We start from the raw sequence: 98,747 nt of genomic DNA, 5'->3' as shown, positions 1-98,747 counted from the left end.
TCTATGATGCAATGGGAGAGCGAGTTCTTACCAAAGAACTGAATGCCGACGGTACCTTGGAAAGTAAATACAGGCTAAATGATATAAGCTTTGAAGATACACAGGTGCTTTCTGTTTATAATGACAGTTCAAAAACAAATTTAATATACGGAAATGAAAGGACAGTTGAACTTTCAACCGGTACTGAGAGTATATTTATAACAGATGAAAAAGAAAGTGTATTAGGTAGAATCGGAGACGAAAACACGTTCTATACACCATTTGGAGATAATGAAGATACAAATTTTATTGATACTCAAAAAGCTTTAATAACCGGCTTTGGATTTGATGGAGAATGGAAAGATAGTACAGGATTATATTATCTAAGAGCCAGATATTATGATCCGAATACCGGGGTGTTCTTATCAGAAGACAGTGTAAGTGGAGATATAGAGTCGGCGATCAGCTTAAACGGATACAGCTTTGTAGAAAATGACCCTGTCAATTATACCGACCCAAGCGGAAATACAAGAAACAGGGGGAAATCCTCAGGCAGAGGTAAGGGTGCAAAGGGAAAGCAGGTAAGTAAAAAGTCAACCGCAAGTGCTAAGGGAAAAGCTTCAAATAAATCCAAATCTCCAAAACTGAAGATGCCGAAGATATCGCCAAAGGCAAAAGCACAATCAAAGAGACAGGATAAACCAAAGAATTCAGGCAGAAGATTAGGTAAGCAAAATATAAGACAAAGTACAAATCTGTCAAGAAGCTTTGGAAGAAGAACTGCTAACAGTTATTCTAAAAACCATTCAAAGAATGTTAACGCAAATGTAAAGAGGTCAGGGAGAAATACCGCCAACAGATTTGCATCAAGTATACGACCAAGACCTGTGGTTGCTAAGCGTGTAAATGAAAAGTCAAGAAAAAGCTTTATGGGTGTTATAAACAAAAAAATACCGCCTAAAAGAAATAATAACAGTGTTGATACAGCAAAGGCTAAAAAGGCTTTTCAAGATATAAACAAGAATAATGAGGACTTTGCAAAAAGGGCAAAGAAAAATCCGATACTTTATTTGTATTCAGCTTATGGAGCAATAGATTCCCTAAATACAAATATAAAGAACCTTAAAGCACTTGAAGAAGCAGGGGTTATAAAATTACCGAACATAGGTATACACTATGATAATCTAAGGAATACCGTTATAAGAGAGAGTACAAAAGCAGGAAACTCTGTATACGCTGCAAATATACCTATAATATCAAATGGACTCGGAAGATTCCTTGGAGCTACAAATATGCCGAAGAATGCCGGCTTAATGTCTACAATAGGGGCATACTATAGAGGAGTGTATATAAAGGGATTTTTGGGTACTGCGGACGGTATTTATAGTACAGTGGCACATCCTATAAAAACGGTAGAGGGATTAACAGATATAATAGTGAACCCCGGGATGTTAGTGAAAGCAGTAAAAAACTATACAAATGAAAAGATAATTCATGGAAGTAGTGAGGATAGAGCAGAGCTTTTAGGACATGCAGCATTTGAAATAGGCTTGGCTGTAGTTGCAAATGGTTCTGCGAAATCCGGAAAAGGGGCTAAAAAAGCAATTGGATCATCAAAAGCCGCTGATATAGCAGATGATGTTAGTGATATATCAAATGGATCAAAAACCTCATCAAAAATATCCGGGATTGGAGATGAAATTGTAGGCGGTTCAAATATAAAGCAGCCGTCAAAGATAATTTACCCCTCAAAGGCTGCAGAGATTGGAGAGCAAGCAGGTGATATAGCAGGTATTGATAAGAAAATAAATCCTATCAAACCTCCTCATATAATCAAGTGTTTTTTGTTGAAAATTCAAAGTTTTTTGACCTTGTCTATCTCAGTAAATAAGCCAGAGTTATGAACATTTCGGTGTATCGGGTACTGAAATAGCGGTAAAAGGGTACACGAAATAAAACGTCATTGATTTTCGCTTTACTGGCCTTGTGTATACCCATCCCTCTATGGCAGCTAACCTCCTATATCCACCAGGATCATCTCTGTCTCCAGAGGTCCTAACTTCCTTCGTCCTGCCTGCCCATAACCAGGGTGTCAGCTATGCTCCTTTACGGGGTCATGCCCCATGGTTACAATTCCTGCCGACTACCGGCTCATTCTTTGTATTGTTGATTACTGACTCGATTCCTGTACCAGCACTGTGATCAGTGGACGCTATCTGCTACATTCTGCTTTGTTTAGTGACCGCCCATAGGACGGCCGACGTATTGATTACATTGTACGCTTATGCTACCTGCAGATATACTGCCGGTCTCTTTATATCACCAACCAGCTTTTTTGGATCATAGTCCACGCCCTTGGTCAGCATTGCAAAAAAGACACGGAGCAGCTTTGCCGCCACAGCCATCAGCGACTGCATCTTCTTTAAGGGATTCAGCTTTCTGGTTGTATAGTATGAATGGAGTTCCCTGAACTCCGGATTCTTTGACACAAGGGACATTGCAACCTCGAAGAGCAGATATCTTAGTCTCTTTCGACCTCGTCTGCTTATTGTTGTCTCACCCTTATGTTTACCCGAACTATTCTCAACCAATGCTAAACCTGCAAGTTTCTGCAATTCTTTTGGGTTATTGAAGCGGCTTATATCGCCTACTTCAGCCAGGAATCCCGACACCGTCTTGATTCCTACTCCCTTAATTTCCAATAGCTTTTCAGCCATTGGAATCTGTTTTACCAGCTCTTCAATCAGAGCTAATACTTCCTGAAGACGACTATTTCCGGACTCATAATCCTCTAGAAGCATACGTATTTCCATCCTCGCAGATATTTCACCTTCTTTGCTTCCAACACTGTGCTCAGCAGCTTCTATCAGGGTCTTTGCCCTCGCTTTCCCAACTGCTCTCACCTTCGCATCTCGCCAGATTTGGTTCACCCCATCGATACCCAACGTCAGGATATCTTCCGGAAGTGGCGCCACCTTAAGAATCAGCATTCCGCTTTTAGCATTCGGATGCCCGTACACTGTTTTGTATTCAGGAAAATATATATTGAACCAACGACTGATCCTGTTCTGAATTCTTGTAAGCTCCGCTTGTAACTGAAATCTCATGTTAGATGCAGTTCTAAGATCTGCATAAACACCGTCTGGTAGGTATGGGATCATGTAACGTCCCTCTCTAACTAGTCCTGCTATGACTTTCGGATCCTTACGATCATTCTTTGTCGGATTGTTATCGTCGAGTTCTTTTGATTTCTTTACATGATGAGGATTCACAAGAACCGGCTTCATCTCATTGTCCTGAAGGAACTTACCAAGATTAAACCAGTAGTGGCCGGTAGGCTCCATTCCGGGAACCACCTTGTCCTTACCATGCTTTTCTTTGATGTCCAGAACCCATGCCTTAAACGTCACGAATCCGGCCTTATCATTACTAAACTTGAATGGTTTCTTAGAATACTCGATTCCTCGGTAATCAAAAGCTCTGGCATAATGCGTTTCACTTCCGACATCGATTCCGAGCACCAAAGTAGTTTCTGTAATTGCTTTAATTTTTGCATTTTGTGTGTTAGACTTCATTGTAGATACCTCTCTGTTTGATAAGATTTACCAACCTGCCAGTCAGTAGTCTTATTTTACTCTGAGGTATTTTCAATTTTCAACGTCCACCATTTAAACTATACAGGAAGCTCCTTTAGAAATACCTGAACCGAATAAGCTGCCTATAGAAGCACCTGAACCGAATAAGTCACCTATAGAAGTACCTAAGCCTAAGAATCCGTCTATAGAGTTACCTAAGACGGAAAAAACACCTATAGAGATACCGGAGTCTAAAAATCCTCCAAAACTGCCTGATATAACAGACACACCAAAGATGCCTGAGCCCCAAAAGCCGATAGATAAAGTTGATGATATAGCTAAAGAAAAGCCTTTATATAAAGAGTATATAAAGCCTATAAGTAAGACAGTTAATCCAAAAGAAATAAGATATAGCCAAACATCTGTTAATGATTCTGAGGTACTTATAGAAAGCATGAAAAAATATGGATGGATTGGAGATCCCATTGACATAGTTGAAATGCCGGATGGATTGTATACAACACTAGATAATACCAGAGTTGTAGCTGCAAGAGAAGTAGGTATAGAAGTTCAGGCTAATATCCATGGCTATAATGATATCATACCTGAATCGAGTATTGTGGAAAGATTGACAACGCCCAAAGGAGTCCCAGTAACATGGGGGGATGCAGTTAATTTGAGAATTGGCAAACAAAAAGCTTCTTTCAGAAATAATAATCCATTTGGATCATTTGATATGTAGACAATAAAATAGAAAGGAAGTATAGAATTGGAATTATTTAATGTAAGTAGTATATATAAGGAGTTTGAATATCCTAAAGAATTTTTAAAAATTGTTCATTTAGGATTAGTGAATTTTGATTTTTGGTATTTGATGGATTATGCTCAAACGGAGTTGAGAATAAAAGGATTAAAAGAAAGATATCCGGACAGAAAGTTGGTTCCTTTTGCAAGAAGAGGTGACAATGATGATATAGCTTGCTTTGATATCGACAGAGATGGAAGGGTACAAAAAATCCATGATTTTGCAAGTGCAGGATGGGAACAGAGAAAGGACTATGAAAGCTTTTGGGATTGGTTTAGAGAAGCGATAGACGAGATGATAGAAGAAGGGGAATACGATGAAATATGAAGAATTAAGTAGGGAAGTTTCATATGCACTTCGCCATGCACCATGGGAGTATGAACTTGAAATGGATGAAGAAGGTTGGGTAAGTATAGAACAGCTTTTGAGCGCTCTAAATACAGAAGGTAAGTTTGGAAATATAACTCAAAACGATTTGGTTGTTATGATTGATAAGTCTGAAAAGAAAAGACATGAAATAAATGCAGGAAAAATAAGGGCTATGTATGGTCACTCCATACCGATGCATATAGTAAAGGAAAAGAAGATTCCACCTGATAAATTATATCATGGTACTACAAGAAGATTTATTGAGAGCATAAAAAAGAACGGGATTTTACCTATGAGCAGACAATATGTACACCTGTCGACCGATATAGATACAGCAACAAAAGTAGGACTTAGGCGTGACAAGAGTCCATGTATATTGGAAATTGATTCTAAGAGAGCATATGAGGACGGAGTGGTATTTTATCATGGAAATGAAAAAGTATGGCTGGCAGATATAATACCAACATGTTATATAAATGAATTATAAATATTGACGCAATATATAATATGCCTGAGCCTGATGCAGGATGGATTTACAAAAATCCTGATACATATAAAAAGGAGAGTAAACACTAAAAAATAATTTAAGGAGTACATTAAGATAATGGGAGCATCAGCGTCAATATTTAGAAAAGGTAAATATGTAACAGAAAAAGACTTGGATATAATAATTGATATATTTACAGAAATGGGATTTTATTCAAGTAATAAAGTGGATATGAGTTCAGGTGAAAGAGTGTGTTTAAGTGTGAGTTTTTTTAATGATGAGTGGGTAAGAAAGTGGGATGAGGACGAACTTGATTCATTAGATGATAATGACCATATTATAATTTACTTCTATCCTAATGTGGAAATAGAGCTTGGAGAATATATTCCAAGTATGGGAGAAGAAGTACCGGATTACCTTAACTTTGAAGATATTTCAGGTAGAGGCAGATTATTACTGGAATTTTTGCATAGATATTTTAAATTGTTTCCGGAAGATGTATTTATGGAAAGTCACTTTTATACAAAGGATGATATAGATAAGTTATATGCGAAGGTACCATGGAATGAGACTTGGATGTATGAGGATCCTAAAACATTCTAAATTATACTATTGATATTTTTTAAGAGGAGCTGTTTTATATCTTAACAGCTCTTTTTTACTAAAAAAGTTGATAAACTTAAAGGTTGGTTTAGAGAAGCAATAGACGAGATAATAGAAGAAGGAGAATATGATGAAATATGAAGAATTAAGCAAGGAAGTTTCATACGCACTTCGCCATGCACCGTGGGAGTATGAACTTGAAATGGATGAAGAAGGCTGGGTAAGTATTGAACAGCTTTTGAGTGCTCTGAATACAGAAGGTAAGTTTGGAAATATTACTCAAAACGATTTGGCTGTTATGATTGATAAGTCTGAAAAGAAAAGACATGAAATAAAGGCAGGAAAAATAAGAGCTATGTACGGGCATTCTATACCAATGCATATAGTAAAGGAAAAGAAGATTCCACCTGATAAATTATATCATGGTACTGCAAGGAGATTCACTGAGAGCATAAAAAAGAACGGGCTTTTACCTATGAGCAGACAATATGTACACCTGTCAGCCGATATAGATACGGCAAAAAAAGTAGGGCTTAGGCGTGACAAGAGTCCTTGTATATTGGAAATTGATTCTAAGAGAGCATATGATGACGGAGTGGTATTTTATCATGGAAATAAAAAAGTCTGGCTGGCAGACATAATACCAATGTGTTATATAAAGGAATTATAAGTATTGACGCAATATATAATATGCCGGAGCCTGATGCAGGATGGATTTACAAAAATCCTGATACATATGATAAGAGTAAACACTAAAAAATAATTTAGGGAGTACATTAAGATAATGGGAGCATCAGCATCACTGTTTAGAAAAGGTGAATATCCGACAGAAAAAGACTTGGATATAATAATTGATATATTTACCAAGATGAAGTTTTATTCAAGTGGTAAAGATAAAGATAAATTAAGTACAGGCGAAAGTTTTAGTATTAGCTTTACTAATGATCATTGGAGAAGAAGATGGGATGATGAAGATTATCAATGGGATTCGCTGGATGATAATGATCATATTATAATTTATTTTTTTCCGAAGCCAAAAGAATCACATAAATACTATATTCCAAGTATGGGAGAAGAAGTGCCAAGTTATATTATTTTTGACGATATATCAGGTAGAGAAAGACTTTTTCCGGAATTTCTGCACAGATATTTTAAGCTGTTTCCTGAGGACGTATTTATGGAGGAGTACTTTTATACAAAGGATGATATAGATAAGTTATATGCGAAGGTACCATGGAATGAAATTTGGAGTTATGAGGATCCCGGCACATTTTAGATTATATTTCGTAGTATAAGTTTTTTTAAGAGGGGCTACTTTATATCATATAGCTCATCTTTACTAAGAAAGTTGATAAACTTATAAATTGCAGTAATTCATTCATTTACAATTGAAGAGCTCCATTAAGAAGTAATAATCCATTTGGGGTATTTGATATGGAGACAATAAAATAGGAGGAAATTATAAAATTGGAATTATTTGATGTAAGTAGTATATATAAGGAGTTTGAATATCCTAAAGAATTTTTAAAAATTGTTCATTTGGGATTGGTTAATTTTGATTTTTGGTATTTGATGGATTATGAGCAAACGGAGTGGAGAATAAAAGGATTAAAAGAAAGATATCCGGACAGAAAGTTGGTTCCCTTTGCAAGAAGAGATGACAATGATGATATAGTTTGCTTTGATATCGACAGAGATGGAAGGGTGCAAAAAATCCACGATTTTGCAAGTGCAGGATGGGAACAGAGAAAGGATTATGAAAGCTTTTGGGATTGGTTTAGAGAAGCGATAGATGAGATGATAGAAGAAGGAGAATATGATGAATTATGAAAAGTTAAGTAAGGAAGTTTCATATGCACTTCGCCATGCACCTTGGGAGTATGAATTTGAAATGGACGAAGAAGGTTGGGTGAATACAGAACAGCTGTTAAGGGGTGATAAAAATGGATAAAAAAGATTTAGCTATTATAGGAGGTGGCGAATATAAAAAATTTCTCTTAGATTTAAAGGGAAAAGTTAGACGCAGTCAATTAAAAGCAGCAGTAAAAGTTAATTATGAGTTGCTTGATTTGTATTGGAACTTGGGGAAAGAAATTGTTGAAAAACAAAAGCAATATTCTTGGGGTGATAGTTTTCTAAAATTATTGAGCAGTGATTTGAGAAAAGAATTTCCGGACATGAGAGGATTTTCAGCCGAAAATTTAAAACATATTAGATATTGGTATATCTTTTATAATGATTACCTAATCGGGGTACAAGCTGTAACCCAATTATCGGATATTGAAAGAAGGATAAAAAGTATTCCTTGGGGACATAATCAAAGGATTATGTATAAGTGTAAAGATGTGCAAGAGGCATTGTTTTATGTAAATAAAACAATAGAAAATGGTTGGAGCAGAACAGTTTTGGAGCATCAGATTGAGGGTGATTTATACATAAGACTTGGAAAGGCGGTTACCAATTTCGATAATAGATTACCGGATGTACAATCAGAGCTTGCGAAACAAACAATCAAAGACCCTTATAACTTTGATTTTCTAACAATAAGAGATAAATATGATGAAAGAGAGTTGGAAGAAGCATGTTCTACTACACTCTTATGTTGTAGTAGAATTAAAGACAGAAAAATTTAAGCCGGAATTTGCAGGTCAACTTAATTTTTATGTTACGGCTGTAAATAAAAATATGAAATCAAATAGTGATAATCAAACTATAGGAATACTAATTTGCAGAGATAAAGATAATGTAGTCGCTGAATATTCGCTTGAAAATATCTCACAGCCAATAGGAATAAGTAAGTATGAAATAAGCAAATTACTTGAACAGGAATATAAAAGTAGCTTACCATCTATTGAAGAAATAGAAGAGTCTATAAAAGAATTAGATTCAGAAAAACGGAAAATATAAAAATATCCGTTTGACTGATGATGAATACCAAAGCCTGAAAGATAAATTACAAAATCATATCAAAACAATCCGAGCTAAAGGCGTTTTTGTAAAAACAGATGTATTGTGACAGTATTATAAAAAAGGAGATTTGTATATGATATATGAGGGAAGAATATTATAAAAATCTGAGGGCAGTAAGATATCTATTGGTTTCAGTATATGGAAAATACTTGATACTATGAACTACAATAGAAGAGTGATGAATAATATTGATATAATATATAATATTTTTTATTTTTAATATTGACTTTTACTGTAGATATATCTAAAATTTTGAGTGAGCCGGTTATTTGGCTTAGTATATTTTTTAGTATTTAAGTATATTTGTACTTGTGAATAACCCTGATAAAACCCAATACATATGTGTTTGGTTTAAAGGGTAAATTTTCATCTATGGGTTAGTAAAACCTAACCAGTAAAGAGCTTTTAGTTTAAAGGAGGAGATTATGGCAGAGAAAGGTCATGAATTTTTGGCAAGAATAGGTAAGACAAGGTTGAGACCGGGTGGAGTGGTGGCTACCGATTGGTTACTTGAGAAGGGAAATATCAAGGCTGATTCAAAGGTTTTGGAGGTGGCTTGTAATATGGGAACCACCTTGATTCATATAGCAAAGAAATACGGCTGCGATATTGTAGGAGTGGATTTGGATGAAAAAGCGGTTGAAAAGGCAAAAAAGAAGATAAAAGATAATGACCTGGAAGACAAAGTAAAGGTTATGGAAGGTGATGCCTTTAAGCTTCCTTTTGAGGATGAGAGCTTTGATGTTGTGGTAAATGAAGCCATGCTGACAATGCTTTTGGGTGATAAAAAGGAGAGAGCATTAAAAGAATATTACAGAGTATTGAAGCCCGGCGGGGTTGTATTAACTCAGGATGTTGTTTTAATCACTGATGATGAAAATAGGGCAAGGGAACTTCGTATCGGTCTTAGCAGGGCTATAAATGTAAATGTGGAACCGCTTATAGAAACGGAGTGGAGAGCCTGCTTTGAAAGGTCCGGATTTCAAGTGGAGGAAAAGAGCGGTCCGATGAGTCTTATGAGTATTCCCGGAATGATGAAGGATGAGGGTATTTTTGGAGCATTCAGTATTATAAGAACAGGATTACAGGATTTTAATAAGGAATACTTTCAAAGGATGCGTTCATTTATGATGGATAATAAAAAAGAACTTGGATATATATGCTTTGCGGGGAGAAAAGAATAAAATATATCATGATAAGGCTTATAAAAAAGCTGTAACTTCTTAAATATAAATAAAATATTAGAGCTATTATGGATTTGGATTAGTGAAAAATTCATAATAGCTTTTTTAATATGTAGAAGTGTTATATATTGACATATAAAAATATTCGTTGTATTATATTCAATGTTGAATATGGAGGTAGTTTTGTGATACGGTTATTGGTGCTTTGGTTACTGGATAACGAACCTATGTCAGGTTATGATATAAAGCAGATGTTACAAACAATGGATGCAAAAAGATGGGGAGGAGTGCTTATAGGTTCTATTTATTATGCTTTAAAAAAGCTTGAAAAGAACGGGTATATCTGTGTAACGGATATGGAACAGGCACAATACAGACCGAGAGTAACTTATAGTATTACTCAAAAAGGAAAAAAATATTTGAGAACATTAATTTATGATTCTTTGACGGAGTTTTCTCTTTCCTATCCGTCATCTTTATATGCCGGGATATCATTATGTGATAAGTTGACATCCGATGAGGTTTATACCGCTTTGGAAAGCCAACTTAAAAGGCTTGATATTGAATATGAATCTGTTATGAAAGGCTGGAAAGAAAAGTGTGAAGCAATGAATAATGATGTTGCGCCTATGGTAAAGTTGGTTTTTGATAATATGTTCGCAATAATTAGGCAACAGCAGGATTTTATAAAAAAAGTATTAAAATGTTTGGAAACATGATATGGAGGTATACATTTGAAAAGTAGACAGGAACTGGAGCAATTATTATTTTCAATAAACGGTCAGGGATATGGTGCATATAAATCTATAAAGGGGGAGTATAACTTTGGGAAATATATTCTTTCCATTGACCATGTACAAGTTGACCCGTATGCACCGCCGTCAAAAGTGCGTATTATTATGAACAGGAAAGTAACAGGTATACCTGATGAACTACTTGATTCAAAAAGTAAAATTATTGTCGTTTCGGATTTTTTAACAAGAGAGTTTTATAAAAAAGCTGAAATTTACAGTCAGAAAATAAATGCTACAGGTGGTAGCGGTATGATTGTAATTGACAGATGCGGACAGGAGATGTTGGAGAGAACTTCCGTTTTGATTAAGGATAACAGAGTTGAGGTGAGATTTGAGATAGGGCTTCCGGCAGCCGGTAGACGCGTTTTAGGAAAAGAAGCCCATCGGATTTTCTCACAAACTCTTGTAAAAATTGTAGATGCAGCATTACTGTATGAAAATATTGATCATAATGAATTGAAAAAACAAATTTCTTTAATGATTGACCAAGAGTATATAAGGGAAGAATTAAAGCGAAGAAATTTGGTTGCATTTGTTGCCAACGGTTCTGTTTTGCCGCGTGAGAGCGGTGTTTCAGATAAGCCTTTGCGTGACGGTATTCCTTTTCAGAGTCCAAAAAGTTTTGAAACAGATATGGATCTTCCAAGCGGAAAGCATATATCCGGGATGGGAATTGAAAAGGGAATTACATTGATTGTAGGTGGAGGCTATCATGGTAAGTCAACACTGTTGAAAGCACTTGAGCGCGGAGTATACAATCATATTTTAGGTGACGGGCGTGAAATGGTGATTACATGTTTTGATGCAGTCAAGATTCGTGCAGAGGATGGAAGAAATGTCGAAAAAGTAAATATAAGTGCTTTTATAAATAATCTGCCGGGAAATAAGGATACACATTTATTTTCTACGGAAAATGCCAGTGGAAGTACATCACAGGCGACAAATGTAATGGAGGCTTTAGAATCCGGAACTTCACTTATCTTGATTGATGAAGATACCTCCGCTACAAATTTTATGATATGTGACGGTCGTATGCAAAAGTTGATTGCAAGACAAAAAGAGCCTATAACACCTTTTATTGATAAAGTAAAACCTTTGTACAAAGATTTGGGAGTTTCCACCATACTCATAGTGGGAGGTTGTGGAGATTACTTTGATGTTGCTGACAGAGTTATAATGATGGATGAGTATGTTCCAAAGGATGTCACCGACAGAGCAAAGGAAATAGCGTCTACTGACGGATATAAAAGAGAATTTTTATCAGATAATATTTTTGGTAAAGTAACACATCGTGTTCCTTTGAAAACAGGATTCTCTTTGTCAGGTAAAGAAGATCGCCTGAAAGCCAAAGGCAAATACAGTATTTTGTATGGATGGAACAATATAGATATTTCAGGTCTGGAGCAGCTTGTTGATGAAAGTCAGACAAATTGTATCGCCGTTATGATCGGGTTTTTAAAGAACAAAGTGATTGATGAAAAGAAGACAATTGAACAGTCACTGGATCAGATGTACAGACATATTGAAAAATCAGGATTGGATTCTATATCACCATATACAGGTCATCCGGGCAATCTTGCGATGCCGAGAAAACAGGAAGTTTTTGCGGCTATCAGCAGATATAGAGGGTTGGTTGTAAAAGGATAAACACTAACTTATATTTATGCCTAATCGCCTGACCGGTACAAAAACCGCTTGCAAATATCCTGCTGTTATGCTAATATTGTCAGGTAGTGAGCCGGTGTGGCGGAATGGCAGACGCGACAGACTCAAAATCTGTTATTCGAAAGGGTGTGCGAGTTCGAGTCTCGCCACCGGCATTTAGCTGTATGAGATTTCATACAGCTTTTTTGTTGCTATGATATTCTATGTATTGAAAATACAGCCTTTTAAAATATTTTTCAAAAAACTTTTTTCTTCTAATGTTATTTTAATGTTTATATATTATCCTAATTACAAGTGCAAAGGAGATAAGAAATAAACATTGTTTAAAGAATGCACCGTAAGTTAAACAGGTTAAGAAAGGAAGTAATCAGTTATGAAGAAAATAGCATTAAAGGCGGCAGTATTTGCAGCAACATTATCAACAACAGGAGTATTTGCATTAACATCATTCGCGGCAAGTCCAAGAATCAGCCGGGCTCGTGCAAAGGAGATTGCAGTAGCTCAGGCAGTACTTCCTGCATCAAGCGTAAGATTTACAAAGGTAAAGCTTGATTATGAGAAGGGAAGATACGAGTACGAGATCGAATTCCGCTACAACGGATATGAGTACGATGTAGAGCTTGATGCCAATACAGGTGCTGTATTAGATTATGATGTGGAGTATGATGATTAATAAAAAACATTATGTGATTTTGGCAGCAGGACTTTTGTCAGCGGGAGCTTTGTCAGCCTGTGGAAGCGGCAAAGCGACAAGTGCATCACAGAGTACGGCTTCAAGTTTGATACCTCAATCATCCGGTAAAGAAATAGGAGAGGAAGCTGCTAAGAAAATTGCCCTTGAAAGAGCGGGAGTTGATGAGGCTTCAGTTACATTTATTCTGACTAATTTGGATATGGATGACGGTAGACTCGAATATGATGTGGAGTTTTACAGTGATAAAACTGAATATGAGATAAGTGTAGATGATTATACAGGTGATATCACAGAATTTTCCGGTGAAACATATCGCTAAAGCGGCTGTATAAAAATAAATACGGAACGGATTTTAAATGTCCGAATAAGCGTTATTGCTTTTTTTATCAAATATCCGGGCGGGTTGATTATCAACCCGCCTTTTCTATGTGGAAAAGTATTTTTTTTTATGCTAGAATACATCAAAGAATTTTATGAGTTTAAAGAATACAGTGTGAGAGATAATTTCAATACTGTTGATGTCGCATTTAAGATGCGGCGGAATGGAGACTAATATGGATTATAGTAAAGAAGCTTTAAAATTGCATGAGGCAAATGGCGGAAAGGTTTCTGTTGTAAGCAAAATAAAAATAAATTCAAGAGATGATTTGAGTACCGCATATACACCGGGAGTGGCAGCTCCCTGTAAAGAGATAGCAAGTAATCCGGAAAATGTGTGGAAGTATACAGCCAAGAAAAATCTGGTAGCGGTAGTATCGGACGGTACAGCGGTGCTGGGACTTGGAGATATCGGAGCCAAGGCTGCAATGCCTGTAATGGAGGGTAAGGCAATACTTTTTAAGGAGTTTGGCGATGTGGATGCATTTCCTGTATGTCTTGATACTAAGGATACGGAGGAAATCATAAAGACTGTAAAAAATATCGCACCATGTTTTGGAGGAATAAATCTTGAGGATATAGCTTCACCGAAATGCTTTGAAATAGAAGAGAGGCTTGAAAAAGAACTTGAGATACCTATATTTCATGACGATCAACATGGTACTGCAATAGTGGTTACGGCGGCACTTATCAATGCACTTAAACTTGTAGATAAGAAGATGGATGAGATAAAGGTGGTGCTTAACGGACCGGGTAGTGCAGGTACGGCTATTATAAAGATGCTTTTGGAATCGGGAGTAAAAGATATAACAGCCTGTGATGAATACGGAATTTTATACAAGGAGAGGGCTGAGGGGATAAAGGATCATAAAAAATGGCTTTGCACTGTAACAAACCTTAATGATATGAGAGGAAACCTTGCCGATGCGCTTGTAGGAGCTGATGTATTTATAGGAGTATCTGTAGCAAATATACTGACAAAGGATATGATAAAGACTATGGCGGATAAGCCGATAGTCTTTGCTATGGCAAATCCGAATCCTGAAATACCCTATGATGATGCTGTTGAAGCGGGAGTGGCTGTAATGGGTACAGGCAGAAGTGACAGACCTAATCAGATAAATAATGTACTTGCCTTCCCGGGGATATTCAGGGGAGCATTGGATGCACATGCAAGGGATATAAATTATACTATGAAAAAGGCTGCGGCAAGGGCAATTGCAGAGTATATAAAATCGGAGGATTTGAATCCTGAAAATATAATACCTTCCGCACTTGATAAAAATATAGCAAAAGCGGTAGCAAGGGCTGTAGAAGAGGCTGCCATAGAGAGCGGTTGCAATAGAAAGTAGGTTATAAAGATGATAAATATTAAGGAGATATTTTTGTTCTCATATAATGAGTTGAAAAAAGTAAAAACAATTACGACGGTGGCAATGTTTGTTGCACTTTCAATTATACTCGGAGCTTTCACCGTTCCGATCGGTAATTTTTTAAAGATCGGGTTTTCTTCACTGACTACTGTGGGTATAGGTTTTTTGTTTGGACCTATAGTAGGAAGTATATTCGGAGCAATTACGGATATTGTAAAATATATGCTCAAGCCGACAGGACCTTTCTTTCCGGGATTTACATTTAATGCAATTATTGCAGGTATTATGTATGGAAGCATTTTATATAAGAAGCCTGTTTCAATAAAAAGAATTTTGATAGCTGAAATACTGGTAAGTTTTATTTGTAATATTTTACTTGGAACACTTTGGCTAAACATATTATATGGAAAAGCTTTTTTTGCAATTCTGCCTATGAGAGCAATCAAAAACATTGTATTACTGCCGATAAACAGCTTTATGGCATTTGTTATTTTAAAGTTTTTGGAGCAGTATAAACAGAGCTTGAAATAGCTTGAAATAGTTTAAAATTTTTTAAAAAAGTGCTTGCATTCGTTTTTTTAATATGATATCCTAGTATGGCTGTGACATTGATAGCTATGAAGCATAGGTTGCCGTTTATCGGGTTTTATGTGGAGCGAAGGTCATGTTGCAAAAACTGGCGACAAGTCACTGTACAAACAGCATCTCATATTGAGTAATTTCGTGGGTTTATTTTTATGACACGCACGGAAGAGTGTACAGTCACCGCTTGTCAATTTCTTTTATAAGATTGAAAAGGAGGCGGCTTTTTTTATGGCAAATCAGGTAATGAGAATCACATTAAAAGCTTATGATCATCAATTGGTTGACAGCTGTGCTGCAAGAATTGTTGATACTGTAAAGAAGACAGGAGCAGCTGTTTCAGGACCTGTTCCACTACCAACAAAGAAGGAAGTGGTTACTATCCTTAGAGCTGTACATAAGTACAAAGACTCTCGTGAGCAGTTCGAGCAGAGAACTCACAAGAGACTGATTGATGTCATTGCACCATCACAGAAGACTGTTGATGCACTTTCCAGATTGGAAATGCCTGCAGGTGTAAATATAGACATCAAAATGAAGAGTAGATAATCCGCTAAATGGCGTTAATCCTGCTCTAGGATGAGCATGAGAGTGCTCCGCTGTAGATTAAATCAGGAGGTATATTAATGAAGAAGGCAATACTTGCTAGAAAAGTCGGTATGACACAGATTTTCGATGAGAACGGTGTGTTAATACCTGTAACAGTTCTTCTTGCAGGACCATGTGTTGTTACACAGGTTAAGACAGAGGAGAATGACGGATATAATTCAGTTCAGGTTGCATATGGACAGATCCGTACAAAATTGGTTAACAAGGCTAAGGCAGGACATCTTGCTAAGGCCGGAATTGAAAAAGTTGTAGTAGAAAACGGCGATAAGAAGAGAGAAATCTTCACAGCAGGAAGATTCATCAGAGAGTTTAAATTTGAGAATGCATCCGAGTATGCTCCAAAGGCTGAAATCAAAGCTGACATATTTGCTGCAGGTGATAAGATTGATGCAACAGCTATCTCAAAGGGTAAAGGTTTTCAGGGTGCTATCAAGCGTCATGGACAGTCAAGAGGACCTATGAGCCATGGTTCAAAGTTCCATCGTCATCAGGGTTCAAACGGTTCATCTTCAGATCCGAGCCATGTATTTAAGGGCAAAGGAATGCCCGGACATATGGGTGCTAAGAGAGTGACCACACAGAATCTTGAGATCGTAAGAGTTGATGCTGACAAGAATCTTATCCTTGTAAAGGGTTCAATGCCGGGTTCAAAGAAAGCTTTAATAACATTAAAAGAGACTGTTAAGAAAAAATAACTAACAGAAAGGAGGAACACAAATGGCTAATATATCAGTATTCAATATTGAAGGAAAAGAAGTAGGTAGTATAGAATTAAACGATGCTGTGTTCGGAGTTAATGTTAACGAGCATTTAGTTCATATGGCAGTTGTTGCACAGTTGGCAAACAAGCGTCAGGGAACACAAAAGGCAAAGACCCGTTCCGAAGTTAGTGGCGGTGGAAGAAAGCCTTGGAAGCAAAAAGGTACAGGACATGCGCGTCAGGGTTCAACCAGATCACCACAGTGGAAGGGTGGCGGTGTTGTATTTGCACCTACTCCAAGAGACTATACAATCAATTTAAATAAAAAAGAGAAGAGAATTGCTCTTAAGAGTGCTCTTACAAGCAGAGTTCTTGAGAACAAGTTCATCGTTGTTGATGATTTCGCAATGTCAGAGATCAAGACAAAGAAGATGCAGCAGACTTTGAATAACTTAAATGTTAAGAAGGCGCTTGTTGTATGTGCTGAGAATGAGAAGAACACTGTACTTTCTGTAAGAAATATATATGGTGTTAAGGCTGCTTCACCTAAGACTATCAATGTATATGATATCTTAAAGTACAATACGGTAATAGCTTCAAAGGACGCTGTTAAAACTATAGAGGAGGTATATGCGTAATGGCAAATATTCAATACTATGATGTAATACTTAAGCCGGTTATTACAGAAAAAAGCATGCTTGGCATGACTGATAAGAAATATACTTTCCTTGTGCATCCGGATTCAAACAAGACAATGATTAAAGAAGCTGTTGAGAAGATGTTTGACGGCGTTAAGGTTTCAAAAGTAAATACTATGAACCAGGATGGAAAGACAAAGAGAAGAGGAATGACAATCGGTAAGACTGCAAAAGTTAAGAAGGCTATTGTATGGCTTACAGAGGATAGCAAAGAAATCGAGTTGTTCCAGGGCTTATAAGCAACGGATGTTGCTTTCCCGAAGTGAATCGGGATATATTATACGGCATCCTGCCGTGATAAAGTGCGTAGCACAAGAAGGAGACAAAAATGGGAATAAAGAAATATAGTCCATATACACCGTCCAGAAGAAATATGACAGGTTTGGACTTTAGTGTAATCACAAAGAGCACTCCTGAGAAGTCATTATTGGCACCAATAAAGAAGAATTCAGGAAGAAACAATCAAGGTAAGATAACAGTAAGACATCGTGGTGGCGGTGCAAAGAGAAAGTACAGAATCATCGACTTTAAGAGAAACTCTAAAGACGGAGTTCCTGCTAAGGTTGTTGCTATAGAGTATGATCCGAACAGAACAGCCAATATTGCACTTATATCATATGTTGACGGTGCAAAGGCTTATATACTTGCTCCTGAAGGACTTCAGGTTGGAACAACAATCGTAAGCGGATCAGGTGCAGAGGCAAGAGTAGGAAACTGCTTACCGCTTGCAGAGATTCCTGTAGGTGCGCAGATTCATAATATAGAGCTTTATCCGGGTAAGGGCGGACAGCTTGTTCGTTCAGCGGGTAATGTTGCACAGCTTATGGCTAAAGAAGGAAAGTATGCAACTCTTCGTCTTCCATCAGGTGAGATGAGAATGGTACCTATCATTTGCAGAGCTACAATCGGCGTAGTGGGAAATGGTGAGCATTCACTTGTTAAGCTTGGTAAGGCGGGAAGAAAGCGTCACATGGGTATAAGACCTACAGTTCGTGGTTCCGTTATGAACCCTAATGACCATCCACACGGTGGTGGTGAAGGTAAAACCGGAATCGGTCGTCCGGGTCCATCTACTCCTTGGGGCAAGCCGGCTCTTGGTCTTAAGACTAGAAACAAGAAGAAACAGTCTAATAAGTTAATTATAAGAAGAAGAGATGGTAAGGCCACTAACTAATAAAGGAGGAAAGATAAATGTCACGTTCACTTAAAAAAGGACCATTTGCAGATGCAAGTTTATTAAAGAAAGTTGATGCAATGAACAAGGCCGGCGACAAGAGTGTTATTAAAACATGGTCACGCCGTTCTACAATCTTCCCACAGATGGTAGGCCATACTATTGCTGTTCATGACGGAAGAAAGCATGTTCCGGTATATATTACCGAGGATATGGTAGGACATAAGCTTGGTGAGTTCGTTGCTACAAGAACTTATAAAGGACATAAAGCTGACGATAAGAAAGCTTCAAGATAAGAGAGGGTTGAAAGGAGGTTTTTTAAATGGCAAAAGGACATAGATCCCAGATTAAAAGAGAAAGAAATGCAGTTAAGGACACCAGACCATCAGCTAAGCTCTCATATGCCAGAGTACCTGTTCAAAAAGCATGTTTCGTGCTTGATGCGATCAGAGGAAAGAATGTTGATGAGGCTTTGGGTATTCTTATGTATAGCCCAAGATATGCGTCAAGTGTTATCAAGAAATTGGTAGAGTCGGCAGTTGCTAATGCTGAGAACAATAATAATTTAGATCCATCTAAATTATATATTGCAGAATGTTATGCAAGTGACGGCCCTATAATGAAGAGAATTAAGCCAAGAGCACAGGGTAGAGCTTATCGTATCGAGAAGAGAATGAGCCATATCACAGTGGTCTTAGATGAAAGATAGGAGGAGACGCGAAGATGGGACAGAAAGTTAATCCACATGGACTTAGAGTCGGTGTTATAAAAGACTGGAGCTCCAGATGGTACGCTGATAAGGATTTCGCTGATTGTTTAGTAGAAGACTACAATATCAGAAAGTTCCTAAAGAACAAACTTTATTCAGCAAGCGTATCAGATATTGAAATAGAGCGTGCTTCAGACAGAGTTAGAATAATACTTCATACTGCAAGACCGGGTGTTGTTATCGGAAAGCAGGGTGCTGAAGTTGAGAAATTAAAGAAGGAAGTATCAAAGTTTACAGATAAGAAAGTATTCATTGATATCAAAGAAATCAAGAGACCGGACAGAGATGCTCAACTTGTAGCTGAAAGTATCGCTACACAGCTTGAGAACCGTATTTCATTCCGTAGAGCAATGAAGTCAACAATGTCAAGAAGTATGAAGGCAGGAGTACTTGGTATTAAGGCAAGCTGCTCAGGACGTCTTGGCGGTGCCGACATGGCTCGTACAGAGTTCTATTCAGAGGGTACAATTCCTCTTCAGACATTAAGAGCTGACATTCAGTATGGTTTTGCTGAGGCAAACACAACATACGGTAAAGTTGGTGTTAAGGTTTGGATATATACCGGTGAGGTGCTTCCTCAAAGAAAAACACAGGAAGGGAGCGTAAAATAATATGTTAATGCCTAAGAGAGTAAAGCGTAGAAAACAGTTTAGAGGTTCTATGGCCGGAAAGGCCTTAAGAGGCAATAAGATCACTTATGGTGAGTATGGTTTAGTATCCCTTGATCCTTGTTGGATAAAGTCAAACCAGATAGAGGCTGCCAGAGTTGCTATGACTCGTTATATCAAGCGTGGCGGTAAAGTTTGGATAAAGATTTTCCCTGATAAGCCTGTTACAGCAAAACCTGCTGAGACTCGAATGGGTTCAGGTAAGGGATCTACAGAATATTGGGTAGCTGTTGTAAAGCCCGGTCGTGTATTATTTGAGATCGCAGGCGTACCTGAAGAGGTTGCCAGAGAGGCTCTTCGTCTTGCAATGCATAAGCTTCCTTGCAGATGTAAGATAGTTTCAAAGGCTGATTTGGAAGGCGGTGAAGCAAGTGAAAACTAAGAATTATGTAAACGAATTAAAGTCAAAAAGCTTAGAACAGTTAAATGAGGAATTGGTTTCCGCAAAGAAGGAACTTTTCAACCTTAGATTCCAAAATGCAACCAGCCAGTTGGATAACACTTCAAGAATTAAGGAAGTTCGTAGAAACATTGCCAGAATTCAGACAGTTATCACTGAGAATGCAAAATTGGCATAAAGATAAAGGAGATAAACCGTGGAGAGAAATCTTAGAAAAACCCGTATCGGCAAGGTTGTTAGCGATAAGATGGATAAGACAATCACTGTTGCAATCGAAGACCATGTAAAGCATCCACTTTATGGCAAGATTGTAAAGAAGACTGTTAAGTTCAAGGCACATGATGAAAAGAATGAATGTAACATTGGCGATACTGTAAAGATTATGGAAACAAGACCTCTTTCAAAAGATAAGAGATGGAGACTTGTACAGATAATTGAGAAGGCAAAATAATTTAGGTAGGAAGGAGTATCCGGCATGATTCAGCAGGAAACAAGATTGAAGGTAGCCGATAACACCGGAGCAAAGGAATTGCTTACAATTCGTGTTATGGGTGGTTCAACTAGAAGATATGCTCATATCGGCGATATAATCGTCGCTACCGTTAAAGATGCAACACCAGGCGGTGTTGTAAAGAAAGGTGATGTTGTTAAGGCTGTTGTAGTAAGATCAGTCAATAGCACACGCCGTAAAGACGGTTCATACATCAGATTCGATGAAAACGCAGCAGTTATAATCAAGGATGACAAGACTCCAAGAGGTACTCGTATCTTTGGACCGGTTGCAAGAGAACTTCGTGAGAAGCATTTCATGAAGATTGTATCTCTCGCACCTGAAGTATTATAAGGAGGTCTAGCGTGCATAAAATCAAAAGAGACGATATGGTTAAGATCATATCCGGCAAAGATAAAGGCAAGACAGGTAAAGTATTAAAGGTTGATACTAAGAAGAACAGAGTAGTAGTTGAAGGCTGTAATATGATTACAAAGCATACAAAACCAAGTATGGCTAACCAAAACGGTGGAATCGTAAATACAGAGGGAACTATTGATATATCAAATGTAATGCTAGTTGTTGATGGTAAGGCTACAAGAGTCGGTTTTGAAGTAAAAGACGGCAAAAAAGTTCGTGTAGCTAAGAAGACCGGCAAGGCTATCGAATAATTGGAAAGGAGGAAAACATGACAAGATTAAGGGAAACATATGAGAACGAAATCGTTGCAAAGATGATTGAGAAGTTTGGCTATAAGAATCCTATGCAGGTACCGAAGCTTGATAAGATCGTTATCAACATGGCTGTCGGTGAAGCAAAAGATAATGCAAAAGTATTAGATGCTGCAGTTAGAGATCTTGAAATTATCTCCGGACAAAAGGCGGTAGTTACAAAGGCAAAGAAATCAGTTGCTAACTTTAAACTTAGAGAGGGTATGCCTATAGGTTGTAAGGTAACTCTTCGTGGTTCAAAGATGTATGAGTTTGCTGACAGACTTATAAATCTTGCTCTTCCAAGAGTGCGTGACTTTAGAGGTGTAAATCCTAATGCATTTGACGGTAGAGGAAATTATGCTCTTGGAGTTAAGGAACAGCTTATCTTCCCTGAGATAGAGTATGATAAGATTGATAAGGTGCGTGGTATGGATGTTATATTCGTTACTACAGCAAACACAGATGAAGAAGCTAGAGAACTTTTGACATTATTCAATATGCCATTTTTCAAATAATTTAGGAGGAAGATTTCATGGCAAAGACTTCAATGAAGATTAAGCAGGCCAGACCGGCAAAATTCTCTACAAGAGAATATAGCAGATGCAAAATCTGTGGTCGTCCACATGCTTATCTTAAAAAGTATGGTATCTGTAGAATTTGCTTCCGTGAGTTGGCTTATAAAGGTCAAATTCCAGGAGTTAAGAAAGCAAGCTGGTAGGCATTGAACACTTAACGAACGCAAGCAAAGCGAAGCGTGAGTTTAGTGTGAAAGCCCGTCCCGAGCCTTAGTGAAAACGAGCGAAGCGAAGTTTGAACTTAGTCGAGTGGACGCCACCCGGCACATGCATGTATGCTAATGTCGAGTGGACGCAGTGATGCTACAAAATATTTAACCAAAGCAAAGTAAAAAGTAGTAATCAGATACATTTAAAATAAACAGGAGGAAAAAATTCCATGACAATGAGCGATCCAATTGCAGATATGCTTACCAGAATAAGAAATGCAAATACTGCAAAACATGACTCAGTTGATATTCCTTCCTCAAAGATGAAAATAGCAATAGCTAACATACTTGTAGAAGAAGGTTATGTAGAGAAGTACGAACTTGTTGACAATGGTAACTTCAAGGATATCAGAATATTCTTAAAGTATACAGCTAACAAGAGCGAGAGAATAATAAGTGGATTGAAGAGAATTTCAAAGCCGGGTCTGCGTATATATGCAAACAGAGAAGAGCTTCCAAGAGTGCTTGGCGGTCTTGGAACAGCTATTATTTCAACAAATAATGGAGTTATAACAGACAAAGAAGCAAGAAAGCTTAATGTAGGTGGAGAAGTATTAGCTTTTGTTTGGTAGGCACCCTGTACTTAATGAGCGCAAGCGAAGCGTAGCGCGAATTTAGTACGAAAGCCCGTCCCGAGACATTGAACACTTAGTGAACACGCAGTGTGAACTTAGTGTGAAAGTCGTTCGCGACACTCAGCGAAAACGTAGTTTGAGCGCTAGTGGAGTCGAACCCACCCGGCGCATATATGTATGCTAATGTCGAGTGGACGCCACCCGGCACATATACGTATGCTAATGTCGAGTGGATACAACAAATATAATTAAGTTTCAACTCTAATAGCAGTAGTCATAAAGAAATATTTCTTTGATGGCTGCCTATTAGATATAAAACCTGAAAACATGAGCTGAGAGCTCACGATAAATTTAAGGAGGAAGACGGCATGTCACGAATTGGAAGAATGCCTATCGCAATTCCGGCAGGAGTAACTGTTACAATTGCAGAAAATAATCATGTGACTGTAAAAGGTCCTAAGGGTACACTTGAGAGAGCATTACCTGTAGAAATGACTATTAAGCAGGAAGGTGATGACATTGTAGTAACCAGACCAAATGATTTAAAGAAAAATAAAGCATTACATGGTCTCACAAGAACTCTTATAAACAACATGGTAGTAGGTGTAACCGCAGGCTATGAGAAGATACTTGAAGTAAACGGTGTTGGTTACAGAGCAGCAAAGCAGGGTAATAAACTTGTGCTTTCACTTGGATATTCACATCCGGTAGAGATGGAAGATCCTGAGGGAGTTACATCTGTTCTTGATGGACAGAACATCATAAAGATACAGGGTATCGACAAGGAAAAAGTCGGACAGTATGCTGCTGAAATAAGAAGCAAGAGAAAGCCTGAGCCATATAAGGGCAAGGGTATCAAATACTCTACTGAAGTTATCAGACGTAAAGTCGGTAAGACCGGTAAGAAATAATAGGAGGGTAAGTAAATGGTTAGCAAAAAATCAAAAAGCGATCTTAGACTTAAGAAGCATTATAGATTACGTAATCGTCTCAGCGGAACAACTGAGAGACCACGCCTTGCTGTATTTAGAAGCAACAACCATATGTACGCTCAGATTATTGACGACACAGTGGGAAATACAGTAGTAAGTGCATCAACACTTGAAAAGGGTGCAAGAGCAGAGCTTTCAAAGACAAATGATGTAGATGCTGCAGCATATGTTGGAACTCTTATTGCAAAGAGAGCACTTGAGAAGGGTATAGACAAGGTTGTATTTGATAGAGGCGGATTTATCTATCAAGGTAAGATTGCTGCATTGGCAGAGGCTGCCCGTGAAGCAGGATTACAATTCTAATAGGAGGAGAAACATACATGAAGAGACAAATCATCGATCCAAGCAAATTGGAGTTAAATGACAGAGTCGTAAATATCAAGCGTGTATCCAAAACCGTAAAGGGTGGACGTACAATGAAGTTTTCTGCTCTTGTTGTTGTAGGTGACGGAAATGGTCATGTCGGTATCGGTCTTGGAAAGGCAGGAGAGGTACCTGAGGCTATCCGTAAGGGAAAAGAAGCTGCAACTAAGGCATTAGTTGAGGTTAGAATAGATGAGAATTTCAGTGTACCACATGATTACACCGGAAAATTCGGAAGCGCGAGTGTGCTTTTAAAGAGAGCACCTGAAGGTACAGGTATCATCGCAGGTGGTCCGGCTCGTGCGGTATTAGAGCTTGCAGGATATAAGAATATTCGTTCAAAATCTTTAGGTTCTAATAATAAGACAAATGTATGTCTTGCTACACTTGCAGGTTTAGCAGCACTTAAGACTCCTGAGGAGATTGCAAAACTCCGTGGAAAGTCAGTAGAAGAAATATTAGCATAATAGGAGGGAAATATGGCAAAGTTAAAAATTACATTGGTTAAATCCCCTATCGGTGCTATTCCAAAGCAGAAAGCAACTGTAGAGGCGCTTGGTTTAAGAAAATTAAACAAGACAGTGGAGATGCCGGACAATGCAGCTATAAGAGGCATGATTTGGCATGTAAGACATCTTGTAAAAGTTGAAGAAGTCTAAAGAAGGAGGTGTAGTTATGGATTTATCTAATTTACAGCCTGCATTAGGCTCAAAGCATAGTGATAATTTCAGACGCGGCCGTGGACATGGTTCAGGTAACGGAAAGACTGCCGGTAAAGGTCATAAAGGTCAGAAGGCTCGTTCAGGTGCAACAAGACCGGGATTTGAAGGTGGTCAGATGCCGTTATACAGACGTATCCCTAAGAGAGGATTTACAAATCGTAATTCTAAGGATATCGTAGCTGTAAATATATCTGTTCTTGATCGTCTTGAGGACGGTAGTGATGTTACTCCTGATACATTGGTAGCAGCAGGGATTATCAAAAATACAAGAGATGGAGTTAAACTCTTAGGAAACGGCACACTTACAAAGAAGTTCAACATCAAGTATATTGCTGTAAGTGAGAGTGCAAAAGCTAAGATTGAAGCCGCAGGCGGAACTTGTGAGGTGATCTGATGCTCACAACACTCCGAAATGCATTTAAAGTAAAAGATGTACGAAAGAAACTTCTGTACACATTTATAATGCTGGTAATTATTCGCTTCGGCAGTAACTTACCTATACCGGGTGTAAATACAACTTTTTTTAAAGATTTTTTTGCAAAGCAATCAGGTGATGCATTTGGATTTTTCAATGCTATCACCGGTGGCTCATTTGAAAGTTTGAGTGTGCTTGCACTGAGCATCACTCCATATATTACAAGTTCTATTATAATCCAGCTTTTAACAATAGCGATTCCGGCACTTGAGGAATTGCAGCAGGATGGTGAAGACGGTAGAAAAAAGATAGTTGAATATACAAGATATTTGACTATCGCACTGGCCCTACTACAGTCTTCAGCAATGGCAATAGGATTTGGAAAGCAAAATCTTTTAATTCATTATAGTTTAAAGAGTGTAATTGTAACTGTAGTTACGATGACAGCAGGTAGTGCATTTTTAATGTGGATTGGAGAAAGAATTACAGAGAAGGGTATTGGAAACGGTATTTCAATTGTTCTTCTTTTAAATATTCTTTCGTCATTACCAAGTGACTTTAGCAATCTTTATGAAAGATTCTTAAAGAATCAGACAGTAGCCAGAATGGTAGTGGCTGCAGCTATTATAATAGCTTTTATAATAGTGATGGTTATATTTACCATAATATTACAGGATGCCGAAAGAAGGATACCTGTACAGTATTCGTCAAAAATGCAGGGTAGAAGAAGTGTAGGCGGAACATCATCTCATATTCCGCTTAAAGTAAATACCGCAGGTGTTATTCCTGTAATTTTCGCTTCTTCATTATTCTCAACACCTATAGTTATTGGTCAGTTCTTGCAAATAAACAACGGCTCAATAATAGGTGAGATATTGACATATATGAATTCATCAATGTGGTTTAGACCGGAAGCACCGAAGTATTCTATCGGACTTATAGTTTATATCATTTTGATTATCTTATTTGCTTATTTTTATACATCAATTACTTTTAACCCGCTTGAGGTAGCTAATAATATGAAAAAATCAGGTGGATTTATTCCGGGAATCAGACCGGGTAAACCGACCAGCGATTATTTCTCAAAGATTTTAAGCTATATTATAATTATAGGTGCAACAGGACTTATAATCGTTTGTATCATACCTATAATAATTTCAGGATTGTTCAATATCAGTAGACTTTCATTTACCGGAACATCCCTGATAATCATTGTCGGTGTAGTCTTAGAGACAATAAAAGCAATTGAATCACAAATGCTTGTAAGAAATTACAGAGGATTCTTATTAGACTAAGTATCTTACGAAAAACCACTGGGGGATATTCTTCAGGGGTTTTTCGTGGTTACTAGTGAAAATTGGGGAGATACGCCATGAAGATTATTATGTTAGGTGCGCCGGGTGCCGGCAAAGGTACACAGGCGAAGAGAATTGCAAAAAAATATGATATACCGCATATATCCACAGGTGATATATTCAGAGCAAATATAAAAGAAAAAACAGAACTTGGGAATAAGGCAAAAGAGTATATGGACAGAGGAGAGCTCGTTCCTGATGATATTACAATAGGAATGCTCCTTGACAGGATACATAAAGATGACTGCAAGAACGGATTTGTACTTGACGGTTTCCCAAGAACCATCCCGCAGGCACAGTCTTTAACAAAGGCATTGTCAGAACTCGGTGAAAGGATAGATTATGCTGTAAATATAGATGTTCCGGATGAGTCAATCATTACAAGAATGAGCGGAAGAAGAGCATGCTTAAGTTGCGGAGCTACATATCATATAGTATATTCGGCACCGAAAGCAAAGGATGTATGTGATACCTGCGGCAATGAGCTTGTTATCAGAGATGATGATAAGCCGGAAACAGTAAAGAAAAGACTTGAGATATATCATGATCAGACACAGCCTTTGATTGATTATTATAAAAATGAGAAAATACTGGCAAGTGTAGACGGAACAAAGGATATGGAAGAGGTATTCATAGATATCATTTCAGTTTTGAAATAGATTGTGAGGATGAAAATGGCAGTAACAATAAAGTCTGACAGAGAAATACAATTGATGAGAGAAGCCGGTATAATACTGGCAAAGACTCATGAAGAGTTGGAAAAGGCATTACATGCAGGTATGACCACATATGAGGTGAACAAACTCGGAGATGAAATAATCAGATCCTTCGGATGTGTTCCTTCATTTTTAAACTATAACGGCTATCCTGCTTCAATATGTGTGTCTGTAAATGAAGAGGTTGTGCATGGTATTCCGTCAAAGAAAAGAATTTTAAAAGACGGTGATGTTGTGAGTCTAGACGCGGGTGTTATCTGGAAAGGATATCATTCGGATGCTGCCAGAACCCATATAATAGGCGAAGGAAGCGAAAAGGCAAAGGAACTCGTAAAAGTAACAAGAGAATGCTTTTTTGAGGGAATAAAGTATGCAATTGCAGGTAATCATTTAAATGATATTTGCAAAGCAATAGGAAATTATGCAAAACAAAGGGGCTATGGTGTAGTAAGAGATCTGGTAGGACATGGTATCGGTACACATCTTCATGAGGATCCGGAAGTTCCAAACTTTGATATTAAAAGAAAAGGAATAAAATTGCAGCCGGGAATGACTCTTGCTATAGAGCCTATGATTACAGCCGGAAGGGATGAAGTGGTATGGCTTGATGATGACTGGACAGTGGTTACTGATGATAATTCGCTGGCGGCACATTATGAAAATACTATTTTAATAACGGAAGGTGAGCCTGAGATTCTTTCTTTAAGAAAATTATGATAAATATAGGCGATATTGTAATATCAATAATGGGACATGACAGAGGAGAATACTATTTGGTTTTGGACTGCGATAATGATTTTGTTTATCTGGCAGACGGAAGACTAAAGACTGTCAACAAGCCAAAAAAGAAAAATAAAAAGCATATCAGCAGGCTTGGTAAATGTGATGAATTTATTGATATAAAAAATAGTGGTGATAACTTTAACGATGCTAAGTTAAAATATCTCTTAAAAAATTGGAGGAATAGATGTCTAAATCAGACGTTATAGAGATTGAAGGAACAGTTGTTGAGAAGTTACCTAATGCAATGTTTCAGGTAGAACTTGAAAACGGACATCAGGTATTGGCACATATCAGCGGCAAGCTCAGAATGAATTATATAAGAATCTTGCCGGGTGATAAAGTTACTATCGAATTATCTCCATATGATTTGACAAAAGGACGAATCATTTGGCGTGATAAATAAAATAAGACCTTGCATATTATAGTGGTTAATGCTATAATGTTATGGCGTCTTTATTAGTAGCGATGAAAGGAGAGTTACAATGAAGGTCAGATCTTCAGTGAAACCGATTTGCGAAAAATGCAAAATTATTAAAAGAAAAGGTTCCATCAGAGTAATTTGTGAGAACCCAAAGCACAAGCAGAGACAAGGTTGATCTGCATAGGAATAAGGAGGAAGTAGGTAAATGGCTCGTATAGCAGGCGTTGATTTACCAAGAGAAAAGCGTGTTGAAATTGGTTTGACATATATCTATGGTATAGGTCTTACAAGTTCAAAGCGTATCTTGAAAGAAGCTGGTGTAAATCCTGATACAAGAGTAAAGGATCTTACAGACGATGAAGTAAAAGAGTTGGCACAGGTTATTTCTGACAGTCAAATGGTAGAGGGTGATCTTAGAAGAGAGATCGCTATGAATATCAAGAGATTACAGGAAATAGGTTGTTATCGTGGCATTCGTCATAGAAAAAATCTTCCGGTTCGTGGACAGAAAACTAAGACAAATGCAAGAACTCGTAAGGGTCCGAGAAAGACAGTAGCAAACAAGAAGAAATAATAGATAACATAATCTGTTTATTTTTTCGAAAAGTAATTTTCGCTGTATGTTTTAAAAACAGGAGCGTAGTAAAGTTTAAAAAGGTAGGTTAGTTTAATGGCAAAGAATGCGTCCACCAAGAAGGTGACAAAAAAGCGCGTAAAGAAAAACGTTGAACGCGGACAGGCACATATTCAGTCATCATTTAACAATACAATTGTTACATTAACTGATACCCAGGGTAATGCAATATCATGGGCAAGTGCCGGTGGTCTAGGATTTAGAGGTTCAAAGAAATCTACTCCATATGCGGCATCTATGGCTGCAGAAACTGCTGCAAAGGCAGCTTTAGTACATGGACTTAAGTATGTAGATGTTATGGTAAAAGGACCCGGTTCAGGAAGAGAGGCAGCTATTCGTGCGTTGGCTGCATGTGGAATAGAAGTAACAAGTATCAAGGATGTAACTCCGGTACCACATAATGGATGTCGTCCACCAAAACGCAGAAGAGTCTAATAGGAGGTACTAAAAGTGGCAATTAATAGAGTTCCCGTTCTTAAAAGATGCAGATCTCTTGGTCTTGAGCCAGGTTTTCTGGGAATAGATAAAAAATCTAATAGAGATACAAAAAGAGCAAACCGTAAGCTCAGTGAGTATGGTTTGCAGCTTAGAGAAAAGCAAAAAGCAAAGTTCATTTACGGTGTATTGGAGAAACCGTTCAGAAACTATTATGCTAAGGCTGAGAGAATGAAAGGTCAGGTTGGTGAAAACCTTATGGTTCTCTTAGAGAGAAGACTTGACAATGTGGTTTTCCGTATGGGACTTGGCAGAACAAGAAAAGAAACAAGACAGATTGTTGATCACAAGCATGTTTTGGTAAATGGTAAGTGTGTAAATATTCCATCTTATCTTGTAAAAGCAGGAGATGTTATAGAGATTAAAGAAAAGGCAAGATCATCTGCAAGGTATAAGGAAGTTGTAGAGTCAACAGCCGGAAGAATCGTACCGGCATGGATTGATGCAGATCTTGAAAACTTAAAAGGTACTGTAAAGAGCCTCCCTACAAGAGAAGAAATTGATGTTCCTGTAGATGAACTTCTTATCGTTGAGTTGTACTCTAAGTAATAGGAATCTTAACAGCTGATACATATAATCGTATCAGCTGATTTGCTAATAATAGAAATATTTATAGCATGGAAGTATTAACCGGGACTCACTGTATGTGAGTTTCAGATATAGTTTATCTAAAAGGAGGGACATTCGTGTTTGATTTTGAAAAACCCAATATTGAGATTGCAGAGATTTCCGAGGATAAGAAGTTCGGTAGATTCATATGTGAACCACTGGAGAGAGGTTATGGAACAACTTTAGGTAATTCCCTAAGAAGAATCATGCTCTCATCCCTCCCAGGATCGGCTGTCAGTCAGGTTAAGATTGACGGTGTGTTACATGAATTTTCTTCTATACCGGGAGTAAAAGAAGATGTGACCGAGATCATAATGAATGTAAAAAGCCTGGCAATCAGAAACACATCAAATGATGATGAACCTAAGGTTGCTTATATCGATTTTGATGGTGAGGGAGTTATCACTGCAGAAGATATTCAATGTGATCCAAGTATAGAAATCATTAATAAAGACCAGGTTATTGCGACTGTTTCAGAAGGAAAGTTCTATATGGAGCTTACAATAACAAATGGTAGAGGTTATGTAAGTTCTGATAAGAATAAGGGAGAGGATACTCCGATAGGTGTGATAGCTATTGATTCTATCTATACTCCTGTAGAGAGAGTAAATCTTCTTGTAGAGAATACCCGTGTAGGTCAGATGACAGATTTTGATAAGCTGACACTGGATGTTACTACAAACGGTACATTGGAACCTGATGAAGCGGTAAGTTTAGCTGCTAAAGTTTTGAGCGAGCATTTGAATCTTTTTATAGATTTATCTGATAACGCTAAAACTATTGATGTAATGATAGAAAAAGAAGAGGATGACAAGGAAAAAGTTCTGGAGATGAATATAGATGAACTTGAGTTGTCGGTTAGATCCTATAACTGCTTAAAGAGAGCAGGAATCAATACAGTTGAAGAATTGTGTTCACGCACCTCGGATGATATGATGAAGGTCAGAAATCTGGGTAGAAAATCATTAGAAGAAGTTCTTCAAAAGCTCGAGGAGCTTGGACTTCGACTTCGTGAAAGCGAAGAAGCATAAAAAAGAATAATAGACATATATAGTAAGTCCAATGTTTGCATATATATGTTCCCAATGGAGGAGTAAAAAATGGCAAAGTATAGAAAACTTTCAAAGACATCAAGTCAAAGAAAAGCATTATTGAGAAATCAGGTTACAGCACTTTTACAGCATGGAAAGATTGTAACAACAGAGGCTAGAGCAAAAGAGATCAGAAAGATTGTTGAGCCGCTTATAGCATTGGCTGTTAAGGAGAAGGATAATTTCGACCTTGTAAAGGTAAATGCAAAGGTTGCAAGAAAAGATGCTAACGGTAAGAGAGTAAAAGAGGTTGTAGACGGTAAGAAAGTTACTGTTTATGATGAGGTAGAGAAGGAGATCAAGAAGGACAGACCTTCAAGACTTCATGCCAGAAGTAAAATCAATGCTGTAGTATATGTTCCTACAGAGGTACCTGCAAAAGCGGCAGGCAAGAAGAAAAATATAAAGTCTGTTGACCTTGCAAAGAAGCTTTTTGATGAGTACGGTCCAAAGTATGCTGATCGTAACGGTGGTTATACAAGAATAGTTAAAATCGGTCTTCGTAAGGGCGATGCGGCTATGGAAGTTTTACTTGAATTAGTATAATAAAACATTGATATATTAAAATAGCAGTCTATGACTGCTATTTTTGCGTAAAAATAAGTTTGGCTTTGATTGAGCTTACAGATTATTTATGATATAATTCGATAATTAAGACAGGAGAGTCTTTTATGATTGAAAAAAAACTTAGAGGATATATTCTGCCTAATATCCTGGCAACTACAGGCACATCATGCTATGTATTGGCGGATACCGTTTTTATATCAATGGCGGAAGGAGCAAACGGTATAACCGGATTAAATCTGGTATTACCTATATTTGCTATAACATTTGCCATAGGAGCAATGATAGGCATAGGTTCCGCAACAAAATATACATTGCTTAAGGCACTGGGAGATAAAAAAACATCAGATAAATTTTTTTCAAATTCATTTATATGGAGTTTGTTTTTAAGCTTACCCTTTTTACTTCTTGGGATTTTTATACCGGATGTTGTCCTTAGGATTTTGGGTGCGGATGAAGTTATAGAGGCGGTTACACATACATATGTAAGGATTATTCTTTGTTTTTCGCCATTTTTTATGCTTAATTTTACATTTACCGCTTTTGTAAGAAATGATAATTCACCTAGGATTGCCATGGCGGCAACACTTAGCAGCGGTATTTTTAATATAATACTTGACTATATACTTATGTTTCCGGTGGGAATGGGCATGGCAGGCGCAGCACTTGCAACAGGTATTTCTCCGATTGTAAGTATGTGTATCTGTATGGTACATTATTTGTCAAAAAATAATAATATACGCTTCTGTTTCACACCTCCTTCTTTTAAAAGATTGCTTTTATCATGCAGCCTTGGGCTGGTAGCTTTTGTAGGTGAGATATCAAACGGAATAATAACCATAGTATTTAATTTTATTCTGCTATCACTTGTCGGTAATATAGCGGTTGCCGCATATGGAGTTATAGCAAATTCCGACTTGGTCGGAGTGGCAATGCTAAACGGAGTTTCACAAGGTTTACAGCCGGTGGCAAGTGAAACTTACGGAAAAGGTGAGAAAAAAGATTTGAAGAAAATTTACCTGTATTCACTCTCGGCAGGTATGATTATCGCAGGAGTTTTAGTGACTCTCGTAATGGCTTTTGCCCCGAATATCATAGCTGCTTTTAATAATGAAAATTCGGAGATATTGGCAGATTATGCTGTTCCGGGAATCAGGATTTTTTTTATAGGATTTATACCTGCCGCATTTAATATTATTACGGCAGGATTTTATTCAGCTACAGGCGGTGGAAGAGAGTCGTCGCTTATAGCGGTATCAAGAGGTATAGTCGCAATTATTATATTTGCACTTATCTTACCGAAATTTTTTGGAATAAAGGGCGTTTGGAGCTCATTTTTTGCAGCGGAAATTTTTACTGCAATACTGTGTATAATACTGATGAGAAAAACTTTTTGAAAAAAATAAAAATTGCAAAAAGCATGCAATAAAATGATATTCTCGTGCATTAATATAGTGAAAGGATGATTTTAAGATGCTTAATTTTGTGGCGGTCTTGGAAGAGAGTCAAAAAGCGTCGTCAACAATAGACGATAAACTTATAAAAGATATCGCAGAGGGAAGTATGGAGGCTTTACATACTTTATATGAAAAAACTCATAAAGGTGTATATGCTTTTGCACTTTCCATAACTAAAAACACTCATGATGCAGAGGATGTTTTGCAGGATACTTTTTTGAAAATATATCAAAAGGCGGCAGATTACACCTCGTATGATAAGCCTATGGCCTGGATTTTTACAATAGCAAGAAATTTTGCACTGATGAAATTCCGTGACAGAAAAAAAGAAGACAGTATGGAAGAGGTAAATGATATGCCTGAAGTCATTTTCTCTTTTGTGGAAGATGTCAGTGAGCGTATTGTTCTTGAAACAGCTGTAAATAAGCTGGATGAAAATGAAAGAACAATACTTTTGCTCCATGCCGTAGCAGGTCTTAAAAATCGAGAAATAGCAGATCTTCTTGATATGCCTATAAATACGGTACTTTCAAAGTACAATAGAACTATAAGGAAGATGCAAAAATACTTGGAAGAGGAGGGCTTTTAATGAAAAGGGAAGATATTGAAAGGAAGCTCGACACTGCTGTATCCGGAATGATTCCAAAAGACATGTTTGACAGAATCTCTGAAAATATTGTTTCCGCCAATCCGAAAGCAATAGAAAGAGTGGTAAAAAAGGAAAAGAAAAAGAACTTTAATATTTTTGGCAGAAGCTTTATGGGAGTGGCAACCGCGGCTTGTATATTGCTTGTAGCAGGAATTATAGGAGTTCCGTATTATGGTAATAATTTTGTTCCCGACACATATGTGGATATAGATGTAAATCCCGGAGTTGAGATTGTAACAAATAAAAAGAATAAAGTTTTGAATGTACAATCTACAAATAAGGATGGAGACAGTGTTATAGACGGAATGAACCTGAAAAATACTGAACTGAAAGTGGCGGTAAATGCTCTTATAGGTTCAATGGTTCAAAAGGGATATATTGCAAATAACAATACAGGTATATTGGTCACTGTAAGAAATGACAATTCTGAGAAGGCAAATAAAGTGAAGGAAGAGGTTCTCTATGATATAAACTTTGTGCTATATACAAATGATGTACAGGCAAATGTTATGAATCAGACCTTTAAAAATACTGCGGATGCCAATAAATTTGCAAGAGAAAACAATATCTCTATAGGAAAGGCTGTATTTGTACTTAATCTTGCAGCAAAAGACAGTTCTCTGGATGCAAAAGAGCTGGCTAAAATGAAGGTGACCGATATTGCAAATCTGGTTGCAAAAAAGGGCATAGATATAAGAGATATAGTTGATTATGATGATGATGACAGTATCTGGGAGAATATTGCAGATGCCATAGAAGATATAGATGAAGATGCCGGTATTTCTATGAATAAAGAGACCAGGCCGGGTGATAAAAAGCAGATAGGTGTTGAGGCGGCAAAGCAGATTGCATTTGCACATGCCAAGGTGGCTTTAAAGGATGTTACCTTTATCAAGGCAGAACTTGATACTGAGGATGGCAGAGCCGTTTATGAGGTAGAATTTTACAGCGGAAATGTCGAATATGATTATGATATAGATGCACTAAGCGGAGAAATAATATCAAATGACTTTGATATTGAAGACTACAGTATACCTGCACAAAGTGCAGCCGCCCCACAGCAAACTGAGGTTTCACAGCAAACTGCGGCGGCACCTGCACCTACAGCACCTGCTGCCAATACTCCTTCCGGAGATATAGGCATAGAAAGGGCAAAACAGATAGCACTTTCTCATGCAGGTCTTTCACAGGGAAGTGTATCCTTTGTAAAGGCGGAGCTTGACCATGAAGACGGAGTGAAGGTATATGATATAGAGTTTTACAGCGGAAATGTGGAGTATGATTATGGAATCAATGCTGCAACAGGAGCTATAATATCTGTTGACAGAGATATTGAAAACTATTCAATACCGACGGCGGCACCTGCACCTGCGCCAACACCTGCCCCCACAGCAGCTCCGACGCCCACACCTACAGCAGCGCCTGCGCCAACACAGCCTGCCGCTCCTTCCACCATTTCAGCAGAAAGGGCGAAGCAGATAGCACTTTCTCATGCCGGAGTCGGAGGAGCAAGCTTTACCAAGGTTGAGCTTGATACGGATGACGGAGTAGCTGTATATGAGATAGAGTTTAAGGTTGATAATGTAGAATATGATTACGAGATCAATGCCGTAAGTGGCGCAATAATTTCAAGTAAATCTGAAGTTGATGATTGATAAATTATAGTGTATTAAAGAATTATTTTAATAATTGGTTGTTTTGGTTACAGTTTGGGTAAGGTATAAAAATGCTACCTGAACTGTAACCGGAATTTAAAAGTCAGTGAATATTTTATGGAATATTCATTGACTTTTTTTAATTAAAGAATTATTCTATCTATGAATAAAATATAAAATATTCATAGAGGTGATTATGTCAAAGGCATTCAGTGAGGATGAGAAGCTTAATATAAAGCAAAAAATGATGGAAGCTGCGATTGAGATTTTTCATGAAAGCGGTACAAAGGGGCTTAGTATAAAGGAACTTACAAAGAGGGCAGGTATTGCACAGGGAAGTTTTTATAATTTTTGGAAGGATAAAGATGCCCTTATTATGGATGTAATGCAGTATAGACTGTCTCAGAAGTTGGAAATTGCAAAGCAAAGTTTTGATGAGTCATTAGAAAATCCGGTAAAATTTCTTGTGGACATCATTTATGAACATTCAATTGATCTAAAAGAAAAGTATAAGAAAAAGCCTATATATGCACAGGCTTTAAATATGCTTTCTAAAAAAACTGAGAATAGGGTATATGAAGCGAACAGCTTATATACAGACTTTATAAATAAATTGGCAGAATACTGGAAGGAACAGAATGCAGTAAAGGATGTGGATGAGAAAGGGCTTATAAATGCATTTACAGGAAGCTTTTTATTGTTTTCAAATTATTATAAATTTGAAGAGGAGTACTTTAATGATATTTTGAAAGTATTTATATCGGCTGTGGTAAAAAGATATATAGAACTCTGATATAAAGAATTGTAGTTAATATATGGATTTAAAGGTTTAAAAATATCAAAGGGGGTTATATGATACTTGGATTTAATGAAATATGTAAAGAAGATGTAATAAAAGTCGGGGGCAAGGGAGCAAATCTTGGAGAAATGGTTTCGGCAGGGATAAATGTGCCAAAGGGCTTTGTTATAACAGCAGATGCCTATAAAGAATTTCTGCGTATTAATTCTTTAAATGAGCTGCTTAAAGATGAACTTACAAAGGCAGGTAGAGATCATGCAAAGCTTTTAAAAGCCGCAGAGAAATTCAGAAAATCAATAAAAATGGGAAGGCTTCCTGAAAATACTGTAAATGAAGTGAAGTCTGCTTATCAAAATCTTGGAGATAATGTATTGGTGGCAGTGCGTTCATCTGCTACGGCAGAGGATTTATCAGATGCAAGTTTTGCAGGTCAGCAGGAAAGCTATTTAAATATAAGAGGAATTGATGATGTACTTGATAAAATCAGAGATTGTTATGCTTCACTTTGGGGAAACAGGGCTGTAATCTATAGAGCCAATCAAAACTATAATCAGCTTTTTGTTGAAATAGCTGTAGTTATTCAGGAAATGGTTGAGAGTGAAAAGGCAGGGGTGTTGTTTACTTTAAATCCTATAAACAATAATACTGATGAAATGCAGATAAATTCAAGCTATGGACTTGGGGAAAGTGTGGTAAGCGGCAGAGTTAATGCAGACAGCTATATTGTGGACAAATTCGGGCGGATAAAATATATAAATATAGGTTCAAAGCAGACAAAGATAATTTATGATAAAAATGCCAATAAGGAAGTGGAAGTAAGTAAGGAATTAAGGGAGAAGGCTTCGCTTAATGAGAATGAGGTACTTAAACTTGTAAAAGTGGCTAAGGCTTTAAAAGAGCATTATAGACAGGATATGGATATCGAGTGGGCTATAAAAGAAGGTGAAGTATATATATTACAGGCAAGGGCTGTTACAACAATAAAGAAAAATAATGACAGTGAGTTAGTAAAGCCTTACATAAAAGACATCATTATGTCAAAGATGTTAAGAAAACAAATGGCATTTCAACTGGAAAAGATGCCATTTGCTTATAGAGTACTGGATTATGATTATATGATGGGCATAAATAATCAAAAGGCGATAATATTTAATGAGGCTGGCATAAATTTGAATTCAAATCCTCAAATAGATGATGACGGAATACAGACCATGCCAAAGGATTCTAAGGGAATTAACAGAAATATTTTTAAGCTTTTTAAAACCATAAAAATGCTTAAAGACTATAAATACTGTGCAAAAAAATGCGAAGCATTTATGATTGACTATGAGAATAAAATAAGTGAATTAAAAGAAATTGATTTTGAAAACATGGGAATGGATGAATGCCGAAAATTTTTAATCTACAGCCTTGAACTGTTAAAAAGTCTTAGCTATGATCGCTTTAAATATGCATTATTCCCTTCGGCATTAAATAAGGATTTGGAAAAAGTTTTAAAAAGAATAAATAAAAATTATACGATATTTGATCTTTATAAAAACCTTGACAATAAGACTGCCATGGTATCAAGAGATATAGAAAAGCTGGCAGAAAAAATAAAAAGTAATGATAAAATAAAAGCCGCTATAGTTTCGGGAGAAAACTTTGAGAATATTTGCATGGAGTTTCCGGAATTTAAGCAGTTATCCAAAGATTTTCTTTATAAAAACGGTTTTAAGTCGGATTATAATTGTTATTGTATTGATGCAAAGACCTTTATCGAAGATCCTGACAGAATTATAAATTTGGTCAAGCCATTACTTTTACAAAAAGACATTAAAAAAGATGAGAATAATGATTTTAATAATTTAATGAATGAGATAAGGGAAGTTGGCGGAAAAAAATACAATGAAATCAAAAAAAGAATAGAGTATTTCAGATATTTTCATATTGTGCGTGAGGAGAGTCAATATCTTTGGGAGAGTTTATTTTACTATGTAAGGCAATGTCTTAAAAGAACAAACTTTTTACTGACCGGTAAAGAAAATTATAAAGAAGAGGTGGCAAATCTTTTTCATAAAGAACTTACAGAGGCTATGGAGAGGGGATATTTAAGTGAAAGTGATTTTGAAAAAATCAAAAGAAGAAATCAAAAATATCCTCTGGCTTTAAAGGTATGGGAAGCTTCAAAAAGTCTTGTATTTGATAAGGCGGGAGAGGTATTAAAAGGAGTCAGCGGAAGCGGCGGAGTGGCAATAGGTAAGGCATGTCTAATAAAAAGTCCAAAAGAATTTTATAAGATGAAAAGAGGGGATATACTTGTTTGTCATCTTACAGATCCTGAATGGACTCCGCTTTTTAAGCTTGCAGGGGGAGTGGTGGCAGATACAGGTTCTTCACTAAGTCATGCAGCAATAGTGGCAAGGGAGTATCAAATACCTTCAGTGCTCGGAGTAGGCTTTGCAACTTCAAGATTTAAAGACGGAGATATAATAAAAGTTGACGGAAACAGCGGAACGGCAAATAAAGTAAAATCGGAGTTATAGATGGATAATGATGTAAAAGATAAAAAAGAACAAAGAAGGCAGTATATACTGACTGCTCCTTTAATGCCTCTGCTTGTAAAAATGGCTGTACCTACGGTAATAGGTATGCTTGTGATGATCTTATATAATCTTACAGATACATTTTTTATAGCAATGCTTGGCAATAAGTCAATGACTGCAGCGATAGGGATAGCCTTCAGCTTTATAAGTGTAATTCAGGCAATAGGCTTTTGGCTTGGATATGGAAGCGGTAATGCCATGTCAAGAAGTCTTGGAGAGGGAAAGTATAATGAGGCGGAGAGTTTTGCTTCTATGGCGGCTGTAACGGCTGTTTTTATCGGAGTGATTTTAGCTGTAATATCAAGTATATTTTTAAGTCCGCTCAGTTTATTTATAGGTGGGGCGGCATCTGATAATCTCTATATATTTACAAAGGAATATCTGAAAGTAATAGTAATAAGCATACCCTTTATGCTGTTTTCACTTGTTATATATAATCAGCTGAGGCTTTGCGGCAATGTAGGTGACGGCATGAAAGGCCTTTTATCGGGCATGATTGTAAATATAGTTTTAGATCCTGTATTTATGTTCGGTCTTAAAATGGGCTTTATAGGAGCGGCTTATGCCACCTTAACAGGGCAGATAATAGGAAGTCTTGTTTTGTTTCGGCTTATAAGAAAGAACGGAAATATTCCTATAAGTTTTAAAAAAGTGAAATTTACAAAAGACAATATTTACCATATTTTAATAGGCGGACTTCCAAATTTTGCAAGGCAGGGAATTACAAGCCTCTCAATGGTTTTATTAAATATAGCGGCCTCAGGATTTGGTGAGGATGTGGTGGCGGCAATTACGGTAAGTTCCAAGATATCTGCAGTCGCCTATATGATTGTAATAGGCTGGGGGCAGGGGTTTCAGCCTGTTTGTGCAATGAACTATGGAGCAAAGCAGTATGACAGAGTAAAAAAAGCTTTTAAATATACTGTGAAAGCAGGTACGATTTTTTTGATTATTTCTTCGATATGCCTATATATATTTGCAAAATTTCCTACTATGGCTTTATCAAGAAACAATGAGATTATAGAAATAAGTGTAATAATACTTAGACTTCAATGCCTGAGTCTGCCATTGATGGGGTATTTTGCGACAAGCAGCATGCTTATGCAAAATACCGGAAGGTATTATCTGTCACTTATTATTTCGATTTCAAGACAGGGCATATTTTATATTCCATTATTATTTTTACTTCCTTTGGTTTTCGGACAGTGGGGGATTTATCTGATACAGCCGTTATCAGATATAGCTGCTTTTATACTTGCGATGTCGATGGTTAAAAATAGCAACATATGGAAAGTCTTTGCCTAAAATGATTTCCATACAAAAGTTTTTATAAATAAAGAGCTTACATTTTTAAAAAGAAAATCATAAGGATATTGATTTGTAACCCACATATGCTATGCTGTTTATATATTAAGCCCATACTGTAGATATATACATATTTATATTATATCAAAGGTAGCATTATATACAACCGGGCAGAGTTTTCGAATCATATAATATAAATTTAGGGTTTTGTAATGCTTGAAAAGTACAAGAAACAAGAATGGGAAGGAGGTCTTAAATATTAATGAAGAAAAATATATGGATAGTAGTAGTAATAGCGGCTATACTTGCCGGTTGCAATGTAAATTCAAAAGCGGACATAGGCAGTGAGAATTCAGTGGCAGATGCTAAGGTTGCAAAGGGAAATGAAAGTACCGAGGAGACTTCTGCAAATACATCAGCTGTTAATGCAGATAATAGTATATCTCAAGGAGCAATTAAGGATGGAGTCTGTCTTGAACTTGTTTCAGATATAGATATGACACCGATACATTACCTAACCTTGAGAAAAAGAGATACTGTAAATGATAAAATAATTAAGCTTGAGAATGATAATTTTCAGTTTGATATTTCAGCTCAAAATGTAGTTTCATATAGCGGAAATGTGGAATATGATTATGATATAGATGCTGTAAGCGGTGATATAGTATCATATGATTATGATATTGAAAACTACAATATTCCTGTACAGCCTACAGAGGTACAGCAGACAAATGCGGATACGGTGGATATAGGCGTAGAAAAGGCAAAAGAGATTGCACTCTCACATGCAGGACATTCTCTTGACAAGGTGTCATTTGTAAAGGCTGAAATCGACTATGAGGATGGAATAAAGGTTTATGATATAGATTTTTACAGCGGAAATGTAGAATATGACTATGAAATCAATGCGGCAACCGGCAGTATATTATCTGTTGACTGGGATATTGAAGACTACTCAATACCTGCTCCGGAACCGGCTCCTACAGAGGCACCTGCCCCTGCTCCCGCACCTACAGCAGCGCCTGCACCTGCACCGAAAAAGGCTGCAAGTTCAGGTATATCAGCGGAAAGAGCAAAGCAGATTGCACTTTCACATGCAGGAGTAGGAAGCGCACATTTTACAAAGGTGGAGCTTGATACAGAGGACGGTATCAGAGTATATGAGATAGAATTTAAGGTCGGAAATGTAGAATATGATTATGATATCAATGCGGCGACAGGTGCAATAGTTTCAAGCAGTTCAGAGATTGATGATTGATAGATAATTGTTTAACAATACATATAATATCTAAAAATATTAAATAAATATATAGAAATTACTGATTATAAATATTGACAAAAAGCAAAAAAGGATTTAATCTGTATACAGATACTCCTAACAGGGAAGACAGTGCTTAATCTGACTTGAAAGGTGGTTTGTGAACGGATAGATATGTGTTCTTGCACATTTGTTTTAGTACCCAAAGCCACCGGCTTTGGGTTTTTTATTGTTAGGGCAAGGCCCTGTTCTCGCAAGAGAACAAATAAACCACCTGCTATGCGGGTGGTTGAAATAGCTTTAGCGTTATGTGAAAAAACCCCCAAAATTGATATAATATAAAAGGTTCGCCAACCAATAAATATATCAAAGGGGGTATCCAAATGGATAATAATAGTTTATCACATACATCATGGAATTGTAAGTATCATATAGTATTTGCACCAAAATATAGGAGAAAGATAATATATGGAGAGCTAAAGCAGGATATAGCAAATATATTGAGCATGTTATGTAAAAGAAAAGAAGTACATATAGTGGAAGCAGAAGTATGTCCGGATCACATACATATGCTGGTAGAGATTCCGCCAAAAATGAGTGTATCAGATTTTGTAGGATATTTAAAAGGTAAAAGTACACTAATGATATTTGAAAGACATGCAAATCTAAAGTACAAGTATGGAAATAGACATTTTTGGTGTAGGGGATATTATGTAGATACGGTAGGAAAAAATGCAAAAAAGATAGAAGAATACATAAGGAACCAGCTAAATGAAGATATGTTATATGACCAAATGAGTATGAAAGAATACATAGACCCGTTTACGGGTGAGCCGGTAATAAAAAGCAATAAGAAAAAATAAGCCCAAGGGGCTAAGCAAGTAAATGATGTGCGGTTGGCGAACTTTCGATGAGTCTTTAGACTCAAGCGCAGGTAAAGAGCCCTTATAGGGCGAAACAACAAACCACCGGCTTAGCCGGTGGTACTGATTATAAAATTTAAGGGGAAAAATATGGATAACAGAGTGGCATTGATGGCAATAATAGTGGAAGACAGGGATTCTGTAAAGGAATTAAACGATTTATTGCATGAGTACGGGGATTATGTTATAGGACGAATGGGTATACCCTATCATAAGAGAAGTATAAGTATATTGTCGGTGGCTCTTGATGCACCGAATAATGTGATTTCAAGTCTGTCCGGTAAGATAGGAAAATTAAGCGGAGTAAGTATAAAAATCGCTTATTCAAATGTAGGTAGTAATAATGGTTAAAGACAAATACAGGATAGACTTTGAAAATACGGTGTATGACAGAAATTTAGAAATTGATAAAAGTATTGCTCTTATAGATAAGCTCGAGAAAGAAAGAAGTTTAAGCCTTGAAGAATACAAGTATCTTGTGGAAAATCTGAACAAAGAGGTATTTGATTATATCAGCAAAAAGGCAAGAATTATAGGCGATGAAAACTATGGAAAGGATGTATATCTGAGAGGTCTGATTGAGATAAGCAATATTTGTAAAAATGATTGTTATTACTGTGGAATAAGACATTCAAACAGAAACTGTGAGCGATACAGGCTTTCTGAGGAAGAGATACTTGAATGTGCAGATGAAGGATATGCTCTGGGATACAGAACATTTGTAATGCAGGGAGGTGAAGACGGAAAATTCGAGCCGGAATATATATGCGGCATTGTAAGGAAAATAAAAGTTAAATACAAGGATGTTGCAGTGACCTTATCACTTGGAGAATATGATAAGGAATCTTATCAAAAGATGTATGATGCAGGTGCTGACAGATATCTTTTAAGACATGAGACAGCGGATAAAGAGCATTATGAAAAGCTGCATCCAAAGACAATGTCATTTGAAAACAGAATGAATTGTTTGAAAGACTTAAAAGATATAGGTTTTCAGGTGGGCTGCGGCTTTATGGTAGGTTCACCATATCAAAGCTCTGCCACATTGGCTAAGGATTTAAAATTTATAGAGGAATTTGCGCCGGAAATGTGTGGTATAGGGCCTTTTATACCGCATCATGACACTGTTTTTAAGGATGAAAAAAGCGGAAGCATTCAGATGACTCTTTTTCTGATAGCGATACTTAGAATAATGAGACCTAATATGCTTATTCCCGCCACGACCTCTCTGAGTACTCTTGACAATCTTGGGAGAGAAAAGGGAATACTTGCAGGTGCAAATGTTGTGATGCCGAATCTTTCACCTGTAAAGAACAGAAAAAAATATGAGCTATATGACGGAAAAGTATGTACGGGAGATGAAGCTGCTCATTGCATCGGATGTATTACTAACAGAATCAATAATATAGGTTATGGAGTTGCAAAAGTAAGAGGAGATTATAAATGTTTAAATACGATGTAAATTCAAAAAACGCACAGGAATTTATAAACCATGAAGAAATATTGGCTACATTAAGGTTTGCGGATGAAAATAAAAATAATATTCCATTGATAGAAGAGTATTTGGAAAAAGCAAGACCGAAAAAAACTGATAAAGGAATTTTTGCAGAGGGCTTGAATCACAGAGAGGCGGCAGTGCTTTTGGCATGTGAGGATAAGGAAGTAATTAAAAAAATATATGATTTGGCAGCTGAAATAAAGCAGACATTTTACGGTAACAGAATAGTAATGTTCGCACCGCTATATCTTTCAAATTATTGTGTAAACGGCTGTGTTTACTGCCCATACCATGCAAAAAACAAGCGTATTGCAAGAAAAAAACTTACTCAGGAAGAAATAAAAAATGAGGTTATTGCACTTCAGGATATGGGACATAAAAGACTTGCCATTGAGTCGGGAGAGGATCCTATAAACAGTCCTATAGAATATATACTTGAATCATTAAAGACTATCTACAGTATAAAGCATAAAAACGGCGCTATAAGAAGAGCCAATGTAAATATTGCGGCTACTACAGTGGAAAATTATAAAAAGCTTCATGATGCGGGAATCGGAACTTATATACTTTTCCAGGAAACTTATAATAAGGAATCCTATGAGAGTCTGCATCCTACAGGTCCAAAGCATAATTATATATATCATACGGAGGCTATGGACAGAGCGATGGAGGGTGGTATTGATGATGTCGGACTTGGAGTATTATTCGGTCTTGAGTCCTATAGATATGAGTTTGCAGGACTTTTGATGCATGCGGAGCATTTAGAAAGTGCCTTCGGTGTAGGACCTCATACTATAAGTGTGCCAAGAATAAAGAAGGCGGATGATATAGATCCGGATGCCTTTGATAACGGTCTGGATGATGATACATTTGAAAAAATAATTGCATGTATCAGGATATCGGTACCATATACAGGTATGATTATCTCTACAAGAGAAAGTCAGGAAGTAAGAGAGAGAGCCCTAAAGGTTGGTATATCACAGATAAGCGGTGCTTCAAGAACTTCTGTAGGCGGATATACGGAGGAGATAAGACCTACCGACTCGGAACAGTTTGATGTATCGGATCAAAGAAGCCTTGATGAGGTGGTGGACTGGCTTATGCATATGGGACATATACCTTCATTTTGTACCGCCTGCTACAGAGAGGGCAGAACAGGTGACAGATTTATGAGCCTTTGCAAGAGCGGACAGATTATAAACTGCTGTCATCCGAATGCACTTATGACACTTAGCGAATATATGACCGACTATGCATCCGAGCAGACCAAAAGTGACGGTATGGAGATGATAAAACATGAGCTTGAAAAGATAAGCAATCCGAAGGTAAAGGAGAGAGCTACCGATTATATCAATCAAATAGAGACTACAAATGCAAGGGATTTCAGGTTCTGATATGAATAGTACACCGATGGGAGAGAGAGCGACCATTTGCCTGTTCGGTCGCTGTAATGTAGGGAAATCAAGCTTAATAAATGCCATAACTTCACAGAATATTGCAATTGTATCGGAAATTAGAGGTACTACCACGGATCCTGTCAAAAAAAGTATGGAACTTCTGCCGTTCGGACCTGTAGTACTTGTGGATACTCCGGGAATTGATGATGAGAGCAGTCTTGGAGAATTAAGAGTACAAAAGAGTATGGAATATATAGATCAGGCTGATTTGATACTCTTTGTGGTGGATGGCGGCAGTGAAATATCAAAAGCAGAGTTCGAGTTTATAGAAAAGATAAAAGAAAAAAAGCATATTATTGTAGGGAATAAATGTGACAGCATCGAAGATAATAAAAAAGAGTGCAAAGCTGATATATATGTCTCCGCCACTCAAAATATCAATATAGATAAATTAAAAGCTTTGATGGCTGAGATATTAAATAAGGGGAAAAAAGAAAAGACTATACTTGGGGATATGATGAGTGAGGGAGATACGGTGATTTTGGTAACTCCTATAGATGATTCGGCGCCTAAGGGCAGGCTTATACTTCCACAGCAGCAGGTTATAAGGGAAATAATCGACAGACATGGTATAGCCGTTGTGGTACAGGTTGGGCAACTTAAAGCTACCCTTGAAAAAATCAAGGATGTAGCGCTGGTAGTATGTGATTCTCAAGTTTTTAAGGAAGCGGATGAGCTGGTTCCCAAGGATATACCTCTTACCTCCTTTTCAATAATATTTGCAAATTATAAGGGGGCTTTAAACAGCCTTTATAATGCGGCAAGGGTAATTGACAGCTTGGAGGCGGGAGATAAAATCCTTATAAGTGAGGGCTGTACTCATCATCGCCAATGTGAGGATATAGGGAGTGTGAAGATTCCTAGGCTTGTCAGAAAATTTACCGGACTTCAGGGTGAAAATGATTTAAAGTTTGAACTTTCAAGCGGGGGAGAATTCCCCAAAGATTTGTCGGTATATAAACTGATAATCCACTGCGGAGCCTGTATGTTAAATGAAAATCAGATGAAGTCAAGGATGAAATATGCAAATGATGCGACCATACCTATGACAAATTACGGTATTTCAATAGCCTATATGAATGGAATTTTGACAAGGGCAATGAAAGCATTGGAGGGTAAATTCTAAATAGTAAAGCAGCAAATCCGAAAGTTTAGGGTTTGCTGCTTTTTTGTAGGATTCTTATACAATTAGTTTTATCTAAGGCTAAGCAATGAAATAGAATCTTCATCTCGGAATTGTAGAGAAATGGCAGTCATTTCATCAGGTGTTTCCTTCATATCTCTGCTCATCCAAAATATAAGATTATTATAAATTCCGCCGATAATATATGAAAGTTTATACTGCTTTATTAAAGATGCATTGGCTGCATATTCATTAAAATGAAATCTTTTTGAAAGTACATCTAAAAGCAAAGATGAGAGTTTTGCGGAATGAATAAGCAATATCTCTTTTTTATAATTAAAAAAAGCCATATATATCGAATGTATATATATTGTAAAATCAATGCTTGACATATTGATAAAACCGTCAAGGGATTCCTTTAAAACCATATCAAAAAAGAAAGATATAATATCTTCCTTGGATTTAAAATGTCTATAGTAGGATGAACGGTCAACACCGGCATTTTTTGCAATTTCACCTATTGAAATTTTGGAATAATCTTTTTCAAGCATCAATTCTAAGAGAGATGAAGCCATATAGCCCATCATCATTTCATGTGTAGTATTTTTTCGTCTCATATATATCTCCATCGTAAAACACAAATGAATTATAATATCAGAAAAAATAAAAGGCAATATATATCGTATATTTTAGATATATATTGCTGTATAGGATTTAAAAGGATTTTTAGTTTTCTTTCGGTTTTGCCGCTTCTGCTATTACTCCCATAGCGATAAGCAAAGCAAAAAGCATCATCACACTTCCGGTTGTATCAGGATCATCATTTGTCTGTGTAACGGAAAATCTTCCATTTGTCTGTCTTGTAAATTTTAAAGAGGAAGCAGACTCTTTAGAATCTGTAAAAAGATTTTCACTGTATTGCATTGATGTATAATTTGTGGAAGAAACTCCTGCATAAACATTTAATATATGGAAGTCGTATGAAGGTATAAAAGGAACGGTTAAAACTAATGTAAGAATCAGCGCAAAAGCTTTTTGTTTTAATTTTGATTTCATAATTTCCTCCTGTTTATTTGGACTCTTTAATATGTCTGTATTATACAATATAATTATTAGAAAAATCTTAAAAGGTATAAATTGCATTATTTTAGGTATAAACTGCGTAAAATTCATTTATTATTATCTCATCTTTTTTTTATAAGAGTATTGGGCTATAATAACCTATATGATATATATTTAATATTCTGATAACAGGGGGGAATATGTCAAAAAATAAGAATGCATTGGGAGTTGTAATGCTGTTTCTTGCAGCCTTGATTTGGGGTTTAGCTTTTTCGGCGCAGAGTATAGGGGCAAGATATGTAAACGCCTATACATTTTTAGCAATAAGAAGCTGGATATCATTTATTGCAATGATTCCTGTTGTGTATTTTTTTAAGAAAAAAAATACCGGAAACTCAAACAAGCATACAGACGAAAGAGCGTATAAAAAGACCTTATTTATTGCAAGTTTATGTTCGGGATTTTTTTTATTTTTTGCAAGTGCGATGCAACAAATCGGAATACAAGAATCCAACGCGTCAAAGGCGGGATTTATTACCGCATTATATGTTATTTTTGTGCCCATTATTTCAATGATATTTTTTAAAATAAAAGAGGGAATCAGGCTTTGGATAAGTGTGGTATTAAGTGTTGCGGGGCTTTTTTTACTCTGCATACATACAGGATTTAATTTGGAATATGGTGATGTAATATTATTATTTAGTGCATTATTATTTGCATTACAGATAATTACGGTAGGGCATTTTGTAAAAAAGGTTGCCGTGCTTGATCTTTCAATTTTTCAATTCTTGGTAGTGGCAGTTTTTTCAAGCATTGTAATGATTTTATTTGAAAAGCTGACTGTAGAAATGATAATAAAAGCAATGTCTTCTTTACTGTTTGTAGGAATTTTCAGCGGTGCATGCGGTTATACATTGCAAAATATAGGGCAGCAATATGTAAGACCTAGCGTTGCCGGTCTTTTGATGAGCCTTGAGAGTGTATTCAGTGCAATATTTGCATGGATAATACTTGGAGAAGTTTTAAGAAATCGTGAGTTGGCAGGGGCTGTGCTTATGTTTGTTGCTATAGTGATTGCACAGCTGCCTGTAAAAAGGAAAGAATAATGGATATCTATGATTTGATAAAGGATGAAGAAAGAATTTCTTTTATCGGAATGTGTAAAAATGCCGGAAAGACTACAGTACTGAATGAAGTAATAAAAAAACTACATAAGAAACAAAAAAATATACTGCTAACATCAATAGGAAGAGACGGGGAAGAACTTGATCTCGTTACAAACACAAAAAAGCCCGAGGTATATATCTATAAGGATGATTATATTGCCACTGCGGCTGATTTGATAAAGTATTGTGATATTACAAAGGAGATAGTGGAGAGCACCGGTATATATACACCACTGGGAGAAATAATAATAATAAGGGCATTGAGTGACGGCTTTGTGCAGATAGCAGGTCCTTCGATATCAACTCAGATGTCAAGAGTTTGTGAGAGTTTTAAAAAGCACAGTAGTGGAAAGATATTAATAGACGGTGCATTGGAGAGAAAGAGTATTGCCACGGGAAAGGTGAGCAATGTAGCCATACTTTCAAGTGGAGCTTCCTACAGTCTTGATATGGAAAAAACGATAAGAGATACGATATATACATCAAAGCTTTTTTCACTTCCAAAGTTTGAACTTGGCTTACCGGAGGATTTTAACAGGGAAAACTATGCAAAAAAATATTATATAATAGAAGACGGCAGTTTAAAAAAATCAGAGGAAAATATAGATTTAAAAGAAATCTGGGCAAAGGAGAGTGATATAGATAATATTTTTGTAAACGGAGGCTTGACTGATGCCATGATAAATCCACTGCTTTTATCCAATGCAAAGCTTGAGGGAAAGCGACTGGTGTTTTTTGACGGTTCAAGAATACTGATAAAATACGAAAACTTTGAAAAATTGAAACAAAGAGGTTTGGTATTTTCATGTATTGATACAATAAATATTTTGGCAATAACGATAAATCCTTTCTCAGCCTATGGTAATCATTATGACAGTGGTATCTTTTTAGAAAAAATGCAAAAAAGGACAGATTTGCCTGTTATAGATATTGCAAATAAGTATAGGAGCTAGTATGGACTTTCGGCAAAGAGAAAATATAGGTTTTGAATTTATAAAAAGTAAGATGCTTCCCGCCACACCTTTCGGTATGGAACTTATAAAAAACATAAGTCCCTTTAAAAAAGAGGAAGAAGATATACTTAAGGAAGAACTTAACAATCTGAATAAATTATCAAAAAAATATGATATCGTAAAGGCGGATATCAATGCTGTAAGAAGAATATTTATGCAGATGAAGGATGTAAGAGGTTCTATAAAATTCGGTACAGAAAATATACTGTCCGATATAGAGCTTTTTGAGATAAAAATAATTTTGATGCATATGGAAAAGCTAAAGCCTCTTATCGAAAAGCTGACACAAAATCTTACCCTCACAGGTTTTAAAATAGAAGATCTAAAGGATGCGGTGGATATACTTGATCCTGACGGCAGAAGAATACCTGCATTTGCGATATATGACGATTATTCGGATACTTTAAAAGCCCTCAGAAAGAAAAAGCGTGAAATAGAAATAAAGATGCAAGAGAGCGAAGAGGCATTTGAGAAGCTGAAGGATAAAAGACTTTTGATAGCTGTGGAAGAGGAAAATGAAGAGAGAAAGATAAGGGAAGAGCTGTCTGTTAAAATCAGACCTTATTTTGGTATCTTGCTAAGTAATATAGAGGCTGTGGCAAGATTTGATTTGTTGCTTGAGAAATATCGTGTATCAAAGTTTTATCCATCCTGTATGCCTGAAATTACGGAGGATATACTGATACTTGAAGATACAAGAAATCCCTATATCTGTGATATATTAAAGGAAAAGGGGCTTGAGTTTACAGCAATAAGTATTGATATGTCTATCGGTACCACAGTGCTTACCGGAGCCAATATGGGGGGGAAAAGTGTTACATTAAAGACCGTAGCCCTAAATACATATCTGGCATTATGTGGATTTTTTGTATATGCAAATGTTGCAAGCATACCTCTTTTTGATGATATAATAATAATTTCTGAAGAAGCACAGTCTGTAAACAGAGGTCTTTCAAGCTTCGGTGCACAGATAGTGGAGCTGAAAAATCTGTTGAATATTATAGAAAATAAATTTGTGTTTGCTATATTTGATGAGTTTGCAAGAGGCACAAATCCAAAAGAGGGAGAGGGCATTGTAAGAGCTCTTGTAGCCCTTTTAAATAAAAAAAGGGTTCTAAGTCTGCTTGTGACACATTTTGATCATATAGCGGAACTCTCAGGCTGCCATTATCAGGTAAAAGGCTTGCAGGGAGTTTTGGAGGAGAGAATATCAAAGGCATTACTTACAAAATCAAATGATGATGCAAAGATTGGCGCAATATCGGAATTTATGAACTATGGTATTTTTAAGGTGGAAAAAGAAAAGAAACCTCCAAAGGAAGCATTGATGATTTGCAGACTTTTAGGCTTGCAGGAAGAACTTTTGGATATATTAAATGAAATAAATTAGAAAGGCAGGGATATGCCGCTTACTATTAGGGACATCATAGAAAATAATTTTTTTCCCGGTACGGAGCTTATAACAGGAAGAGAAAGTGCCGGAAATATAATAAGCTGGGTAAATGTACAGGAGATACTGGATGCCGTTGATATGGTCGGAAGCGGAGAGCTCCTTATAACTACGGGTTTTGATCTGGCAGATCATAACAGATATTTTAATCTGATAAAAAGATTAAAGGCAAAGGGTGTGGTAGGACTTATGGTGCAGACAGGATATTATGTGGAGAGCATACCTGTTTACATACTGGAATCAGCCAGAAAATATAAATTTCCGGTACTTGAACTGCCGGCAAGTTTTTCTTTCTCAGAGGTTTTAAAGACCTTGATAAGTGAGATAAACAGAGAATCAATACTGGGTAATCAAAGCTATCTGGATTTTAATTACTTTTATCCTAAATTAAAAAAGAAGTTAACGGAGAGCCTTTCAAGAGGCATAGGAAATGAAAGGGAAATTGCATTTTTGGCGGTTTCGTCTGTAAATATATATAATGAGGCAGGCTCCGATATAAATGAAGCATTTGAAACTATAAATTCACTGGTTGTATTCAGCTGTGATACTTATATATGCCATTTTGAAAAGGGGCTTCAAATGACCTTTTGTATAGGTGTTGAAAACGCTGCAAAGCTTAAGGATTTGATGGATGAAATACAGGTGGTGCTTATAAAACTGTCAAAAAAGATAGGATTAAATCTTTTTGCCGCTGCGGATATGCTTGTAGACAATAATAACTTGGAGCAGGCAATAAAGCATTGTATGGAGGCTTTCCAAACTCTGCACAGTATCAGGGCGATAAGAGGTACTTGTATATATGAACATATGCCTTTTTTAAAAAAATTATATTCAATATACAGAACTAATACACTCTATTCAAAGGAAAATAAGGTATTAAGGCTTTTACTGGATAAAGATAGGGAATCCGACAGCGATTATATAAAGACAATGAAGTTTTATTTGGAGGAAAACGGAAATATTACCAGAGCCGCCAAAAGACTCTTTATTCACAGACATACTTTGATAAACAGAATGGAGAGCATAAAAGATTTGACAGGTTTTAAATTTGATGATTTTTATGAAAGACTGGATTTATCATTGGCTTTAATATTAAATGATTTTTTTGATTAAATTTTTAAAATCAATTTTATAGGAGGATATGGATTAAAAAGTATTTTTGATCCGTATCTTTTTTTGGTAAGTAAAATTTACCAAGGTAACTCCTCTTGATATATCATCTTTAAAATAAAATTAGATAGTTATTTATATGAATATATGTAGCATAGTGATATTATTAACAATGCTAAAAAGAGGCTATATACACTTTGTCCATCAAATTGTATTTTTTTATATACATTTAGTCAGTGATAAAAACATTAAGTTTATTGTAATATGTAAATAAAAAGGGATAAAGAAATTTATCAGCGTGAGGAGGAAAAGATGGTTAAATCAACAATAAGACTGCGTATGAGTGCTCATGATGCACATTATGGAGGTGAACTTGTAGACGGAGCAAGAATGCTTGGTTTATTCGGTGATGTGGCAACCGAGCTTTTGATTATCAATGACGGTGACGAGGGACTGTTTAAAGCTTATGACAGTGTGGAGTTTTTGGCACCTGTTCATGCCGGAGATTTTATAGAGGCTACAGGCGAGATAGTTTCTGTAGGAAATACTTCAAGAAAGATGGTATTTGAGGCAAGAAAGGTAATTACTCCAAGAACGGATATCAATGATTCGGCATGTGATGTTTTAAAAGAGCCTATAGTGGTATGCAGAGCCAGCGGAACCTGTGTAGTATTAAAAGACAGACAGAGAAATAATAAATAGAGAAGATAAATATGGATAAACTTATTATTACAGCATGTATATGCGGTGCAGAGGTCACAAAGGAGCAAAACCCCAATGTTCCGTATACAGTGGAGGAGATTGTAAGAGAAGCAAAGTCTGCATATGATGCGGGAGCCGCCATCATACATCTGCATGTAAGAGAAGATGACGGAACACCGACACAGAGTGAGGAAAGATTTAAAGAATGTATTGATGCCATAAAAAAAGAAATACCTGATGTAATCATACAACCTTCTACAGGCGGTGCGGTAGGTATGAGTAATGAGGAAAGACTTGCGCCTACCGTGCTTAAGCCTGAGATGGCAACACTTGATTGCGGTACCTGCAATTTTGGCGGTGATGATATCTTTGTCAATACCGAAAACACTATTATAGAATTTGCAAACAGAATGAATGAGCTGGGTATTAAGCCGGAAGTGGAAGTGTTTGACAAGGGCATGATAGATATGGCTATTCGCCTTAACAAAAAGGGCATTATAAAATCACCTATGCATTTTGATTTTGTGATGGGAGTAAATGGCGGTATTTCGGGAACGACAAGAGATCTTAACTTTATGGTAGAGAGTATACCGGCAGGTTCAACTTGGACAGCTTCGGGAGTAGGAAGAGCGGAATTTCCTATGGTGACCATGGCAATCCTTATGGGAGGACATGCAAGAGTAGGATTTGAGGATAATATATATCTCAGTAAGGGCGTTATGGCAAAGTCAAACGGAGAGCTGGTGGAAAAGGTCGTGAGACTGGCAAAAGAGCTTGGCAGAGAGATAGCATCACCTGATGAGGCGAGAGAGATATTGGGCTTAAAATAGATTGGAGGAATTATGCTAAAGGGAAATAAGTATGGTATTCACAGAGTTATTGAGCCTCAAGGAGTATTAACACAGGCTGCAAAAAAGATAGATAATGATATGACAAAAAGATATTCAAATGAGATTATCTGTGATGTTATTTCATTAAATATCGACTCGGCTTCATTTACACAGATAGAAGAGGCATGTAATAAGGATGTTGAAAAAATCGGACAGATGATTCTTGATATCGTAAATGAAAGAGGAAAGATGCAAAACCCTGTGACAGGTTCGGGCGGAATGTTTATAGGAACGGTCAGCTATATAGGAGAAGAGCTGGATACGGATATCAAGGTCGGAGATAAGATAGCATCTTTGGTTTCTCTTTCAATGACACCTTTAAAAATAGATAAAATAAAGGCTATTCATCCTGAAATAGACAGAGTGGATATAGAAGGCCAGGCTGTTTTATTTGAAAGCGCATTATATGCAAAGCTTCCTGAGGATTTACCGGAGGCACTTGCATTGGCGGCACTTGATGTAGCAGGTGCACCTGCACAGACGGCAAAACTTGTTCAATCAGGACAGAGTGTACTGGTACTTGGAGGTGCGGGAAAGAGCGGAATGCTTGTTTGCTATGAGGCTATGAAGAGAGTAGGACCTACAGGAAAAGTAGTTGCCATGGATTACAGCAAGGAAGGCGTTGAAGAACTTAAAAGAATGGGACTTTGCCATGAAGCATTTCAGGCAAGTGCGGCACTTCCTGTAGAAGTACTTGAAAAAGCCATCGAGCTTAATGACGGAAAAGAATATGATGTTTCCATATGCTGTGTAAATGTAAATAATTGTGAGATGAGTGCTATTTTGCCTGTACATGACGGAGGCTGTGTATATTTCTTCTCAATGGCTACAAGCTTTACAAAAGCGGCACTTGGGGCGGAGGGTGTAGGAAAAGATATAGATATGATCATAGGAAATGGCTATACCAAGGGACATGACAAAATAACATTACAGGAAATTCGTGAAAATCCTGCTATCAGAGAAGTGTTTGAGAAAAAGTATGTGTAATGTCGGGCAGACAGTATAAAAGCTTGATATACAAAGGTGTGCTATTGACTTATATTTTAGAAATGTAAGGGGAAAAAGATGAGAAACAGTAGAGAAAACGGTTTATTTGCTGATGTTCCTGATCACGAATGGAATGACTGGAAATGGCAGCTTAGAAATAGAATAACAAATGTAGAGAGTCTGAAAAAATATATAAAACTTACAGAAAAAGAGGAAGAGGGTGTAAAAAGATGTCTGGAAAATCTCAGAATGGCTATTACACCATATTATCTTTCGCTTATTGATTTGGAAGATGAAGACGATCCTGTAAGAAAACAGGCAATACCTACAGTTTCGGAGCTTCATATAGCGGATGCGGATCTTGCGGATCCACTGCATGAAGATACCGATTCACCGGTACATGGTCTTACACATAGATATCCGGACAGAGTTTTATTTTTGGTAACAGATCAATGCTCAATGTATTGCAGACATTGTACAAGAAGAAGATTTGCCGGACAAAATGATACAAGTGTGCCTACATCACAGGTGGATGCATGTATTGACTATATAAGAAGACATCCTGAGGTAAGGGATGTGTTGCTCTCAGGCGGAGATGCACTTCTTATAAGCAATGAAAAGCTTGAGTATATTATATCCGAGCTTAGAAAAATAGAGCATGTGGAGATAGTAAGAATAGGCTCAAGAACACCTGTTGTTATGCCGCAAAGAATCACACCGGAACTTGTAAATATGCTTAAAAAATATCATCCGATCTGGCTTAATACACATTTTAATCATCCAAGTGAGATTACAAAGGAATCGGCAGAAGCCTGTGCAAGACTTGCGGACGCGGGCATTCCTCTTGGAAATCAGACTGTGCTTTTGGCAGGTGTAAATGATTGTGTACATATAATGACGGATCTTGTACATGAGCTTGTTAAGATAAGAGTAAGACCTTATTATATATATCAATGCGATCTTTCCCAGGGGCTTGAGCATTTCAGAACTCCGGTTTCAAAGGGAATAGAAATAATAGAGGGACTTAGAGGACATACCTCAGGATACTGTGTTCCTACATTTGTAGTGGATGCACCGGGAGGTGGAGGAAAGACTCCGGTTATGCCGAATTATGTTATTTCACAAAGTCCGGGCAAGGTGATACTTAGAAATTATGAGGGTGTTATCACAACATATACAGAGCCTGAGCATTATGAAAATAAATGTAATTGTGATATTTGTAAGGGTAAGAAGGAAAGACATCTTGGAGGTGTAGCCGCTTTGGAGCAGGGATTTGATATGACAATTGAGCCGGCTGATTTGGCAAGATACAGAAGATCACATGATAAGAAATAGGAGAGAGATACATGAGTAAACTTGGACTTGATAAAAATTTAATATCTAAAGCCAGAAACAGTGCAAGGAATGTCGCTCTGGATGTCCAAGCCTTTATTGATGATCATACTACAGTTGCTGTAGAAAGAACGGTATGCAGACTTTTGGGTATTGACGGTGTAAACAGTGTAGAGGTACCGCTGCCGAATGTGGTGGTGGACCATCTGGTGGAAAATAAACTTCTACCGATGGGAGCGGCATTTATGCTGGGAAATGGAATGCTTGAATTATCACTTTCACCGCTTGAAATAGCAAAAGGCATTGATAATGGTGAAATAGATTTATCCAAGCTGAAGATTCATTCTTCAAAGGAAATAGAGGAGATAATAGCTCCTGTAGCAAAGTCCATGGCGGAGAGAATACAGCTGAATGTGGATAAGAGAAATGAATATCTGGATAAATACGGAGATACAAAGGGACCATATATATATTTGATTGTTGCAACCGGAAATATATATGAGGATATAACACAGGCTGTAGCCGCAGCAAAGCAGGGAGCAGATATAATTGCCGTTATAAGGACCACCGGACAGAGCCTTCTTGACTATGTTCCATACGGTGCCACCACGGAAGGATTTGGTGGAACCTATGCCACACAGGAAAACTTTAAGCTGATGAGAAAGGCTTTGGATGAGGTAGGTGAGAAGGAAAACAGATATATAAGACTTTGTAACTACTGTTCCGGACTTTGTATGCCCGAGATAGCAGCCATGGGAGCCATGGAAAGACTGGATGTAATGTTAAATGATGCACTCTATGGCATACTGTTTAGAGATATAAATATGCAAAGAACTTTGGTGGATCAGTATTTTTCAAGAGTTATAAACGGCTTTGCCGGAGTTATTATAAATACCGGTGAGGACAATTATCTGACTACGGCAGATGCTATAGAAGAGGCACATACCGTACTTGCATCACAGTTTTTAAATGAACAGTTTGCTATAGAGGCAGGTCTTCCTCCAAAGCAGCAGGGACTTGGACATGCATTTGAAATATCGCCTGATGCGGAAAACGGATTTTTATTTGAGCTTGCGCAGGCTCAGATGGCAAGGGAAATTTTCCCTGAGGCACCGCTAAAATATATGCCTCCTACAAAGTTTATGACAGGAAATATTTTCCGTGGGCATGTACAGGATGCACTTTTTAATATGGTTACCATTCTTACAAGTCAGAAGATACATCTTCTCGGAATGATGACTGAGGCTATACATACTCCATTTATGTCCGACAGAGCACTGGCAATAGAAAATGCACAGTATATATTCAGAACAATGAAGGATCTTGGGGATGAAATAGAATTTAAAGAGGACGGTATCATAAGAAACAGGGCAAATGAGGTTTTAAACAAAGCGGCTTCGCTTCTTTCGGATATAGAGACACAGGGACTTTTTGCCACACTTGAAAAGGGAACTTTTGCGGATATAAAGAGACCTTTTGACGGTGGAAAGGGACTTGACGGAGTTGTAATCAAGGATAGTGTGTATTTTAATCCGTTTATTCCTCTTATGAAAAAGGAGGTGAAGGATGAGTAGCGGTTTATATAATCTGAATAAAGTCGAATTTGATAAAACACTTGATCTTACAAAGCTTAAAGCCTATGGCGATACTATGAATGACGGCAAGGTTCAGGTCAGTTTTACACTTCCTGTAAAAAATGATGAAAGAGGTGAGGAAGCTGCCAGAATTCTTGCAAAAAAAATGGGACTTTCAGATGTAAATATTGCACATAGAATGTCATTGGATTCGGAGTTTACATTTTATGTGGTTTATGGTAGCTTAGTACATAGTGTTGATTATACCAATATTCACATACAGACTGTTGAAGAAGAAACCATGAGTATGGAAGATGTAAATGAGTTTATCAGGGAAAACTTCCATAGAAATATAGTTGTGGTAGGAGCTTCTACAGGAACGGATGCACATACTGTAGGTATAGACGCTATAATGAACAGAAAAGGTTTTGCCGGACATTACGGGCTTGAGAGATATGAGATGATAGATGCTTATAATCTGGGCTCACAGGTTTCAAATGAGGAATTCATTGAAAAGGCAAGAGAATTAAATGCAGATGTACTCCTGGTTTCACAGACGGTCACGCAAAAGGATATACATATAAAAAATCTGACAAATCTTGTGGAGCTTTTGGAAGCGGAGGAACTCAGAGATAAATATGTGCTTATCTGCGGTGGAGCAAGAATCACACATGAGCTGGCTAAGGAGCTGGGTTATGATGCAGGATTCGGTACCGGAAAATTTGCGGATGATGTAGCTACATTTGCAGTAACCGAAATGTTAAGAAGAGGCTTAGGCAAGTAAAGGAGATAATATGACAGGACTTATTCATGTGTACGAAGGTGACGGTAAGGGAAAGACCACGGCTGCAGTCGGCTTGGCTGTAAGATGTGCAGGTAGTGGAAGAAAAGTCCTGTTTTCACAATTTTTAAAAAGCGATACTTCAAATGAACTGAAGGTATTAAGAAATATAGCAAATATAGAGGTATATACAAAAAAAAATAAATTTGGATTTACATTTAATATGACTGATGAGGAAAAAGTCCGTGCAAAGGAGTTTTTCACAAATCATCTAAAAGAAATTATTCATCTTGCCATTGAGAAAGATATAGACTTATTGGTAATGGATGAGATAATAGATGCTTATAATCTTAACATGGTGGAGCATGATGTATTGACAGATTTTTTAGAATCCCGCCCAAAAAATCTGGAAGTGGTTATGACCGGAAGAAATCCTAAGGATGAAATAGCAGAACTTGCTGATTATCTGACACATTTTGAAAAGGTTAAGCATCCGTTTGACAAAGGCATAAGAGCCCGTGTCGGTATAGAAATGTAAAAGAGAGGAAAAGGTATGAATAGTGGTAATGGCACTTATAATTCCGGGTTTTTTAGAAATAAAAAATCATACTTGCTATGTATAGCAATCTTAATCGTAGTTTTGTGTCCAATGATAGTTTACGGTGCGGAAGCAGAGGCACCCAAGCCTGCCCTGTACGCAACATTCTGGTCACTTGTACCTCCGCTTGTAGCTATTGTACTTGCACTTATAAGTAAGGAAGTATATAGCTCACTTGCAATCGGACTTATTTTCGGCGGTATGTTGGCTTCAGGATTTAATTTTGAAGGCACAATGAAGGCCATATTTGAAAAAGGTTTTGTATCAGTATTATCAAGTGCCTATAATGTAGGTATTTTGATTTTCCTTGTTATCCTTGGAATGGTCGTTGCACTTATGAATAAGACGGGCGGTTCCGATGCCTTCGGTAAATGGGCATCAAAAAGAATCAAGACAAGAGTAGGGGCACAGCTTATGTCTGTACTTCTTGGCTGTCTTATATTTATTGACGATTATTTCAACTGCCTCACAGTAGGTAGTGTTATGAGACCTGTTACGGATAAACATCAGGTTTCAAGAGCAAAGCTGGCATATTTAATAGATGCAACGGCGGCTCCGGTATGTATTATTTCACCAATTTCATCCTGGGCTGCGGCTGTTACGGGATTTGTTGACGGTGAAGACGGATTTGCTCTTTTTATAAAGGCTATTCCTTTTAATTATTATGCACTCCTTACAATAGTGATGATGATTGTTATCACTGTATGGAAGTTTGACTTCGGACCTATGAAGCTTCATGAGGAGAATGCAAAAAAGGGAGATCTTTTCACAACCGGAGAAGAGAAGTTTGACGAGCTTGACAGAGGCTCGCATAAAGACGGTAAGCTCATTGATATGCTCTTTCCTATAATATCATTGATTATTTGCTGCGTTATCGGAATGCTCTACACCGGTGGAATATTCAGCGGTGCAGGTATAATAGAAGCTTTTTCAAACTGTGATGCTTCAGTCGGTCTTTCAATGGGAAGTTTTGTATCACTTATAATCACATTGATATTCTATATTGTAAGAAGATCTCTTAAGTTTACGGAATGTATGGATTGTCTGCCGGCAGGATTTAAGGCAATGGTACCGGCAATACTTATCCTTACATTTGCATGGTCACTTAAGTCTATCACAGATGTGCTCGGAGCAAAGGAATTTGTTGCTACAATGATGGAACATTCAGCAAGCGGAATGCAGCTTTTGCTTCCGGCAATCATATTCGTAGTAGCGGTTTGTCTGGCTTTCTCAACAGGAACATCATGGGGAACATTCGGTATCCTTATTCCTATAGTTGTTGCCGTATTTGCCGGAAAAGATTCACAGATGATGATAATCTCTATCTCAGCATGTATGGCAGGTGCTGTTTGCGGTGACCACTGCTCACCTATATCGGATACTACCATCATGGCAAGTGCCGGTGCACAGTCAAACCATATCAACCATGTAAATACACAGTTGCCATATGCAATGCTCGTTGCCGCAGTGTCATTTGTAAGCTACATAATAGCGGCATTTATAAAAAATGCTGTTTTATCACTTATAATAGCGGTAGTTTTAATGATTGCCGTACTCTTTATAATTAAAACAGTCACATCAAAAGAAGGCAGTGCAGAAGCGGCTTAATAAAAAGACTCCCTCAATCGTATAAAGGTTGAGGGATTTTTTACTCTGTGATACTATTGTATTAAGGTCCGTATTCATAAGGATGTGTGAGAAATGACCTTATAAAAAGTATCAGATAGGAGTAGGTTAATGGAAAAATTAAATGAAAAAATAGATTATTTTATGATCTTTGCAGCTTTTATTGTGGCACTGCTTTTTACGGCAAAGGTGATTTCACTTGTACTTCGCCAACATATAAATTTCAGAATGAGAATGGCTTTAGACTTTAAGACTGTAGGACAAAATAATAATATAAAAGAAATAAAAGATAAAAATAATAAATAGTAAATGGGCTGTTACTTTAAGGTGACAACTTTTTGTAGGTGTTTTATATGCTCTAAAAAATGTTAAAGCAAATGTAAATACCTGCCTGTTAGGCATGATAAAATGGAAGGAAATGAATGAGTGTTAAAGTAAATTTTGAGATATTAGAGAATACAATAAAACAAGCATTTTTAAATGCCGGATTAAATGATGAAAAGGCAAGTATTTGTGCCAGGATTCATACTGAGTCAAGTGCCGATGGAGTAGAAAGCCATGGTGCAAACAGAGTACCACGGTTTGTTAAATATGTTAAAAGGGGCTGGGTCAATCCAAATGGAGAGCCGGAGTTAGTCAGCAAAAAGGGACTGGCAGAAAATTATGATGGAAATCTGGGACCGGGAATAACTAATGCGATTTTTTGTACAGATAGAGCAATTAAACTTGCTAATGAACATGGTATAGGTTTGGTTACACTTAAAAATACGACACACTGGATGCGTGGTGGCACTTATGCTTGGAAAATGGCTGAAAGTGGTAAAATAGGAATAAGTTGGATTGCAACGGAAAGCTGTATGCCTATGTGGGGTAGTGATGAGCCAAGTGTAGGAAATAATCCTTTCTGCATGGCGGTACCGAGAGAAAATGGAGAAATAGTTCTTGATATGGCAATGAGCCAGTATGCTTATGGAAAGCTTGGAGTCTATAGACTGGCGGAAAAGCAGTTACCATATCCGGGAGGTTTTGATGAAAATGGAAATCTGACTTCTGATCCCGGTGAAATAGAGAAATCAAGAAGAATTTTACCGACGGGATATTGGAAAGGTTCCTCATTTGCATTAGTACTGGATTTGGTTGCATCTGCATTGGCAAATGGGAAAACAGGTTCAGAACTTGATGATGAAAAAAGAGGAAGTTGCACAGGCTGTTGTCAAGTGTTTATAGCAATTGATCCATATTTATTTGGTAATAAAGATATTGTTCAAAGGAAATGGGATGATAGAGTAAAAAGAGCAGATTTGTCACATCCGATTGATTCAAGTCATCCGGTAAAATGTCCCGGTGAAAATACATTGCAAAGAAGGAAGATTAGTATGCAAGAAGGGATAAATGTAGATGAGAAAATATGGGAACAAATACAGACATTGGCAAGAATATAAGGTAGAAATATTATATTAATTACATTTTATTACAGAATGAAATATTTCACTTATAAAATAGACTGTAATACATTTTTTAATGATACAGCCTATTTTATATATAATTTAAAAGAATATCACTTTTTTGATATCTTCGGTAATAACTCGGATAATATAAATGAAAATATTATAATAACACCACCTATAAACAGATTCAGCGTAAATGCCTCATGCAATATTATTATACCCATAAATGCAGCCATTACACTTTCAAGTGAAAGCAGTATACCGCTTGTAGTGGCTGATAAATGTTTCATCCCATAGAGTATAAGAAAGAAGGGTAGAGTAGTACACAGGATGATCAGGTATATAAGCTGAAATCCGTCTTTAAAGGATATATAGAATCTGTGGTCTTTAACAAAAAACAAAATTATTATAGAGATTATAGCGGTAACAGATACCTGTAAAACATTTAAGATACCGGAATCATATCGCTTTGAGTATTTTGATGATATCACAATATACAATGCATAGCACAATGCACAAAGTATGCAGTAGATATCACCTAAGTGAAAGCTGCCAAGGTCATTGCCTAATATGATAAATACTCCTACCATACATATAACTGAAACTATAATGTCGGAAAGTGACGGCCTTTTTCTCATTATTATAAGGTATGCAAACGGTAGCAGTATAATATATGCTGCAATCAGTAGTGAAGACCTGGATGTTGTAGTGTATTGTAGCCCTACTGTAAAGGTAAAAACTCAAGAAATAAGAATACTCCCATTATAATACCGGCTTTTAGCATTTTGCTATTGATTTGCAAAAGTTTTTTGCCGTAAATAGCAATAAGTATCAGTGATGCAAAGCCGAATCTTGCGACCAACATCATATATGGTGATACATTATCTAAGAGTTGTTTTACAAAAATGTAGGCGGAAGCCCAAAAAAAAGTTGCTGTAAGCAGTGCAAGAAAAGCTTGTATTTTTTCTTTTTTCATTTATCCCCCAATGTTAAAATTATTTTGTAAGATTTATTATAGACTATATTTGGGTAAGATGGTATCGGCTTAAAACATGTTTTGATCACAATATCATACTATTTGTCAATAAGTGCATATTGTGATAATTCACCACTATAGTATAATTTACAAAGCTCTATCAAATATTTTTCAGACTTTGTCAGATATCCGCCTTTCAGGTATGATATACATCTGGTCCAATATCTGGCAGGTGAAAGTGAAAAAAATATTATATCATTTGTATTATTTATATAAGATTCAGGTATAAAGCCAAGACAAATCTGTTGTTTGACCATATTTAATACAGTCGGTGTACTGGATGTTACAAATAAAACTTTTGGAGTGAATGAAGCTTCTTTAAAACATAGATCTATAATATCTCTTATCAAAGTATTTGTAGACATAAGTACAAAATTTTCTTCGGCCAGTGAATTTAAGTCAATTTGTGGGTATTTGTTATCGGAAACAGCATTTATAGTTTTTAAGACAGGATTTGATGATGGAACACCAACAAGTATTTGTTCAGTGTGCAGGTCTATAAATTCAAGACTGTCTTTTAACCCTATATCCTTTGAATATATGCTCAGTGCTATATCTACTTCTCTGCTTAACAGCAGCTGTTCCATGGCTTTTACTCTTGTCTCGGTAATTTTGAAGGTTATATTAGGATATTTTGCGTGAAAGTAAGGATAAATATTTGCAAACAAAGTCGCTCCTTGTTCAGGAGTATAAGTCAGAGATATTTCGCCATAATCTTCATTAGCAATGTCACGTATTATCTTATAAGTGTCTTCTTTCATTTCAATCATTCGCTTAGCTGTATTTATATATATTTTCCCGGACAATGTAGGAACCATAAACGGATGCCTTCTGTCAAAGAGTTTTGTGCCCAACTCATTTTCAATTTTTAAAAGCTGTTGGTTTAGTGCTGATTGAGTAATAAAAAGCCTGTTTGCAGCCTTTGATATATTTCTTTCTTTATCTATAGCTATAATATATTCCAATTGCTTTAAATCCATATATACTCCGTTAGTTAGTTTATTTAAGAGAGTATAGTACAAAACGACAGTAAAATTAAGATATATGATAAAATAATATCAATTGTTGAATTATTAATATTAATGGTTATAAAATATCAATATTATATAGTATAGGCATTTAGGAGGCGTTTATGAATAATACTGTAAAATTAAAAAACGGAATAGTTGTACCTGCGCTTGGGCAAGGAACATGGTATCTTGGTGACAGTAAAACAAAAAGAAAAGATGAGATAGAAGCTATACAGACAGGTATAGATCTTGGAATGACACTTATAGATACAGCCGAAATGTATGGTAGCGGTAGAAGTGAGGAATTGGTAGGAGAAGCTATAAAAGATTTTGATAGAGAGAAACTTTTTTTGGTTTCAAAAGTACTACCAAGTAATGCAAACAGGGCAAATATGCGTAGAGCTTGTGAAAACAGCATTAAGAGAATGAAAGCTTCATATCTGGATTTGTACTTGTACCATTGGAGAGGAGGTACTCCACTAAAAGAAACAGTTGACTGTCTTGAAGAGCTTGTAAATGAAGGATTGATAAAATCTTGGGGTGTATCAAACTTTGATATAGATTATATGGAAGAACTTTACAATACTCCAAAGGGGAAAAATTGTATGGTAAATCAAGTGCTTTATCATACAGGCTCAAGAGGTATTGAGTACAGCTTGTTACCGTGGATGGAAAAAATAATATAAATCTTATGTCATATTGTCCGCTTGCACAGGCAGGAAGTCTCAGAAGAGGGTTATTTAATTCGGAGGTATTAAAGAAAATAGCAAAAAAACATGAGTGTGATATTACACAGGTGATGCTTGCATGGAATATTAGAAACGGAAAGACTATAGCAATACCAAGAACAGGTAATAAGGTTCATACCATACTGAATGCAGGTGCTGATAAAATTTTACTTGATGAGGATGATTTTAAGGCAATTGACAGTGTATTTACACCGCCTACAAGAAAAGAACCGCTTGATATTCAATAGTTGAAAAAAGGGGCTGTGAAATAAGTCCCTAAAAGAAATAGGACCATTCGTTCATGCGAAAGGTCCTATTTTTGTGGTAAAATTAACTTGCAATGAAAACTTCACACGATACTTATTGTAATTCAAAACAAGGATATTTACCACTGTTTCTTTCAGATTGTTTGGATCTGCTGGATCCTGTTTTAACATTTGACAGATTGATGGGAGGAATCGATTTAAACAAGTGTCTGACGGATATTCCGGAGTACACAACCGGACGACTCAGATATAATCCGGTCAACATGTTAAAAACAGTGCTTTTCGGATTTATGACTAGCGGTTACTGCTCTCTGAGAGAACTGGAAGACAACTGCAAAGTTAACATCAGGTTCATGTATCTCATGGATTACCGGACTCCGTCATACAGAACCTTTGGATATTTCATCAATGAAATACTTCAAGATAAAATTGAAAACATTTTTAACGACATCAATCATGCTATCTTTAATGAGGAGCATGTAGATCTTCAACATCTCTACATCGACGGCTCCAAGTTTGAAGCAAATGCAAACAAGTATACCTGGGTATGGAAGAAGGCTACCGAAAAGTTCCGTTACAAGCTTTACGAAAAAATCACTGCGGAGATTGAGGAAATTTATGCAGAAATCGCATGGAGCGGGGTGAAGATTACAACAAACACAGAGTATGTACCGGATTATCTGAATGAAATCGTTGAGCAGCTAGTACTTTTATGGGAACTGGATACAAGTACATTTGTTTACGAAAGCGGAAAGCGAAAATCCAAAGAACAGAGTCATTATGAACACTTGACTACTTTCTGTCAGAAACTTCAAGAATACATACAAAAAATTGAAATCTGTGGTCCTAACCGAAACAGTTACTCTAAAACAGATAACTCAGCTACCTTTATGCGTATCAAAACGGATTACATGGGCAATGATCAGCTTCTGCCGGCATATAATGTACAGATTGGTGTAGCAGAAGAATATATTGCAGTTGTTGACGTGAACCGGTATCGTTCGGATATGGATTGTTTCGTTCCTTTGATGGAGCACTTCAAACAAACTTATGGATTCTATCCCCAATATCCTGTGGCAGATGCCGGATATGGCTCATACAACAATTATATTTTCTGTGAACAGAATGGAATTGAAAAGTATATGAAATTTCCAATGTTTAAAAAGGAAACTAAGGATCGGAAATATCATGAAGATCCATTTCGTGCAGTTAACTTCAGAATTGATGAGCAAGGAGTCATGAGATGTCCTAACGATAAAGCATTCCATTTTTTATGCAGAAAAAATGTGAGGGGAAATCAGTACGGACGCAAGGAAGAACTGTATGAATGCGAAGACTGTAGCGGATGTCCATATGCAAAGAAATGTAAGAAGACAGATAAGAATCGAACCGTTCGGATCAATCAGGAACTAACTTCCATGCATAAGGAAGTAATCGAAAACCTGGAAAGTATCCACGGTGCGTTATTGAGAATGAACCGTTCGATACAAGCAGAAGGCACTTTTGGAATTATGAAAAGCGACCGTTGGTACAAGAGAATTGTCCGAAGAGGTATTCATTCAGTCAAACTTGAAGTTTTACTCGTGGCGATAGGCCATAATTTATATAAATATCAGAAAAAAAAGACAAGAAACAGAACTGCCGCATAGATTAAAAAAGAATTTCTATGGGGTAGTGGAATTGCGCTTTTTTTGCGTATGATTTCAGTCATTTATACACAATAATTGCAAAAAGGGAGATGCGAAAAAACTCAATCGAGTTTTTTCACACCCCCTTTTTTATTTCTTATATAATTTACCTTTCTTATAAAAATTCAACAAATATAATATAAGTACGATTATAAACGATACGGATTGAGCAATAGAGATTCTCAAAGTCATAAATTTATCTGCACCTGTGATGGAGATGACATGAAGTATATTTACGACTGTATTATTTACAAAATGATCTCCCATTGCCATATATAGATTTCCTGTTAATTTAGTTATCATTGCAAATTTGAGGCCGACTAAACCGGAGGTGATAACTAACATAACAGAATTGGCAATAAATCCGTTCAGGCTCATTGAACCGTAATAATAATCTCTGAGCGGTGCCATTATATGCCATATACCAAATAAACATGATGATATTATAGCGGAAATGATAAAAGTGTATTTCTGTTCAAGTAACTTTGGAAACAGCCCTCTAAATATCCCCTCTTCCATTATTACATTAATGATATTTCCAACAATACAAAAAATAAAGAAAACTAATGCCGTTCGGTGGCTGCTGTTCCCATCAACAGCATAAGCACTTACATATAAAGCAAGTGTTTGAAAATTTCCAAGCAAAGTAAGTATTAGAATTTCAACTGAATATGCAAGTAAGAAAATTACAGATCCGAAAGCCAAGCCCATTGAGATATATAGGATCGCTTTACTATTGGCAAAACCGATTTCTTTAAAATTGAAATCAAAGAGTTTTATCACTACAAAAAGAACAGCAACGCCTATCAGTTTATGTATAAAGGCTTCACCTAAAAATGTTTGATCTGTTCGCAGTATAAAGTATTCAAGTATGCGAAATGCAAAACAAATCAAATAAATTATTAGCACAACAGATAACGATTTCACTTTTTTATTAATCATATTAGCTCCTTACTATAACAAGTCGATTGGTCAATGTCTGCTCATTTTTGGTAGAGCTGCACAATTAGCTTCTTTCTTTTTGCTGACAGTGCCGATTTACTCATTAGCTTAAACATTCTACCACAGGAATATTAAAATTTCTATCATAAAGTTTGGAAACAACAAGTTACCGATATATGATTCACAGAGCTGTTTGTAGGGTTGACAATTGTTTTGTATATGATATTTTGTTAAGTGGATTAACAAAATAGGAAGTATAAATATGAACTATGGAAAGTTTTTACTTGAATTTCAAAATTTCATAAAAGCGTATCTCAGCTTGGAATACAAACAACATAGAATTCTTGACTTGAATTTATCAGAGGTACATTTATTGAAAGTGGTTGAACAAAACCCTCAATATACTTTGGTTGAATATGCCGAAAAATTAAATATAAGTCGAAGTGCCGTTACACAATTAGTTAATTTATTAGAAAAAAAATATTGTGTTAAAAAGAAAAAAATTAATATGAAAAGCTTTGTACTTGAGTTAACCTCTAAAGGAGAAATTGTATGTAATAAACATGATGAAGAGCATAAAAAAATAGAAGATAATCTAAGAAGAATTTTCAAAAAATATGATTGCATTTTTTTTGAACAATTGAGTGAATTAATGTCTGATATTACAGATACTTGGGAGAAATATAATGTAATGTAAAATTATAATTGAGGATACCGATAAAATTATGGATTCAAGGATGAATATACGTATCCAAGGATTAAAAAAATTTGAAAAAATTAAAATTGTTTTGGAGACAAGTCGTTTTTATAACATAAATGCTCCTATGAATTGGTCAAATAATACGTTTTGGCAATCTGAAGCCGTTTTTCTTAGTGATTCAAAAGGAATGGTATCACTTAAAAATTCACCATCCATAGGTGGAGATTATATGGGTATCAGAGATATGGGACTGTTTGAAACTCTTAAGGCTGTATCTATAGTTAATAAAAAACATATTAAAGACCTTAAGGATTTACCTTTAAATGATGTTGTAAGTTACAAAATTACAGTTTTATCAGATGGAAAGTTACTTGCTAAAACGAATTTTAATAGATTCTATAAAAATTATAATATAAATTACGTAGATATCCTACGAGATAGTTGGCAAGGGAGATTGTTTTATGATGATAAAAGTAAAAAGCCGGCTATTATAGTATTGTCCGGCAGTGAAGGAGGGATAGAAAAAGCACAAAATATTGCAATGACATTATCAAATCATGACTTTGTGACACTGGCAATCAGTTATTTCGGAATGAATAATCAAAAATCAAGTTTAGATAGAATACCGCTTGAAAACATTGAAGAAGCGTTAAAGTATTTACAAAAGTTGACATTTGTTGATTCGGCAAGGATTGGAATTTATGGTAGATCAAAGGGAGCCGAATACGGTCTAATGAGTTTAACTAAATATGATTATATTAAATGTGCAGTTTTAAATTCGCCAAGTGATAGAGTTTATGAAGGATTAAAAGGAAAAAGGAATTCCAAACATTCTTCTTGGACATATGGTGGGAGGGAGATACCTTATAAACCGTTTAAAATAAGGGAGTTCATTATGGATATTCTGATGAAGAAGTCAAATATTGATGATTCCGGAGTTATGAATGTAGAAAATGTTATATGCCTTCTTTTATTAATTGCTTCAACAAAAGATGAAATATGGGATTCTTATAATGCATCAATTAACATTATGAAGAAAGCAAAATCATATGAAAAGAGTATTGTATTAACAACAACATTAGGACATATGAATACCGTTCCTTATCTTCCAAACCCACGCTATGAAAAATATAGAACGGATAAAATATATTATGAAGCGGCATTATCATGGGAAAATACTCTACATTGGTTTATTAATTACTTAACTTAAACTTCACACAATAATAAGGTGTATTTAGGTTACCATAAGTTTAACGGATTAAGGTCTATAAGGCGAGCTTGCCTGTGTACGGCAACCTTTTTACGTCGGTTAATAAGTTTATGCATATTAGCGGTATTGCACAGTATAAGTAAAATATTGTATAATCTGATATAAGGAAAAACAAAGGAGGTTTTATATGGAGAATACAATGGGTGTTGCAATGGCATTAGACAACTTGTATTATGAAAAGAATGGTAAACATATGGATGAGATGAGAATGCATAAACTTATGTATTTTGCACAAAGGGAATCTCTTATGTACAATAAAGAACCCTTATTTGATGCAACTTTTTATGGTTGGAAGTATGGCCCGGTATTAAAAGAGGTTAGGAACCAATTTAAGAAGGATTTAAACTTAGAAGAGTTGACAAAGCTAAAGGATTCTGTATCGGATAATACAAAAAAAATACTTGAAAGTGTTTTTGATAGATATGGTTCTTTATCGTCATGGAAGCTAAGTGCCTTATCACATGAAGAGTTTTCATGGAAAATGGCCAGATCCGGTCTTAACTATGAAGATAATGGTAATGTACCGTTGTCGCTAAACGCAATGAAAGTAGATGCACAAAGAGAGCTTGTCAGTAGGAGAAGAGCAGCATAGGAGGATATTTCTATTAATATTATTGAAAGTCAGAAATACTTCCAAAATTTTAAATATGAAGTATTGACATTTAGTGAAGAGAATAGGGAAATATTGAATACTTTTATTTCAAAAAGAAGTAATAATTCTCTTGAAAGTTATATTAAAAATAATGCATGGGAAGAAGATTCTAATGGGGAGACAAGAGTGTATCTTGTAAAAGACAGTAATGAAAAACTTGTATTGTTTTTCTCTATAAAGTGTGGGTTATTGGTAGAAGAACCTTTAAGTGAATTATTATCAGATGAAAAAAAAGATTTGGTTGATCAGGTCATAGATTGCATTTTAGATGAAGATAACACTATTGAGTATAAAAAAAGTTTGTTCGAATATGGATGTGAACAATATGGTTATGATGAATGTGATCGATTGTTCAGTATAGCAAGAGGTGTAGTTGACAGTAAAAATGAGTCTATAGAGGTTGGGCAATCGCAAAATACAATAAAAGTACACAAATGCATACCTGCAATAGAGCTTGCTCATTTATGCAGGAATGAGAAGTTTAAGACACCTGATGATCTTGAAAGTATACCGTTAGGATTTGGAGTCTTTTGGGAAGTTATTGTTCCTCTGCTCATTAACATTGCGGAAACGGTCGGATGTAAATATGTTTATCTCTTTGCAGCAGATAAAACAAATATGCGGAAAGAGAATGGTGAAAGGAAACTTATTTCATACTACAAGAATCATTTGAAATTTTCTGAGTGCAAAGAAACTTTTAAGTTTATAAAGCCGGAGTATGACAATTATTGTTATGGATTAGTGCAAGAGGTATCAGAAATGAAAAGAAACAGAGAGGCTGTTTGGACAGAATTCTCAGATATATTTGGCAGTTAGCATTTTTTCAGACAACAAGAAAGATGTTTTTTCTATGTCAAGTCTTAGGACGGGTTGATTTTTCAATTTACATTTTATATTTGGTGATTTGCTGTAAAAAGATATCCACAGAAGATTTTGAGAAAAGTCTATTTGGCTTATAAACAGTGAAAAAGCATTGAAAAGAGTGGCAACCGGGAGAAAAAGGGTTGATGTAAATTTAATTATGGAATTGTCAAGAGATAAAATCATATCACTATAATATAAAATCTTGGGGCTATGAAATAAGTCCCTAAAAGAAATAGGACCATTCGTTCATGCGAAAGGTCCTATTTTTGTGGTAAAATTAACTTGCAATGAAAACTTTACACAATACTTATTGTAATTCAAAACAAGGATATTTACCACTGTTTCTTTCAGATTGTTTGGATCTGCTGGATCCTGTTTTAACATTTGACAGATTGATTGGAGGAATCGATTTAAACAAGTATCTGACGGATATTCCGGAGTACACAACCGGACGACGCAGATATAATCCGGTCAACATGTTAAAAACAGTACTTTTCGGATTTATGACTAGCGGTTACTGCTCTCTGAGAAAACTGGAAGACAACTGCAAAGTTAATATCAGGTTCATGTATCTCATGGATTATCGGACTCCGTCATACAGAACCTTTGGATATTTCATCAATGAAATACTTCAAGATAAGATTGAAAACATTTTTAACGATATCAATCATGCTATCTTTAACGAGGAGCATGTAGATCTTCAATATCTCTACATCGACGGCTCCAAGTTTGAAGCAAATGCAAACAAGTATACCTGGGTATGGAAGAAGGCTACCGAAAAGTTCCGTTACAAGCTTTACGAAAAAATCACTGCGGAGATTGAGGAAATTAATGCAGAAATCGCATGGAGCGGGGTGCAGATTACAACAAACCCGGAGTATGTACCGGATTATCTGAATGAAATCGTTGAGCAGCTAGTACTTTTATGGGAACTGGATACAAGTACATTTGTTTACGGAAGCGGAAAACGAAAATCCAAAGAACAGCGTCATTATGAACACTTGACTACTTTCTGTCAGAAACTTCAAGAATACATACAAAGAATAGAAATCTGTGGTCCTAACCGAAACAGTTACTCTAAAACAGATAACTCAGCTACCTTTATGCGTATCAAAACGGATTACATGGGCAATGATCAGCTTCTGCCGGCATATAATGTACAGATTGGTGTAGCAGAAGAATATATTGCAGTTGTTGACGTGAACCGGTATCGTTCGGATATGGATTGTTTCGTTCCTTTGATGGAGCACTTCAAACAAACTTATGGATTCTATCCCCAATATCCTGTGGCAGATGCCGGATATGGCTCATACAACAATTATATTTTCTGTGAACAGAATGGAATTGAAAAGTATATGAAATTTCCAATGTTTAAAAAGGAAACTAAGGATCGGAAATATCATGAAGATCCATTTCGTGCAGTTAACTTCAGAATTGATGAGCAAGGAGTCATGAGATGTCCTAACGATAAAGCATTCCATTTTTTATGCAGAAAAAATGTGAGGGGAAATCAGTACGGACGCAAGGAAGAACTGTATGAATGCGAAGACTGTAGCGGATATCCATATGCAAAGAAATGTAAGAAGACAGATAAGAATCGAACCGTTCGGATCAATCAGGAACTAACTTCCATGCATAAGGAAGTAATCGAAAACCTGGAAAGTATCCACGGTGCGTTATTGAGAATGAACCGTTCGATACAAGCAGAAGGCACTTTTGGAATTATGAAAAGCGACCGTTGGTACAAGAGAATTGTCCGAAGAGGTATTCATTCAGTCAAACTTGAAGTTTTACTCGTGGCGATAGGCCATAATTTATATAAATATCAGAAAAAAAAGACAAGAAACAGAACTGCCGCATAGATTAAAAAAGAATTTCTATGGGGTAGTGGAATTGCGCTTTTTTTGCGTATGATTTCAGTCATTTATACACAATAATTGCAAAAAGGGAGATGCGAAAAAACTCAATAGAGTTTTTTCACATCCCCTTTGTATACCTAAAACAAAAGAAATACAGGTTACTTTTAACTATTGTTACAGCTTTTTATTTATATACAAACTAGAATAAAGAAAAATTATATTAGAAGCCTGAACTGTATGCTGGGCTCTATGTTTATAATAAAAGGAGTTTATATGAATAAATATTTTGATATAAAAGATAAGGTATATGATATCACAGAGAAGTATCCGGAGCTTATAGAGGTATTGGCAAATGCCGGATTTGAAAATCTAAGAAATGATATGATGAGAAAATCAATGGGCAAGCTTTTAAGCCTTGAAATGGCTTTAAAGAGTAAGAATATAAATGTGGAAGTTTTTGAGAAGCAGTTAGTAGAGGCTATCGAAAGAAAGACAATAATGACTGATAATAACGGCATTATAAGAAATATGGATGAAAATGCCAAAACCTCCATAAAGGGAATCTTACCCTGCCCTGTAAGAATGCAGTTTATTGAAAAGTTTGAACAGTTTGTAGAGAGTCAGGACTATGAGATCAACTATAATCTGAATGCTGCAAGTATGGGAATGGAAGCTATTGAGGAAGAGATAAGGAATGCAAAGACAGGGGATGATTTATCGGATATCTATATGTCTGCAGGATTTAATCTGTTTTTTGATAAGAATATGATGGGGAGATTTAGAGAAAGTGGAGTCTTTGTAGACTATAGACAGGGAAAATTAAACAAATCTCTAGATAACGAGAGGATTTCCTTAAAGGATCCGAAAGGAGAATATTCTATAATAGGTATTGTACCTGCTATATTTATTGTAAATACTGATGTATTGGGTGAGAGAGAAATGCCGACTTCATGGAAGGATTTATTTAAGCCGGAGTTTGAAAACTCAATTGCATTGCCGACAGCAGATCTGGATATGTTTAATGCTATCATGCTCGGTATATATTCAAATTACGGTAAAGAGGCGGTTGAGGCACTTGGAAGAGGACTTTTAAAGTCCATGCATCCTGCACAGATGGTAAAAACAGGAGCAAGAAAAGATATGGCTACACCTGTTATAAGTATTATGCCTTATTTCTTTTCAAAAACAATTAAGGAAAATTCAAATCTGACAGTGGTTTGGCCAAAGGATGGAGCTATTATAAGCCCTGTATTCCTTTTGACCAAAAAGCAAAACTATGAAAACAGTAAGAAACTTATTGATTTCTTATTTTCAAAAGAGGTGGCGGATGTTTTGGGAGCCGAAGGAATGTTCCCACAGACAAATCCGGAATATGACAATAAATTAGACGATAATAAAACATTCCTATGGGCAGGATGGGATTTTATACATTCAAATGATATCGGTGAAATATTAAGAAACACTGAAAAATGGTTTTATAATCAGGCTGAATAAGGAGAGATTAATATATGAATTTAGTTATATTTTCAGGTCCTCCTTCATCAGGGAAGACATCTGTTATTTTAAAGACCATTGAAGCTATGAAGGACAGAGGAATAAAAGCGGGAGTTGTAAAGTTTGACTGTTTGTATACAGATGATGATGCAATATATGAGAAGGCAAATATTCCTGTAAAAAAAGGGCTTTCGGGAGGTCTTTGCCCGGATCACTTCTTTGCTTCAAATATTGAGGATGTGGTCAAATGGGGAAGGGCACAAGAACTTGATTTGCTTATAACAGAGTCGGCAGGACTTTGTAACCGTTGTTCACCCTATATTACCGATATCAAAGGTGTATGTGTGATTGATAATCTTTCAGGTATAAACACCCCTAAAAAAATCGGACCTATGCTTAAGGCGGCAGATATCGTGGTTATCACAAAGGGCGATATAGTGAGTCAAGCTGAAAGAGAGGTCTTTAGCGGCAGAGTAAGTGCGGTGAACCCGAGAGCTATGGTAATGAATGTAAACGGACTTAGCGGACAGGGAGCATTTGAACTTTCCACATTAATATATGACAGTGAAGTAAATATTGAAACGGTGCAGGGAATGAAGCTTAGATTTGCAATGCCTTCCGCTATGTGCTCCTATTGTCTGGGAGAGACCAGAATAGGTGAGGATTATCAACTTGGAAATACAAAGAAGATGCAATGGGAGGCAAACAAATGAGTGAGATGAAGTTAAAAGAGCTGCTTGAGCAGTATCCTTTTGTTGTTGACTTCTTTGAAAGCACAGGCTTTGATATCAGTGAAAACTTAGATTCTACATTTGTGGAAATTTTAGACAGTTTTTCTGAGGAAGAATTGGAAGAAAAGGCAATAGACAAGGAAGAAATCAAAATCCAGCTTGACACATTCATCAAGCAAATGCTACAATTCCTTGGTGATAGCAAGGAAAATATAGAGAGTTTAACTATTTTTCCAGGTCACAATAAAAGTGGAGAAAAAGAAAAATTTGATAAATTTGACATATTTTCTTCACAAATTGTGTCTATAGTGGGACCAACGGGATCCGGAAAGAGTAGATTATTGGCTGATATAGAATGGGCAGCACAAAATGATACCCCTACCGGTCGAACCATATATATTAATGGAAGAAAACCGGATCCGAAATGGCGATATTCAACAAATAATAAATTAGTTGCACAGCTTTCACAGAATATGAACTTCGTTATGGATCTTACGGCTCGTGAATTTATAACCATGCATGCGGAAAGCAGAATGGTTGAAAATATAGAGTCAGTAGTTGAAAAAATATTATATGAAGCGAATAAGCTTGCAGGAGAGAATTTTTCACCCGAAACTGCGGTTACGGCTCTAAGCGGCGGACAGTCCAGAGCGCTTATGATTGCAGATACGGCGGTGTTAAGTTCGTCCCCCATAGTTTTGATAGATGAAATAGAAAATGCCGGAATAGACAGAAAAAAGGCTCTCGATCTTCTGATCTCACAGGACAAGATAGTACTTATGGCTACTCATGATCCTCTGTTGGCATTGATGGCGGATAAAAGGATAGTTATCAAAAATGGCGGAATAGACAAGATAATAGAAACAACATCAGAAGAAAAAGAAGTTTTGGTGCGGCTGAATTATATTGACGGAATTATGCAAGAATCTAGAAAAAGACTGCGTGCGGGTATGACGCTTGAAGGAGATATATGCCAGGAAGTTATACAGAATCCCCACTCTTTAGGGGAATGACCGAAGAAGAGATAGAACTTTGCCTAAAAGAAGCAAAGGCTGATATTTTAGGCTTTAGAAAAGGTGAGATGATTTTTAATCAAGGAGACAGACCGAGATATATTACAATGCTGGTTGAGGGTAGTATTGCGGTAGGCAATGATTCGGTAAACGGAAAAAGAAGCATACTTGGAATGTTTTCAACTCCGGGAGAATTATTCGGCGAGGTTTTCTTATTTTTAAATTATGAGGAATATGCAAATTATGCATGTGCGAGTGAACCGAGTAAGATATTGGAGATACCTAAGGAATATCTTACAAGACTTGGAGATAAGCCTTCACCTCTGCAAAATAAAATGCTTTCCAATTTGCTCACTATTTTTGCGGAAAGAACATATTATTTGAATAACAGATTACAGGTGCTCTCATGTTCAACATTAAAGCAAAAAATCGCAAGATTTATTTTGCAGAATATGAATGACAGAGACAGAGTTACTTTGAAAATGAGCAGAGAAGAATTTGCCGACTTTTTGAACGCAGCCAGACCTTCACTCTCAAGGGAGCTTATGAAAATGCAGGAAGACGGCTTTATAAAGGTAGTAAGAAAGGACTTGATTGTAAAAAATCTTGAAGGACTTAAAAGTCTTTAAAAAAAAACATTGTTCAGTAACCAAAGTTACAGTTTTTGGATTTCCTTTCTGTTATTATACACTCATGCACAGGATGCAAGGAACAAGAAATTAAATCTGTAGATACAGATTGCTCATAGACTGTAAAACAGTCATAGTAAGAGGAGGTATAAAATGGAAAACAAGATGTTTTGTTATCAATGTCAGGAGACAGCCGGCAATACAGGCTGTACACAGGTAGGTGTTTGCGGAAAGAAGCCTGAAGTTGCAAATATGCAGGACTTGCTTATTTATGTAAGTAAGGGTATATCAGCAGTTACAACCAGACTTCGTGAAGAGGGTAAGGAAGTAAGTAAGGAAGTAAATCATCTTATTACTTTAAACTTATTCATCACAATCACAAATGCAAACTTTGACAATGATGCTATTATTGCAAAAATCAAGTCTACATTGGATGTTAAGAAGAGACTTTTAGCTGAAGTTTCACAACCTGAGTTTTTACCTGAGGCGGCTCGTTGGGAATCATATGATGAGAGCGAGTATCCTGCAAAGGCTGCAACAGTAGGTGTTCTTGCAACAGTTGATGAGGATGTCAGAAGCCTTAGAGAGCTTATTATATACGGTCTTAAGGGATTGTCAGCATATTCAAAGCATGCAAATGCACTTTTACAGGATGACGGTGAAGTGGATGCATTCTTACAAAGAGCATTGGCTGCAACACTTGATGACAGCTTAAGTGTGGATGATTTGGTAGCACTTACACTTGAGACAGGTAAGTATGGTGTAAACGGAATGGCTTTACTTGATAAGGCTAATACAACAGCTTACGGAAATCCTGAGATTACAACAGTTGATATCGGTGTAGGTACAAATCCGGGAATCCTTATTTCAGGACATGATTTAAGAGACCTTGAGATGCTCTTAAAGCAGACACAGGGAACAGGAGTGGATGTTTATACTCACTCAGAGATGCTTGCAGGACAGTATTATCCTGAGCTTAAGAAGTATTCAAACCTTAAGGGTAATTACGGTAATGCATGGTGGAAGCAGAAAGAAGAGTTTGAGAGCTTTAACGGACCGATCCTTATGACTACAAACTGTATCGTACCACCTAAGGCAAGCTATATCGACAGACTTTATACAACAGGTTCTGCAGGTTATCCGGGATGTAAGCATATAGCAGGAGATATCGGTCAGGAGAAGGATTTCTCAGAGATCATCGAGCAGGCTAAGAAATGTGCTCCTCCTACAGAAATTGAGAGCGGAAATATCGTGGGCGGTTTTGCACATGCTCAGGTACTTGCACTTGCAGATAAGGTTGTAGATGCTGTTAAGTCAGGTGCTATCTCAAAGTTTGTTGTAATGGCAGGTTGTGACGGACGTTCAAAAGCAAGAAATTACTATACAGATTTTGCCAAGGCACTTCCAAAGGATGCTGTTATCCTTACAGCAGGATGTGCTAAATATAAGTACAATAAGCTTGACCTTGGAGATATCGGCGGTATTCCAAGAGTTCTTGATGCAGGTCAGTGTAATGACTCATATTCATTAGCTGTTATCGCACTTAAGCTTAAGGAGGTATTCGGTCTTGATGATATCAACGATCTTCCTCTTGAGTTTAATATTGCATGGTATGAGCAAAAGGCTGTTATCGTTTTACTTGCATTATTATACTTAGGTGTAAAGAATATTCACCTCGGACCTACACTTCCGGGATTCCTTTCACCAAATGTAGCTAAGGTATTGGTAGATAACTTCGGTATCGCAGGTATAGGAACAGTTGAAGATGATATCGAGCTTTTCTTCGGAAAGGTTGAGAAGGAGGCTACAGATGGCAAGTACAGCCCTGATATGCTTATCGGAGAAGTGCTTTCAGAGAATCCTGCAGCTGCAAATGTGCTTATGGACATCGGTATGCACTGCCTCGGATGCCCATCATCACAGATGGAGTCACTTGCAGAGGCAGCTATGGTTCACGGACTTGATGTAGACGAGCTTATCGGCAGATTAAATCAGTTGGGATAAATTAATATATAAAAAGGCTCCCGGATCACAAAAGATCCGGGAGCCTTTTTTACATGAGAGATAGAATTCATACTATATGCATAACCGCTCTATCAACCATTTGGACAATTCTTCATATCTTGTTTTTAGATGCTCGTGGTGTGCATAATCATCAAATATAGATGTTACATCATTCAGTTTTTTGCTTAGTATAGAATGAACCTTTTCACAGAGCACAGGAGAATCTGATAAAATATTATTATGTTTACTCCCTTCAGTTTTTCCGTTTTTCAAATATACTGATGCATCCATGTTTTTAAAACTTGTATCAAGGCAAAACTGTACAAAGCCGGGATACCAGAAAGAACCGCAGATAGAAAAAATTATATTCGGAACCAAGGTGGTAGACATACTGTAGATAGCTGCCAGGCCGCCAAGAGAATATCCTCCATATGCTATTTTATCAGTATCAATACTATACTTTGATAAAAGTTCAGGTAGAGTGGAATTAAATAATATTTTATGATATTCATCTGCCATTCCACCAAAATCAGGCATACCGGGTTTTATATTTTCGGCTTTCCAAGGGGTAAAATCATCGATTCTCTTATTGGAGATTAATCCGATAATTATTGCTTTTTCTTTTAATAAATCCAAATAATAAATTTCTCCGTCATTTAAAAGTATAAGAGGATATTTTTTATTTGGTTTATATTCTTTTGGCAGAGATACTTTGGTTATAAACATTTTATTTATTCAAAAATGTATTGACATCCGCCAATGCATTGATTGTTGAGGTGCCGTAGTCCATAAATTCATCATATGAAATAGTCATGATTTTATTATTGGATATTGCAGGAACATCAGCCAGTACGGTATTATTTTTCATCAACTCGACAGCATTTGTATCAAGATCCTTATTACGGTCGCTGGTAACATAAATGATTAACTCAGGTTCCATTGTGACAAGATTTTCAAGTGTTAAATCGGAAGTGCCTGTAGCAATATTTGTATAACCTAAGGTATTAAGTATGCTTTCCTGTAATGCGGATTTGTAGGCACCGAAAGTTTCGTCATTATATGCACACATAATAAGTGCATTTTTTAAATCATTGCCGTTATTTGAATTGCTTGAAATAACACTGTCAACTTTGCCTTTTAATTCATCGGCATATTTATTTGCTTTATCCTGAATATTAAAAATTATTCCGATATTTCTTACATCCTCTATAACATTTTCAAGACTTTGTTTCATAGTGGATACGGAAGCTTTTTGAGTATATACAGGTATGGAATTTTGATTCCAGGAATCAATACTGCCGAGGGATTTATCTGAAAACATCATATTTCTTCCTATAATGATATCAGGATTATTTGAAAGAACCACTTCCTTGGATACACTTTTCTTATCTCCGATATGCGGTATTTTTGATATTGCCAAGGCATATTCACCGGTAACTTCATTATCAGGATCCAGCATGCCTACTATCTTATCCTGTAAACCTAAGTCAATAAGAAGCTCTGTGGATGAAAGATTATTTGTTATTATGCGTTCAGGAGCTTTCTCAAATACCTGAGTAATTTCATTTCCGTCTGCATCATAGGTCTGAATACTTACCGGATAAACAGTTTCTGCGGCATTGGCAGTATTTTTGCTGTCATTTGCAACAGTAGCAGTAGTTTCTGCTACAGCCACTGTTGTTTCTATTGCAGTGCTGCTTGTAGAGTTATTTCCTGCGGCACATCCTGCCAGTGTAAGTGAAATACATGCGTTTATAGTATAATTTAAAATCTTATTCATATTTTTCCTTTCATATTAAATATATTCTATCATAGCTTGATTATCATTCGACCATGATATTTTGCAATTAATGTCGTATATATCTTTCATAGATTTTTCTGTAATTGTTGTTCTTGGTTCACCCTCGTATTTGACCTCACCTCCTTTCATAAGATATATATAGTCTGAAAATTTACCTGCTAATTGAATATCATGTAGTACTGCAAGTACATTTATATTTAAATTTTTTATAATTTGAAGAATTTCAATTTTATACCTGATATCCAGGTGGTTGGTAGGCTCATCAAGAAGAAGTAAAGAAGGCTTTTGCGCAATAGCACGGGCAAGTGCAACACGCTGTTTTTCGCCTCCTGATAATGAAAGATAGGAACGCTCCGCTTTATCAATCATTCCAACCTTTTGTAATGCATCTTCCACAATATCATAATCAGATTGTTTTTCAGAGCGCATAAAGCTAAGGTGCGGTGTCCTGCCAAGCATAACCATATCTTTTACATTACAATCAAAATTTATTTCATTAAACTGTGCAACTACCGCCAATTCTTTGGCAGATGCCTTAAGACTGATATGTTCTATATTATTTCCGTTTAATAAAATTGTACCGGATGAAGGTTTTAAAACTCTGTATATTGTTTTTAATAAAGTAGTTTTCCCACATCCGTTCGGTCCAAGTATTGTAAAAAATTTATTTCCTCTGATATTTACAGAGGCGTTACTGAGTATCAGCTTATTCTTGATTGAATAGCATATATTGTTGCAAGTTAAATCCATTTATTTATGACCGCCTTTCTGATTTTTTATTACAATATAAATAAAGAAAGGTCCACCTACCAGAGATGTAAAGATTCCTATAGGAAGCTCTGCCTTATCTATTAAGCATCTTGCAAGGATATCCGACCATAGTATAAATAAGCTCCCGAGAATTGAAGAGATTGTAATTATTTTTTTATGCTCTGTGCCTACAAGAATACGGGAAATATGCGGTGTAATTAATCCTACAAAGCCTATTATTCCACATTTTGCGACCAGTATTCCTGTTATCATAGATATAAATATCATATAGATAAATCTGTAGATATATAAATTTATCCCCAGAGTAATGGCAACATCATCTCCCATAAGCATTGTATTGAGTATGCGATGCTGGAATAAGAAAAATATAAATGAACCGAATATAATAAACATAGGCAAGGCTATATCTGACCATGAAGCACTTGCAAGTGAGCCCATAGTCCAGAATTTAATAGTCATCATACTGTCAGAATTTGCACCTATTGAAATAATAAAATTGGAAAATGCACTGAACAGGGCATTGACAACGGCACCTGATAATATCAAACTTGTAGTTGTGAACTTTTTTCCGATAGAGGCAATAAAAAGAACTACAACAGTTGAAATAACAGAACCGAAAAAAGCACCTATACCTGTCAAAGACTTTAAGCCAAGTATAATAAAAAAAGTTGCACCGAAAGTTGCACCTGCAGAAATACCGAGTATATACGGCTCTGAAATAGGATTGTTTACAGTAGTTTGCATTACAGAGCCGCAAATTGCCAATCCGGCGCCTACTATAATGCCCATAATCACCCTTGGAACTCTCATATTCCAAACAATTGCAATAATTGAGCCAGATAAATTGCTTATATTTACATTGCCTGATATATTTGAAATTAATATATTAAAGGTATCCTTTAAGCTTATTTGTACAGCCCCGAGGGATACAGATATAAACGCTGAGAATATAAGGGATACACTCAGTGCCGTAAGTAATACGGCAAATTTAAAATTGTTTTTAGTTTTTAACATAAATACATTTGTTTAGACCTTTCATATAATATAATTGCCAACACAGCTATCAGGTTAGCAAGACCTAATACATAGATTATAATTAAATTTTGTGAGATTTGAATATAGAATAATATAAAGATATGGACTATTATTAAAAATATAATCCATAAGAAAGGAGACTGCTGTGAAGGATAAAGATTTTTTAGTGGATTGCCAAAGGGAGTATAGCAGCAGGAAATATCTTATTACAGGAATTTCAATGCAAGAAAAACAAAAGGGGAAGCATATTTCATATGACACCACCCATAGTGCTTTTATATACACAATCGGAGGAGAAGCACTGATACATTTCAATGACCAAATATTTCATGCTACAGCGGATGTGGTGATTCATGGGGCAAAAAATCAGAAAGTTTCCTTTGATGTAATTTCCAAAGAATCCTTTATACATTTAAATGTATACTATGATCCCGAAGTTCCCTGGTATGGATACAGTGATATTATGAATTCGGTATATAAAATTTCAAATTTCGGGCAGGATATTTCGGAACAACTGTTGTCTAAGCTGAAAGCAAGTGTGGAAAGATCAAGTTTTGATGATCAATTGCATAATAATATAATAGCTAAACAACTTATACTCAGCTCTTTTGGGTATTCTATGATAAACAGAGAGATTTTACAGATTGAAAATGCTGTAGAACTTATGGAAAAAAACTATAATCACAGCTTAAAGCTTGAAGATTTGGCAGGTGTAGCAAAGATGAATAAATCACATTTTTCATATACTTTTAACAAGATATATAATATAAGGCCTATTGACTATTTGATCAGGTTGCGTCTTAGAAAGGCTGTAAATCTTTTGCTGACAGGAATGTCGGTTACGTATACCGCTATCAGTGTAGGGTATCAGGATCCATTATATTTCAGCAGATTATATAAAAAATATTTTGGTATTCCACCAAGTCAAACCTTAAAAAATAGTAAAGAAAATACTCTATTATCGAATACATAAATAATAAAGACATTTATTTATTTTAGGTTTTATGATATAATCTCTACAATACATTGTTGAAAATGTGAATAAAATCAAGGGATTTGTTCTTAAGAAAAAGTATATAACTAAAAATTTTTTTGGTTAAAACGGTATTCACAAAAATTTTAAAACAAGTTAATACGGTAAGTTTTATTAAGCCTAAATAAGACTTACTAATTATTATGTATGCCTTGATTCTGCTAATAGAGAATCAGAACGTATTTATCGGCATATAAAAATATCATGGAGGAATTTTGATGTACAGTTTTACAGTAAACGGGAAAGTGGTTGAAACTGAAAAAGAAGTGTCACTGTTAAGATTTTTGCGTGACGATTTAAAGCTCAAATCTATAAAGGACGGATGTAGTCAGGGTGCATGCGGTACTTGTACGATTATAATCGACGGCAAGGCAACAAGAGCATGTGTTATGACCACCAAAAGAGCTGAAGGTATGAATATAGTTTCAGTTGAGGGATTAAGTGATTTTGAAAAAGAGGCATTTGTATATGCATTCGGTTCAAAGGGTGCTGTACAGTGTGGATTCTGTATTCCGGGTATGGTAATGTCAGGTAAAGCTCTTATTGACAGAAACCCGAATCCTACAGAGGATGATATCAAAGAAGCTATAAAGGGGAATATCTGTAGATGTACAGGATACAAAAAGATCATTGAGGCGATTGAACTTGTGGCTCAGATAATGAGAGGCGATAAGAAGATTGATGAAGAACTTGAAAAAGGTGATGACTTCGGTGTAGGTTCAAATGCTTTCAGAATTGATGTAAGAGACAAGGTTCTTGGTATAGGTGAGTATGTTGATGATATGGAACTTGAGAATATGCTCCATGTTTCAGCAGTAAGAACAAAATATCCAAGAGCAAGAGTACTTGATATTGATGCTTCAGAGGCACTGGCGCTTGAAGGTGTTGTTGCGGTATTGACAGCAGAAGATGTTCCAAACAATAAGGTAGGACATATTCAGCAGGACTGGGATGTAATGATTGCCAAAGGTGATATAACAAGATGTATGGGTGATGCTATTTGCCTGGTAGTAGCTGAGAGCGAGGAAATACTTAAAAAAGCAAAGACTCTCGTAAAGGTTGAATATGAAGTTTTAGAGCCTGTAAGAAATATACAGGAAGCAATGGCTGAGGATGCACCTAAGGTTCATCCAAACGGCAATCTGTGTCAATCACGTCATGTTACAAGAGGTGATGCAAAGACTGCTATTGCCAGTTCAAAATATACAGTTACAGAGACTTTTGATACACCTTTCACGGAGCATGCATTCCTTGAGCCTGAGTGTGCAATAGCAATGCCTTATAAGGATGGTGTAAAAATTTTCAGTACAGACCAGAGTATATATGATACCAGAAAAGAAGTTGCTATAATGTTCGGTTGGGATCCTGAAAAGATAGTTGTAGAAAATAAGTATGTAGGTGGCGGATTCGGTGGAAAAGAAGATGTTTCTGTTCAGCATATAGCCGCACTTTGTGCATATAAGTTCGGTAGAACTGTAAAGGCTAAGTTCTCAAGAGATGAATCACTTGCATTCCATCCAAAGCGTCATGCAATGCATGGAACTTTTACCCTCGGATGTGATGAAAACGGTATATTTACAGGACTTGATTGTGATATCTATTTTGATACAGGTGCATATGCATCTCTTTGCGGACCTGTACTTGAGCGTGCTTGTACTCACTCTGTAGGACCATACTGCTATCAAAATACCGATATAAGAGGATATGGATATTATACCAACAATCCACCTGCAGGTGCATTTAGAGGATTCGGTGTATGTCAAAGTGAGTTTGCGCTTGAATCAATCATTGATTTGCTTGCAGAGAAGGTAGGCATATCACCTTGGGAAATCAGATACAGAAATGCTATAGAGCCCGGCAAGGTATTGCCTAACGGTCAGATTGCAGACTGTTCAACAGCTCTTAAAGAGACTTTGGAGGCTGTAAAGGAAGCTTATGATGCAAACTATCCAAATGTAGGTTTGGCTTGTGCTATGAAGAATGCCGGTGTAGGTGTAGGTCTTCCTGATAAGGGGCGTGCAAAGCTTGTTGTAAATAACGGAATTATAGAAATATATTGCGGTGCTTCAGATATAGGTCAGGGTTGTGCTACAGTATTTGTGCAGATGGCAGCTGAGGCTTTGAACCTTCCTAAGTCAAAGTTCGTAAATATGGGTTGTAACTCAGAGCTTGCTCCGGATTCAGGAACAACTTCAGGTTCAAGACAGACACTTATAAGTGGTGAGGCTATCAGACTTGTTTCACTTGAGCTTAAGAAGGAGCTTGATGAAGTGGGAGGAGATTTGGATAAGCTTAACGGCAGAAGTTACTTTGCCGAGTACTTTGAGCCTACAGATAAGCTCGGTGCAGATGTTCCGTTCCCTAAGTCACATATTGCATACGGCTATGCAACACATCTTGTAATTCTTGATGATGACGGCAAGGTTAAGACAGTTTATGCCGCTCATGACTCAGGTAAGGTTGTTAACCCTATTGCAATACAAGGTCAGATAGAGGGTGGAGTGCTTATGTCACTCGGATACGCTCTTACCGAGGACTTTAAGCTTCAGGATTGTGTGGTTAAATCAAAGTATGGTACTCTTGGACTTATGAGAGCTACAGATATACCTGAGATTCATGCAATATATGTTGAAAAAGATGAGTTACTCGGAGTAGCTTATGGATCAAAGGGTATCGGTGAGATTGCAACAATTCCTACCGCTCCTGCCGTACAAAATGCGTACTATAAGAGAGACGGTAAATTAAGACCGAAATTACCTATGGATGACACATTCTATACAAATAAAAAGAAAAGATAAATGACTTTTACATATCGGGATCGGTTTCTACCGGTCCCGATATTTTTTATTAAAAATATAGTACATTAAATGGAATTGAGGCGGAAGTGAATATACCGGTGTTGAAAAATCCCGCAATATTTTAGTATAATATAAATATAAAATATATCAGATAGGAAGAAATATGAAAAAGAGAGTAGTTATTTTTGGAGATTCAAATACCTGGGGGTATGATGCTGCTACAGGTGGGAGATTTAATGAAGAGATAAGATGGCCTATGGTGGCGGCAAAGCTGCTTGGTAATGAATATAGAATAATGGAAGAGGGGCTTTGCGGAAGGACCACCTGTCTTGACGATCCTTTTAATGAGGGGTTGTCGGGCCTGTCATATATTTTGCCATGTTTACAGAGTCATTCTCCTCTTGATATGCTTGTTATAATGCTTGGTACAAATGATTGTAAAGAGAGATTTTCACTTACAGCCGCCAATATTGCATTGGGTATGAGAAGACTTGTAAAAAAGGCTCTTGAAGCCGAGGTCTGGAGAGATAAGCCGAATATACTTATAATAGCTCCGGGACCGATATTAAAGGAATGTGAACTGTCGCCTGTGGGTAAAAATATGGGTATTTGCTCAGATAAATCATATGAGATAGCAAAAGAATACAAGCTTGTGGCAGAAGAACTTGGAGTAGGATTCTTTGACTCGGATAAATATGTGGTTATGAATGATATCGACTTTATACATCTGACAGCGGACTCACATATAGCACTGGCAAAGGAAGTGAGTGAAATTATAAAGAACAGTTTGGAAAGTAAAGAATTGAAGGCATAGTATGACTTTAACCCAATTAAAATATATTATAGAAGTGGCAAATGCAGGCTCTATAAACAAGGCGGCGGGAAATCTTTTTATTACGCAGCCAAGTCTTTCATCCGCCATTGCGGAGTTGGAAACGGAAATAGGTGTAAAACTTTTTTCAAGAAATAACAGGGGAATATTCCTTACACCCGAGGGCAGTGAGTTTGTAGGATATGCAAGACAGGTGGTGGAGCAGTTTGATTTGATTGAGGCAAAATATATTTCAAGTCCCAAGCTGAAAAAGAAATTCAGTGTATCAATGCAGCATTATACCTTTGCAGTCAGTGCCTTTGTAAATCTTGTAAAGCAGTTCGGTATGGATGAATATGAGTTTGCAGTGCATGAAACTAAAACCTATGATGTTATCAATGATGTAAAGACCTTTAAAAGTGAAATAGGAATATTATATATAAATGATTTTAATAAAAATATTTTAACCAAGCTTTTTAAGGAATCAAATCTGGTATTTAAGCCTCTTATGGAGTGCAGTATTTATGTGTACTTATATAAAAATCATCCTTTAGCAGGCAAGGGAAAGATAAAAATGGAGGAACTTATGGACTATCCATGCCTGTCATTTGAACAGGGAGAGTACAATTCCTTTTATTTTGCGGAAGAGGTATTGTCCACTTATGATTATCATAAGCTTATTAAGGCAAATGACAGAGCCACCTTGTTAAATCTGATGGTAGGATTAAACGGATACACACTTTGTTCGGGTATAATATGTGAAGAATTAAACGGTGATGAGTATATGGCAATAAAGCTTGATTCGGATGAGAAAATGACCATAGGTTATATAATGCGAAAGGATATTTCCATCAGCGAACTTGGCAAAAAATATCTGGAAGAGATGTCTAAGTTTCAGGATAAAGTATTGGAATAGGAGAAAGAATGAAATTAGGTGTAATAGGCTTTGGAAATATGGGCTCCGCCATAACAAAGGGATTTATATCAAAGCAGGTAATGGATATTAATGATATAGCTGTATTTGATACTTATGATAAAATAAGGGAAAAAGCGGAGGATGAAGGTTTTGCTGTATACAAAGATGAAAAAGATCTGATAAAGCATTCAGATGCCGTACTTATAGCTGTAAAGCCCATCCATGCCGAGGAACTCTTAAAAAATATAGCTAAAGAGCTTAATAATAAACTTATTATATCAATAGTTGCAGGGCTTGAGAGTGCTACTATAAAGTCATGGATAGGAAGTGATAAGAGAGTGCTTAGGATAATGCCCAATACTCCTGCGATAGTAGGTGAAGGAGTATTTGCTCTTGACAGTGACAGCAATGCACTTGATGAGGAAAAGAAAACTGTGGAAAAAATGTTTTCTGCAATAGGACTTGTGGAATGGGTGGAAGAAAGACTTTTCCCTGTTGTTACAGGACTTTCAGGCGGAGGTCCGGCTTATGTGGCTATGTTTATAGAGGCTTTGGCTGATGCAGGAGTGCTTCACGGTTTAAAAAGGGATGTGGCAATAAAGATGGCGGCAAAAACCGTACTTGGAAGTGCCGCACAAATACTTGATACGCAGATACATCCGGCTGTATTAAAGGATATGGTGTGTTCTCCGGCGGGAACTACAATAGAGGGAGTAAAAGCACTGGAAGATTACAGCATCAGAGCAGGTGTTATAGAGGCTGTCAGTGCGGCTACACTAAAATCAAAAAAATAGGATAAATGTATACAGATATAATATACTACAGTATATGTCGGCTGTAAGAAAAATGAGACAAAGTATAATAAAAAAGGTCAGCCGGTAAGGCTGACCTCGTATTTATTTACTATTATTTAGCTGATGTAGCAGACTCCAATGCACTTGAAGCGGCGTCAGCAGCAGACTCTGCGGCACTTGAAACATCATCCTTTAAAGATTCGGCAGCACTTGAAGCTTGTTCTCCTGCAGACTCCAATGCACTTGAAGCGGCAGCATTAGCAGACTCTGCAGCGCTTGAAACCTCATCCTTCATAGTTTCAGCAGCACTTGAAGCCTCTGCACCGGCAGACTCCATAGCACTTGAAGCGGCAGCATTAGCAGACTCGGCAGCACTTGAAGCATCCTTTGAAGCATTTGATCCACATGCTGTAAATGCAAGCATTGCTACAGCGGCGATTGAAAATAATTTTAATTTTAACATTTGTTTTTCCTCCCTTAAATAAAACATAACATTATGTCTGTTAATAAGCAATGATTTTATACCTATTTATCAAAAAAGTCAAATAGAATACGGCTTTATATCTAAAAAAAAGAAAAAAACTTTCGAAACATTATATTAAAAAATTTATATAGGTTTAGAAAATAAAATATATTGATGTGTCAAAATGCAGTTTGGTATAGCACGTGACGGTTTTAAAACAGCTGTACCAAAGGATAGGAGAAGAATGATTAGATTTGAGAAGATAGATGAAAATACAAATAATCTTGAAGAAATAAAACAATTATACCTGGATGCCTTTCCTTTTGAGGAAAGAATTCCTTTTTATATTATGGTACTTGTGGGAAATGATAAAGGTGTGGAGTTTTTATCTATTTATGATGATGATACCTGGCTTGGTTTTATTCATACACTGGTAGGGGATGAACTTTCATATATATTCTATTTTGCAATAGATAACAGACTCAGGCGGAGCGGTTATGGCAGCAAAATATTGCATGAATATAAGAAAATACATCCAAGACTTTCTTTGGCAATAGAGCCTATTGAAGAAAACAGCGATAATATAAAGCAGAGAAGGAAACGCCTTGAATTTTACAAAAAGAACGGATTTGAAACCCTTGATACAAAGGTCGTGGAGATGGGTATTGAATTTGAGCTGATGGGTGCAAAGGGAATGGAAATAAAGGAAAGTGATTATAAAAAACTGGTCAAAAAGTTTTTTGATTCCTTTGATCAGGGCAGAGTGCTTTCCGTAAAGGAGATGAGAGATGCGGACAGCTATACAATTGCAAACTTTATAGATAGTAAAGAACTTATGTACAGGGCAGGTGAGGCAATATTCTATGTGGCGAACTGGGATATAGGGGATAAAGTGCTTATACTTGCAGGCAGCGGTAACAACGCGGGAGACGGATATGTGGCGGCTGATTTACTAAATATAGAAGAAATAGATGTGGAAATACTTTTGATAAAGGAAAAATTTTCAGAAGACGGAAAGTATTATTTTAATATTTGTAAGCAAAAGGGAATAAAGTATTCCGTATTGGATGAGAATATGGATTATAATACATTGCTTGGTAAGTTTAATTCTTATGACTATATACTGGACTGCATCTATGGTACAGGTTTTGTGGGAGAGGTGAGAGAGCCTGTTTATTCTATTATAAAGGCTGTAAATAATTCAAGAGCAGAGGTGGTAAGTGCAGATATAAATTCAGGAATGAATGGCGATACCGGTGAGTCTGATATATGTATTGATTCAGATCTTACTGTCAGTATAGGATTCTTAAAAAAAGGCCTTATAACAGAGGAGGCCAAAAAACATATAGGCAGGCTTGTGAATATGGATATAGGCATTGTGGTGGAGGAGAAGAAATAGTATAATAAGAACTAAATAATTACTCTAATTTCAATAGTTGTTTTAATTGAAAGGTGAAGTGATATGAAAAAAATAATACTATATTGTTGATTACCATTGCGGTAATTGCCACACTTACAACGTGTGAAATGCCGTCAGATAATAAGAATGTTAAAGAAACATCTGAGAGCGAAAGCTCCACTTCTGAAGAAGCTGTAACTACAGTACTTTAAAATCAATACATCAGCTAAAATAGGAGATTATACTGCGAAAACAGCACATGTCGTTATACCTATAAACACACCGAGATATTCGGAACAGTCTCCGCCTACAGAGTATAGCAGTGTAAAGGATTATACAGATGCGAAAAAGACACTGGTTGTAATGCAAAATTTCCATCTCTCAAGGGCGGTTTATGATTTTATTTTATAGAAGTTAAAATGTTTAAAACAAGTGGTACCGAAGGAGGAGAACAAAAATGCCTACTAACAGCATAGACGATGAAGTTAAAAATATATTAAACCAAAACAGTACGGGCTCAAAAAAGAAAAAAAGATTGGGTAAAAAAACGAAGATAGCAATAGGCGTAATACTTGCACTCATTGCTATTGTATTTATTGTAAGGCTTTTTACCGGAAATAAAAAGATGCTTATACCGGTGGACAGTGAGGTTCTTTCAAAGGGACATATAGAAGATTCGGTATCGGTAACAGGGCCTGTGGGCGGAACGGACAGTGTAACCATAACCTCGGGTATACATGCCAAGATAACGGAAATAAGAGTTAAAGAAGGTGATGAGGTTGTAGAGGGACAAACCGTTCTTGCACAGATTGATACCGAGGAGCTTCAAAGCAAGGTGGAAACGGCAAAAGGTCAGTATGAGCTTGCCGTTGCACAGAAGGAGGAAAAAGCGAAAAATGATCAAATAGGTTATACAAAGGCTTCTCAGGCGCTTGCTCAGGCGCAGCTTGATTACAACAGAAAAGCCGAACTTGTGGCGGGAGGAGTGGTACCTCAGTCGGATTTGGATGCGGCAAGAAGCACACTTAATCAGGCACAAAGCGATGTGGATCAGTACAAGTTTAAAGACGGAAAGCTTACACCGGGAGACTCCTACGATATACAAATAAATAATGCCAAGCTTGAACTTGAAAGACTTGAAAAGCAGCTTGAAGATGCCACTCTCATAGCTCCTATAAGCGGAACGGTAACAAGAGTATACGCAAAAGTCGGACGTTTTGCCGACCAGGCTGTAGATAACAATCCTACTCTTATAACCATAGAAAAGCTTGATAAGCTTGAGCTTAATTTGGCTGTAAGTGAATACAGCATAGGAAAAGTAAAAGTCGGGCAAAAAGTGCTTATATCCGCAGATATACTTGGTAAAGGAAATACAGTGGAAGGTAGAGTCGAGAAAATCAGTCCTTCGGGAGAGCCTAAGGAAGGCTCATCATCCTCATCCGAAAGAGTTATACCTGTAAAAGTCAGTATAAAAGACAGAGGTGGACTTATTTCGGGAATAGGTGCAAAGGCAAGTATCATAAGTGAAGAAAAGGATGATGTTTATGTTGTTCCTATTGCCGCCGTAGGCGATGACGGTAACGGAAACAGCGTTATGCAGTTTATTACGGTAACGGAAGAAGGAAAAGGAATAATAAAAACAGTTAAGGTCGAAACCGGAATTGAAGGCGAGGTTCAGATAGAACTTTTGGAAAGCTCCTTGAAGGATATGGACACTTCAAAAGAAATAAGATATGTAGCGAAGTATGACCCTAATCTGGTAGAAGGAATGGAAGTTGATTACGGTACTATGGATGCCATGAAAGCCACAAATGCGGAGCAAGGACAAAATGTTGAGGGACAGGCAACATCGGAAGAGAAGGTAAATGATGGCGGAAACTAAGGATATAATTAAACTTGAAGACATGGTCAAGATATACGACACCGGAGCAATCAAGGTTTTAGGGCTGAATCGTATAAATCTCAGTATTAAGCACGGTGAATTTGTTGCTATTATGGGACATTCCGGTTCCGGTAAATCTACTCTGCTCAACATACTCGGTTGCCTTGACAGACCGACTTTGGGACATTATTATCTTGACGGAATAGATGTGGCACAAATGAGCGGAGATGAGTTAAGCCATGTCAGAAACCAAAAAATAGGCTTTGTATTTCAGTCATTTAATCTTATAAGTCGAATGAGTATACAAAAAAATGTTGAAGTGCCTATGACCTATGCTAAGATAAAGCCCGATAAAAGAAGGAAAAGAGCTATAGAACTTCTTGAAATGGTGGGGCTCGGGGAAAGAATAAACCATGAGCCCAATGAGCTTTCGGGAGGTCAGAGGCAAAGAGTGGCAATAGCGAGAGCTCTTGCAAACAAGCCGCCGCTTATACTCGCGGATGAGCCTACGGGAAACCTTGACTCTCAGGCTTCAATAGAGATTATGGAGCTTTTTGCAAAGCTTCATAAGGAAGGGTCTACGGTTGTAGTTGTAACGCATGAAGACAACATAGCCGCTTATACACATAGAATACTTACCTTTAAAGACGGAGTTTTGCAAAGTGACAGGATAAATGAAAAACCTACTCCTTTCGGGGAAAATGTAGGCTTGGGTGACAGAAAAAGTTAGGAGGTTTAAGCTTAATGTTTGTTGAAAACTTAAAAATGGCTTTGTCTGCGCTTGTTGCAAATAAAATGCGTTCTTTTCTTACCATGCTCGGAATAATAATAGGTATAGGCTCAGTGATAGGAATAGCCTCTATAGGAGATACAGTAAGGCAGATGGTCTCAACCATATACCAAAATGTAGGTGCAACTCAGTCTATAGTATACCTGAATATACAGGATGAGGCGGGAATAAGGGATACAGATTTTTTTACAAACGAAGAAATAGAAAAATATAAAAAGATTTTCGGTACGGATCTTGCTTATGTGGATACAAACAGCAGTCTGACAAGTGAAGTAAAGACGAAGCTCGGAATAAATAAGGTTACTCTGACCGGCGTGGATTCTAATTTTTTGAATTTTCAGCCTACTATGGAGATTAAATACGGACGTTTTCTTACTTCAAAGGACATAGAATCAAGAAGATATGTGGTTGTTGTGGAGGATACCGCCGCACTAAAGCTTTTCGGTAAAGAAGATGTTGTGGGTAAAACCTTCAGAGAAAAATTTAACGGCGCTTTGCAAGAGTTTACCGTAATAGGCGTTTACCATGAAAATATGTCACCGTTGCAAAAGGTATTTATGGGTAATTCTCAGGATTTGAAGACCTATGTACCGACAAGTTTATTTATAGAGTCTGAATATAATATGTTTTCGGGCTTGAGAATTTTTGCAAATAAAAATTTTAGCGGTGAAACGCTTAAAAGATTTAATGAGAACTTCGTTGAATATGTGGCAAGAACCAAGGGCAGAAACAAAGAAGATTTTTACCTCTATTCTGCCGGTAATGAAATGGCTCAGGTAGACGGATTTTTAGGCGCCATTTCCATAGCTATGGGAGGTATAGCGGCTATTTCCCTTATTGTAGGAGGTATAGGCATCATGAATATTATGCTTGTATCGGTTACGGAAAGAACTAGGGAAATAGGTACAAGAAAGGCGCTCGGGGCAACAACGAGGGATATTTTGACACAGTTTTTAATTGAGTCCGCGGTGCTTTCGGCTATAGGAGGTATTATAGGTACATCCATAGCCTCGGGAGCTATATTGATAGCGGGAGCGATAATGCAGCAATCTGTTGTTATAAGACCGATTATAGTAATTCTTGCCGTAGGCTTTTCGGCTTTGGTCGGTATATTTTTCGGGATTTATCCGGCACTTAAGGCGGCAAAAAGAGATCCGATTATTGCACTAAGATATGAATAAGTATACAAAAAGGGACTGTCGGGAAATGACAGCCATAAAGGGGGGGCATGACTCAAAATGAATCATACCACCCTAAGTTTTTACATAAGAAAAGATGGCTAACGATAACCATCTTTCTCCATTACATGTTATAATGTAACTATGCTTACAGTTAATTATTATAACGACTTTTTTGAAATAGGCCAACAGAAAATCAACTTTATCTTCTATGAATTGAGTTTACCCAATGACGATCCCGTCTATAACCTAAAAAAGTTATGGATGGTTTAAATTTTTCCGGACTGTTAGCAAATTGTTCAGATAAGGTATATAAAGAATTTATGCTTTTTGCAAAATAAATATCATCGTTTTCTCCATGCAATTCCGTTATTTTTTTGTCTTTTTGTAGCTACGCATACCGTCGGTCCGACTGATTTCAAATTTTAAAATTTCAGAACGGAGGAAAACGAAAAATGTATTATGATGCAAAGGAGTGCGGAGAAAGAATCCGTAAGTAAATTAAAGTGATGGGATATACACAGGAGGATATTGATTATATACTTTTAGGACATGATCGTAAGCGTGTAGAAGCAAGAAACAAACTGCTTGACATGATTGGTGACCTGTCGCAAATAGCGAGGAAGTTATAAAAGTGTTGAACTTGTAGATACTATAGGTAAGAGTGATGATAACAGCTAATCATAAAAATGCAGCAATACGCAAAAATTTTACGAGCATAATTGATTTGATCCTTGAATAGGAGTACAATAAACTCGTCACAAAAATACGTATTGCTGCAAAAAAAATATGAGTATAGAGGTGCGAGATGATTATTGAACGTAAGCATTACCTGGATAAACTTATATCTAAACGAGAAAATGGTCTTATTAAAGTTATTACAGGTATACGTCGCTGCGGAAAATCCTTCTTGTTGTTTGAACTTTATCATGAGTACTTGGTATCTACCGGAGTGTCGGAAGATAATATAGTAGAGCTGGCATTGGATGAAATCAGTTATGCAAAATATAGAAATCCAATGGAACTTGATCAATATATCCGAGCTGCTACTTCTGGTAAAAAGCAGAAGTGCTATGTGTTCATCGATGAGATTCAAAAGGTGTCAGAAATTCAGAATCCGTATGTAGATGACAAAGAGGCTAAAATCGGATTTGTTGATGTGCTTTTAGGATTAATGAAGCTGAAAAATGTGGATTTATATGTAACAGGTAGCAATTCAAAAATGTTGTCTTCAGATATCTTAACTGAGTTTAGAGGGCGTGGAGATGAGATTCGTATGAATCCCCTTACTTTTGCAGAGTTCTATTCTGCATACGAAGGGGATAAGAGAAATGCGTGGAGAGAATACTATACCTATGGGGGAATGCCGTTTGTATTGTCTTTAAAAACGCATGAAGAAAAAAGTAAGTATTTAAAGGATCTATTTTCAAAGACCTATATTTCTGATGTACTGGAGCATAATAAGATTGAAAATGATCAGGATGTTTTGGAGGAATTATTAAATATTGTGTCATCGGCCATTGGATCGCTGACGAATCCAAATAAGTTGTCCAATACATTTCGGTCAATGCGACAAGTACGAGTCGCACCTGTGACCATAAGTAAATATCTTGATTACTTTATTGATGCATTCATTTTAAATAAGGCATATCGCTATGATATTAAAGGGAAGAAGTATATTGGCACTCCACTTAAGTATTATTTCAGTGATGTCGGATTAAGAATAAGAAAATAAAAGAATACAATAATTACCTGAGCCATCAGATGAGGAAGATACCTTTTCTGATGGCTTTTTCTATGAAAAGGCCACTATAAGCCGACCAAGTAGCCTCTCTCAGTGAACTGTAGCTTATTTTTTATAATATTTTCAAGTTGGCATTTAGTATTATTGCAAATAACACCTATATTAGGTATACTTAAGAGTAGACTTTATGGAAGTGGGGAATTGATGTGGCAGGTCGAAAACAAACAACAAAAAAAACAGTAAGGACAGGCAGACAGAGCAGGTCCGGTAAGAAAATAGAAAGTAATGAGCAACTTGATTTCCTTAATTCGGAGATTTTGATGATTGCTTTATTTTGCATATCATTGGTACTCTTTTTGAGCCATTTCGGACTTATCGGAGTGGTGGGAAAATATCTGAAATTGTTTCAAATGGGGGCATTCGGCATACTGGGGTATGCAGTTCCTATGTTTGTATTTATAGGTGGAGCATTCCTTTTATCCAATGTAGGCTCAAGCCTTGCCAAGATAAAATTTACAGGTGTGGTATTGGCGGTGCTTGCTATTGATGCAATCATATCATTGGTGGGGATTCCAAATTTAAAAGAATTCGGTTTTATGAGATTTTATACCGAAGGATGGTATGGAGGATTTATCGGAGGGAGCTTAGGACTCCTTATATCCTCTGTTCTTGGTAAAATCGGAGCTATAATATTCTTTGTGGCATTGTTTATAATATCAATAGTTATATTAACAGGCAAATCATTTGTATCCATGGTAAAGACCGGGGGAAAGATGACCATATCAAAAGCTAAAACAGATATGGCAAAGGTGATGGAACAAAGAAAACAAAGAAGAGAGCAGCTTGCCTATGATGAAGATGAATATTATGAAGGCAATGTAGAGGAATTTGAAGAACTGGACCTTGACAATAAAAATGACGGCTATATTGAAGAACTTATGGGCTATGATTTAAGGCAGAATAAGGGAAATATTAATCTTGGTGCAATAGATTTTTCAAAGAAAAAGTTAAAGCATGTTGTGGATTTGCCTGTATCGGGAGAGAATATTAAAAATGAACCTATAGGTGGACTCTTTGACAGTAAAAATGATGAAAACTTTGAAAGAAACGGTAATGATGACGGCAGCATATACAGCAATTATCAGTCAAGTTATGAACCTGAAAAGCCACATTCACAGTCCTCAATCATTGTAAATAAAAGACCTGATACATTCTATGGCAATATAAACAGAGGAAAAGAAGAGTCAAAGTTTGAAAATGATATTGATGAGGATACTCTTAGAAGAGCCAATGAAATATTGGCAAGAAAAGATGAAATAGATATATATGAGCAGCCGATTTCAACTGTCAGAATAACCGAAGAGGGCTCTCATGAGGATTTCAGATATATAGGAGAGAATACAGAAACCGGGATAAATAATAACAGTATAGAGTTTATAAAGGCATATGATTATGATACTGAGGAAAATGGGGATGGCTATAATAAAGCTTATGAAACCAAAGCTTATGATGCAGAAGTTAAAACCGGCGAGGAGGCTTTCACTGAGAGCAGACCGGCTAACACTCTTGTAAGTAATGAGGGAGAGAGAACTCTTATTACAGCAGGAGGAAAGGTGATAGTTTCCGACACATCGGCATTACAAAAAAAGATGGAGGAGCAAAGAGCAAACTCCCCACAGGGAAAGATAAGAAATGAAATATCAAAAAATGTTAAAAAACCTTATACATTCCCGGGAACATATCTTTTAAAGAAAAATACGGATGAGGGAGATTCGCTCTCAGATAATGAGTATAGAAATA

Annotated in this window: 111 protein-coding genes, 1 tRNA gene and 3 pseudogenes (1 of these 115 cut by a window edge); 102 read left to right on the top strand and 13 right to left on the bottom strand. The window is 36.6% G+C overall.

The window, feature by feature from the left end; all coding sequences use genetic code 11:
• The first annotated feature begins 11 nt into the window (after nt 1–11).
• Nucleotides 12–1,883 (top strand): RHS repeat-associated core domain-containing protein, encoded by a 1,872-nt coding sequence (locus tag J4O15_RS10490; RefSeq protein ID WP_208100710.1) that lies wholly within the window; start codon nt 12–14, stop codon nt 1,881–1,883.
• A gap of 378 nt (nt 1,884–2,261) precedes the next feature.
• Here the strand turns inward: J4O15_RS10490 and J4O15_RS10485 are convergent, their stop codons facing one another.
• Nucleotides 2,262–3,554, bottom strand: coding sequence for an IS110 family transposase (locus J4O15_RS10485; protein ID WP_208099890.1), 1,293 nt, complete (start codon nt 3,552–3,554; stop codon nt 2,262–2,264).
• A 93-nt stretch (nt 3,555–3,647) separates the two neighbouring features.
• Nucleotides 3,648–3,842 (bottom strand): hypothetical protein, encoded by a 195-nt coding sequence (locus J4O15_RS10480; RefSeq protein WP_208100709.1) that lies wholly within the window; start codon nt 3,840–3,842, stop codon nt 3,648–3,650.
• A 7-nt stretch (nt 3,843–3,849) separates the two neighbouring features.
• Here J4O15_RS10480 and J4O15_RS10475 point away from each other — a divergent pair, with 7 nt between their 5' ends.
• The 61 genes and pseudogenes from J4O15_RS10475 (at nt 3,850) to hydF (ending at nt 46,910) form a co-directional block, all read left to right on the top strand.
• Nucleotides 3,850–4,296 carry a hypothetical protein gene (locus J4O15_RS10475; protein ID WP_208100708.1) on the top strand — a complete coding sequence of 149 codons (447 nt, stop codon included), beginning with the start codon at nt 3,850–3,852 and terminating at the stop codon, nt 4,294–4,296.
• A 27-nt stretch (nt 4,297–4,323) separates the two neighbouring features.
• Nucleotides 4,324–4,686, top strand: a complete 363-nt coding sequence (locus J4O15_RS10470) for a hypothetical protein (RefSeq protein ID WP_208100707.1) — start codon at nt 4,324–4,326, stop codon at nt 4,684–4,686.
• Nucleotides 4,676–5,215: an RNA 2'-phosphotransferase gene (locus J4O15_RS10465; protein WP_208100706.1), complete on the top strand. Its 540-nt coding sequence runs from the start codon at nt 4,676–4,678 to the stop codon at nt 5,213–5,215. Before J4O15_RS10470 ends, J4O15_RS10465 begins: the two co-directional genes overlap by 11 nt.
• Nucleotides 5,216–5,332: 117 nt before the next feature.
• The gene (locus J4O15_RS10460) at nt 5,333–5,818 is read left to right on the top strand and encodes a hypothetical protein (RefSeq protein WP_208100705.1); all 486 of its coding nucleotides are present in this window, start codon (nt 5,333–5,335) and stop codon (nt 5,816–5,818) included.
• A 130-nt stretch (nt 5,819–5,948) separates the two neighbouring features.
• A complete protein-coding gene (locus tag J4O15_RS10455) occupies nt 5,949–6,488 on the top strand; it encodes an RNA 2'-phosphotransferase (RefSeq protein WP_208100704.1) in 540 nt (179 codons plus the stop codon).
• A gap of 114 nt (nt 6,489–6,602) precedes the next feature.
• Nucleotides 6,603–7,094 carry a hypothetical protein gene (locus tag J4O15_RS10450; RefSeq protein ID WP_208100703.1) on the top strand — a complete coding sequence of 164 codons (492 nt, stop codon included), beginning with the start codon at nt 6,603–6,605 and terminating at the stop codon, nt 7,092–7,094.
• Between the two features lie 191 nt (nt 7,095–7,285).
• Entirely contained in the window at nt 7,286–7,648 is a 363-nt protein-coding gene (locus J4O15_RS10445) for an SMI1/KNR4 family protein (protein ID WP_208100702.1), read from the top strand.
• Nucleotides 7,638–7,748, top strand: a pseudogene (locus J4O15_RS10440) (RNA 2'-phosphotransferase); the annotation flags it as partial. The gene J4O15_RS10445 and the pseudogene J4O15_RS10440, both read left to right, overlap by 11 nt.
• Before the next feature lie 13 nt (nt 7,749–7,761).
• Nucleotides 7,762–8,725: pseudogene (locus J4O15_RS10435) on the top strand (PDDEXK nuclease domain-containing protein).
• Between the two features lie 488 nt (nt 8,726–9,213).
• Nucleotides 9,214–9,972, top strand: a complete 759-nt coding sequence (locus tag J4O15_RS10430) for an SAM-dependent methyltransferase (protein ID WP_009220707.1) — start codon at nt 9,214–9,216, stop codon at nt 9,970–9,972.
• Nucleotides 9,973–10,157: 185 nt separating this feature from the next.
• On the top strand, nt 10,158–10,691 hold the full coding sequence (locus J4O15_RS10425; protein WP_009220708.1) for a PadR family transcriptional regulator: 534 nt from the start codon (nt 10,158–10,160) through the stop codon (nt 10,689–10,691).
• Between the two features lie 15 nt (nt 10,692–10,706).
• Nucleotides 10,707–12,413, top strand: a complete 1,707-nt coding sequence (locus J4O15_RS10420; RefSeq protein ID WP_208100701.1) for an ABC-ATPase domain-containing protein — start codon at nt 10,707–10,709, stop codon at nt 12,411–12,413.
• Nucleotides 12,414–12,503: 90 nt separating this feature from the next.
• Nucleotides 12,504–12,586 (top strand) — tRNA-Leu (locus tag J4O15_RS10415).
• Nucleotides 12,587–12,804: 218 nt separating this feature from the next.
• Nucleotides 12,805–13,104 carry a PepSY domain-containing protein gene (locus tag J4O15_RS10410; RefSeq protein WP_208100700.1) on the top strand — a complete coding sequence of 100 codons (300 nt, stop codon included), beginning with the start codon at nt 12,805–12,807 and terminating at the stop codon, nt 13,102–13,104.
• Nucleotides 13,097–13,444: a PepSY domain-containing protein gene (locus J4O15_RS10405; protein WP_208100699.1), complete on the top strand. Its 348-nt coding sequence runs from the start codon at nt 13,097–13,099 to the stop codon at nt 13,442–13,444. The genes J4O15_RS10410 and J4O15_RS10405 overlap by 8 nt, the downstream gene beginning before the upstream one ends.
• 235 nt (nt 13,445–13,679) lie before the next feature.
• Complete coding sequence (locus J4O15_RS10400; RefSeq protein ID WP_208100698.1) at nt 13,680–14,855, top strand: NAD(P)-dependent malic enzyme; 1,176 nt, start codon at nt 13,680–13,682, stop codon at nt 14,853–14,855.
• A 9-nt stretch (nt 14,856–14,864) separates the two neighbouring features.
• Nucleotides 14,865–15,407, top strand: a complete 543-nt coding sequence (locus tag J4O15_RS10395; protein WP_208100697.1) for a folate family ECF transporter S component — start codon at nt 14,865–14,867, stop codon at nt 15,405–15,407.
• A gap of 282 nt (nt 15,408–15,689) precedes the next feature.
• Nucleotides 15,690–16,007 (top strand): 30S ribosomal protein S10, encoded by a 318-nt coding sequence (gene rpsJ, locus J4O15_RS10390; RefSeq protein WP_007593367.1) that lies wholly within the window; start codon nt 15,690–15,692, stop codon nt 16,005–16,007.
• A gap of 77 nt (nt 16,008–16,084) precedes the next feature.
• The gene (rplC, locus tag J4O15_RS10385) at nt 16,085–16,762 is read left to right on the top strand and encodes a 50S ribosomal protein L3 (protein WP_009220715.1); all 678 of its coding nucleotides are present in this window, start codon (nt 16,085–16,087) and stop codon (nt 16,760–16,762) included.
• A 22-nt stretch (nt 16,763–16,784) separates the two neighbouring features.
• Nucleotides 16,785–17,405 carry a 50S ribosomal protein L4 gene (rplD, locus tag J4O15_RS10380; protein ID WP_208100696.1) on the top strand — a complete coding sequence of 207 codons (621 nt, stop codon included), beginning with the start codon at nt 16,785–16,787 and terminating at the stop codon, nt 17,403–17,405.
• Nucleotides 17,405–17,704 carry a 50S ribosomal protein L23 gene (rplW, locus tag J4O15_RS10375; RefSeq protein ID WP_009220716.1) on the top strand — a complete coding sequence of 100 codons (300 nt, stop codon included), beginning with the start codon at nt 17,405–17,407 and terminating at the stop codon, nt 17,702–17,704. Before rplD ends, rplW begins: the two co-directional genes overlap by 1 nt.
• A gap of 89 nt (nt 17,705–17,793) precedes the next feature.
• Complete coding sequence (gene rplB, locus J4O15_RS10370) at nt 17,794–18,639, top strand: 50S ribosomal protein L2 (RefSeq protein WP_009220717.1); 846 nt, start codon at nt 17,794–17,796, stop codon at nt 18,637–18,639.
• Between the two features lie 17 nt (nt 18,640–18,656).
• Nucleotides 18,657–18,935 carry a 30S ribosomal protein S19 gene (gene rpsS / locus J4O15_RS10365; RefSeq protein WP_009220718.1) on the top strand — a complete coding sequence of 93 codons (279 nt, stop codon included), beginning with the start codon at nt 18,657–18,659 and terminating at the stop codon, nt 18,933–18,935.
• A gap of 26 nt (nt 18,936–18,961) precedes the next feature.
• Nucleotides 18,962–19,348, top strand: a complete 387-nt coding sequence (gene rplV / locus J4O15_RS10360) for a 50S ribosomal protein L22 (protein WP_009220719.1) — start codon at nt 18,962–18,964, stop codon at nt 19,346–19,348.
• A 14-nt stretch (nt 19,349–19,362) separates the two neighbouring features.
• On the top strand, nt 19,363–20,019 hold the full coding sequence (gene rpsC / locus J4O15_RS10355; RefSeq protein ID WP_009220720.1) for a 30S ribosomal protein S3: 657 nt from the start codon (nt 19,363–19,365) through the stop codon (nt 20,017–20,019).
• A 1-nt stretch (nt 20,020) separates the two neighbouring features.
• The gene (gene rplP, locus J4O15_RS10350; protein WP_007593351.1) at nt 20,021–20,458 is read left to right on the top strand and encodes a 50S ribosomal protein L16; all 438 of its coding nucleotides are present in this window, start codon (nt 20,021–20,023) and stop codon (nt 20,456–20,458) included.
• Nucleotides 20,448–20,654 (top strand): 50S ribosomal protein L29, encoded by a 207-nt coding sequence (gene rpmC / locus J4O15_RS10345; RefSeq protein ID WP_007593349.1) that lies wholly within the window; start codon nt 20,448–20,450, stop codon nt 20,652–20,654. Before rplP ends, rpmC begins: the two co-directional genes overlap by 11 nt.
• Nucleotides 20,655–20,672: 18 nt before the next feature.
• On the top strand, nt 20,673–20,927 hold the full coding sequence (gene rpsQ / locus J4O15_RS10340; protein ID WP_007593341.1) for a 30S ribosomal protein S17: 255 nt from the start codon (nt 20,673–20,675) through the stop codon (nt 20,925–20,927).
• Nucleotides 20,928–20,951: 24 nt separating this feature from the next.
• Nucleotides 20,952–21,320 (top strand): 50S ribosomal protein L14, encoded by a 369-nt coding sequence (gene rplN, locus J4O15_RS10335; RefSeq protein WP_007593340.1) that lies wholly within the window; start codon nt 20,952–20,954, stop codon nt 21,318–21,320.
• A gap of 11 nt (nt 21,321–21,331) precedes the next feature.
• Nucleotides 21,332–21,637, top strand: a complete 306-nt coding sequence (rplX, locus tag J4O15_RS10330) for a 50S ribosomal protein L24 (RefSeq protein WP_208100695.1) — start codon at nt 21,332–21,334, stop codon at nt 21,635–21,637.
• Nucleotides 21,638–21,654: 17 nt separating this feature from the next.
• Nucleotides 21,655–22,194, top strand: a complete 540-nt coding sequence (gene rplE, locus J4O15_RS10325) for a 50S ribosomal protein L5 (protein WP_007593338.1) — start codon at nt 21,655–21,657, stop codon at nt 22,192–22,194.
• Between the two features lie 17 nt (nt 22,195–22,211).
• Nucleotides 22,212–22,397 carry a type Z 30S ribosomal protein S14 gene (locus J4O15_RS10320; protein WP_007593336.1) on the top strand — a complete coding sequence of 62 codons (186 nt, stop codon included), beginning with the start codon at nt 22,212–22,214 and terminating at the stop codon, nt 22,395–22,397.
• A gap of 236 nt (nt 22,398–22,633) precedes the next feature.
• Nucleotides 22,634–23,035 carry a 30S ribosomal protein S8 gene (gene rpsH, locus J4O15_RS10315; protein ID WP_009220723.1) on the top strand — a complete coding sequence of 134 codons (402 nt, stop codon included), beginning with the start codon at nt 22,634–22,636 and terminating at the stop codon, nt 23,033–23,035.
• A 371-nt stretch (nt 23,036–23,406) separates the two neighbouring features.
• Nucleotides 23,407–23,949 (top strand): 50S ribosomal protein L6, encoded by a 543-nt coding sequence (rplF, locus tag J4O15_RS10310; protein WP_009220724.1) that lies wholly within the window; start codon nt 23,407–23,409, stop codon nt 23,947–23,949.
• A gap of 15 nt (nt 23,950–23,964) precedes the next feature.
• Nucleotides 23,965–24,333, top strand: a complete 369-nt coding sequence (gene rplR, locus J4O15_RS10305; protein WP_009220725.1) for a 50S ribosomal protein L18 — start codon at nt 23,965–23,967, stop codon at nt 24,331–24,333.
• Nucleotides 24,334–24,350: 17 nt separating this feature from the next.
• Nucleotides 24,351–24,860, top strand: a complete 510-nt coding sequence (rpsE, locus tag J4O15_RS10300) for a 30S ribosomal protein S5 (RefSeq protein WP_009220726.1) — start codon at nt 24,351–24,353, stop codon at nt 24,858–24,860.
• Nucleotides 24,861–24,872: 12 nt separating this feature from the next.
• A complete protein-coding gene (gene rpmD / locus J4O15_RS10295; RefSeq protein WP_009220727.1) occupies nt 24,873–25,052 on the top strand; it encodes a 50S ribosomal protein L30 in 180 nt (59 codons plus the stop codon).
• A gap of 16 nt (nt 25,053–25,068) precedes the next feature.
• The gene (rplO, locus tag J4O15_RS10290; protein ID WP_009220728.1) at nt 25,069–25,509 is read left to right on the top strand and encodes a 50S ribosomal protein L15; all 441 of its coding nucleotides are present in this window, start codon (nt 25,069–25,071) and stop codon (nt 25,507–25,509) included.
• A complete protein-coding gene (gene secY, locus J4O15_RS10285; protein ID WP_009220729.1) occupies nt 25,509–26,825 on the top strand; it encodes a preprotein translocase subunit SecY in 1,317 nt (438 codons plus the stop codon). The genes rplO and secY overlap by 1 nt, the downstream gene beginning before the upstream one ends.
• Before the next feature lie 77 nt (nt 26,826–26,902).
• Nucleotides 26,903–27,544: an adenylate kinase gene (locus J4O15_RS10280; protein ID WP_208100694.1), complete on the top strand. Its 642-nt coding sequence runs from the start codon at nt 26,903–26,905 to the stop codon at nt 27,542–27,544.
• A gap of 15 nt (nt 27,545–27,559) precedes the next feature.
• On the top strand, nt 27,560–28,318 hold the full coding sequence (map, locus tag J4O15_RS10275) for a type I methionyl aminopeptidase (protein WP_009220731.1): 759 nt from the start codon (nt 27,560–27,562) through the stop codon (nt 28,316–28,318).
• Nucleotides 28,315–28,590 carry a hypothetical protein gene (locus J4O15_RS10270; RefSeq protein WP_009220732.1) on the top strand — a complete coding sequence of 92 codons (276 nt, stop codon included), beginning with the start codon at nt 28,315–28,317 and terminating at the stop codon, nt 28,588–28,590. The genes map and J4O15_RS10270 overlap by 4 nt, the downstream gene beginning before the upstream one ends.
• Entirely contained in the window at nt 28,569–28,787 is a 219-nt protein-coding gene (infA, locus tag J4O15_RS10265; protein WP_007593317.1) for a translation initiation factor IF-1, read from the top strand. Before J4O15_RS10270 ends, infA begins: the two co-directional genes overlap by 22 nt.
• 79 nt (nt 28,788–28,866) lie before the next feature.
• Nucleotides 28,867–28,980: a 50S ribosomal protein L36 gene (gene rpmJ, locus J4O15_RS10260; protein WP_003497809.1), complete on the top strand. Its 114-nt coding sequence runs from the start codon at nt 28,867–28,869 to the stop codon at nt 28,978–28,980.
• A gap of 30 nt (nt 28,981–29,010) precedes the next feature.
• Nucleotides 29,011–29,379: a 30S ribosomal protein S13 gene (rpsM, locus tag J4O15_RS10255; protein WP_009220733.1), complete on the top strand. Its 369-nt coding sequence runs from the start codon at nt 29,011–29,013 to the stop codon at nt 29,377–29,379.
• Between the two features lie 96 nt (nt 29,380–29,475).
• Nucleotides 29,476–29,874 carry a 30S ribosomal protein S11 gene (rpsK, locus tag J4O15_RS10250; protein WP_007593313.1) on the top strand — a complete coding sequence of 133 codons (399 nt, stop codon included), beginning with the start codon at nt 29,476–29,478 and terminating at the stop codon, nt 29,872–29,874.
• A gap of 15 nt (nt 29,875–29,889) precedes the next feature.
• A complete protein-coding gene (rpsD, locus tag J4O15_RS10245) occupies nt 29,890–30,483 on the top strand; it encodes a 30S ribosomal protein S4 (protein ID WP_009220734.1) in 594 nt (197 codons plus the stop codon).
• A 137-nt stretch (nt 30,484–30,620) separates the two neighbouring features.
• Nucleotides 30,621–31,574 (top strand): DNA-directed RNA polymerase subunit alpha, encoded by a 954-nt coding sequence (locus J4O15_RS10240; RefSeq protein WP_009220735.1) that lies wholly within the window; start codon nt 30,621–30,623, stop codon nt 31,572–31,574.
• Between the two features lie 69 nt (nt 31,575–31,643).
• Complete coding sequence (locus J4O15_RS10235; protein ID WP_208100693.1) at nt 31,644–32,180, top strand: bL17 family ribosomal protein; 537 nt, start codon at nt 31,644–31,646, stop codon at nt 32,178–32,180.
• 125 nt (nt 32,181–32,305) lie between these two features.
• Nucleotides 32,306–33,595, top strand: a complete 1,290-nt coding sequence (locus J4O15_RS10230; protein ID WP_208100692.1) for an MATE family efflux transporter — start codon at nt 32,306–32,308, stop codon at nt 33,593–33,595.
• Nucleotides 33,596–33,671: 76 nt separating this feature from the next.
• Nucleotides 33,672–34,244 carry an RNA polymerase sigma factor gene (locus J4O15_RS10225; protein ID WP_208100691.1) on the top strand — a complete coding sequence of 191 codons (573 nt, stop codon included), beginning with the start codon at nt 33,672–33,674 and terminating at the stop codon, nt 34,242–34,244.
• Complete coding sequence (locus tag J4O15_RS10220) at nt 34,244–35,959, top strand: PepSY domain-containing protein (protein ID WP_208100690.1); 1,716 nt, start codon at nt 34,244–34,246, stop codon at nt 35,957–35,959. The genes J4O15_RS10225 and J4O15_RS10220 overlap by 1 nt, the downstream gene beginning before the upstream one ends.
• Before the next feature lie 196 nt (nt 35,960–36,155).
• Nucleotides 36,156–36,752: a TetR/AcrR family transcriptional regulator gene (locus tag J4O15_RS10215; RefSeq protein ID WP_208100689.1), complete on the top strand. Its 597-nt coding sequence runs from the start codon at nt 36,156–36,158 to the stop codon at nt 36,750–36,752.
• Between the two features lie 59 nt (nt 36,753–36,811).
• Nucleotides 36,812–39,283 (top strand): PEP/pyruvate-binding domain-containing protein, encoded by a 2,472-nt coding sequence (locus J4O15_RS10210; protein WP_208100688.1) that lies wholly within the window; start codon nt 36,812–36,814, stop codon nt 39,281–39,283.
• A complete protein-coding gene (locus J4O15_RS10205) occupies nt 39,284–40,648 on the top strand; it encodes an MATE family efflux transporter (RefSeq protein WP_208100687.1) in 1,365 nt (454 codons plus the stop codon).
• A gap of 262 nt (nt 40,649–40,910) precedes the next feature.
• Nucleotides 40,911–41,906 carry a PepSY domain-containing protein gene (locus J4O15_RS10200; protein WP_243762032.1) on the top strand — a complete coding sequence of 332 codons (996 nt, stop codon included), beginning with the start codon at nt 40,911–40,913 and terminating at the stop codon, nt 41,904–41,906.
• A gap of 383 nt (nt 41,907–42,289) precedes the next feature.
• Complete coding sequence (tnpA, locus tag J4O15_RS10195) at nt 42,290–42,769, top strand: IS200/IS605 family transposase (protein ID WP_208100686.1); 480 nt, start codon at nt 42,290–42,292, stop codon at nt 42,767–42,769.
• 150 nt (nt 42,770–42,919) lie between these two features.
• On the top strand, nt 42,920–43,180 hold the full coding sequence (locus J4O15_RS10190) for a TM1266 family iron-only hydrogenase system putative regulator (RefSeq protein WP_208100685.1): 261 nt from the start codon (nt 42,920–42,922) through the stop codon (nt 43,178–43,180).
• Complete coding sequence (hydE, locus tag J4O15_RS10185) at nt 43,173–44,291, top strand: [FeFe] hydrogenase H-cluster radical SAM maturase HydE (RefSeq protein WP_208100684.1); 1,119 nt, start codon at nt 43,173–43,175, stop codon at nt 44,289–44,291. Before J4O15_RS10190 ends, hydE begins: the two co-directional genes overlap by 8 nt.
• Nucleotides 44,273–45,721 carry a [FeFe] hydrogenase H-cluster radical SAM maturase HydG gene (gene hydG / locus J4O15_RS10180; RefSeq protein WP_208100683.1) on the top strand — a complete coding sequence of 483 codons (1,449 nt, stop codon included), beginning with the start codon at nt 44,273–44,275 and terminating at the stop codon, nt 45,719–45,721. The genes hydE and hydG overlap by 19 nt, the downstream gene beginning before the upstream one ends.
• Nucleotides 45,699–46,910: a [FeFe] hydrogenase H-cluster maturation GTPase HydF gene (gene hydF, locus J4O15_RS10175; RefSeq protein WP_208100682.1), complete on the top strand. Its 1,212-nt coding sequence runs from the start codon at nt 45,699–45,701 to the stop codon at nt 46,908–46,910. The genes hydG and hydF overlap by 23 nt, the downstream gene beginning before the upstream one ends.
• A 68-nt stretch (nt 46,911–46,978) precedes the next feature.
• Here hydF and J4O15_RS10170 read toward each other — a convergent pair whose 3' ends face one another.
• Complete coding sequence (locus tag J4O15_RS10170; protein ID WP_208100681.1) at nt 46,979–47,524, bottom strand: TetR/AcrR family transcriptional regulator; 546 nt, start codon at nt 47,522–47,524, stop codon at nt 46,979–46,981.
• Nucleotides 47,525–47,633: 109 nt separating this feature from the next.
• Nucleotides 47,634–47,963 carry a hypothetical protein gene (locus J4O15_RS10165; protein ID WP_208100680.1) on the bottom strand — a complete coding sequence of 110 codons (330 nt, stop codon included), beginning with the start codon at nt 47,961–47,963 and terminating at the stop codon, nt 47,634–47,636.
• Between the two features lie 206 nt (nt 47,964–48,169).
• Here J4O15_RS10165 and J4O15_RS10160 point away from each other — a divergent pair, with 206 nt between their 5' ends.
• From J4O15_RS10160 to yiaK, 14 genes are all read left to right on the top strand, one after another.
• A complete protein-coding gene (locus tag J4O15_RS10160; protein ID WP_208100679.1) occupies nt 48,170–49,075 on the top strand; it encodes a DMT family transporter in 906 nt (301 codons plus the stop codon).
• Nucleotides 49,075–50,088, top strand: coding sequence for a hypothetical protein (locus J4O15_RS10155; protein ID WP_208100678.1), 1,014 nt, complete (start codon nt 49,075–49,077; stop codon nt 50,086–50,088). The genes J4O15_RS10160 and J4O15_RS10155 overlap by 1 nt, the downstream gene beginning before the upstream one ends.
• A gap of 1 nt (nt 50,089) precedes the next feature.
• Nucleotides 50,090–51,538, top strand: a complete 1,449-nt coding sequence (locus tag J4O15_RS10150; RefSeq protein WP_208100677.1) for a MutS-related protein — start codon at nt 50,090–50,092, stop codon at nt 51,536–51,538.
• Nucleotides 51,539–51,550: 12 nt separating this feature from the next.
• Nucleotides 51,551–52,711, top strand: coding sequence for a PucR family transcriptional regulator (locus J4O15_RS10145; RefSeq protein ID WP_208100676.1), 1,161 nt, complete (start codon nt 51,551–51,553; stop codon nt 52,709–52,711).
• A 309-nt stretch (nt 52,712–53,020) separates the two neighbouring features.
• The gene (locus J4O15_RS10140; protein ID WP_009220756.1) at nt 53,021–53,410 is read left to right on the top strand and encodes a hotdog fold domain-containing protein; all 390 of its coding nucleotides are present in this window, start codon (nt 53,021–53,023) and stop codon (nt 53,408–53,410) included.
• An 11-nt stretch (nt 53,411–53,421) separates the two neighbouring features.
• On the top strand, nt 53,422–54,240 hold the full coding sequence (locus J4O15_RS10135) for a 3-keto-5-aminohexanoate cleavage protein (protein WP_208100675.1): 819 nt from the start codon (nt 53,422–53,424) through the stop codon (nt 54,238–54,240).
• A gap of 12 nt (nt 54,241–54,252) precedes the next feature.
• The gene (locus tag J4O15_RS10130) at nt 54,253–55,287 is read left to right on the top strand and encodes an L-erythro-3,5-diaminohexanoate dehydrogenase (RefSeq protein ID WP_208100674.1); all 1,035 of its coding nucleotides are present in this window, start codon (nt 54,253–54,255) and stop codon (nt 55,285–55,287) included.
• Nucleotides 55,288–55,365: 78 nt separating this feature from the next.
• Entirely contained in the window at nt 55,366–56,622 is a 1,257-nt protein-coding gene (gene ablA, locus J4O15_RS10125; protein WP_208100673.1) for a lysine 2,3-aminomutase, read from the top strand.
• A gap of 11 nt (nt 56,623–56,633) precedes the next feature.
• Nucleotides 56,634–58,193: a lysine 5,6-aminomutase subunit alpha gene (locus tag J4O15_RS10120; RefSeq protein WP_208100672.1), complete on the top strand. Its 1,560-nt coding sequence runs from the start codon at nt 56,634–56,636 to the stop codon at nt 58,191–58,193.
• Nucleotides 58,186–58,977, top strand: a complete 792-nt coding sequence (locus tag J4O15_RS10115; RefSeq protein ID WP_009220761.1) for an OAM dimerization domain-containing protein — start codon at nt 58,186–58,188, stop codon at nt 58,975–58,977. Before J4O15_RS10120 ends, J4O15_RS10115 begins: the two co-directional genes overlap by 8 nt.
• Nucleotides 58,978–58,987: 10 nt before the next feature.
• Complete coding sequence (locus J4O15_RS10110) at nt 58,988–59,512, top strand: cob(I)yrinic acid a,c-diamide adenosyltransferase (protein WP_208100671.1); 525 nt, start codon at nt 58,988–58,990, stop codon at nt 59,510–59,512.
• Nucleotides 59,513–59,527: 15 nt separating this feature from the next.
• Complete coding sequence (locus J4O15_RS10105; RefSeq protein ID WP_208100670.1) at nt 59,528–61,180, top strand: Na+/H+ antiporter NhaC family protein; 1,653 nt, start codon at nt 59,528–59,530, stop codon at nt 61,178–61,180.
• 129 nt (nt 61,181–61,309) lie between these two features.
• Nucleotides 61,310–61,504 (top strand): hypothetical protein, encoded by a 195-nt coding sequence (locus tag J4O15_RS10100; protein WP_009220765.1) that lies wholly within the window; start codon nt 61,310–61,312, stop codon nt 61,502–61,504.
• A gap of 116 nt (nt 61,505–61,620) precedes the next feature.
• Entirely contained in the window at nt 61,621–62,640 is a 1,020-nt protein-coding gene (gene yiaK / locus J4O15_RS10095; RefSeq protein WP_208100669.1) for a 3-dehydro-L-gulonate 2-dehydrogenase, read from the top strand.
• Nucleotides 62,641–62,756: 116 nt separating this feature from the next.
• Here the strand turns inward: yiaK and J4O15_RS15970 are convergent, their stop codons facing one another.
• From J4O15_RS15970 to J4O15_RS10085, 3 genes are all read right to left on the bottom strand, one after another.
• Entirely contained in the window at nt 62,757–63,284 is a 528-nt protein-coding gene (locus J4O15_RS15970) for a DMT family transporter (protein ID WP_243762031.1), read from the bottom strand.
• An 83-nt stretch (nt 63,285–63,367) separates the two neighbouring features.
• Entirely contained in the window at nt 63,368–63,622 is a 255-nt protein-coding gene (locus tag J4O15_RS15965; RefSeq protein ID WP_243762030.1) for an EamA family transporter, read from the bottom strand.
• Nucleotides 63,623–63,720: 98 nt separating this feature from the next.
• Entirely contained in the window at nt 63,721–64,662 is a 942-nt protein-coding gene (locus J4O15_RS10085) for a LysR family transcriptional regulator (protein ID WP_208100668.1), read from the bottom strand.
• A 152-nt stretch (nt 64,663–64,814) separates the two neighbouring features.
• On the opposite strand from J4O15_RS10085, the gene J4O15_RS10080 reads away from it, so the two are divergent.
• The 3 genes from J4O15_RS10080 (at nt 64,815) to J4O15_RS10075 (ending at nt 67,335) form a co-directional block, all read left to right on the top strand.
• A complete protein-coding gene (locus J4O15_RS10080; protein WP_330638767.1) occupies nt 64,815–65,378 on the top strand; it encodes an aldo/keto reductase in 564 nt (187 codons plus the stop codon).
• A complete protein-coding gene (locus tag J4O15_RS16315; RefSeq protein WP_330638765.1) occupies nt 65,357–65,668 on the top strand; it encodes an aldo/keto reductase in 312 nt (103 codons plus the stop codon). The genes J4O15_RS10080 and J4O15_RS16315 overlap by 22 nt, the downstream gene beginning before the upstream one ends.
• Nucleotides 65,669–65,760: 92 nt before the next feature.
• Nucleotides 65,761–67,335, top strand: a complete 1,575-nt coding sequence (locus J4O15_RS10075) for an IS1182 family transposase (RefSeq protein ID WP_208100667.1) — start codon at nt 65,761–65,763, stop codon at nt 67,333–67,335.
• Between the two features lie 129 nt (nt 67,336–67,464).
• Here J4O15_RS10075 and J4O15_RS10070 read toward each other — a convergent pair whose 3' ends face one another.
• A complete protein-coding gene (locus J4O15_RS10070; protein WP_208100666.1) occupies nt 67,465–68,316 on the bottom strand; it encodes a CPBP family intramembrane glutamic endopeptidase in 852 nt (283 codons plus the stop codon).
• A gap of 262 nt (nt 68,317–68,578) precedes the next feature.
• On the opposite strand from J4O15_RS10070, the gene J4O15_RS10065 reads away from it, so the two are divergent.
• From J4O15_RS10065 to hcp, 10 genes are all read left to right on the top strand, one after another.
• Nucleotides 68,579–69,013: a MarR family transcriptional regulator gene (locus J4O15_RS10065; RefSeq protein WP_208100665.1), complete on the top strand. Its 435-nt coding sequence runs from the start codon at nt 68,579–68,581 to the stop codon at nt 69,011–69,013.
• Nucleotides 69,014–69,041: 28 nt separating this feature from the next.
• A complete protein-coding gene (locus tag J4O15_RS10060) occupies nt 69,042–70,226 on the top strand; it encodes an acyl-CoA thioesterase/BAAT N-terminal domain-containing protein (protein ID WP_208100664.1) in 1,185 nt (394 codons plus the stop codon).
• Between the two features lie 187 nt (nt 70,227–70,413).
• A complete protein-coding gene (locus tag J4O15_RS10055) occupies nt 70,414–70,878 on the top strand; it encodes a Panacea domain-containing protein (protein WP_208100663.1) in 465 nt (154 codons plus the stop codon).
• A gap of 93 nt (nt 70,879–70,971) precedes the next feature.
• A complete protein-coding gene (locus tag J4O15_RS10050) occupies nt 70,972–71,754 on the top strand; it encodes a hypothetical protein (protein ID WP_208100662.1) in 783 nt (260 codons plus the stop codon).
• 335 nt (nt 71,755–72,089) lie between these two features.
• Nucleotides 72,090–73,664, top strand: coding sequence for a transposase (locus J4O15_RS10045; RefSeq protein ID WP_208100661.1), 1,575 nt, complete (start codon nt 72,090–72,092; stop codon nt 73,662–73,664).
• A gap of 270 nt (nt 73,665–73,934) precedes the next feature.
• The gene (locus J4O15_RS10040) at nt 73,935–75,155 is read left to right on the top strand and encodes an ABC transporter substrate-binding protein (RefSeq protein WP_009220768.1); all 1,221 of its coding nucleotides are present in this window, start codon (nt 73,935–73,937) and stop codon (nt 75,153–75,155) included.
• 14 nt (nt 75,156–75,169) lie between these two features.
• Nucleotides 75,170–75,868 (top strand): GTP-binding protein, encoded by a 699-nt coding sequence (locus J4O15_RS10035; RefSeq protein WP_009220769.1) that lies wholly within the window; start codon nt 75,170–75,172, stop codon nt 75,866–75,868.
• A complete protein-coding gene (locus J4O15_RS10030) occupies nt 75,865–76,899 on the top strand; it encodes an ATP-binding cassette domain-containing protein (RefSeq protein WP_208100660.1) in 1,035 nt (344 codons plus the stop codon). Before J4O15_RS10035 ends, J4O15_RS10030 begins: the two co-directional genes overlap by 4 nt.
• Nucleotides 76,857–77,528 carry a Crp/Fnr family transcriptional regulator gene (locus J4O15_RS10025; RefSeq protein WP_009220771.1) on the top strand — a complete coding sequence of 224 codons (672 nt, stop codon included), beginning with the start codon at nt 76,857–76,859 and terminating at the stop codon, nt 77,526–77,528. Before J4O15_RS10030 ends, J4O15_RS10025 begins: the two co-directional genes overlap by 43 nt.
• A 153-nt stretch (nt 77,529–77,681) precedes the next feature.
• Entirely contained in the window at nt 77,682–79,532 is a 1,851-nt protein-coding gene (hcp, locus tag J4O15_RS10020) for a hydroxylamine reductase (RefSeq protein WP_208100659.1), read from the top strand.
• Nucleotides 79,533–79,604: 72 nt separating this feature from the next.
• On the opposite strand, the gene J4O15_RS10015 is transcribed toward hcp, so the two are convergent.
• The 4 genes from J4O15_RS10015 to J4O15_RS10000 are packed head-to-tail and all read right to left on the bottom strand — an operon-like array spanning nt 79,605 to nt 83,118.
• Nucleotides 79,605–80,258 carry an alpha/beta hydrolase-fold protein gene (locus J4O15_RS10015; protein ID WP_208100658.1) on the bottom strand — a complete coding sequence of 218 codons (654 nt, stop codon included), beginning with the start codon at nt 80,256–80,258 and terminating at the stop codon, nt 79,605–79,607.
• A gap of 1 nt (nt 80,259) precedes the next feature.
• Nucleotides 80,260–81,312 carry an ABC transporter substrate-binding protein gene (locus tag J4O15_RS10010; protein WP_208100657.1) on the bottom strand — a complete coding sequence of 351 codons (1,053 nt, stop codon included), beginning with the start codon at nt 81,310–81,312 and terminating at the stop codon, nt 80,260–80,262.
• 15 nt (nt 81,313–81,327) lie between these two features.
• Complete coding sequence (locus J4O15_RS10005; protein WP_208100656.1) at nt 81,328–82,083, bottom strand: ABC transporter ATP-binding protein; 756 nt, start codon at nt 82,081–82,083, stop codon at nt 81,328–81,330.
• Complete coding sequence (locus J4O15_RS10000) at nt 82,084–83,118, bottom strand: FecCD family ABC transporter permease (RefSeq protein ID WP_208100655.1); 1,035 nt, start codon at nt 83,116–83,118, stop codon at nt 82,084–82,086.
• Nucleotides 83,119–83,284: 166 nt separating this feature from the next.
• Here J4O15_RS10000 and J4O15_RS16310 point away from each other — a divergent pair, with 166 nt between their 5' ends.
• The 5 genes from J4O15_RS16310 (at nt 83,285) to proC (ending at nt 89,491) form a co-directional block, all read left to right on the top strand.
• Complete coding sequence (locus J4O15_RS16310) at nt 83,285–84,112, top strand: helix-turn-helix domain-containing protein (RefSeq protein WP_208100654.1); 828 nt, start codon at nt 83,285–83,287, stop codon at nt 84,110–84,112.
• Between the two features lie 278 nt (nt 84,113–84,390).
• Entirely contained in the window at nt 84,391–86,970 is a 2,580-nt protein-coding gene (gene xdh / locus J4O15_RS09990) for a selenium-dependent xanthine dehydrogenase (protein ID WP_208100653.1), read from the top strand.
• A 163-nt stretch (nt 86,971–87,133) separates the two neighbouring features.
• Nucleotides 87,134–87,784 carry an SGNH/GDSL hydrolase family protein gene (locus tag J4O15_RS09985; protein WP_208100652.1) on the top strand — a complete coding sequence of 217 codons (651 nt, stop codon included), beginning with the start codon at nt 87,134–87,136 and terminating at the stop codon, nt 87,782–87,784.
• A 1-nt stretch (nt 87,785) separates the two neighbouring features.
• Nucleotides 87,786–88,697, top strand: coding sequence for a LysR family transcriptional regulator (locus tag J4O15_RS09980; RefSeq protein ID WP_208100651.1), 912 nt, complete (start codon nt 87,786–87,788; stop codon nt 88,695–88,697).
• Between the two features lie 8 nt (nt 88,698–88,705).
• Nucleotides 88,706–89,491, top strand: coding sequence for a pyrroline-5-carboxylate reductase (gene proC / locus J4O15_RS09975; protein WP_208100650.1), 786 nt, complete (start codon nt 88,706–88,708; stop codon nt 89,489–89,491).
• A 112-nt stretch (nt 89,492–89,603) separates the two neighbouring features.
• On the opposite strand, the gene J4O15_RS09970 is transcribed toward proC, so the two are convergent.
• Nucleotides 89,604–89,954: a hypothetical protein gene (locus tag J4O15_RS09970; RefSeq protein WP_208100649.1), complete on the bottom strand. Its 351-nt coding sequence runs from the start codon at nt 89,952–89,954 to the stop codon at nt 89,604–89,606.
• Between the two features lie 244 nt (nt 89,955–90,198).
• On the opposite strand from J4O15_RS09970, the gene J4O15_RS09965 reads away from it, so the two are divergent.
• The 8 genes and pseudogenes from J4O15_RS09965 to J4O15_RS09940 all read left to right on the top strand — a co-directional run.
• The gene (locus tag J4O15_RS09965; RefSeq protein WP_208100648.1) at nt 90,199–91,353 is read left to right on the top strand and encodes an NAD(P)H-hydrate epimerase; all 1,155 of its coding nucleotides are present in this window, start codon (nt 90,199–90,201) and stop codon (nt 91,351–91,353) included.
• Between the two features lie 83 nt (nt 91,354–91,436).
• Entirely contained in the window at nt 91,437–91,565 is a 129-nt protein-coding gene (locus J4O15_RS16175) for a hypothetical protein (RefSeq protein WP_279545907.1), read from the top strand.
• A gap of 245 nt (nt 91,566–91,810) precedes the next feature.
• Nucleotides 91,811–93,235, top strand: a complete 1,425-nt coding sequence (locus tag J4O15_RS09960; RefSeq protein ID WP_208100647.1) for an efflux RND transporter periplasmic adaptor subunit — start codon at nt 91,811–91,813, stop codon at nt 93,233–93,235.
• A complete protein-coding gene (locus J4O15_RS09955; RefSeq protein ID WP_279545906.1) occupies nt 93,222–93,965 on the top strand; it encodes an ABC transporter ATP-binding protein in 744 nt (247 codons plus the stop codon). The genes J4O15_RS09960 and J4O15_RS09955 overlap by 14 nt, the downstream gene beginning before the upstream one ends.
• Before the next feature lie 14 nt (nt 93,966–93,979).
• The gene (locus J4O15_RS09950; protein ID WP_208100646.1) at nt 93,980–95,206 is read left to right on the top strand and encodes an ABC transporter permease; all 1,227 of its coding nucleotides are present in this window, start codon (nt 93,980–93,982) and stop codon (nt 95,204–95,206) included.
• Nucleotides 95,207–95,347: 141 nt separating this feature from the next.
• Nucleotides 95,348–95,538: pseudogene (locus tag J4O15_RS16555) on the top strand (transposase); the annotation flags it as partial.
• 473 nt (nt 95,539–96,011) lie between these two features.
• Entirely contained in the window at nt 96,012–96,938 is a 927-nt protein-coding gene (locus J4O15_RS09945; protein WP_208100645.1) for an ATP-binding protein, read from the top strand.
• A 215-nt stretch (nt 96,939–97,153) separates the two neighbouring features.
• On the top strand, nt 97,154–98,747 hold the 5' portion of the coding sequence (locus J4O15_RS09940; protein WP_208100644.1) for an FtsK/SpoIIIE family DNA translocase. 1,373 nt of this gene lie beyond the right edge of the window; only the first 1,594 of its 2,967 coding nucleotides appear in the window; it begins with the start codon at nt 97,154–97,156; its stop codon lies beyond the right edge, outside the window.

The organism is Lachnoanaerobaculum sp. Marseille-Q4761 (genome assembly GCF_017565785.1).
In the GTDB taxonomy this organism is placed as follows: domain Bacteria; phylum Bacillota; class Clostridia; order Lachnospirales; family Lachnospiraceae; genus Lachnoanaerobaculum.
Note: the sequence above shows the minus strand (reverse complement) of the source record. Positions and strands in the feature narration are given on the sequence as shown.

Coding starts and splice junctions, on each gene's coding strand:
- J4O15_RS10490 (WP_208100710.1), top strand. CDS start 12: ATGGGAGAGCGAGTTCTTACCAAAGAACTGAATGCCGACGGTACCTTG.
- J4O15_RS10485 (WP_208099890.1), bottom strand. CDS start 3,554: ATGAAGTCTAACACACAAAATGCAAAAATTAAAGCAATTACAGAAACT.
- J4O15_RS10475 (WP_208100708.1), top strand. CDS start 3,850: ATGCCTGAGCCCCAAAAGCCGATAGATAAAGTTGATGATATAGCTAAA.
- J4O15_RS10465 (WP_208100706.1), top strand. CDS start 4,676: ATGAAATATGAAGAATTAAGTAGGGAAGTTTCATATGCACTTCGCCAT.
- J4O15_RS10460 (WP_208100705.1), top strand. CDS start 5,333: ATGGGAGCATCAGCGTCAATATTTAGAAAAGGTAAATATGTAACAGAA.
- J4O15_RS10455 (WP_208100704.1), top strand. CDS start 5,949: ATGAAATATGAAGAATTAAGCAAGGAAGTTTCATACGCACTTCGCCAT.
- J4O15_RS10450 (WP_208100703.1), top strand. CDS start 6,603: ATGGGAGCATCAGCATCACTGTTTAGAAAAGGTGAATATCCGACAGAA.
- J4O15_RS10430 (WP_009220707.1), top strand. CDS start 9,214: ATGGCAGAGAAAGGTCATGAATTTTTGGCAAGAATAGGTAAGACAAGG.
- J4O15_RS10410 (WP_208100700.1), top strand. CDS start 12,805: ATGAAGAAAATAGCATTAAAGGCGGCAGTATTTGCAGCAACATTATCA.
- J4O15_RS10405 (WP_208100699.1), top strand. CDS start 13,097: ATGATTAATAAAAAACATTATGTGATTTTGGCAGCAGGACTTTTGTCA.
- J4O15_RS10400 (WP_208100698.1), top strand. CDS start 13,680: ATGGATTATAGTAAAGAAGCTTTAAAATTGCATGAGGCAAATGGCGGA.
- J4O15_RS10395 (WP_208100697.1), top strand. CDS start 14,865: ATGATAAATATTAAGGAGATATTTTTGTTCTCATATAATGAGTTGAAA.
- rpsJ (WP_007593367.1), top strand. CDS start 15,690: ATGGCAAATCAGGTAATGAGAATCACATTAAAAGCTTATGATCATCAA.
- rplC (WP_009220715.1), top strand. CDS start 16,085: ATGAAGAAGGCAATACTTGCTAGAAAAGTCGGTATGACACAGATTTTC.
- rplD (WP_208100696.1), top strand. CDS start 16,785: ATGGCTAATATATCAGTATTCAATATTGAAGGAAAAGAAGTAGGTAGT.
- rplW (WP_009220716.1), top strand. CDS start 17,405: ATGGCAAATATTCAATACTATGATGTAATACTTAAGCCGGTTATTACA.
- rplB (WP_009220717.1), top strand. CDS start 17,794: ATGGGAATAAAGAAATATAGTCCATATACACCGTCCAGAAGAAATATG.
- rpsS (WP_009220718.1), top strand. CDS start 18,657: ATGTCACGTTCACTTAAAAAAGGACCATTTGCAGATGCAAGTTTATTA.
- rplV (WP_009220719.1), top strand. CDS start 18,962: ATGGCAAAAGGACATAGATCCCAGATTAAAAGAGAAAGAAATGCAGTT.
- rpsC (WP_009220720.1), top strand. CDS start 19,363: ATGGGACAGAAAGTTAATCCACATGGACTTAGAGTCGGTGTTATAAAA.
- rplP (WP_007593351.1), top strand. CDS start 20,021: ATGTTAATGCCTAAGAGAGTAAAGCGTAGAAAACAGTTTAGAGGTTCT.
- rplN (WP_007593340.1), top strand. CDS start 20,952: ATGATTCAGCAGGAAACAAGATTGAAGGTAGCCGATAACACCGGAGCA.
- rplE (WP_007593338.1), top strand. CDS start 21,655: ATGACAAGATTAAGGGAAACATATGAGAACGAAATCGTTGCAAAGATG.
- J4O15_RS10320 (WP_007593336.1), top strand. CDS start 22,212: ATGGCAAAGACTTCAATGAAGATTAAGCAGGCCAGACCGGCAAAATTC.
- rpsH (WP_009220723.1), top strand. CDS start 22,634: ATGACAATGAGCGATCCAATTGCAGATATGCTTACCAGAATAAGAAAT.
- rplF (WP_009220724.1), top strand. CDS start 23,407: ATGTCACGAATTGGAAGAATGCCTATCGCAATTCCGGCAGGAGTAACT.
- rplR (WP_009220725.1), top strand. CDS start 23,965: ATGGTTAGCAAAAAATCAAAAAGCGATCTTAGACTTAAGAAGCATTAT.
- rpsE (WP_009220726.1), top strand. CDS start 24,351: ATGAAGAGACAAATCATCGATCCAAGCAAATTGGAGTTAAATGACAGA.
- rpmD (WP_009220727.1), top strand. CDS start 24,873: ATGGCAAAGTTAAAAATTACATTGGTTAAATCCCCTATCGGTGCTATT.
- rplO (WP_009220728.1), top strand. CDS start 25,069: ATGGATTTATCTAATTTACAGCCTGCATTAGGCTCAAAGCATAGTGAT.
- secY (WP_009220729.1), top strand. CDS start 25,509: ATGCTCACAACACTCCGAAATGCATTTAAAGTAAAAGATGTACGAAAG.
- J4O15_RS10280 (WP_208100694.1), top strand. CDS start 26,903: ATGAAGATTATTATGTTAGGTGCGCCGGGTGCCGGCAAAGGTACACAG.
- map (WP_009220731.1), top strand. CDS start 27,560: ATGGCAGTAACAATAAAGTCTGACAGAGAAATACAATTGATGAGAGAA.
- J4O15_RS10270 (WP_009220732.1), top strand. CDS start 28,315: ATGATAAATATAGGCGATATTGTAATATCAATAATGGGACATGACAGA.
- infA (WP_007593317.1), top strand. CDS start 28,569: ATGTCTAAATCAGACGTTATAGAGATTGAAGGAACAGTTGTTGAGAAG.
- rpmJ (WP_003497809.1), top strand. CDS start 28,867: ATGAAGGTCAGATCTTCAGTGAAACCGATTTGCGAAAAATGCAAAATT.
- rpsM (WP_009220733.1), top strand. CDS start 29,011: ATGGCTCGTATAGCAGGCGTTGATTTACCAAGAGAAAAGCGTGTTGAA.
- rpsK (WP_007593313.1), top strand. CDS start 29,476: ATGGCAAAGAATGCGTCCACCAAGAAGGTGACAAAAAAGCGCGTAAAG.
- J4O15_RS10235 (WP_208100693.1), top strand. CDS start 31,644: ATGGCAAAGTATAGAAAACTTTCAAAGACATCAAGTCAAAGAAAAGCA.
- J4O15_RS10230 (WP_208100692.1), top strand. CDS start 32,306: ATGATTGAAAAAAAACTTAGAGGATATATTCTGCCTAATATCCTGGCA.
- J4O15_RS10225 (WP_208100691.1), top strand. CDS start 33,672: ATGCTTAATTTTGTGGCGGTCTTGGAAGAGAGTCAAAAAGCGTCGTCA.
- J4O15_RS10220 (WP_208100690.1), top strand. CDS start 34,244: ATGAAAAGGGAAGATATTGAAAGGAAGCTCGACACTGCTGTATCCGGA.
- J4O15_RS10215 (WP_208100689.1), top strand. CDS start 36,156: ATGTCAAAGGCATTCAGTGAGGATGAGAAGCTTAATATAAAGCAAAAA.
- J4O15_RS10210 (WP_208100688.1), top strand. CDS start 36,812: ATGATACTTGGATTTAATGAAATATGTAAAGAAGATGTAATAAAAGTC.
- J4O15_RS10205 (WP_208100687.1), top strand. CDS start 39,284: ATGGATAATGATGTAAAAGATAAAAAAGAACAAAGAAGGCAGTATATA.
- J4O15_RS10200 (WP_243762032.1), top strand. CDS start 40,911: ATGAAGAAAAATATATGGATAGTAGTAGTAATAGCGGCTATACTTGCC.
- tnpA (WP_208100686.1), top strand. CDS start 42,290: ATGGATAATAATAGTTTATCACATACATCATGGAATTGTAAGTATCAT.
- J4O15_RS10190 (WP_208100685.1), top strand. CDS start 42,920: ATGGATAACAGAGTGGCATTGATGGCAATAATAGTGGAAGACAGGGAT.
- hydE (WP_208100684.1), top strand. CDS start 43,173: ATGGTTAAAGACAAATACAGGATAGACTTTGAAAATACGGTGTATGAC.
- hydG (WP_208100683.1), top strand. CDS start 44,273: ATGTTTAAATACGATGTAAATTCAAAAAACGCACAGGAATTTATAAAC.
- hydF (WP_208100682.1), top strand. CDS start 45,699: ATGCAAGGGATTTCAGGTTCTGATATGAATAGTACACCGATGGGAGAG.
- J4O15_RS10170 (WP_208100681.1), bottom strand. CDS start 47,524: ATGAGACGAAAAAATACTACACATGAAATGATGATGGGCTATATGGCT.
- J4O15_RS10165 (WP_208100680.1), bottom strand. CDS start 47,963: ATGAAATCAAAATTAAAACAAAAAGCTTTTGCGCTGATTCTTACATTA.
- J4O15_RS10160 (WP_208100679.1), top strand. CDS start 48,170: ATGTCAAAAAATAAGAATGCATTGGGAGTTGTAATGCTGTTTCTTGCA.
- J4O15_RS10155 (WP_208100678.1), top strand. CDS start 49,075: ATGGATATCTATGATTTGATAAAGGATGAAGAAAGAATTTCTTTTATC.
- J4O15_RS10150 (WP_208100677.1), top strand. CDS start 50,090: ATGGACTTTCGGCAAAGAGAAAATATAGGTTTTGAATTTATAAAAAGT.
- J4O15_RS10145 (WP_208100676.1), top strand. CDS start 51,551: ATGCCGCTTACTATTAGGGACATCATAGAAAATAATTTTTTTCCCGGT.
- J4O15_RS10140 (WP_009220756.1), top strand. CDS start 53,021: ATGGTTAAATCAACAATAAGACTGCGTATGAGTGCTCATGATGCACAT.
- J4O15_RS10135 (WP_208100675.1), top strand. CDS start 53,422: ATGGATAAACTTATTATTACAGCATGTATATGCGGTGCAGAGGTCACA.
- J4O15_RS10130 (WP_208100674.1), top strand. CDS start 54,253: ATGCTAAAGGGAAATAAGTATGGTATTCACAGAGTTATTGAGCCTCAA.
- ablA (WP_208100673.1), top strand. CDS start 55,366: ATGAGAAACAGTAGAGAAAACGGTTTATTTGCTGATGTTCCTGATCAC.
- J4O15_RS10120 (WP_208100672.1), top strand. CDS start 56,634: ATGAGTAAACTTGGACTTGATAAAAATTTAATATCTAAAGCCAGAAAC.
- J4O15_RS10115 (WP_009220761.1), top strand. CDS start 58,186: ATGAGTAGCGGTTTATATAATCTGAATAAAGTCGAATTTGATAAAACA.
- J4O15_RS10110 (WP_208100671.1), top strand. CDS start 58,988: ATGACAGGACTTATTCATGTGTACGAAGGTGACGGTAAGGGAAAGACC.
- J4O15_RS10105 (WP_208100670.1), top strand. CDS start 59,528: ATGAATAGTGGTAATGGCACTTATAATTCCGGGTTTTTTAGAAATAAA.
- J4O15_RS10100 (WP_009220765.1), top strand. CDS start 61,310: ATGGAAAAATTAAATGAAAAAATAGATTATTTTATGATCTTTGCAGCT.
- yiaK (WP_208100669.1), top strand. CDS start 61,621: ATGAGTGTTAAAGTAAATTTTGAGATATTAGAGAATACAATAAAACAA.
- J4O15_RS15970 (WP_243762031.1), bottom strand. CDS start 63,284: ATGAGAAAAAGGCCGTCACTTTCCGACATTATAGTTTCAGTTATATGT.
- J4O15_RS15965 (WP_243762030.1), bottom strand. CDS start 63,622: ATGAAAAAAGAAAAAATACAAGCTTTTCTTGCACTGCTTACAGCAACT.
- J4O15_RS10085 (WP_208100668.1), bottom strand. CDS start 64,662: ATGGATTTAAAGCAATTGGAATATATTATAGCTATAGATAAAGAAAGA.
- J4O15_RS10080 (WP_330638767.1), top strand. CDS start 64,815: ATGAATAATACTGTAAAATTAAAAAACGGAATAGTTGTACCTGCGCTT.
- J4O15_RS10075 (WP_208100667.1), top strand. CDS start 65,761: ATGAAAACTTCACACGATACTTATTGTAATTCAAAACAAGGATATTTA.
- J4O15_RS10070 (WP_208100666.1), bottom strand. CDS start 68,316: ATGATTAATAAAAAAGTGAAATCGTTATCTGTTGTGCTAATAATTTAT.
- J4O15_RS10065 (WP_208100665.1), top strand. CDS start 68,579: ATGAACTATGGAAAGTTTTTACTTGAATTTCAAAATTTCATAAAAGCG.
- J4O15_RS10060 (WP_208100664.1), top strand. CDS start 69,042: ATGGATTCAAGGATGAATATACGTATCCAAGGATTAAAAAAATTTGAA.
- J4O15_RS10055 (WP_208100663.1), top strand. CDS start 70,414: ATGGAGAATACAATGGGTGTTGCAATGGCATTAGACAACTTGTATTAT.
- J4O15_RS10045 (WP_208100661.1), top strand. CDS start 72,090: ATGAAAACTTTACACAATACTTATTGTAATTCAAAACAAGGATATTTA.
- J4O15_RS10040 (WP_009220768.1), top strand. CDS start 73,935: ATGAATAAATATTTTGATATAAAAGATAAGGTATATGATATCACAGAG.
- J4O15_RS10035 (WP_009220769.1), top strand. CDS start 75,170: ATGAATTTAGTTATATTTTCAGGTCCTCCTTCATCAGGGAAGACATCT.
- J4O15_RS10030 (WP_208100660.1), top strand. CDS start 75,865: ATGAGTGAGATGAAGTTAAAAGAGCTGCTTGAGCAGTATCCTTTTGTT.
- J4O15_RS10025 (WP_009220771.1), top strand. CDS start 76,857: ATGCCAGGAAGTTATACAGAATCCCCACTCTTTAGGGGAATGACCGAA.
- hcp (WP_208100659.1), top strand. CDS start 77,682: ATGGAAAACAAGATGTTTTGTTATCAATGTCAGGAGACAGCCGGCAAT.
- J4O15_RS10015 (WP_208100658.1), bottom strand. CDS start 80,258: ATGTTTATAACCAAAGTATCTCTGCCAAAAGAATATAAACCAAATAAA.
- J4O15_RS10010 (WP_208100657.1), bottom strand. CDS start 81,312: ATGAATAAGATTTTAAATTATACTATAAACGCATGTATTTCACTTACA.
- J4O15_RS10005 (WP_208100656.1), bottom strand. CDS start 82,083: ATGGATTTAACTTGCAACAATATATGCTATTCAATCAAGAATAAGCTG.
- J4O15_RS10000 (WP_208100655.1), bottom strand. CDS start 83,118: ATGTTAAAAACTAAAAACAATTTTAAATTTGCCGTATTACTTACGGCA.
- xdh (WP_208100653.1), top strand. CDS start 84,391: ATGTACAGTTTTACAGTAAACGGGAAAGTGGTTGAAACTGAAAAAGAA.
- J4O15_RS09985 (WP_208100652.1), top strand. CDS start 87,134: ATGAAAAAGAGAGTAGTTATTTTTGGAGATTCAAATACCTGGGGGTAT.
- J4O15_RS09980 (WP_208100651.1), top strand. CDS start 87,786: ATGACTTTAACCCAATTAAAATATATTATAGAAGTGGCAAATGCAGGC.
- proC (WP_208100650.1), top strand. CDS start 88,706: ATGAAATTAGGTGTAATAGGCTTTGGAAATATGGGCTCCGCCATAACA.
- J4O15_RS09970 (WP_208100649.1), bottom strand. CDS start 89,954: ATGTTAAAATTAAAATTATTTTCAATCGCCGCTGTAGCAATGCTTGCA.
- J4O15_RS09965 (WP_208100648.1), top strand. CDS start 90,199: ATGATTAGATTTGAGAAGATAGATGAAAATACAAATAATCTTGAAGAA.
- J4O15_RS09960 (WP_208100647.1), top strand. CDS start 91,811: ATGCCTACTAACAGCATAGACGATGAAGTTAAAAATATATTAAACCAA.
- J4O15_RS09955 (WP_279545906.1), top strand. CDS start 93,222: ATGGCGGAAACTAAGGATATAATTAAACTTGAAGACATGGTCAAGATA.
- J4O15_RS09950 (WP_208100646.1), top strand. CDS start 93,980: ATGTTTGTTGAAAACTTAAAAATGGCTTTGTCTGCGCTTGTTGCAAAT.
- J4O15_RS09945 (WP_208100645.1), top strand. CDS start 96,012: ATGATTATTGAACGTAAGCATTACCTGGATAAACTTATATCTAAACGA.